The sequence below is a fragment of the Vibrio sp. 10N.247.311.14 genome (genome assembly GCF_041467715.1).
Classification (GTDB): domain Bacteria; phylum Pseudomonadota; class Gammaproteobacteria; order Enterobacterales; family Vibrionaceae; genus Vibrio; species Vibrio crassostreae_C.
The window spans coordinates 1-115,343 of record NZ_JBFSVE010000003.1; the positions used below are offsets into that span (position 1 = coordinate 1).

Annotated in this window: 112 protein-coding genes and 3 pseudogenes (1 of these 115 running past the window's edge); 72 read left to right on the forward strand and 43 right to left on the reverse strand. The window is 44.1% G+C overall.

Features of this window, described 5'->3' with window-relative positions; genetic code table 11:
• Nucleotides 1-141 precede the first annotated feature (141 nt).
• Nucleotides 142-381, reverse strand: a complete 240-nt coding sequence (locus AB6F11_RS01740) for a PAS factor family protein (protein ID WP_004733935.1) — start codon at nt 379-381, stop codon at nt 142-144.
• A 239-nt stretch (nt 382-620) separates the two neighbouring features.
• On the opposite strand from AB6F11_RS01740, the gene AB6F11_RS01745 reads away from it, so the two are divergent.
• The 4 genes from AB6F11_RS01745 (at nt 621) to AB6F11_RS01760 (ending at nt 7,673) form a co-directional block, all read left to right on the forward strand.
• Complete coding sequence (locus tag AB6F11_RS01745; protein WP_017063978.1) at nt 621-1,619, forward strand: hypothetical protein; 999 nt, start codon at nt 621-623, stop codon at nt 1,617-1,619.
• Nucleotides 1,620-2,106: 487 nt separating this feature from the next.
• Complete coding sequence (locus AB6F11_RS01750; RefSeq protein ID WP_102393692.1) at nt 2,107-4,296, forward strand: immunoglobulin-like domain-containing protein; 2,190 nt, start codon at nt 2,107-2,109, stop codon at nt 4,294-4,296.
• Between the two features lie 229 nt (nt 4,297-4,525).
• Nucleotides 4,526-5,446, forward strand: a complete 921-nt coding sequence (locus tag AB6F11_RS01755) for a LysR family transcriptional regulator (protein WP_017059189.1) — start codon at nt 4,526-4,528, stop codon at nt 5,444-5,446.
• 181 nt (nt 5,447-5,627) lie between these two features.
• Nucleotides 5,628-7,673: a TonB-dependent receptor domain-containing protein gene (locus tag AB6F11_RS01760; protein ID WP_017066997.1), complete on the forward strand. Its 2,046-nt coding sequence runs from the start codon at nt 5,628-5,630 to the stop codon at nt 7,671-7,673.
• Between the two features lie 129 nt (nt 7,674-7,802).
• On the opposite strand, the gene AB6F11_RS01765 is transcribed toward AB6F11_RS01760, so the two are convergent.
• Nucleotides 7,803-8,546, reverse strand: coding sequence for a class I SAM-dependent methyltransferase (locus tag AB6F11_RS01765; protein WP_102393737.1), 744 nt, complete (start codon nt 8,544-8,546; stop codon nt 7,803-7,805).
• 459 nt (nt 8,547-9,005) lie between these two features.
• Between AB6F11_RS01765 and AB6F11_RS01770 the strand changes: the two genes are divergently transcribed.
• The 7 genes and pseudogenes from AB6F11_RS01770 (at nt 9,006) to AB6F11_RS01800 (ending at nt 16,972) form a co-directional block, all read left to right on the forward strand.
• Nucleotides 9,006-9,530 (forward strand): GNAT family N-acetyltransferase, encoded by a 525-nt coding sequence (locus AB6F11_RS01770; protein WP_017066999.1) that lies wholly within the window; start codon nt 9,006-9,008, stop codon nt 9,528-9,530.
• A 14-nt stretch (nt 9,531-9,544) separates the two neighbouring features.
• A complete protein-coding gene (locus AB6F11_RS01775) occupies nt 9,545-10,141 on the forward strand; it encodes a LysE/ArgO family amino acid transporter (RefSeq protein ID WP_017059193.1) in 597 nt (198 codons plus the stop codon).
• Nucleotides 10,142-10,154: 13 nt separating this feature from the next.
• Nucleotides 10,155-10,328 (forward strand): annotated as a pseudogene (locus tag AB6F11_RS01780) (porin family protein); the annotation flags it as partial.
• Between the two features lie 213 nt (nt 10,329-10,541).
• Nucleotides 10,542-11,795 (forward strand): exonuclease subunit SbcD, encoded by a 1,254-nt coding sequence (sbcD, locus tag AB6F11_RS01785; protein WP_102393693.1) that lies wholly within the window; start codon nt 10,542-10,544, stop codon nt 11,793-11,795.
• A gap of 5 nt (nt 11,796-11,800) precedes the next feature.
• Nucleotides 11,801-15,517 (forward strand): AAA family ATPase, encoded by a 3,717-nt coding sequence (locus AB6F11_RS01790; protein WP_102393694.1) that lies wholly within the window; start codon nt 11,801-11,803, stop codon nt 15,515-15,517.
• Between the two features lie 275 nt (nt 15,518-15,792).
• Nucleotides 15,793-15,927: a DUF2256 domain-containing protein gene (locus AB6F11_RS01795; RefSeq protein ID WP_081324519.1), complete on the forward strand. Its 135-nt coding sequence runs from the start codon at nt 15,793-15,795 to the stop codon at nt 15,925-15,927.
• 160 nt (nt 15,928-16,087) lie between these two features.
• The gene (locus AB6F11_RS01800) at nt 16,088-16,972 is read left to right on the forward strand and encodes a PA4780 family RIO1-like protein kinase (protein ID WP_029235559.1); all 885 of its coding nucleotides are present in this window, start codon (nt 16,088-16,090) and stop codon (nt 16,970-16,972) included.
• Between the two features lie 147 nt (nt 16,973-17,119).
• Here the strand turns inward: AB6F11_RS01800 and AB6F11_RS01805 are convergent, their stop codons facing one another.
• From AB6F11_RS01805 to AB6F11_RS01815, 3 genes are all read right to left on the reverse strand, one after another.
• On the reverse strand, nt 17,120-17,860 hold the full coding sequence (locus tag AB6F11_RS01805) for an SDR family oxidoreductase (protein ID WP_017070716.1): 741 nt from the start codon (nt 17,858-17,860) through the stop codon (nt 17,120-17,122).
• The gene (locus AB6F11_RS01810; protein WP_102321009.1) at nt 17,860-19,431 is read right to left on the reverse strand and encodes a cryptochrome/photolyase family protein; all 1,572 of its coding nucleotides are present in this window, start codon (nt 19,429-19,431) and stop codon (nt 17,860-17,862) included. Before AB6F11_RS01810 ends, AB6F11_RS01805 begins: the two co-directional genes overlap by 1 nt.
• Before the next feature lie 293 nt (nt 19,432-19,724).
• Nucleotides 19,725-20,147: a universal stress protein gene (locus AB6F11_RS01815; protein ID WP_102393695.1), complete on the reverse strand. Its 423-nt coding sequence runs from the start codon at nt 20,145-20,147 to the stop codon at nt 19,725-19,727.
• A 235-nt stretch (nt 20,148-20,382) separates the two neighbouring features.
• Here AB6F11_RS01815 and AB6F11_RS01820 point away from each other — a divergent pair, with 235 nt between their 5' ends.
• The 10 genes from AB6F11_RS01820 (at nt 20,383) to AB6F11_RS01865 (ending at nt 28,147) form a co-directional block, all read left to right on the forward strand.
• Nucleotides 20,383-21,513 (forward strand): PcfJ domain-containing protein, encoded by a 1,131-nt coding sequence (locus tag AB6F11_RS01820; RefSeq protein ID WP_102393696.1) that lies wholly within the window; start codon nt 20,383-20,385, stop codon nt 21,511-21,513.
• Nucleotides 21,514-21,536: 23 nt separating this feature from the next.
• Complete coding sequence (locus AB6F11_RS01825) at nt 21,537-21,671, forward strand: hypothetical protein (RefSeq protein ID WP_276605522.1); 135 nt, start codon at nt 21,537-21,539, stop codon at nt 21,669-21,671.
• A gap of 66 nt (nt 21,672-21,737) precedes the next feature.
• Nucleotides 21,738-22,172 (forward strand): GNAT family N-acetyltransferase, encoded by a 435-nt coding sequence (locus tag AB6F11_RS01830; RefSeq protein ID WP_017059203.1) that lies wholly within the window; start codon nt 21,738-21,740, stop codon nt 22,170-22,172.
• A gap of 242 nt (nt 22,173-22,414) precedes the next feature.
• Nucleotides 22,415-22,669, forward strand: coding sequence for a DUF3297 family protein (locus AB6F11_RS01835; protein ID WP_017059204.1), 255 nt, complete (start codon nt 22,415-22,417; stop codon nt 22,667-22,669).
• 505 nt (nt 22,670-23,174) lie between these two features.
• Complete coding sequence (gene glpT, locus AB6F11_RS01840) at nt 23,175-24,548, forward strand: glycerol-3-phosphate transporter (protein ID WP_029235560.1); 1,374 nt, start codon at nt 23,175-23,177, stop codon at nt 24,546-24,548.
• Nucleotides 24,549-24,625: 77 nt separating this feature from the next.
• Nucleotides 24,626-25,681: a glycerophosphodiester phosphodiesterase gene (gene glpQ, locus AB6F11_RS01845; protein ID WP_102393697.1), complete on the forward strand. Its 1,056-nt coding sequence runs from the start codon at nt 24,626-24,628 to the stop codon at nt 25,679-25,681.
• A gap of 244 nt (nt 25,682-25,925) precedes the next feature.
• Nucleotides 25,926-26,390 carry an ASCH domain-containing protein gene (locus tag AB6F11_RS01850; RefSeq protein WP_017059207.1) on the forward strand — a complete coding sequence of 155 codons (465 nt, stop codon included), beginning with the start codon at nt 25,926-25,928 and terminating at the stop codon, nt 26,388-26,390.
• Between the two features lie 130 nt (nt 26,391-26,520).
• Nucleotides 26,521-27,015 (forward strand): HAD family hydrolase, encoded by a 495-nt coding sequence (locus AB6F11_RS01855; RefSeq protein WP_065583633.1) that lies wholly within the window; start codon nt 26,521-26,523, stop codon nt 27,013-27,015.
• A 121-nt stretch (nt 27,016-27,136) separates the two neighbouring features.
• A complete protein-coding gene (locus AB6F11_RS01860) occupies nt 27,137-27,517 on the forward strand; it encodes an STAS/SEC14 domain-containing protein (RefSeq protein WP_017059209.1) in 381 nt (126 codons plus the stop codon).
• A gap of 228 nt (nt 27,518-27,745) precedes the next feature.
• The gene (locus AB6F11_RS01865) at nt 27,746-28,147 is read left to right on the forward strand and encodes an NUDIX domain-containing protein (RefSeq protein ID WP_102393698.1); all 402 of its coding nucleotides are present in this window, start codon (nt 27,746-27,748) and stop codon (nt 28,145-28,147) included.
• A 53-nt stretch (nt 28,148-28,200) separates the two neighbouring features.
• Here the strand turns inward: AB6F11_RS01865 and AB6F11_RS01870 are convergent, their stop codons facing one another.
• Entirely contained in the window at nt 28,201-28,602 is a 402-nt protein-coding gene (locus tag AB6F11_RS01870; RefSeq protein WP_004733901.1) for a YkgJ family cysteine cluster protein, read from the reverse strand.
• 208 nt (nt 28,603-28,810) lie between these two features.
• Between AB6F11_RS01870 and AB6F11_RS01875 the strand changes: the two genes are divergently transcribed.
• From AB6F11_RS01875 to AB6F11_RS01945, 15 genes and pseudogenes are all read left to right on the forward strand, one after another.
• The gene (locus AB6F11_RS01875) at nt 28,811-28,972 is read left to right on the forward strand and encodes a hypothetical protein (protein ID WP_017059212.1); all 162 of its coding nucleotides are present in this window, start codon (nt 28,811-28,813) and stop codon (nt 28,970-28,972) included.
• Nucleotides 28,972-29,670, forward strand: coding sequence for a pseudouridine synthase (locus AB6F11_RS01880; RefSeq protein WP_102393699.1), 699 nt, complete (start codon nt 28,972-28,974; stop codon nt 29,668-29,670). Before AB6F11_RS01875 ends, AB6F11_RS01880 begins: the two co-directional genes overlap by 1 nt.
• 65 nt (nt 29,671-29,735) lie before the next feature.
• Nucleotides 29,736-30,017, forward strand: a pseudogene (locus AB6F11_RS01885) (glyoxalase); the annotation flags it as partial.
• Between the two features lie 126 nt (nt 30,018-30,143).
• Nucleotides 30,144-30,443 carry a hypothetical protein gene (locus AB6F11_RS01890; RefSeq protein ID WP_240698158.1) on the forward strand — a complete coding sequence of 100 codons (300 nt, stop codon included), beginning with the start codon at nt 30,144-30,146 and terminating at the stop codon, nt 30,441-30,443.
• A gap of 36 nt (nt 30,444-30,479) precedes the next feature.
• The gene (locus AB6F11_RS01895) at nt 30,480-30,950 is read left to right on the forward strand and encodes a GNAT family N-acetyltransferase (RefSeq protein WP_102393701.1); all 471 of its coding nucleotides are present in this window, start codon (nt 30,480-30,482) and stop codon (nt 30,948-30,950) included.
• Nucleotides 30,951-31,027: 77 nt separating this feature from the next.
• Entirely contained in the window at nt 31,028-31,372 is a 345-nt protein-coding gene (locus AB6F11_RS01900) for a VOC family protein (RefSeq protein WP_017061800.1), read from the forward strand.
• Between the two features lie 119 nt (nt 31,373-31,491).
• The gene (locus AB6F11_RS01905; protein WP_017061801.1) at nt 31,492-31,908 is read left to right on the forward strand and encodes a VOC family protein; all 417 of its coding nucleotides are present in this window, start codon (nt 31,492-31,494) and stop codon (nt 31,906-31,908) included.
• Nucleotides 31,909-32,037: 129 nt separating this feature from the next.
• Complete coding sequence (locus tag AB6F11_RS01910; RefSeq protein ID WP_102393702.1) at nt 32,038-32,619, forward strand: HD domain-containing protein; 582 nt, start codon at nt 32,038-32,040, stop codon at nt 32,617-32,619.
• Nucleotides 32,620-32,822: 203 nt separating this feature from the next.
• Nucleotides 32,823-33,080 carry a hypothetical protein gene (locus AB6F11_RS01915; protein ID WP_102393703.1) on the forward strand — a complete coding sequence of 86 codons (258 nt, stop codon included), beginning with the start codon at nt 32,823-32,825 and terminating at the stop codon, nt 33,078-33,080.
• A 140-nt stretch (nt 33,081-33,220) separates the two neighbouring features.
• Nucleotides 33,221-34,225, forward strand: a complete 1,005-nt coding sequence (locus tag AB6F11_RS01920) for a S66 peptidase family protein (RefSeq protein ID WP_017061804.1) — start codon at nt 33,221-33,223, stop codon at nt 34,223-34,225.
• 151 nt (nt 34,226-34,376) lie between these two features.
• A complete protein-coding gene (locus tag AB6F11_RS01925; protein WP_102393704.1) occupies nt 34,377-34,841 on the forward strand; it encodes a DUF302 domain-containing protein in 465 nt (154 codons plus the stop codon).
• Nucleotides 34,842-35,108: 267 nt separating this feature from the next.
• A pseudogene (locus AB6F11_RS01930) lies at nt 35,109-35,621 on the forward strand (adenylate kinase); the annotation flags it as partial.
• Nucleotides 35,622-35,751: 130 nt separating this feature from the next.
• Nucleotides 35,752-35,976, forward strand: a complete 225-nt coding sequence (locus AB6F11_RS01935; RefSeq protein ID WP_017061807.1) for a hypothetical protein — start codon at nt 35,752-35,754, stop codon at nt 35,974-35,976.
• Between the two features lie 138 nt (nt 35,977-36,114).
• The gene (locus tag AB6F11_RS01940; protein WP_102393705.1) at nt 36,115-37,143 is read left to right on the forward strand and encodes a radical SAM protein; all 1,029 of its coding nucleotides are present in this window, start codon (nt 36,115-36,117) and stop codon (nt 37,141-37,143) included.
• Nucleotides 37,144-37,160: 17 nt separating this feature from the next.
• Nucleotides 37,161-37,712 (forward strand): DUF1349 domain-containing protein, encoded by a 552-nt coding sequence (locus AB6F11_RS01945; RefSeq protein ID WP_017061809.1) that lies wholly within the window; start codon nt 37,161-37,163, stop codon nt 37,710-37,712.
• Nucleotides 37,713-37,806: 94 nt separating this feature from the next.
• Here the strand turns inward: AB6F11_RS01945 and AB6F11_RS01950 are convergent, their stop codons facing one another.
• Complete coding sequence (locus AB6F11_RS01950; RefSeq protein WP_017068336.1) at nt 37,807-38,139, reverse strand: PBPRA1643 family SWIM/SEC-C metal-binding motif protein; 333 nt, start codon at nt 38,137-38,139, stop codon at nt 37,807-37,809.
• Nucleotides 38,140-38,394: 255 nt separating this feature from the next.
• Between AB6F11_RS01950 and AB6F11_RS01955 the strand changes: the two genes are divergently transcribed.
• From AB6F11_RS01955 to AB6F11_RS01985, 7 genes are all read left to right on the forward strand, one after another.
• Nucleotides 38,395-39,111 carry an HAD family hydrolase gene (locus AB6F11_RS01955; RefSeq protein WP_102393706.1) on the forward strand — a complete coding sequence of 239 codons (717 nt, stop codon included), beginning with the start codon at nt 38,395-38,397 and terminating at the stop codon, nt 39,109-39,111.
• Nucleotides 39,112-39,162: 51 nt separating this feature from the next.
• Nucleotides 39,163-39,546, forward strand: a complete 384-nt coding sequence (locus tag AB6F11_RS01960) for a nuclear transport factor 2 family protein (protein WP_017061812.1) — start codon at nt 39,163-39,165, stop codon at nt 39,544-39,546.
• Nucleotides 39,547-39,617: 71 nt separating this feature from the next.
• Nucleotides 39,618-40,349 (forward strand): glucose 1-dehydrogenase, encoded by a 732-nt coding sequence (locus AB6F11_RS01965; RefSeq protein WP_004733853.1) that lies wholly within the window; start codon nt 39,618-39,620, stop codon nt 40,347-40,349.
• Between the two features lie 93 nt (nt 40,350-40,442).
• Entirely contained in the window at nt 40,443-41,075 is a 633-nt protein-coding gene (catB, locus tag AB6F11_RS01970; protein ID WP_017063920.1) for a type B chloramphenicol O-acetyltransferase, read from the forward strand.
• Nucleotides 41,076-41,245: 170 nt separating this feature from the next.
• Nucleotides 41,246-41,497 (forward strand): Rho-binding antiterminator, encoded by a 252-nt coding sequence (locus tag AB6F11_RS01975; RefSeq protein ID WP_004733849.1) that lies wholly within the window; start codon nt 41,246-41,248, stop codon nt 41,495-41,497.
• An 8-nt stretch (nt 41,498-41,505) separates the two neighbouring features.
• Entirely contained in the window at nt 41,506-41,739 is a 234-nt protein-coding gene (locus tag AB6F11_RS01980) for a hypothetical protein (RefSeq protein WP_010441052.1), read from the forward strand.
• Between the two features lie 48 nt (nt 41,740-41,787).
• A complete protein-coding gene (locus AB6F11_RS01985; RefSeq protein WP_102398034.1) occupies nt 41,788-42,237 on the forward strand; it encodes a GyrI-like domain-containing protein in 450 nt (149 codons plus the stop codon).
• 150 nt (nt 42,238-42,387) lie between these two features.
• Here the strand turns inward: AB6F11_RS01985 and gltS are convergent, their stop codons facing one another.
• From gltS to AB6F11_RS02000, 3 genes are all read right to left on the reverse strand, one after another.
• Nucleotides 42,388-43,611 (reverse strand): sodium/glutamate symporter, encoded by a 1,224-nt coding sequence (gltS, locus tag AB6F11_RS01990; protein WP_017078222.1) that lies wholly within the window; start codon nt 43,609-43,611, stop codon nt 42,388-42,390.
• 77 nt (nt 43,612-43,688) lie between these two features.
• Nucleotides 43,689-45,062, reverse strand: a complete 1,374-nt coding sequence (locus AB6F11_RS01995) for a patatin-like phospholipase family protein (RefSeq protein WP_102393707.1) — start codon at nt 45,060-45,062, stop codon at nt 43,689-43,691.
• Nucleotides 45,063-45,311: 249 nt separating this feature from the next.
• Nucleotides 45,312-45,908, reverse strand: a complete 597-nt coding sequence (locus AB6F11_RS02000) for a glutathione S-transferase (protein ID WP_240698159.1) — start codon at nt 45,906-45,908, stop codon at nt 45,312-45,314.
• Nucleotides 45,909-46,081: 173 nt separating this feature from the next.
• Between AB6F11_RS02000 and AB6F11_RS02005 the strand changes: the two genes are divergently transcribed.
• A complete protein-coding gene (locus tag AB6F11_RS02005; protein WP_017061818.1) occupies nt 46,082-48,337 on the forward strand; it encodes a peptidase U32 family protein in 2,256 nt (751 codons plus the stop codon).
• A gap of 187 nt (nt 48,338-48,524) precedes the next feature.
• Here AB6F11_RS02005 and AB6F11_RS02010 read toward each other — a convergent pair whose 3' ends face one another.
• Both AB6F11_RS02010 and AB6F11_RS02015 read right to left on the reverse strand, forming a co-directional pair.
• A complete protein-coding gene (locus AB6F11_RS02010; protein WP_017061819.1) occupies nt 48,525-48,989 on the reverse strand; it encodes a thioesterase family protein in 465 nt (154 codons plus the stop codon).
• A gap of 149 nt (nt 48,990-49,138) precedes the next feature.
• Nucleotides 49,139-50,974: an ABC transporter ATP-binding protein/permease gene (locus AB6F11_RS02015; RefSeq protein WP_017061820.1), complete on the reverse strand. Its 1,836-nt coding sequence runs from the start codon at nt 50,972-50,974 to the stop codon at nt 49,139-49,141.
• Nucleotides 50,975-51,515: 541 nt separating this feature from the next.
• Between AB6F11_RS02015 and artP the strand changes: the two genes are divergently transcribed.
• The 10 genes from artP to AB6F11_RS02065 all read left to right on the forward strand — a co-directional run bounded on the left by artP (nt 51,516) and on the right by AB6F11_RS02065 (nt 58,956).
• Nucleotides 51,516-52,244, forward strand: coding sequence for an arginine ABC transporter ATP-binding protein ArtP (artP, locus tag AB6F11_RS02020; protein WP_032545343.1), 729 nt, complete (start codon nt 51,516-51,518; stop codon nt 52,242-52,244).
• Between the two features lie 120 nt (nt 52,245-52,364).
• On the forward strand, nt 52,365-53,096 hold the full coding sequence (locus AB6F11_RS02025; RefSeq protein WP_017063913.1) for a lysine/arginine/ornithine ABC transporter substrate-binding protein: 732 nt from the start codon (nt 52,365-52,367) through the stop codon (nt 53,094-53,096).
• Nucleotides 53,097-53,099: 3 nt separating this feature from the next.
• On the forward strand, nt 53,100-53,786 hold the full coding sequence (gene artQ / locus AB6F11_RS02030) for an arginine ABC transporter permease ArtQ (RefSeq protein WP_017083621.1): 687 nt from the start codon (nt 53,100-53,102) through the stop codon (nt 53,784-53,786).
• Nucleotides 53,783-54,451, forward strand: coding sequence for an arginine ABC transporter permease ArtM (gene artM, locus AB6F11_RS02035; protein ID WP_102393709.1), 669 nt, complete (start codon nt 53,783-53,785; stop codon nt 54,449-54,451). Before artQ ends, artM begins: the two co-directional genes overlap by 4 nt.
• Nucleotides 54,452-54,766: 315 nt before the next feature.
• On the forward strand, nt 54,767-55,948 hold the full coding sequence (locus tag AB6F11_RS02040; RefSeq protein WP_102398035.1) for a hypothetical protein: 1,182 nt from the start codon (nt 54,767-54,769) through the stop codon (nt 55,946-55,948).
• Between the two features lie 527 nt (nt 55,949-56,475).
• Nucleotides 56,476-56,898, forward strand: coding sequence for a hypothetical protein (locus AB6F11_RS02045; RefSeq protein WP_102393711.1), 423 nt, complete (start codon nt 56,476-56,478; stop codon nt 56,896-56,898).
• 26 nt (nt 56,899-56,924) lie between these two features.
• A complete protein-coding gene (locus tag AB6F11_RS02050; RefSeq protein ID WP_102393712.1) occupies nt 56,925-57,416 on the forward strand; it encodes a hypothetical protein in 492 nt (163 codons plus the stop codon).
• 65 nt (nt 57,417-57,481) lie between these two features.
• Entirely contained in the window at nt 57,482-57,886 is a 405-nt protein-coding gene (locus AB6F11_RS02055) for a DUF1801 domain-containing protein (protein ID WP_102393713.1), read from the forward strand.
• Between the two features lie 194 nt (nt 57,887-58,080).
• Nucleotides 58,081-58,362 (forward strand): hypothetical protein, encoded by a 282-nt coding sequence (locus tag AB6F11_RS02060; RefSeq protein ID WP_102393714.1) that lies wholly within the window; start codon nt 58,081-58,083, stop codon nt 58,360-58,362.
• 78 nt (nt 58,363-58,440) lie between these two features.
• Nucleotides 58,441-58,956, forward strand: a complete 516-nt coding sequence (locus AB6F11_RS02065) for a GNAT family N-acetyltransferase (RefSeq protein ID WP_102393715.1) — start codon at nt 58,441-58,443, stop codon at nt 58,954-58,956.
• Nucleotides 58,957-59,209: 253 nt separating this feature from the next.
• Here the strand turns inward: AB6F11_RS02065 and AB6F11_RS02070 are convergent, their stop codons facing one another.
• The 17 genes from AB6F11_RS02070 to AB6F11_RS02150 all read right to left on the reverse strand — a co-directional run bounded on the left by AB6F11_RS02070 (nt 59,210) and on the right by AB6F11_RS02150 (nt 79,023).
• Nucleotides 59,210-59,869, reverse strand: a complete 660-nt coding sequence (locus AB6F11_RS02070; RefSeq protein WP_017063903.1) for a sugar transferase — start codon at nt 59,867-59,869, stop codon at nt 59,210-59,212.
• Between the two features lie 9 nt (nt 59,870-59,878).
• Complete coding sequence (locus tag AB6F11_RS02075) at nt 59,879-61,066, reverse strand: glycosyltransferase family 2 protein (RefSeq protein ID WP_017059581.1); 1,188 nt, start codon at nt 61,064-61,066, stop codon at nt 59,879-59,881.
• The gene (locus tag AB6F11_RS02080; protein WP_102393716.1) at nt 61,063-62,163 is read right to left on the reverse strand and encodes a glycosyltransferase; all 1,101 of its coding nucleotides are present in this window, start codon (nt 62,161-62,163) and stop codon (nt 61,063-61,065) included. Before AB6F11_RS02080 ends, AB6F11_RS02075 begins: the two co-directional genes overlap by 4 nt.
• 367 nt (nt 62,164-62,530) lie before the next feature.
• Nucleotides 62,531-63,955 carry a Wzz/FepE/Etk N-terminal domain-containing protein gene (locus AB6F11_RS02085; RefSeq protein WP_017063900.1) on the reverse strand — a complete coding sequence of 475 codons (1,425 nt, stop codon included), beginning with the start codon at nt 63,953-63,955 and terminating at the stop codon, nt 62,531-62,533.
• On the reverse strand, nt 63,952-65,070 hold the full coding sequence (locus AB6F11_RS02090) for a glycosyltransferase (protein ID WP_102393717.1): 1,119 nt from the start codon (nt 65,068-65,070) through the stop codon (nt 63,952-63,954). The genes AB6F11_RS02085 and AB6F11_RS02090 overlap by 4 nt, the downstream gene beginning before the upstream one ends.
• Nucleotides 65,063-65,848: a DapH/DapD/GlmU-related protein gene (locus tag AB6F11_RS02095; protein WP_102393718.1), complete on the reverse strand. Its 786-nt coding sequence runs from the start codon at nt 65,846-65,848 to the stop codon at nt 65,063-65,065. Before AB6F11_RS02095 ends, AB6F11_RS02090 begins: the two co-directional genes overlap by 8 nt.
• 92 nt (nt 65,849-65,940) lie before the next feature.
• Complete coding sequence (locus tag AB6F11_RS02100) at nt 65,941-67,317, reverse strand: O-antigen ligase family protein (protein ID WP_102393719.1); 1,377 nt, start codon at nt 67,315-67,317, stop codon at nt 65,941-65,943.
• 252 nt (nt 67,318-67,569) lie between these two features.
• Complete coding sequence (locus AB6F11_RS02105; RefSeq protein ID WP_102393720.1) at nt 67,570-68,676, reverse strand: glycosyltransferase family 4 protein; 1,107 nt, start codon at nt 68,674-68,676, stop codon at nt 67,570-67,572.
• A complete protein-coding gene (locus AB6F11_RS02110; RefSeq protein WP_017059588.1) occupies nt 68,657-70,168 on the reverse strand; it encodes a sigma-54 dependent transcriptional regulator in 1,512 nt (503 codons plus the stop codon). The genes AB6F11_RS02105 and AB6F11_RS02110 overlap by 20 nt, the downstream gene beginning before the upstream one ends.
• A gap of 223 nt (nt 70,169-70,391) precedes the next feature.
• The gene (locus tag AB6F11_RS02115; RefSeq protein WP_017066737.1) at nt 70,392-70,796 is read right to left on the reverse strand and encodes an Hpt domain-containing protein; all 405 of its coding nucleotides are present in this window, start codon (nt 70,794-70,796) and stop codon (nt 70,392-70,394) included.
• Between the two features lie 394 nt (nt 70,797-71,190).
• Nucleotides 71,191-72,423, reverse strand: a complete 1,233-nt coding sequence (locus AB6F11_RS02120) for a glycine betaine/L-proline ABC transporter ATP-binding protein (protein WP_017059590.1) — start codon at nt 72,421-72,423, stop codon at nt 71,191-71,193.
• Nucleotides 72,416-73,315, reverse strand: a complete 900-nt coding sequence (locus AB6F11_RS02125) for a proline/glycine betaine ABC transporter permease (RefSeq protein WP_017059591.1) — start codon at nt 73,313-73,315, stop codon at nt 72,416-72,418. Before AB6F11_RS02125 ends, AB6F11_RS02120 begins: the two co-directional genes overlap by 8 nt.
• Before the next feature lie 147 nt (nt 73,316-73,462).
• Nucleotides 73,463-74,455, reverse strand: a complete 993-nt coding sequence (locus tag AB6F11_RS02130; RefSeq protein ID WP_017063893.1) for an ABC transporter substrate-binding protein — start codon at nt 74,453-74,455, stop codon at nt 73,463-73,465.
• Between the two features lie 554 nt (nt 74,456-75,009).
• Complete coding sequence (locus tag AB6F11_RS02135; protein WP_017059593.1) at nt 75,010-75,699, reverse strand: tyrosine-protein kinase family protein; 690 nt, start codon at nt 75,697-75,699, stop codon at nt 75,010-75,012.
• Nucleotides 75,699-77,798: an SLBB domain-containing protein gene (locus AB6F11_RS02140; protein ID WP_102393721.1), complete on the reverse strand. Its 2,100-nt coding sequence runs from the start codon at nt 77,796-77,798 to the stop codon at nt 75,699-75,701. The genes AB6F11_RS02135 and AB6F11_RS02140 overlap by 1 nt, the downstream gene beginning before the upstream one ends.
• Nucleotides 77,795-78,631, reverse strand: coding sequence for an OmpA family protein (locus AB6F11_RS02145; RefSeq protein ID WP_102393722.1), 837 nt, complete (start codon nt 78,629-78,631; stop codon nt 77,795-77,797). The genes AB6F11_RS02140 and AB6F11_RS02145 overlap by 4 nt, the downstream gene beginning before the upstream one ends.
• Before the next feature lie 62 nt (nt 78,632-78,693).
• The gene (locus tag AB6F11_RS02150) at nt 78,694-79,023 is read right to left on the reverse strand and encodes an STAS domain-containing protein (protein ID WP_050621341.1); all 330 of its coding nucleotides are present in this window, start codon (nt 79,021-79,023) and stop codon (nt 78,694-78,696) included.
• 311 nt (nt 79,024-79,334) lie between these two features.
• Between AB6F11_RS02150 and AB6F11_RS02155 the strand changes: the two genes are divergently transcribed.
• Nucleotides 79,335-80,177 carry a DNA ligase gene (locus AB6F11_RS02155; RefSeq protein ID WP_102393723.1) on the forward strand — a complete coding sequence of 281 codons (843 nt, stop codon included), beginning with the start codon at nt 79,335-79,337 and terminating at the stop codon, nt 80,175-80,177.
• A 101-nt stretch (nt 80,178-80,278) separates the two neighbouring features.
• On the opposite strand, the gene AB6F11_RS02160 is transcribed toward AB6F11_RS02155, so the two are convergent.
• Nucleotides 80,279-81,649 carry an MATE family efflux transporter gene (locus tag AB6F11_RS02160; protein WP_017070849.1) on the reverse strand — a complete coding sequence of 457 codons (1,371 nt, stop codon included), beginning with the start codon at nt 81,647-81,649 and terminating at the stop codon, nt 80,279-80,281.
• A 161-nt stretch (nt 81,650-81,810) separates the two neighbouring features.
• On the opposite strand from AB6F11_RS02160, the gene AB6F11_RS02165 reads away from it, so the two are divergent.
• On the forward strand, nt 81,811-82,419 hold the full coding sequence (locus AB6F11_RS02165) for a riboflavin synthase (RefSeq protein ID WP_017065861.1): 609 nt from the start codon (nt 81,811-81,813) through the stop codon (nt 82,417-82,419).
• 185 nt (nt 82,420-82,604) lie between these two features.
• Here AB6F11_RS02165 and AB6F11_RS02170 read toward each other — a convergent pair whose 3' ends face one another.
• Both AB6F11_RS02170 and AB6F11_RS02175 read right to left on the reverse strand, forming a co-directional pair.
• Nucleotides 82,605-82,808 (reverse strand): CPXCG motif-containing cysteine-rich protein, encoded by a 204-nt coding sequence (locus AB6F11_RS02170; RefSeq protein ID WP_004733789.1) that lies wholly within the window; start codon nt 82,806-82,808, stop codon nt 82,605-82,607.
• A 92-nt stretch (nt 82,809-82,900) separates the two neighbouring features.
• Complete coding sequence (locus AB6F11_RS02175; RefSeq protein ID WP_102393724.1) at nt 82,901-83,767, reverse strand: fructosamine kinase family protein; 867 nt, start codon at nt 83,765-83,767, stop codon at nt 82,901-82,903.
• Between the two features lie 585 nt (nt 83,768-84,352).
• Here AB6F11_RS02175 and AB6F11_RS02180 point away from each other — a divergent pair.
• Nucleotides 84,353-84,697 (forward strand): DUF3802 family protein, encoded by a 345-nt coding sequence (locus tag AB6F11_RS02180; RefSeq protein ID WP_010440912.1) that lies wholly within the window; start codon nt 84,353-84,355, stop codon nt 84,695-84,697.
• A 107-nt stretch (nt 84,698-84,804) separates the two neighbouring features.
• Here AB6F11_RS02180 and AB6F11_RS02185 read toward each other — a convergent pair whose 3' ends face one another.
• Nucleotides 84,805-85,290: a C40 family peptidase gene (locus AB6F11_RS02185; RefSeq protein ID WP_017059602.1), complete on the reverse strand. Its 486-nt coding sequence runs from the start codon at nt 85,288-85,290 to the stop codon at nt 84,805-84,807.
• 104 nt (nt 85,291-85,394) lie between these two features.
• Here AB6F11_RS02185 and AB6F11_RS02190 point away from each other — a divergent pair, with 104 nt between their 5' ends.
• Nucleotides 85,395-87,440 carry a methyl-accepting chemotaxis protein gene (locus AB6F11_RS02190; protein WP_102393725.1) on the forward strand — a complete coding sequence of 682 codons (2,046 nt, stop codon included), beginning with the start codon at nt 85,395-85,397 and terminating at the stop codon, nt 87,438-87,440.
• Nucleotides 87,441-87,555: 115 nt separating this feature from the next.
• On the opposite strand, the gene AB6F11_RS02195 is transcribed toward AB6F11_RS02190, so the two are convergent.
• Complete coding sequence (locus tag AB6F11_RS02195) at nt 87,556-88,365, reverse strand: sterol desaturase family protein (protein WP_017070845.1); 810 nt, start codon at nt 88,363-88,365, stop codon at nt 87,556-87,558.
• Nucleotides 88,366-88,433: 68 nt separating this feature from the next.
• Between AB6F11_RS02195 and AB6F11_RS02200 the strand changes: the two genes are divergently transcribed.
• Both AB6F11_RS02200 and nagK read left to right on the forward strand, forming a co-directional pair.
• Nucleotides 88,434-89,180, forward strand: coding sequence for a tRNA-uridine aminocarboxypropyltransferase (locus tag AB6F11_RS02200; protein WP_080582212.1), 747 nt, complete (start codon nt 88,434-88,436; stop codon nt 89,178-89,180).
• A gap of 163 nt (nt 89,181-89,343) precedes the next feature.
• On the forward strand, nt 89,344-90,252 hold the full coding sequence (gene nagK, locus AB6F11_RS02205) for an N-acetylglucosamine kinase (protein ID WP_017068179.1): 909 nt from the start codon (nt 89,344-89,346) through the stop codon (nt 90,250-90,252).
• Between the two features lie 179 nt (nt 90,253-90,431).
• Here the strand turns inward: nagK and AB6F11_RS02210 are convergent, their stop codons facing one another.
• From AB6F11_RS02210 to AB6F11_RS02235, 6 genes are all read right to left on the reverse strand, one after another.
• On the reverse strand, nt 90,432-90,698 hold the full coding sequence (locus AB6F11_RS02210) for a DUF2960 family protein (protein ID WP_102393726.1): 267 nt from the start codon (nt 90,696-90,698) through the stop codon (nt 90,432-90,434).
• A gap of 301 nt (nt 90,699-90,999) precedes the next feature.
• On the reverse strand, nt 91,000-92,817 hold the full coding sequence (locus AB6F11_RS02215; RefSeq protein ID WP_102393727.1) for a bifunctional molybdopterin-guanine dinucleotide biosynthesis adaptor protein MobB/molybdopterin molybdotransferase MoeA: 1,818 nt from the start codon (nt 92,815-92,817) through the stop codon (nt 91,000-91,002).
• On the reverse strand, nt 92,817-93,401 hold the full coding sequence (gene mobA, locus AB6F11_RS02220) for a molybdenum cofactor guanylyltransferase MobA (RefSeq protein ID WP_004733776.1): 585 nt from the start codon (nt 93,399-93,401) through the stop codon (nt 92,817-92,819). The genes AB6F11_RS02215 and mobA overlap by 1 nt, the downstream gene beginning before the upstream one ends.
• The gene (locus tag AB6F11_RS02225; protein WP_004733775.1) at nt 93,379-94,098 is read right to left on the reverse strand and encodes an energy-coupling factor ABC transporter ATP-binding protein; all 720 of its coding nucleotides are present in this window, start codon (nt 94,096-94,098) and stop codon (nt 93,379-93,381) included. The genes mobA and AB6F11_RS02225 overlap by 23 nt, the downstream gene beginning before the upstream one ends.
• A gap of 10 nt (nt 94,099-94,108) precedes the next feature.
• Nucleotides 94,109-94,807, reverse strand: a complete 699-nt coding sequence (locus tag AB6F11_RS02230; RefSeq protein ID WP_017067174.1) for an ABC transporter permease — start codon at nt 94,805-94,807, stop codon at nt 94,109-94,111.
• A 209-nt stretch (nt 94,808-95,016) separates the two neighbouring features.
• Nucleotides 95,017-95,823 (reverse strand): substrate-binding domain-containing protein, encoded by an 807-nt coding sequence (locus tag AB6F11_RS02235; RefSeq protein ID WP_102393728.1) that lies wholly within the window; start codon nt 95,821-95,823, stop codon nt 95,017-95,019.
• 303 nt (nt 95,824-96,126) lie between these two features.
• Here AB6F11_RS02235 and AB6F11_RS02240 point away from each other — a divergent pair, with 303 nt between their 5' ends.
• Both AB6F11_RS02240 and AB6F11_RS02245 read left to right on the forward strand, forming a co-directional pair.
• Nucleotides 96,127-97,590, forward strand: a complete 1,464-nt coding sequence (locus tag AB6F11_RS02240) for a sigma-54 dependent transcriptional regulator (protein WP_102393729.1) — start codon at nt 96,127-96,129, stop codon at nt 97,588-97,590.
• On the forward strand, nt 97,580-99,607 hold the full coding sequence (locus AB6F11_RS02245) for a cache domain-containing protein (RefSeq protein WP_017059613.1): 2,028 nt from the start codon (nt 97,580-97,582) through the stop codon (nt 99,605-99,607). Before AB6F11_RS02240 ends, AB6F11_RS02245 begins: the two co-directional genes overlap by 11 nt.
• 368 nt (nt 99,608-99,975) lie before the next feature.
• Here AB6F11_RS02245 and AB6F11_RS02250 read toward each other — a convergent pair whose 3' ends face one another.
• Together AB6F11_RS02250 and AB6F11_RS02255 are read right to left on the reverse strand one after the other, a co-directional pair.
• On the reverse strand, nt 99,976-100,863 hold the full coding sequence (locus tag AB6F11_RS02250; protein ID WP_017059614.1) for a mechanosensitive ion channel family protein: 888 nt from the start codon (nt 100,861-100,863) through the stop codon (nt 99,976-99,978).
• Between the two features lies 1 nt (nt 100,864).
• Entirely contained in the window at nt 100,865-103,210 is a 2,346-nt protein-coding gene (locus tag AB6F11_RS02255; RefSeq protein WP_017068188.1) for an ATP-binding protein, read from the reverse strand.
• 462 nt (nt 103,211-103,672) lie between these two features.
• On the opposite strand from AB6F11_RS02255, the gene AB6F11_RS02260 reads away from it, so the two are divergent.
• Nucleotides 103,673-105,256: an ABC-F family ATPase gene (locus tag AB6F11_RS02260; protein ID WP_009846736.1), complete on the forward strand. Its 1,584-nt coding sequence runs from the start codon at nt 103,673-103,675 to the stop codon at nt 105,254-105,256.
• Nucleotides 105,257-105,478: 222 nt separating this feature from the next.
• Here AB6F11_RS02260 and fdhD read toward each other — a convergent pair whose 3' ends face one another.
• Nucleotides 105,479-106,300, reverse strand: a complete 822-nt coding sequence (fdhD, locus tag AB6F11_RS02265; RefSeq protein WP_102333408.1) for a formate dehydrogenase accessory sulfurtransferase FdhD — start codon at nt 106,298-106,300, stop codon at nt 105,479-105,481.
• 424 nt (nt 106,301-106,724) lie between these two features.
• Between fdhD and AB6F11_RS02270 the strand changes: the two genes are divergently transcribed.
• From AB6F11_RS02270 to AB6F11_RS02310, 9 genes are all read left to right on the forward strand, one after another.
• Nucleotides 106,725-107,186, forward strand: coding sequence for a DUF3305 domain-containing protein (locus tag AB6F11_RS02270; protein WP_102393730.1), 462 nt, complete (start codon nt 106,725-106,727; stop codon nt 107,184-107,186).
• Nucleotides 107,176-107,859: a DUF3306 domain-containing protein gene (locus tag AB6F11_RS02275; protein ID WP_017063871.1), complete on the forward strand. Its 684-nt coding sequence runs from the start codon at nt 107,176-107,178 to the stop codon at nt 107,857-107,859. Before AB6F11_RS02270 ends, AB6F11_RS02275 begins: the two co-directional genes overlap by 11 nt.
• Nucleotides 107,860-108,158: 299 nt before the next feature.
• Nucleotides 108,159-109,820, forward strand: coding sequence for a 4Fe-4S dicluster domain-containing protein (locus tag AB6F11_RS02280; RefSeq protein ID WP_102393731.1), 1,662 nt, complete (start codon nt 108,159-108,161; stop codon nt 109,818-109,820).
• A gap of 9 nt (nt 109,821-109,829) precedes the next feature.
• A complete protein-coding gene (locus AB6F11_RS02285; protein ID WP_019824641.1) occupies nt 109,830-110,468 on the forward strand; it encodes a molecular chaperone in 639 nt (212 codons plus the stop codon).
• A 78-nt stretch (nt 110,469-110,546) separates the two neighbouring features.
• The gene (locus tag AB6F11_RS02290) at nt 110,547-110,747 is read left to right on the forward strand and encodes a twin-arginine translocation signal domain-containing protein (RefSeq protein ID WP_008217926.1); all 201 of its coding nucleotides are present in this window, start codon (nt 110,547-110,549) and stop codon (nt 110,745-110,747) included.
• Nucleotides 110,748-110,757: 10 nt separating this feature from the next.
• Nucleotides 110,758-113,613, forward strand: a complete 2,856-nt coding sequence (locus AB6F11_RS02295; protein WP_102393732.1) for a formate dehydrogenase subunit alpha — start codon at nt 110,758-110,760, stop codon at nt 113,611-113,613.
• 11 nt (nt 113,614-113,624) lie between these two features.
• Nucleotides 113,625-114,233: a formate dehydrogenase FDH3 subunit beta gene (gene fdh3B, locus AB6F11_RS02300; RefSeq protein WP_004742271.1), complete on the forward strand. Its 609-nt coding sequence runs from the start codon at nt 113,625-113,627 to the stop codon at nt 114,231-114,233.
• A 13-nt stretch (nt 114,234-114,246) separates the two neighbouring features.
• Complete coding sequence (locus AB6F11_RS02305; protein ID WP_012603931.1) at nt 114,247-115,320, forward strand: formate dehydrogenase subunit gamma; 1,074 nt, start codon at nt 114,247-114,249, stop codon at nt 115,318-115,320.
• Nucleotides 115,304-115,343, forward strand: the beginning of a protein-coding gene (locus AB6F11_RS02310) for a hypothetical protein (RefSeq protein ID WP_102393733.1). The gene runs 377 nt beyond the window's last position; the window shows 40 of its 417 coding nt (coding positions 1-40); the start codon lies at nt 115,304-115,306; its stop codon lies beyond the right edge, outside the window. The genes AB6F11_RS02305 and AB6F11_RS02310 overlap by 17 nt, the downstream gene beginning before the upstream one ends.

Below are 115,343 nucleotides of genomic sequence, written 5' to 3' on the forward strand. Positions count from 1 at the left end.
TGCCTTGGAACTTCAAACACTGACAAGTCGCCCCGTGGGTTCATGGGGCGGATACAATTCAAATAGATAAATGACGAGAATAAAAAAACGGCCCGATCTGGGGGAAGATCTGGGCCGTTATATTACGTATTAAAGGGGGGACTACTTATTTCGGCCTTCCAGCACATCCAGTGCCAGTTCAACCGCTTTATCAATATTGTCGCATCCCGCTAACTTACCTGAGCTGATAGGACCAAGCACATTAGCGTATAACGAGAGCTGCTTGTTAAATGGCAGGCTCAACTGCTCATATAAACGCTGGCGAATCTCGGCATGTTGCTCAGGAGCGTGAGCAGCAAGGCTTTTCAAAGTGTCATAAACAAGAGTGGTGGTAGTGTTCATTCGTCTCTTTATCATTAAGTGGGAGGCGCTTATTTTATAATCTTTTCGTATTCTTTTACTGTGACATAAGTCATACAATATTATTAATGTGTTTATCTTTTCAATCTAATGAGAATAAGGCATTCCAAAATAGACTTAAGTATCTGTGAAATATAACTAAAATAATGACAGACTATCGAACACACAAACGAATTGGCGCGTTTCTGGCAAACGGTTAAATCTATAGGAAGAGGAACAACATGCACTACGACGTATTCAACGGAGACGCAGATGGCATAATCGCGTTGTTACAGCTGCGATTAAGTGAGCCAAGAGAGAGCGTGCTCATTACTGGTGTTAAGCGTGATATTAAGTTGGTCTCTCAAGTTGTTACTCAAACTATGGAGCCGGGTAAGCAAGGTGATGTTTCTTCCGTTACCGTTTTAGATGTATCGATGGAGAAAAACCTGCCTGCACTGCACTCACTGCTAGACGCAAACATCAATGTATTTTATTGCGATCACCACCGAACAGGGGATGTCCCAACTTCTAGTCATTTAGATACTCTGATTGATACCGCGCCAGAGAGCTGCACGAGCTTGCTGATTAACCAGAAGCTGAATGGTGCGCATGTGGCTTGGGCAATCGCAGCTGCCTTTGGCGACAATCTAAAAACGGTGGCGGCGCGGCTAGCGGATGAAAATGGATTCGCTCAATCTCAAAAAGAGTTTCTAGAAGAGCTAGGTACCTTGATTAACTACAACGGTTACGGTTCGTCACTCAGTGATTTGCATTTCACGCCAGCTGAGCTCTACGAAACCCTTTATCAATACCCGAACCCGTTTGATCTTTTGGATGATAAAGACTCGGTGTTTTATCGACTGCGAGCTGCTTATCAAAATGATTGCCAGCAGTTATCAAACCTTGCTCCTGTTTATGAAAGTGAAGTCGCACGTGTGTTTGAACTACCAGGCGAGACTTGGGCAAGGCGCATCAGTGGCGTATTTGGTAATGAAATCGTTAATCAAGATCCAAACCGAGCGCAAGCAGTATTAACGAAAAACCAAGACGGCGAGTCTTACACGGTGAGCTTACGTGCGCCATTATCAAATAGAACGGGTGCAGACGAAATTTGCTCAAGTTTTGCGACTGGCGGAGGAAGAAAAGCAGCGGCTGGAATTAATCAACTTAATGAACTTGATAAGGTGAATTTTATTTCACTATTGGATGCATATTATTCATCTGGCACTGACGGTTAACTGAAAAACTCCCGACGTATACATTCAAAATCCTACAAATTCTTGCTCCTATATTCCGTTATACGTGTGTATTGCTAGCACATGTATGATGGCTATATCCAAGCTGTTTTAGTGATATCACTCGCAATGGTATCTGGTCTTAGGTCAGTAATTACGGCGTATTTGGGATGATTTTTGCCGATTTAAAGTTTATTTTTTCCTATCGGTGATTTTTTATATTTTTGGTTAATTATCTTAGTGAATTAAGGTTGATCAAATATTTATATGGTCAATGCATTCAGCCGAAAATAACAGTTTTTAGCATTTCAATTTGAATGAAAAGTCAAAATCATATTGATTCTGATATTCAATCTGTGACTTGAAATCACAAGTTTAATCAAAGGTCATCTTTTCCTATAAATTCCATTACTTCTCTATAAATATTCATGATTACAATGAATTGGTTCGGTTGTGATTGGCACAGCTGTTAAGTAAGGAAGTGGGACTAATGTTGAAACGTAAAGCTCTACAATTAGCAGTATCGCTCGGCATGGCGGCAATGTCTGGCGCTGTTTATGCGAATGGTTCAGATATGACGAATCCAGACTCTGGCGTGGTGGTTGGCTATTGGCATAACTGGTGTGACGGTGGCGGCTACCAAGGTGGTAATGCGCCATGTGTGACGCTGGATGAAGTGAACCCAATGTACAACATCGTGAATGTGTCATTCATGAAGGTCTACGATGTGGCTGATGGTCGAATCCCAACTTTTAAACTGGACCCAACCATTGGGCTTTCAGAACAACAATTTATTGACCAAATCTCGGAACTCAACAAGCAAGGTCGCTCTGTGCTGTTGGCTTTAGGTGGTGCGGATGCACACGTAGAGCTAGAAACCGGTGATGAAAGAGCCTTTGCTGATGAGATTATCCGTCTAACTGAGCGTTACGGTTTCGATGGCCTAGATATTGACCTTGAACAAGCAGCCGTAACCGCAGCAAACAATCAAACCGTGATTCCTGATGCTCTTAAGTTGGTAAAAGACCACTACCGTGCTGAAGGTAAAAACTTCCTTATTACTATGGCGCCTGAGTTTCCGTATCTCACGACAGGCGGTAAGTACGTTCCTTATATCGATAATCTAGAAGGCTACTACGACTGGATTAACCCACAATTTTACAACCAAGGTGGCGATGGTATCTGGGTTGAAGGCGTGGGTTGGATTGCTCAAAACAACGATGCGTTAAAAGAAGAATTCATCTACTACATTTCTGATTCGCTTATCAACGGAACGCGTGGCTTCCACAAAATCCCACATGACAAGCTCGTGTTTGGTATTCCTTCAAGTATCGATGCTGCAGCGACAGGTTTTGTGCAAGAGCCACAAGATTTATACGACGCATTTGATAGCCTAACGGCGCAAGGCCAACCGCTACGTGGTGTAATGACTTGGTCTATTAACTGGGACATGGGCACCAACAAAAACGGCCAACAATACAACGAGCAGTTTATTAAAGACTACGGCCCGTTTGTACACGGTCAAGTAACGCCACCACCAGTAGAGGGTGAGCCTGTTCTTAAAGGTGTCGAAAATACGCGTGTTCTTCACGGAACAACGTTTGATCCTATGGATGGCGTAACGGCAACAGACAAAGAAGACGGCGATCTAACGTCATCAATCGATGTTGAAGGATACGTCGAAACCAGTGTTATTGGTACTTACGTTCTAACTTACCGAGTGAAAGACAGCGATGACAACGAAACCACTAAAGCAAGAACGGTAGAGGTTTACAGCCAGAAGCCAGTATTTAATGGCGTATCTGACACAACCGTTGTGTTGGGAACTGCGTTTGATGCTATGGCAGGCGTGACGGCGAATGATGCTGAAGATGGCGATCTAACAAGCACCATCACACACACTGGCAGTGTCGATGTAAATGAAATCGGCAACTACACGCTTGTGTATAGTGTAACAGATAGCGCGAACCAAACTGTAACCGCTGACCGTAAAGTGTCTGTAACTGATGGTTCTAACTGTGCTGCTGCATGGGATGCCGACACCGTTTATGTTGAAGGTGACCAAGTATCTCATGACGGTTCAACGTGGGGAGCAGGTTGGTACACTCGCGGCGAAGAGCCAGGAACAACAGGTGAGTGGGGCGTTTGGAGAAAAGTTTCAGACTCTTCATGTGGTGGTAACCCAGATCCGGGCGATGACTTAGAGCTTTCGGTTTCAGGACTTCAATCACAATATGCGCCAGATAACGGCAACGTGCGTTTAGATCTGACACTGACATCAAATGAAGCATTAGATGTTACCGCTATGGTGATCAACAGTGCAGGTACTGTGGTTGAGCAAACTAAGGTTAACGTAACGGACAGCCGTGCTATTACCATCGACTTATACGATGTAGCGGAAGGGCAATATGCACTTGAAGTAGTCGGTAAAGCATCTGACGGTGAAATGGTGATGGTAAACGATTCGTTCGCTGTTAAAGACGGTGGCGGAACAACACCTCCTCCAGGTGATTACCCTCCATATGAAGCGGGCACAAACTACGCAGCGGGTGACATTGTGGTCGGCAGCGATAATGGCTTGTACGAATGTAAGCCTTGGCCATACACGGCATGGTGTGCAAGCGCGTCTTACGCTCCAGCAGATAGCCAATACTGGCAAGATGCTTGGACAAAGCTGTAGTCTGATAGCTCAACGCTAGCAATATAAAGTAGACGATCAAAGAGAGGCCATTGTGCCTCTCTTTTTTATGTTTAAACAGTTCTGACTTAGAGCTTTAAAACCCACTTAACCTTAAACTCTGCTCTGCATATTGCTCTAGATCAAAATAGGAGTGATTATCAATTGTATTACATGTTAAGAAATAGCACTATGCGCACATTGAATTTTATATATTGTTAATATTTGCATAATGAATCTTGCTCAAGTCGACCTCAATCTACTCGTTATTCTTAAACACCTTCTTGAAGAGAAGCACGTTTCCAACACGGCATTGGCGCTGGATATGAGCCAACCTACGGTGAGCCGATCTCTGCAAAAACTGCGTACCGTTTTCAATGATGATCTATTGGTGCGAGCGGCTTATGGCTATGAGTTAACGCCAAAAGCAGAAGCCATTAAGCAAGATCTCAATTCGGTACTGACACGTTTAGAAAAGCTGGTACATGGCGATGTATTCGAACCGCAAAGCAGTGACAGTACGGTTCGCTTCTTTGGTTTAGTGCCTAATGTCGCGCACTTGCTGCCCAAGGTAGTTGCGGAGATACGTCAACAAGCGCCAAACATGACTGTTGATATCGACTCGATTCCTAAACGACACTTTGAGCCTCTGTTATCCGGTGATGCGCACTTTGTGTTGTCGACCCACGAGCCGTTAAGTTCAGAGCAAAATTTGTATCGAATGTTCGTGATTAGCCGCGATTACCGTTTGCTGATGAGTAAAAAACATCCTTTGGCGGACAAAGAGATCACGGTTGATGACTTGTTGAATAGCCAACTTGGTCAAATCTCACTGCAAGGGGATAAGAAGCTCTCGATCGAAAGTCGATTTAAAGATCTTGGCTTGATTGATAAGCAGCGCCAGCTGTCCATTCCAATTCAGCTTTCCAATTTTAACGTCGCGCCGGATATGGCAGAAGCAACCGACATCATCTTTCATTTACCGACACCTTTTGCTCAACAAGCCGCTACGCAAAGAGATCTTGTTTGTAAACGCGTGCCTAAAGCGTTGCGCCACCCATCAGAAGACGTCTACTTATACTGGCATAAGCGCTTTCATAACGACCCGATGTGTCGCTGGGTTCGCAATATATTCAAAGAGCTTTATACATAATCCATCTGCAGGGTGAATGAAAATTACGAATACCTATCGAGTTGGATATAGATCTCTTTCATTATTTGAATGGTGAATAACGAGAATCGATTTTTGGTATGAAACTTTCGTTGATAAGAGTGGTAGTTGGTTGTTTAATGCAAACCATTATCATTACCAATCACATATAAGAATGAATATCATGTCTGAGAGATCTCTTTTGATTCGCAAACCTCTTTTGGTTCGTAAACCCCTTTCGATCGCAGTCGCTGTTATTTGTACCTCACTTTCAGCTAACGTGTTGGCGCAAGAAGAAGCGCAAGCAACAGATGAGCAAATGGTTGTTACGGCAACTCGTACCGAGATGGCACTAAAACAAGCGCCAGCTTCAATGTCGGTTATCACCGCGCAAGACATTGAAGACAGCCCTGGTATTACCTTGGCAGACATCGTTGCCGAATCAACGAGTGTTGAGTCTGATTTTGATAGCACACGTGCTGGCCGTCAGATGATCTCTATTCGTGGTATGGATTCAGATTACACTCTTATCATGGTGAACGGTCGTCGTTTAAGCTCTGCAAGTGCCATCATCCGTGGTAACGACTTTGACCTATCAACGATTCCTGCTGATTCGATCGAACGTGTTGAAATAATCCGTGGCCCAATGTCTGCACTTTACGGTTCAGATGGTATGGGCGGTACAATCAACATCATCACTAAGGCTCCAGAAAACGATTGGAGCTCTACACTGAGCATGGACACTTCATCTCCACTTGATGGTGATGGAGGGGAAGAGTATTCGATGGGCTTCACGACATCTGGTGCGTTGATTGAAGACGAGTTGTTTGCTCGCCTATCTGTTAACCAAACTAGCCGTGATGCTTGGCAACCCTATTCTGGTACGCATAGCTCTGGTTACGATCGTTCAGACATTACTGCGTTAGAAGAAAGAGAGACATTAAGCTTACTCGCGAGCCTGACATGGAATGCAACAGACAACCAAACCATTGATTTCGATTTTGGTTACAGTGACGACGAACGTGAGTCATCTGCGGAAAACGTATCATCTGTGATTGAGTCTGACACACGTGTTGTACGTCAGAGCCAAGCGATCACACATAGTGGTTTTTGGAGCTGGGGTGACACGCAAGTACGTTATTCACGTGAAAATGTGACAGATAATGATGCTGCGGACTCAGATACTAACTATAGCAGTGACATCGAAGAGCTGACTCAAATTGTTGAAGCTTCGGCGACCACTTATCTTGGTGATAGTCACACCGTAACGTTTGGTATGGACTACCAGTTGAGTGAATTAACCAACAAAGAAAACTTAGTCAATGGTACATCTGAAGCTTATCAAGGTGCGTTATTTGTTCAAGACCAATGGTTAATGACGGATCAACTAACGGCAACCATTGGTGGTCGTTTAGATAAGCATGAACTGTACGGTGAAGAGTTCAGCCCACGTGTGTACTTGGTTCATCAAACAACGAATGACCTGATCATCAAGGGTGGTGTGGGTAAAGCATTTAAAGCACCAACATTGACTCAAAATCAGACAGACTACACAGTTAATAGCTGTAAAGGCGTATGTGATTTACATGGTAATGAAGATCTTAAGCCCGAAACCAGCTTGAACTATGAGATCGCTGCGATTTATAGCCAACCTCGTTGGAATGTTGAAGGTGCCTTATTCCGAAATGAAATCAACGACCTAATTGATCGTGATGAAACCTATTGTGAGAACGGCGGAGTGTTTGAATCGGGTAAAGGTTGCGCTGATAGTTCAAGCTCAACTGGCTATGTGAATGGTAAGCGTACTTATACAAACGTATCAGAGGCTGTAGTTCAAGGTGCTGAGCTTACAGGCCAATTCCAAATTACTGATGAATGGGGTGTGTCTGGTAATTACACATTCTTAGACACTGAAGATAAGTCTACTGGTGACGAATTACTTGATCGTTACAAGCATTCGGGTTTAGTTAAACTGAACTGGAGCCCAACTTACGATCTAAGTACCTTCGTGAGTGCGCGTTACCGTGGTGAACGTCAGATCGAAAGCGATCTAACTCAAGACGCTTACACAACGCTGAACCTAGGTGCTGTCTACAACGTGAATGCTTCAGTACGACTACGTGCAGGTATCACGAACTTAACTGACGAAGCTGTATCACAAGAGCTAGAGAGCATGGGCTATGTTGAAGAGCCACGTACTTACTACGTAGGTATGACAGCGGACTTCTAATTTAGAGTTCAGTAACTGATAGCTTGATACAAAAGAACCCACACTGGCTGATGCTCTAAAAGGAGAATGGCGAGTGTGGGTTCTTTTTTGATCTATAGATTTGGTTTAATTTGCCGTTTATCTATTAATCTAGATTTTGACACATGTGATCAGCGCATTACCGGACTGAGCATCCCAAGGAATCAGCTTGTCGTAATCGTGCTCGAAGATATTAACCTCGAAGTAGGGCTTCAATATCTCGACTAACTCTTTAAACGAGAATGCCACCATTGGGTGTTCATCATTCCACACTTGAGTTTCACCAGCAGTCGTCTTTTCGATGCTAAGCTTTAGCGCTTGCTTATCACCCTGACCAGAGTAATACCAACCAGAACGGAACGTGAAATCGTCTTTGTCTTGGTTTTTTGTGTGTCTAACAAACAGGTCGTTGCTGATCTTGTCTTTATCAACCACGTTAAAACAGAAAATACCTTCTGGCTTTAACGCACGATGCACACTTTCAATACACTCTTTAAGCTTCTCAAGGCCATCGTTGTAATGGATGGAATACAGGAAGCAAGTGATAAGATCGAGTGGTTCCGTGACCTCAAAGTTACTCATGTTTTGTACTGAGAACTTGGCTTCCGGGCAGCGAACTTCTGCGATATCTAACATCGGCTTGTTAAGATCTAGGCCACCGCTTTGGTAACCGAAATCAATAAAATGACGAACGTGTGGGCCAGTGCCACAAGCTAAGTCGAGGTGTGTTTTTCCTTCATTTCCAAAGATTTGATGGAGTCTACGTACGCAGTTACTTTGCGCTTGGTAGTCAATATCTACACACATTAAATCATAGTAACCGGATAGGTCGGTATAGAGTGCGTTGGCGGACATATTTGCCTGCAGCATAAGCTGAAAAATTAGGGTGGCGCATCATATACCGAAATTGGAAAATCGCAATCAAATATTCGATCAATGAAAGCGTTTTATTTTCTAACTTATGGTCGTTTTAAATGAGACCGTTTAAAGGGATGTTTAAGCTGCCAACAACATCAGTACGCGTGTCATCGCTATTCACTTTGCCCTGACTACTTATTCGTTAACTAAAACAGGTGTTGCTCCCTCAATGCAGCGACCATACGGGCTTTGCGGAACGCTTTTATCACGAGACGAGATAGGAAAAATATGGTATCTAGGTAAACCCAGTGTGACATTTATAATTTTATGATTAATCAGTAATTTTACTGATTCAAACCGAGTTCTTGAAAAGGAAACAATTCAGGAAAGTGGGCTGTTGATAAAAACCAAATCACTCAAGCTAAATAAGCGAACTAAACAAGGAGAGTTGAAACAATGACATCAGCAATAAATGCACAGGGTTCAATGGAAAATAGAACAGCATTGGAAAGCAGTGCTTCAATAGAAATTAAGGTGGATGACTTGTCGGGTGGGGAAGTCATTGAATTACTTGAAGAGCACCTCGCTGATATGTACGCCACTTCGCCAGCCGAAAGCGTTCATGCACTGGATCTAGATGGGCTCAAGTCACCAGAGATTACTTTTTTCAGTGCTTGGAAAGACAGCCAACTACTTGGGTGTGTTGCCATTAAAGAGCTAAATACCCAACACGCTGAACTCAAATCAATGAGGACCTCACAGTTTGCACGAAAGTCAGGTGTTGCCAGCCAACTTTTACAACACGTATTAGATACAGCGGCCATTCGCCAGTATCAAACAATCAGCTTAGAGACTGGCTCAGAAGACTACTTTAAGGCCGCACGTAACCTGTATGAAAAGTTTGGCTTTGGATACTGTGAACCCTTTGCTGATTATGTGTTGGATCCGCACAGCCAGTTTATGCGTATTGAGTTGCGTTAAGAGGCTAGCCTTAGATGTCGACTTACTTTGCAGGTTTCTCCCTTGGCCTTTCGCTGATTCTTGCGATTGGCTCTCAAAATGCGTTTGTTTTAAAGCAAGGGCTTAAGAACCAACACGTATTGGCAGTTTGTGCTGTATGTGCCATTTCTGACGCCTTACTGATTAGCTTTGGCGTGACGGGCTTTGGCGCAATCGTTAAGCAGTTCCCACAAATTGAGCAGTTCGCCCGTTATGGTGGCGCTATCTTTTTGGGTGTCTATTCATTCTTAAGCTTCCGATCAGCATTTACCGAAAACCACGCCTTAGAAGCCACGGCAGAAACTAAAGACTCATTAACCAAAGCGATTGCGATGTGTTTGGCGTTCACTTGGCTTAACCCGCATGTGTATTTGGATACTGTGGTATTGCTGGGGTCTATCTCAACTCAATATCAACCGGATCAAATGTTGTTTGGCGCTGGTGCGGTATCGGCGTCATTCGTGTTCTTCTTTTCACTTGGATATGGCGCTCGCTTCTTGGCTCCAATGTTTAAGAACCCGAGAGCGTGGAAGGTGTTGGAATTTGTCGTTGGCGTGATCATGGCATCTATTGCAATATCTTTGATTGTCTAGCTGCGCGTAATTAGGCTTCCATTTTGGTATAGGTGTTGAATACACGCCAGTAGAAAGCCTAACCTTACGTTTAATCTCACAAGCAGATGCAGTAAATATCGAATTCTTCGGCCCGAATGGTAATAGACTGGCAAGCCGTGATGTAGCGTTTAGCACAGTAACTCTGGGCGCTTCGTACAATTTTTGACGACCTCTGTGAAATAGCTTAAAGCTAAAGCTATGGACACCTAAAACCGCTCTAACGTTGAGCGGTTTTTTTATGTCAAAAATAACGATTGGTCACGCTATGGGCGGAGTTGGTCCAAAGCCTGAAATTAGTTGGTTTTCACAAGCTTATAAAAGGGAATTATCTCGACTATTTTGGTAGATTAAAGGTATTACCGACTTCCAGTGAGCAGCAATGAAGATTCTTCACACGTCCGATTGGCACCTTGGCCAAAACTTCTACAATAAAAGCCGTAAGAATGAACATGAACGGTTTTTACAATGGTTACTTGAGCAAGTTACAGAGCACGACATCGACGCGATCATTGTTGCTGGCGACATTTTCGATACCAGCACACCGCCGAGTTACGCTCGTGAGATGTATAACAAGTTTGTGGTCGATTCGAACAAGATCGGCTGCCAATTGGTGTTATTAGGTGGAAATCACGATTCAGTCTCTGTGCTTAAAGAGACACAACAGCTGCTCAAATACATGGGCGCAGACGTGATTCCTAATACCAATGAAGATCATGCGACTCAGGTTGTCGAACTAAAAGGCAAGAACAGCGATGTAGAAGCGCTGGTTTGTGCCATTCCTTTTATTCGCCCTCGCGATGTGTTGATGAGCCAGGCGGGTGTCACTGGCGTTGAGCGTCAGAAGCAACTCGGCGATGCAATCAAACAGCATTATCAAAGTGTTTATGATGCGGCGGTTGCTAAGCGCGCGACGTTTGCAAACAGCGAGCACATGCCGATCATCGCTACCGGCCACTTAACTGCGATGGGTGTTCAACAATCGGATTCGGTACGTGATATCTATGTCGGCAACCTTGATGGTTTTGCCGCTGATGGCTTCCCAGACGCAGACTATATTGCACTTGGTCATATCCACCGCCCACAAGTGGTGGCAAAGCGTGAATACATTCGTTATTCAGGCTCTCCAATCCCACTAAGTTTTGATGAACTTAAGTCTCAAAAACAAGTGTGTGTGGTTGAGTTTGTTGAAGGTGAGCGCACCATTTCTCAACTGCCTGTTCCCACATTCCAACCTCTAGCTGAAATCAAAGGCGACTTGAGCGAGATCGAATCTCAGCTTAACCAATACATAGGTTTAGATAGCGACCAAAGCGTATGGTTATCGATAGAAGTGCAAGCGCAAGATTACTTGTCGGATCTACAAGAACGTATGCGCGCACTGACCGAAGGATTGAATGTGGAAGTACTTCAACTGCGCCGAGCAAGAGAGCGTCGTAATCAAGCATTAGAGCAAGAGTCGGCAGAGACCTTATCTGAACTGAGCCCGATGGACGTGTTTAGCAAGCGTATTGCCTTAGAAGAGTTTGAAACGGATTCTGAAAAAGCGCGTTTAGAGCGCATGACGGTGAAGTTTAAACAAGTGATGGTTGAAGTGTCTGAGAGCGCTCAAGCGCCAAACAAAGTAGAAGAGTAACCAGTATGAAGATTTTAAGCCTAGAATTTGAAAACCTGAACTCTTTGAAAGGACGTTGGAAGCTCGATTTCACCCAATCACCGTTTGCAGAAAATGGTCTGTTTGCGATTACTGGCCCAACAGGGGCGGGTAAAACCACCATTCTTGATGCGATTTGTTTGGCATTGTTCCACCGCACACCGCGTTTGAAGAGCATTGCCAAAGGCAACAATGAATTAATGACACGTGGCACGGGTGAGTGTTTTGCTGAACTGGAATTTGAAGTGCAGGGCAAAACGTACCGTTCTAACTTCCATCAAAAGCGAGCGCGTGGAAAACAAGATGGCGCATTACAAACGCCAACGTGTGAATTTGCCGATGCTGACACAGACAAAGTCTTAGAGACGATGCTGACCAAGAAAACCAAGTTGGTGGAGCAGGTAACAGGTCTCGATTTTTCACGCTTCACTAAATCCATCATGTTGTCTCAGGGTGAGTTTGCAGCGTTCTTAAATGCCAATGCTAACGACCGTGCAGAGCTACTTGAAGAGTTGACGGGAACAGAAGTTTATAGCCTGATTTCAGAGCGCATTTACGATCATTTTAAGTCGAGTGAAGAGTCGCTTAATCACCTTAAAGCGAAAGCTGAAGGGGTGAGCTTACTGTCTGAAGAGCAAGTCCAGGAGCTGACCGCAGAGCGTGAAACGCTAGAAGCCGAGCAGAAGCGTTTAGCCGAGCAATTAAAAGAGTGGCAAGCGCATCTAAGCTGGTGGAAAGACGTGACCAAAGCTGAGCGAACTATTGCGACCAGTGAGCGCGATCTTAAAACCGCTCAAGATGAACTAGGCCGTAACCAACCTTCATTAGAGCGCTTGGCAAACAGTGAGCCGGCTGAAAAGCTGCGCCCAATGCACAAAGATTTAAGGCGTTGCGAACAAGAGGTGAACACTACTCAAGCTCACCTAGATAACAGCACCAAGTTACTTGCCGTTCGTGATGCAGAAAAGCAAGACGCGCAAACTAAACTGACGCAAAGCAGTGCGATTGTCGAACAGGTAAAAACCGAGCAACAAGATCAAGAGAAGATCATCGATCTGGTGCGTCCGCTAGATAACCAAATCGTCGTACTCAAAGATAAACAAACTGCGGCCGTTAATGCAGCGAATACGCTTAACGAGCAACATACGCAGCAGCGCAATCAACAGGTTGTTTTAGTCCAAAAAACAGATGCACTGAAGCAACAAGATCAACGCAGTACTGAGTACTTAAATACGCATCAAGCTGACCAGCATTTGGAAAAATACCTAGGTCAGTGGCAAGCAAAGGTCGAGCAAGTTCGTACTCTAGAGCGCCAGCATTCAGAGCAGTTGAATTCAGCGAAGCAAGCGTTGTCTGCGGTTGATGCACAGCAAACGATTATCAAATCTGCTCAAGACGCTAAAGCAACGCAAGATAAAACTTTAGCTGAATTGGTTGTGCTAGAAAGTAGTGCAAAGCAACAGTGGGAAGCCTTGCAAGGCAACACTAGCGAGCAAGTGTTGAATTCGCAAAAAGATCTGTTGGAGTTTTGGAATCGCAATACGCACTCATTACTCGAGATCAATCGTGGTTTCCTAAATGCCCAACAACAGCTGCACGCAAAAACACAGGCACATCAAACCAACACCCAGTTGGTCGACAAGCTTTCGAAAGAGCGTGAAGTGCTGGTGGAACGATATAAAGAGAGAGAGACTTTGCTTGAGCGATTAACGCGTTTGATTGATCAAGAAGGCGAATTGGCGAAATACCGTGCAGCTCTAGAATCTGGGTCTGAATGCCCACTGTGTGGTTCAACAGACCATTCGGTTGAACAGTCGCAAGACATTGCAAATTTGGTTGCTCAAAAAGATAGGGAAAACCTAGAGCTAACGGCTATCAAAAAAGAAGGCCAAGAGCATCGTCAGCAGTTAGATTCTCTTGCTCCTATGATTGCTGCGCTTAACGATGACATTCAGCGAGCGCAAGCGGATATTCATCAGGCTCAACTGAATTGGCAAAGCGTTGTCGGCAAGCTTCAACAGAGTTTATCGGATTTCGTTGGCACGGCTCCTGAACTGGCACTGCTAACGATTAACGATTTAGGCAATGAAGCTACAGTCGCGACCTTTGCTCAGCAGTGTGAACTTCAACTAAGTCAGAGCGCGCAGCAACTCAAAGCGTTGGGTGATGCTAAAGCGCATTACGCTGAAGCTGAGAAACAACGCCTGTCTGTAAGTGTTATGGCTGACAAGGCGCAGTCTAATCTCGAGTTGGCCGAGCAACGCTTAGCTGATTTGAATAAGCAAAACCAAGTCGCAAACGAGCAAGTGACTCAAATAGCTCAAGCGAAAGGCCAGCAATGGAACGCTTTGAAAGAGAGCATTGTTCAAACTTCTATCGAAGCACCTGAACTTGAGCATATCGATGATTGGTTTACTGCGAAATCGCAAGCATCAAGCACATGGCAGCAAACCAAACAGCAACAGGCCGATATTGAGAAGCAACTGATTACTCAAAATGCCGAATTGAAAACGTTAGACGACAAGCTAAGCAGTGTTGAGAAAGAGCTCGCGACACTGACGCAAGAGAGTGAGTCTTTAGTGTCAGAACTCACTCGTGTAACGGCTGAAAGAACAGAGTTGTTTGGTGACAAAGACATTCAAGCCACCAGCAATGCGATGAAGCAAAGAGTCACTGAAGCAGTAAATGCATTTGATGCCGCGCAGTTAGTGCTTAACCGCAGCGAACTTGAACATCTAACCGAGCAAACCAAACACACTGGTTTCTCGGACGAGTTAGTCAGTAAGCAATCGAGCTACACACAAGCGTCGAATGCTTGGTTAGAAGCGCTGAAAACTAGCCCGTTCGAAGATGAGGCTAATTTTGAAGCAGCGTTGTTAGATGAAGAGGTTAGAACTCAACTTCAAAGCCTGAAGAAGTCTTTAGACGAAGCGATTGTCAGTGCGCAAGCTAGGTTGAACGCCGCCAAAGCGACACAAGTGGATCTACTAAATCACGAAAATGCGAAAGCATGGCAAGAGCAAGACCAACAGCAAGTTGAAGAAGCGACTACTGAGTGTCAAAACGCACAGCAAAGCCATGCGACCAAGATCGGTGCAATTTCTGCCAATCTTGAAACGGATAGCCAGAACCGCAGTAATCAGCAAGATCTGTTTAAGCAAATTGATGAGCAACAAGTCGAGTTTGATGATATCTCTCGTTTGAACTCACTTATTGGCTCTAAGAACGGCGACAAGTTCCGTAAGTTTGCCCAAGGTTTAACATTGGAAAACTTGGTGTACCTTGCGAACAAGCAGCTACAACGTTTGCATGGTCGTTACGAGCTTAAACGTAAAGCCGACGATGGTTTAGAACTGCAAGTGCTCGACACATGGCAGGGCGATGTGATGCGTGACACCAAGACGTTATCAGGTGGCGAAAGCTTCTTGGTGAGCTTGGCGTTGGCATTAGCGCTTTCTGATCTTGTGAGCTACAAAACCAGTATTGATTCTCTGTTCCTAGATGAAGGTTTTGGCACACTGGATAGCGACACATTGGACATTGCACTTAACGCACTGGATAACTTGAATGCATCAGGCAAGATGATCGGTGTCATTAGCCACGTTGAAGCACTGAAAGAGCGAGTGCCCGTTCAGCTTAAAGTGACAAAACACTCTGGCTTAGGTGTGAGTGAGATGGAGAAGCAGTACAAGGTTGTCGCTTAGGTTGTTACTTTGGTTCTTGCTAAATTTATCTGCGCAGAAATAGAAACAGAGCTAGATGAAGCAGATCCCCGACTCAGTCGTTCCTCCTTCTCGAGGATGACGGAGTCGGGAGTACTCACAAATCACTACGCAGTCACTCCTTAAAGTCAGGAACGAACGTCATAGAGAACTAGGCTTTGTTCGTATTGCCTTCGTCATTCTCTAAAGCGAGGTACGAGCGTAATAGGGAATCTCTAGTAAACGCAGGAAGTGGATGCTTCAAGAAGGGAACGGCCATGCACAAGAAACCCCATTTACCGACTAAGATATGTCCTGTTTGCCAAAAGCCTTTCGCATGGCGTAAAAAATGGCAGCGCTGTTGGGATGACGTGATCTACTGTTCTGAACGTTGTCGTCGTAATAAGTCTTAGTCCCATAATCTGAATAGATCAGGTCAATCCTCATGATCTAAACCCGTTAACTCCAATATTTCCTTCCTTTGTCGTAATTTTGATGATCCTTTAATCGTTTCGTCATTCATTTCTCAAGTTAATATTTCTATCTGTAAGATAAGTGATGTATAAAGGCGGCATGAAGATACCTAAAAGAATACAGCCTTTAGTTGACGACGGTTTAGTCGACGAGGTGACAAGCCAACTCATGAGTGGCAAAGAAGCATCGGTGTACATTGTGCGCTGCGGCGATACGATCCGTTGTGCCAAGGTATATAAGGAAATAAGCCAACGCAGCTTCAAAAAAGCGACCGCGTATCGTGAAGGCCGAAAAGTCCGAAATAGCCGCCGCGCTCGAGCGATGGAAAAAGGCTCTGGCTTTGGTCGTGAACAACAAGAAAAGGTTTGGCAAAGTGCTGAAGTGGATGCCTTATATAAACTGGCAGAAGCGGGTGTTCGTGTGCCTGTCCCTTATGGTTGCTTTGATGGCGTACTGCTTATGGAGCTGGTCACTGACGATGAGGGTTACGTTGCACCACGTTTGAACGATGTGGTGATGTCAGCAGAGCAAGCGATCGAAGACCACGCCGTGATGATGACTTACGTAGTTAAAATGCTGTGTGTTGGTTTGATCCATGGTGACTTGTCTGAGTTCAACGTATTGGTGGATGAGTACGGTCCAGTAATTATCGACCTACCACAAGCGGTTGACGCTTCGGCTAACAACAACGCTGAGTGGATGCTGGCTCGTGACATCAATAACATCCGTGACTATTACGCTCAGTTTGCTCCTGAACTGGCAAAAACCGAGTATGCCAAGGAAATGTGGGCGCTGTACGAGAAAGGCGACTTGAAGCCAGACAGCAAACTGACGGGTGAGTTTACGGAAACCGACGACTTGGCTGATATCGAAGCCATCATGCAAGAGATAGACGCTGCGCGAATTGAAGAACAACATCGACGCGAGCGAGCTAAAGAAGAGAAAGAAGGTGTTGACGATACTAAGTTCAATTGGGCTGAATAATCGTGATGATCAGTTTTGATCTTTAGCTAGATATCAACCAAACGCCTTTTAAAACAGAGGCGTTCTTTCTAAATAAAAACCCAATGGAGCTTCAACTCTGTTGTGTTTTCTTTTTTAGCACTAATGAAAGACGGACACTCGTATCAACTACCAATTTAACTGTTCACCATCGTAAGCGTAGAAGTGCCCACTGTTATCCGGTGTGGCAGTGCGAATAATATCGACCAACTGATGGGCGACATAGCTTGACTCAAACAACTTACCTTCAGGGACATTGGTCTGAAAAGGCTTCGACAGAGCTGTGTCTGTCGTGCCCGGGTGCAGAGCCAACACGGTGCCTTTCTTAATGGTGCGTTGCCATTCGATCGACATGGTTTTGATGAACATATTTAGGGCTGCTTTCGATGAGCGGTAGCTATACCAACCGCCTAATCTGTTGTCTGAAATACTGCCAACCTTTGCGGATACCACAGCAAATTTTGGATTGTCACTCGCTCTAAGAATCGGCGTGAAGTGCTTTGCCAATAATAAGCTCGGTAGGGTGTTCACAGAGATGTTTTTGAGGAAAAAATCAGGGTCGATGGACGACAAGTTTTTTTCCGGTCCAAGATCTGGAGTGTGGAGCATACCCACGCAGTTGATCAACCAATCAAGTTGTTCAAACTCAGAACTCAAACGCTTGATATCAGCTTCATTGGTCGCGTCGACTTTGTGCCAGGTCAAGCGATTGTTTTCTAGTTCCGGCTGTTGAGAGTGGTAAGTCGCGTCTACATGCACATCAAGAAAATCAAACCGAGAGAGCTCAGATAATAGGTGTTTAACCACAGCGAAACCAATACCGCCGCTCCCACCGACCACCAATATGTGTAATCTGAGTTGCTCCACCATTATAAGTTCTCCAAGTTTGTGATTCGTTGTTCAGCAGTATCGAGAATCGCTTGTTGTGATTGCTCATCCATGTTGTCCCAAGAGCGATATAACATGCCCATACGTGGGTTGCGGTTTAACGCATCGCGGTGCTGGTCCATAAAGCGCCAATACAAGCTATTGAAAGGGCAAGATTGCTCGCCGCTGCGTTCTTTTATCTTGTAGTGACAGCCTTTGCAGTAGTCACTCATGCGGTTGATATAGGAACCGCTGGCAGAGTATGGTTTGGTTCCTACGATCCCGCCATCCGCAAACAGTGCCATACCTCGCGTATTTGGCATTTCAACCCACTCAATCGCGTCGACGTAAATACCGAGGTACCAACTGTCGACTTGGTCAGGGTCTATACCCGTGATTAAACAGAAGTTGCCAGTGATCATTAACCTTTGGATGTGGTGCGCGTAAGCAAACTCAAGAGACTGGTCAATCGCATGCTTCATGCAGTTCATCTTGGTTTGTCCGTCCCAAAAGTAATGGGGCAGGTTATTATGTGCTGAGTAATGGTTTTTGTTGGCGTAAGCAGGCATGTTTGCCCAATAGACGGCGCGTATGTACTCTCGCCACCCCAGTATTTGGCGTACAAATCCTTCGACCTGTGCAATATCGATGCTTGGCTTATCTGGTGAGCTGTCTCGAAGACAGGATGCTTGGTAGGCCGACAGTGCTGCATCAATCACTTCTTTAGGGCTCAGCAGTTTACTGTTCAGCGAGAACGATATACGGCTATGATACAAGCTCCATTTAGAGTCGTGCTCTGTCGTCATCGCATCTTGAAACTGCCCAAATAACGGCAAGCAGACTTGGCAGAAATGAGCGAGTAGAGACAAGCTTTGTGCGCGGTTCACCGGCCATAGTAACTGGTTGCCGACTTGACCAATGGTTTGTACTTGGTGACGTTCGATACGTTGCAAAATGTCGGTTATATCATTGGTAAACATCAGCGGCTGAGGTAGGTTTTCGATGTCTTGTTTCTTGAGCTTATTTCGATTGTTCGCGTCGTAATTCCATTTTCCGCCAACGGGCTTTCCGTCTTCTAGCAAAATGTCGAAACGTTTTCTCATTCGGCGATAGAAGTGTTCCATCATGATGTGTTTGTCTTTTGGAAACTGTTGTTCTATCTCCTCGAATGGAAAGAGGAAGTGTTCTGTATCACAACAACCTTTGGTCGCATTGGTCAGCTTGAGCTTGTTCATCTGCTCTAAGAGGCGATATTCATCTGGCCTTTGATATTCGAATTTCTCTGCGCCGAATTCGTGTACATAGTGCTTTAAAAGTGTGTCTAGGTTTTCAAATTGCGTTGTGTCGTCAAGAGTAAGGTGGAGTACTTGATGACCTTGTTCTTTGAGTTCGTTAGCGAAGTAACCCATCGCACAGAAAAACGCGGCCACTTTTTGAACGTGAGAGGCAACATAATCTGTTTCTTGTTTTAGCTCAGCAATGATGTAAATAACGTCATCGTTAACCTGTCTAAACCATGAATGCTCAATGTTGAGTTGGTCACCTAATACAAGTCGTACCGTTTTAAATTTCATAATGCGTCCTGGTTTGTGAGGCTTGTTGTGACTGCGTTACCGCCTGTCCATTGATTGATGAAGGCATGGTCTGGGTCGTACATTTCAGTACGTTGATTCAAATCGAAATGACGTGATTTGTTAATTATTAGACGCTTACGAGTTGATAGGCTGACAAGATCACAAATGACTACTCTAAGTGGGAAATAGGAGATTTCGATCAGGATGAGTGTGTTGAAGAGGATATCAAGCCAACCAATAATACCGATAGAGGTTGGCAATGCCGGTTATTTTTGAGTGTCGAACTGGAGCTTCTATTCCATTGTAACAACGAGAATATCGATAGGGGAAGTATCGATGATCTGTTTAGAATGGGAGATGAGCTTATGCCAAAAATCATGGTGATGGCCGCACAGCAATAGGTCAACGCCGTTTGCTTCGATGGCATTTTTGAGCTTATCGTTCAAATCACCCGTTCCCACGAAAATGTGCTTGATTGGGTGTTTGGCGTAGGCTTCAAACTCTTTCAAATGCTTAACGGCATCTTCATTGATGGGTAAATCACCGTCATTTCCCTGAATATCAACGAGCTCTGGATAAATTTCTCCATGCGTACCATCGATATAAACAAATGAAATGCCAGCCTCCAGTTTATCAGCGAAGAAGGTCGCTCTATCAATGAGAATCTTGGTGTCGTCAGACAGTTCAAGTGCGACCAGAATATGTCGGTAATCCATAATTAAAGCCTCTTGTTGTGAGTTATGTAACAAGCATAGTTTCTGTTGACGCAAATGATATCGAAGAGATCTCATATTCCGTAAAATCATCATTCAATGTTCTTCTAAGCACTATCGTATTTATATCGCTTTGATTGGTAAGAAATTTACAAAAGGTTGATATAGTGGTTGAAGCGCTAGCTTATGCTGTTAGATAGGCTTGATAGTTCAATGCGCCAATAACGAAGAGGCATCAATGACAGCACTACTAACCATTCCCACTCGAACATTAGGTTTCGACTACGATATTGAGATCCGAGACTGGTCTCAAAAGCTCGTCGGCTTTCATGTGTTTGAAGATGGTAGACGACCGCTTGATGGAGGCATTGGGCTGAGCCTCAACCTTGTTGAACAGTTTGACGTGAATGGTCGTTGGCTAAATTCATTACCTGCGCGTTATCGTGAAATCACCGACGACTTTCCAGAATACCAATACCAGATGTTGTGGCTTGCTGCGAATACTTATGAAGCCGCGCAATTGCTTGAATTAAGGCCTGTTATTTTGGCTTTGATCTGCATGAAATACAGTGTCGACAACAAGAAAGCACTGGCACTAAGTCGCTTAGGGCAGAAGAAGGTCCTTACCAAGTTGGGCTTAGACGGCAGCAAGGCGACACTCAAATTCATCGACAAGCTAGAGCTTCATTACAATGTTGGTGATGAACTCGACCACATTGTTCGTATTCTCGAACCGCTGCAAAGACGAGTCCTTAAGTTTAAGCATTACTCAAAAGTTGGATACACAGCCCTGCGTTTGGACCAAGTTCATCCATTTTTAACTGGTAGCAGGCTAGGGATTGCAATGGTGGAAGAGGGCAGACTTAACGCACCGTCGAAGATGGCGATGTTCCAAGATGCGATATTGCTAGGGCAAGATTTGGAGATGGATGATCCACTGCGCGCGATTACCAGTCAGAACTCTTTTGCGATGTTTGAACAACTCCATGACCGCTGGACGGAGCAACGCCAATTACGTCGTTTGGAGGGTAATCGCCCAATGGATAAAGACATCCCTTATCCCGTTCCTTTACTTGGCAATGACAACATTCATCCGCTCACGGATTATTACGACCTTGAACACGAAGGCATCGAGCAGAAGCACTGTATTGGCGTGTATCACAACCGAATCATGAGCGATCGTTATGTGGTGTTCCGCATGCTCAAGCCTCAGCGTTTAACCATAGGTTTACGCCGCGTCCCGAGCAAAGCATTTCCTTTTGAAATAGACCAAATCTGCGGAAAACGAAATGCACCTCCGTCGGAATCCGCTCGCCAAGTGATTCACGACTGGCTAGAAGCGAGTAAGCAAAAATATCCTAAGCAATAGCCATTAAGTAGAAGGAATACAGGATGTTTCAACAAGGCGATCTTTGCCCTCATTGTGGTTTGATTATTGTGATGCCTACGGATCTGCAAGGTGAATGCCTAGGATGCGGCGAAGAAATTAATCAATACCCAGCAGACGATTACGACGAAGAAGAGTAGCTTTACCTACACTTAGATTAAACAAGGCTAGGATAGCCGAATTACTCTCTTTAAAAGGACGGAAAAATGCAGAAAGTAATCTTTAGAAATTGCGATGAAAACTCACCTTATTGGCATGAGTTAGAGGGCTTATTTCAAAGTGAATGGTCTGATTTCAAGTTTAAAGATACATATAAAGAAAACGTACAACTCCCTCCAGTAATAACAGTACTTCGCGATAATGTGGTCATTGGTGGCTTGGCGTATTCCTATTTTCAAGAACCTCACCAAGTTCGTGATGTAGTGTGGATCAACGCTGTGTTTGTCGACCCTCAATGGCGCGGTCAAGGCATTGCCAGTGAACTGATTAATCGTGGTGTCAGACAGGTTTCTTCTGCAGTGCAAACTCAACTCTACGCGTACACCAATATCATGGGTCTCTACCAAGGGCTAGGTTGGTCAATCGTAAATATCGAATCAGAACCGAACCATAAAGTGATGAGTATTGAGCTTAATCGATAAGCTCGGAATAAAAGCCTGATATTAGTTTATCTGCCGTTCGAGTATTGAATTTCTCCCTTTCATCCATAATGCATAAACCTGTTAAATTTTCGTTGAAACTCATGCCGATATCGCCTTTAAATCAAACAACTAGCTGTTGATTAAAACGATCAAGACGATTTATTGCAGCAGTTGTTGAGCACAAAGCCTATATTGACTAGAATGACGCACTTTTTTTATTTACGTACATACAGGTAATGAACATGAGCGATACTAATTCAAGACCAGCTTTACCAGATCATCTTGCAGGCAACCCACGCAGCCCACACCACGTTGCTGAGTGTTTCGAATACCCAATCGGCATTCGTCTAAATGGTAAAGAGCGTACTGATGTTGAAGAATACTGCATCAGCGAAGGTTGGGTTAAGATCCCTTCTCCAAAAGCGCTAGATCGTTTTGGTCAGCCAATGCTTATTACTCTAAAAGGCACTGTAGAAGCTTTTTACATCGACGCATAATCATGTCGTGTGGCTAGCTAATACTTCGAGTAATTAGCTAATGTTTGCTTAATTAGCCAACATCAAGCCACCAAGCGTTATTACCTAAAAGGGTCTAGAGAAATCTAGACCCTTTTTGTTTGCATTGATTTTAGCGAACTTCTTTAACCAATAGCCCAAACCACCTTCATAACTCCACAGATTCAACCAAAATTGTTGTTATTCACTATGCATTCGCAGTAATAACAAAGTTGTTGTTGGTTGATTTATGTTCGCTCGCTCTTTTTGGATTTATTCGTACTCGAAAGTTCTGATGTTTAATTAAACAGATACAAACAAAAATATGAAGCGCAGTCTAATTAAATGAAACTAATATGCTGTATTTAAAGTTATTTTTTGTTAATAACTACCTCTATCACAGAAATTAATCCTGAAGCACATACAATTCCCTTGATTTCGAATGAGCGCTAAATTTTTTCGTTCGAGCATTTAAATTCTTCCTTCGCCCAATAATTATGAGGTTCCTATGTTTGGAATATTCAAACCTATGGCGCATATCGATCGCTTGTCATCAGATAAGATCGATAGCACCTACACACGACTACGATGGCAGCTGTTTCTTGGCATCTTCGTTGGCTATGCGGGGTACTACTTAGTCCGTAAAAACTTTAGTTTGGCGATGCCTTATCTCATTGAACAAGGTTTTAGCCGTGGAGAACTAGGGGTTGCATTAGCGGCGGTATCTATCGCTTACGGCTTATCTAAGTTCTTAATGGGCAGTGTTTCTGACCGTTCTAACCCTCGTTACTTCCTCAGCGGTGGCTTGTTAATGTCGGCACTGGTGATGTTCTGCTTTGGCTTTATGCCTTGGGCAACAGGCAGCATCACTGCGATGTTTATCCTGCTGTTCTTGAATGGTTGGTTCCAAGGTATGGGTTGGCCAGCTTGTGGACGAACCATGGTCCACTGGTGGTCACGAAAAGAACGTGGTGAGATAGTGTCAGTATGGAACGTTGCTCACAACGTGGGTGGCGGTTTGATTGGCCCAATGTTCTTGTTGGGGCTGTGGGCTTTTAACGACGATTGGCGAACCGCTTTTTATGTTCCTGCATTTTTTGCCACTCTCGTTGCTGTCTTTGTTTGGTTTACTGTAAGAGATACACCTCAATCTTGCGGCTTACCACCGATTGAAGAACATAAAGACGATTACCCAGACGACTACGATACGTCTCATGAGAAAGAAATGACGGCGAAAGAGATCTTCTTTAAGTACGTTTTCTCTAACAAACTGTTGTGGTCAATCGCTATTGCCAATGCGTTTGTTTACCTTATCCGCTATGGCGTACTCGATTGGGCTCCAGTTTACTTAAAAGAAGCAAAAGACTTCTCTGTAGATAAATCATCTTGGGCTTACTTCTTGTATGAGTGGGCAGGTATCCCTGGCACCTTATTGTGTGGTTGGATTTCAGATAAGTTATTCAAAGGCCGACGTGCACCTGCAGGTATCTTGTTCATGGTTCTAGTGACAGTCGCTGTGTTGGTATATTGGCTGAACCCTGCGGGTAACCCAACGGTTGATATGTTGGCACTGGTTGCGATTGGTTTCCTTATCTATGGTCCTGTAATGCTGATCGGTTTGTATGCACTGGAACTTGCACCTAAGAAAGCTGCAGGTACAGCGGCTGGTCTAACAGGTTTGTTTGGTTACTTAGGTGGCGCGGTTGCTGCGAACGCAATACTCGGCTTTATGGTTGACCATTACGGTTGGGATGGCGGCTTCATTATTTTGGTCGGCGCTTGTGTAGCTTCAATCATCTGTCTGCTGTACGCCTTCTTAGGTGAGCGTGCGCACCATAAACAAAAAGATCTCGAACGAGAGAAAGAAGCGTTAGCTCAGTAGTGTATTTACTGAATCACATCTATAAATAACAACAGAGGCAGGTATATCCTGCTTCTGTTTTATCAAGGGAAACAATAATGAAAACAACGTCACTGTCTCTGACCTTATTAGCACTAAGCTTATCTGCAAATGCATTAGCAGATCCTTTAGTGATTGCGCATCGCGGTGCTTCTGGTTATTTACCTGAACACACATTACCCGCTAAAGCGCTCGCTTATGCAATGAAACCCGACTACATCGAACAAGATGTCGTGATGACCAAAGACGACCAATTGGTGGTTTTGCATGATCATTATCTAGACCGAGTCACCGATGTCGCGGATCGCTTTCCAACACGTGCTCGTTCAGATGGCCGTTACTACGCGATTGATTTTACGCTCGCTGAGATCAAATCATTAAAGGTGACCGAAGGCTTTAAGTTAGATGAACAAGGCAACAGAGTGGCAGGGTACCCAACGCGCTTCCCAATGTGGCAGTCTGATTTTCGTGTCGCTACCTTTGCAGAAGAAATCGAGCTGATCCAAGGCCTAAATAAGACCTTAGGTTATGACGTGGGCATCTATCCTGAAATTAAAGCACCTTGGTTCCATCGTCACGAAGGCAAAGACATCTCCAAAGCGGTACTTGCGACCTTGCATCAATATGGTTACCTATCGAAAGACGACAAAGTGTATTTGCAGTGTTTCGACGCCAATGAACTTCAACGCATTAATGATGAGCTCATGCCAGCGATGGAAATGGACCTTAAGCTCGTTCAGTTGATGGCCTATACAGATTGGAATGAAACCATGACCTACCAAGGCGACAAAGCAACGCCGTACAGTTACGACTGGATGTTTGAAGCTGGTGGCATGGAAAAAGTGGCGAGTTATGCTGAAGGAATTGGTCCTTGGAAGCCAATGTTGGTGGACAATGCATCGACCAAAGATAACATCATCATTAAACCGTTAATGAAGTCAGCAAAAGACGCGGGCTTAGACGTTCACCCATACACGTTCCGTGCCGACCCAGGAAGAATCCCAGCTTATGCTGATAACTTTGATGGCATGTTGGATGTCTTCTACAACCAAGTCAAAGTCGATGGTGTGTTTACTGACTTCCCAGACAAAGCGGTCGACTTCTTGAACCGTTAATATCCTGCCAATTACGAGCGACTACTAACGAGATATTCAGAGCCAAAAGCACACACTAAATGTACTTTTTGGCTCTCCTTGTACTGGCCTCGAAATCCTACCTATATTCTTCTTTCTCAGCCCACATTTTGATATTCACTCGGTTTACAGCAATAACCTGACTTGATAGGTTACTCCCAATGCAGCCAGATGCTTATTCTATAAGTCTTTATCGGCTCAACCTAATATTGAATTTGGAAAGATCATGGAAGAAAGAAGCAAAGCTTATCTTGATAGCTACCTCAACACATTACCAGCAGACGTTGCTTCGCAATACACCTCTTTTAGTGCCGACTATTACTGTGCTGATGAATACAACGCCAACCTCTGCGCCCAGTTAATTCTCAAGGGTGAAAAACAAGCGTCTTGCAGCCTTGAATATTGGTACAGCCATGAAGGCGAGACGAGACCAGTAGTTGGTCACTTGCAAGTCGTCACTGACTGGGATGGCAAGCCAGTTTGCATTGTAGAGATCACTTCAGTCTCACAGTGCAAATATAACGAAGTGACGGCGGAGTTTGCTGCTGCCGAAGGCGAGGGTGACAAAACACTCGAATGGTGGAAAGAAGCTCACTGGAACTTCTTCTCTCGTGAATGTGAAGAGCTCAAGATCTCACCAAGTGAAGACATGTTACTTATGTTGGAGCGTTTCAAAGTGGTTTATCAATAAAGGGTATTTTGTGTTTAGAAGATCGTGCTCCATAAACAGTAACAAGGTTGTCCATAATGAGCCTAACCGTCCGAGAAGTTTTTATAGGCTCGCTTAAACATTAGATAATTCATCGTATGCAGGAGGCAAGATGACAAAGCTAATCGAATTAACAGAAATAGTCTTATTCGATTGGGGCAATACGCTGATGGTCGATTTGCCAGACGCACAAGGGAAGATGTGTGACTGGGAAACCGTACAAGAAGTGAGTGGTGCTCGTGCATTACTGGGGGAGTTGTCGAAAACTCATCTAGTTTATGTTGCTACCAATGCTGGTGATTCCAGTAAAGACGACATCATTCGAGCCTTTGAGCGTGTTGGCCTGTCTCAATATATCTTGGGTTACTTTTGTAAGGCGAGCATTGGCTTTTCTAAGTTCGAGTCGGGGTTCTATCCTGCCATTATTTCTAAGCTCGGTGTTTCACCACAAGAGATCACCATGGTAGGCGACACTCTAGAGAAAGACATTTACCCAGCACTTGAAGCGGGTTTGCAAGCGGTGTGGTTGAACACGGAAGGTGCTGAGCTTAAGTCACAGCATCCAGGTATCGTACAAGTTCAATCCCTAAGCGAACTGTTGGAGTAGCGCGATTAACTCTCTGATATTAAGTTCAGATAAAGCGCTTGTCCGTTTTGACGTAAACCTCTCATCTCTTTGCTGTTTAATCCTCTAAGCTAACTCTAGTTTCTACTATGAGGGCTAGGTTATGAGTATCGAACGTCATGGAATATCGGTTGGAATTGAACGTGTTAGCGGTGAAACCATCGTTGTGTTTAAAGCGAAAGGCAAGCTTACACACGATGACTATCAAGCAATGATGCCAATTCTAAATACCACGCTAGAAGAACTCGATTCATCTAAACTCAAGATGCTGGTCGATATCTCAACCTTAACAGGATGGGAGTTACGTGCAGCTTGGGATGATTTCAAATTGGGATTAGAGCTCAATTCGAAGATAGACAAAATCGCGATTTATGGTGATAAAAGCTGGCAAGAAATGGCATCAAAAGTCGGCAGTTGGTTTGTGTCCGGTGAGATTAAGTCATTCGAAGACCATGACTCTGCGCTTAAGTGGCTAGTCGATTGATTCTATCTACGAACAACTAGAAAGCAATCCGTAAACAACGCCGATGACAGTTGACGAGAATTGTCTCGAACGCTGTCATTTTTCGTTTTGGCGATGATATTTCCTATTCGATTCAATAGAGTATATTCCTTCCAGCGTGTAACATACCCAGGCTTTGTTTGGTCGCGACTAATGGTGTGGCTTGATTCAGTAAGAACGAGAACTAAAACAGAAATAAGGTCTAACGACATGCATAAGGTAATTGATAAGCTGGCTTGGATATTCATCAAAGACGGCAAGCTGTTGATGGTCAGATCACAAGGCAAAGAACTGTTCTATCTACCGGGTGGTAAGCGTGAAGCTGGCGAAAGTGATGAGCAAGCACTGGTTCGCGAAATCAAAGAAGAGATCTCAGTCGATTTAGTGCCTGATTCCATCAAATACGTCGAGACGTTTACAGGCCAAGCTGATGGCAAAGCGGAAGGCGTATCAGTGCAATTGACTTGTTATCTTGCTGATTATACAGGCGAACTGTCTCCGGATGCCGAAATTGAAGAGCTTAAGTTTGTGGATGGCAACGACAGAGCGGTATGCTCATTGGCGGCACTGGTTGCGCTTGATTGGTTAGAAGCGAACCAGTATTTGGCTTAAGGTTTTAGCGGCTACTAGCTAATACTGAAGATTGATCTTCAAAAGATCATCGCTTACGAATAGCTTGAAGGGCGGCTGTCTTTCATCAACAGGTCGAGTTTCCTTTGAGCTTTCTTCGTGTCTTGTAAATCCACCACCTCAATCATTTCACACTCATCTCGTACCATCTCATTAATTAGGCTTGGGTAGTGTCGGCAATCTTCTGGTCGGTCTAAGTAAATGCTACATGTGTACTTGGCTTGAGCCTTGGTGTCTTTCGTCGGAACCAGCTCCAGAAAAGGGCAGCGAGTTAAACGTTCGCCAGATTCAGGGTCGAACCAGATCTCGCTTCCTCGGACATATTCAAAGATGTCTGGATTGAACAACTCCCACAAATCAATCTCTTCTTGCGTTGCGGCAAGGTCGCCATCTCCGTATTTGATACAGCATTTCCCGCATTGATTACAATTTTTCATTAGTGACTTCATTGGTTGGTGAGCTTTTATCATTTTACCACTGATAAGCGTGGCACGTTGACTTTGTTGTTCATGGTTAAACTGTTTCGGGAAGGGAGCCTAAAATAGAAGTACTTAATATTACTTTAACTACCTAACACCACTCCAAACAAGGCTGTAAACAGTGATACAATTTGCGCCTAGCAAGTTATTAAAACAAGGCATCAAAATGAGAACCGTATACACCACCGAAGGCAACATCAACGCAAAGAAACAAAAAGAGGCTTACCCAAAGCTCGCTTTATGTGACAAGTGCGTTGGTGACTATGTGGTTATCGAGCAAGGTGAACGAACTTACAAGCCCTGCGCAAAATGTGGTGCCGACGATTAATGCGCCTTGATAAATACCTATGTAAAAGCACTGAACTAACCAAGCCTGAAGCAATTGAATGCATTCATAATGGCAAGGTAAACGTAAACAGTGAGACGGTCACCGATGAATCGACTCAGGTTCATGAAAGCAACACCATCTTGTTAAATGGCACGCCGCTTAAGTTGCGCGAATTTCGATACCTTTTAATGCATAAGCCAGCGGGTACTATCTGCTCTAATATCGATGAAGTTTATCCTTCACTGTTCAACTACATCGAGATAGAAAAAGCATCAGAACTGCATATCGCAGGGCGATTAGATGCCGACACAACAGGCTTAGTCTTGATTACCGATGATGGGCGCTGGTCATTCAATATCACGCTGCCAACCAAGTCATGTAAGAAGGTTTATCGCGTGACATTGTCACGAGACATCAAAGACGATGTCGCTGACAAGTTCAAAGCGGGCATGCAATTGCAGGGCGAGCAAAAACTGACGCGTCCGGCAGAGCTTGAAGTGATTAACAGTAAAGAAGTGCTGTTGACCATTACAGAAGGTAAGTTTCATCAAGTAAAACGAATGTTTGCTGCGGTAGGGAATCGAGTTGTTGGCCTACACCGTGAACAGATAGGTGATGTTCGTTTAGATGTTGAAGCAGGCCAGTGGCGTTATCTAACTAAAGCCGAAGTCGACTCATTTCAGCAAGACTCTGAATAAACGCTTTAACCACTTAAAGCGTTAAGCGTGTCAGGACCAGAATATCAGCACTATAAGGATGTAGGATGGAAAACCTCAAAGTCTCAGAAATTAAGTCTTTCGTGCCCGCGAAAGACTTCGATTTATCTAAGCGTTTTTACCAGTCAATCGGCTTCGAAGTGATGTCTGAATTTCACGATATCGCCTACCTACGACACGGCAGTTGTGCGTTCCTTCTGCAAAACTTTTATGAACCTGCGCACTGTCAAAATTACATGATGCACTTGCTGGTTGAAGACGTAAAAAGTTGGTATCAAAACATCCAAAACTCTAATGTAGTGTCGGATTTTGAAGTTACCGTTTCCGATTGAGCTTGAATTTGTAACAGACTCGCGCGCATCTTCCCAATATCAAAACAATCCTTGGAGTATTTAGAAATGTTGTTTTCTAGTCTGTCTAAACCATAGGTTCATGGCTCCGAGTTATGTTCTGAACTGCTCAATTTCTTAACCGAGCATAAGAGTGATTTCGAAGAAAAGTTAATCCCTGATCTGTCATACATCGATGATATGGCACATGTGGTGAACGGTATCAAAATCAAAGGCGTTCTCCACATCAATGCGAATCAATACCGACTTCAATATTCGTTTGATTGGGAGCTGTTTCTAGGCTGTTCAGATAGAAACGAAACCGGTGTAGAGAATGGAAGTGTTCTATTCACTCTTGAGGACGATAACGTTCTTAATATCAACTTCCCAAACTACGGTTCTCGAGACACTAGCGATGAGCTCTAGTCGGTTTTTCGTGCGTGTTATACAGAAGGAACAACAATGATAACTATCGAAAGGCTTGAAGATTCACATGTGGCGTTAGTTCAGGCCATCCAACTCGCCGATGAACAGGTTAAGTTCGCTGGTACAGCTGCAGAGTTTTTATTAGACGGCAGTGAAACGACGCACTTGCACGTGATTAAGTCTGATAACGAAGTTGTGGGTTTCTTTAAGCTGGATATCGCTTACGCAGAGCACTACGAATTCTGCCCTGAAGGAAGCATTGGCTTGAGAGCCTTTGTTGTTGATAAAAACCAGCAAGGTAAAGGTTTAGGAACAGGCACGGTGAAGGCTTTGTTTCCGTATTTAAAAGCGAATTACTCAGCGTATGAGTCGATTTACTTAACTGTGAATTGCAAAAATCCGGCAGCATTCAACTGTTATAAGAAAGGCGGTTTCGAAGATATCAATCAACAGTATTTAGGTGGCGCAGCAGGCCCGCAATTTATCATGCGCGGTCGAATTGCTTAGTAATAAATTATTGATGAGAAACACCTGCACAGCTGTATGCAGGTTGAGAGTCTTAAAGAACACGAGAAGGAAATTTGATGAAGGTTCAATATCTTGAAGTGGTTACCCCAGAGGTCGATGTCGTTTGTGCAACATACGCTCAGCTCTACAACGTGAAATTCAGTGGTGCAGATGTGAACCTTGGTGGGGCGCGCACTGCAAAGCTATCTAATGGCGGGGTAATTGGCATTCGAGCACCGCTTCGTGAAACTGAAGAACCAACTGTTCGTCATTACACGTTGGTTGAGGATATTCAGTCTGCAGTAACTGCAGCCGAGAAACTAGGCGCCGAAGTTGCGGTGCCGCCAATGGAGTTACCACGTCACGGGATGTGTGCCATTGTCATTCAAGGTGGCGTCGAGCTCGGATTCTGGCAGTTATAAATGATGTATACCTTTTAGATTGTGACGGACGAGATACTACGATTTATGATGCGACACCTAGTGTCTTTACCTGCTTCATGGCATCATTCCACGCAGCTAAAACCCCAACAAGGTATGTTATGAAACAGAATATTGTCCACATTGCACTCGTGGTAAAAGACTACGATGAAGCGCTTGATTTCTATGTAAACAAGCTTAAGTTTGATCTCATCGAAGACACGTATCTGCCAGAAGAAGATAAGCGCTGGGTTGTTGTTGCTCCACCAAATTCAACCGGTGTGAGCCTGTTACTTGCTAGAGCTTCCAAGCCAGAGCAACTCGATTTCATCGGCAATCAAGCTGGTGGACGCGTATTCCTATTCTTAAACACCGATGACTTCTGGCGTGATTACGAACGTATGACGTCTTTGGGCATTAACTTTGTCCGAGAGCCTAAAGAGCAAGGCTACGGCACCGTTGCTGTGTTTGAAGATCTTTACGGTAACTTGTGGGATCTGCTTCAGTTAAATCCTGAACACCCTATGGCTAACAGGTAGATAAGCTTAGCCCACAACCATCGGGTGTTGCGTATTACAAAATGTCGGTTCATTGGGAGTAACGCTTCTCTTTCGTTAGGTTAACCCTCCGCACCGCTAAATCATCAACTTAAGTTAAGGAAGCTCATCGTGGAAGAAATCAAAGGCATTCTGCAATTCATGGTCGAGATTGAACAATTAAAGGATGTTCATCGACAGACAAAACCGGTTGGATTGGGTCGATATGAAAACTCCGCTGAGCACAGTTGGCACGTCTGTTTGAGCGCACTCATGTTGAAAGACTATGCCAATGAAGAAATCGATATTACGCGAGTAATGAAGATGCTGCTGATTCATGATCTTGGGGAAATCGATGCCGGAGACACCATCATTTATGCCAGTGAAACCGAAGAAAACAAGCTCAAAGAGAGAAACTGCGTCGAGCGGTTGCTGAAATCATTGCCGAGCCATTCAAGAAGCGAGTATTTGGATTTATGGCTTGAGTTCGAAGCCGGTGAGTCACCGGAAGCTAGATTTGGTAAGGCGATCGATAGAGTGCCGCCTTTGCTTCATAACATCCATGGTGGTGGTCATAGCTGGAAGAAGCACAACATATCCAAAGACAAAGTCCTGACCTTCAATGGCGAGCGTATTTCTAAAGGCAGTCGTGCCTTATGGAAAGAGCTAGAAGTGCAGCTTGAAGGTGCTGCGGACAAAGGGCTATTAAAGTAAAAGTTAATTTAGTACCTAAGCGTAACAATAGCTTTAGCTGTTCAATGAGGGAAATCTCGATGGCAACTGATTCAAGATGCATGGCACTTACCTTGTGTCTCATTTCTTTCAAATAAAGATCTAGTGGACAACAATAAGTTCGAGAACCGAGTGATAAGTTGTTAGTATGCATCAACTTTATAAATATTGGTTGGCTTATATAAATGCTTGATAATAAGTATATTAAACATCCTTATCACTGCGAACAGTGTAACGCACTTACCCCGCACCTTGCTGTTAACGCTTCCGATGCTGAATCTAAAGCGGACACTGAATCTGAAAAGAAACAATGGAAGCTAGGCGTGTTGATGGAGTACCTGATGACGTTATTGTTTAAAGGTGACCATAATGTTCCCGGTTTTTATGTCGACAGTGATTACGAATACCAGTGTGAAAAGTGTGGGACTAAGTCGTGGCACTGATTGGGGATGAAAATTTGATTCAACCTTAATTTTTTGAGCTCTAACCCCGAAATCAACTCGCTTAAAGAACTCGTTTGCTTTAAGAATTAGTGAGTTTCAGTCAGGCGTATTATTCCAATTTTGTTATAGAGGACAAACGAGTGATATACCCAAAAGCTTTAAATATTGGTGACAAAATCGGATTTTTCTCACCGTCATCGCCCGCAACGGTCTTTGCACCTAATCGATTTGCTCGTGCTAAACGTTATTTGGAAAAGCAGGGCTTCATTCTAGTTGAAGGTTTGTTAACTGGAGAGTCAGAAGGGTATCGTTCTGGTTCCATTCAAGCGCGAGCCGAAGAACTCAATCAGCTCATTCGAGATCCTGACGTGCGCTGCATTATGTCGACCATTGGTGGTAACAACAGTAACTCACTGTTGTCATACATCGATTATGATGCCCTTAGAGACGACCCTAAGATCATCGTCGGCTATTCAGATGCCACAGCATTACTGTTAGGCATCTACGCCAAAACTGGATTGGTGACTTTTTATGGCCCTGCACTTGTTGCGTCATTTGGTGAGTTCCCGCCATTAGTCGACGAAACCTTCCAATCGTTTACTGACATCTTATGCTCGGATTCAAGCCAACATCAGTACACGATGCCTGAGAGTTGGACGGACATTAAACACGATTGGGAAACTCAAGACTCTGCAAAGCCAGTTTACAATAACGAATGGCACTTCATGGGAAGAGGTCAAGTAAGCGGTCGCGTGATTGGCGGCAACCTGAGTACGATGGCCGGGATTTGGGGCAGCGAATACATGCCAGAAATTCAGTCTGGCGATATTCTGCTTATTGAAGATTCACTAAAAGGCATTGAAGCGGTCGAGCGTTCATTCGCGCACTTATTGGCTTGCGGAGTATTCGATAAAGTAGGCGCTATTGTACTCGGCAAACATGAGTTGTTTGATGACAAAGGGACAGGGCGAACACCACTCGATGTACTTCTTGAAGTGCTGAACGGTAAAAATGTCCCGATCCTGTATGGCTTCGACAGTTGTCACACCCATCCCATGCTAGTCACGCCACTAGGTGTGCAAGGCACTATTGATTTTGATGACCAAACATTCAAGCTTCAAAGCCAATGGTTAGCGTCGAGTTAACCTAAACTGATGATAATAAGACTCATTAGAAAAGTGATCCTCTCTGCAAACTGAGAATCGAATCGCGTCTATACTGACATGGGTTCCGTCGCTGATTTTAGAAGTGGCGCTATGAATGTAAGTTTGATTAGGTTAAATCTCTGAGGTGACGATGAAAAAATTACTACCACTATGCGCCATTTTACTCTCTGCATCATTTTTAGCTGCGGCTTCTGATGGTTTGATTAAATACCAAAGTAATTACTCAGTGAAAGAGACCGCTGACCGCTTTGAAGAACTCGCTATAAGCAAAGGTTTGACATTGTTTGCGCGAATTGACCATCAGAAAAACTCGAGTAAGGTCGATCTTGAATTGAGACCAACGGAAGTCATCATCTTTGGTAACCCGAAAGTAGGGACACCATTAATGCAATGTGCTCAAGAAGTCGCGATAGATTTACCGCAGAAGGTGTTAGTCACTGAAGATTCAAATAAGAAAGTATGGTTGTCTTACAACGATCCTAATTACTTGGTAGAGCGTCACGCGATCAATGGCTGTGACGAGGTCGTTAAGAAAGTATCGGGTGTACTAAGCAAGCTATCAGAAGCGACAGTGGCGAAAAAGAAAGCGAAATAACCAAGACCAATTAGCACTCATTAAGACTATTAATGGGTGCGACTTGACGAGGATATAGCTTCCCAATCAACGTTTGGCTGCATTGACAACTAAGCAACAATATATAAAAGTAGTTTTATGAAACTGAATTTAGCGCCATCTAACCAACGAATTATCATCATTCCATAAGAATGGTGGGATTGTTGATGCGCTTTGTTTATCGAACCCACCCGTAAGGTGGGTTTTTTGTCGCTGTCTTATGGGTTTTATCTGAATAGAGGAAGTCATATGAAAAAGATCGCGGTTTTTGGTAAGCCTGGGAGTGGAAAGTCCACAGTCAGCAAGGCGTTAGCACTAGCTACAGGGATAGAGCTTCACCAGTTGGACTCTATTGTTTACAAGGCCAACGGAGAGTTTGTTGAACGTGAAGTATTTGAGGAGGCTCATGAGAGCATACTTAAGTCAGAAAGCTGGATCATCGATGGTTTTGGCCCTCTAGGCTCGTTCAACACACGTTTAGATGCAGCTGATACCTTGGTTTATATCGACATTCCTTATTCAACTAGCTACTGGTTTGTAACCAAGAGAATGCTCAAAGGTTTATTTGTTAAACCTGAAGGCTGGCCTGCTGGAAGCTCAGTGATAAAAGGCACGATACAAAGCTATAAGACACTACAACTGTGTCCTAAATTTTGGAATGACGACTTTAGAGCGCAGTTAGAATTACGCGCTAAAGAGAAAGAGGTTTACATCATCAGAAGCGTGACTGAATTGAATAACTTTGTTCACCAACACTTCACAGTCGAGAGTTTACTTTTCTTTAAAACGCTCTTACTTACTCATAACTTCATGAAAATATTTAGATTTAACTCTACGTGTGGCATATTTGCCATATGTTTAGTTTGTGCTTTGAGTTAAGGAGATAGATATTATGTATGGAAGTGAGAAGACGAGAGCGTTCTGTAGTAACTGTAAGGAACTGACACTGCACAAGTACACTATGTTCAGTAACCAAGCCGAAAAAGCGCCACAACATGAAAAGAAGCCAGGGTTGCTTGGAATGATTTTATCGTCGCTAGCTTCAAGTGGCGGAAATGGTGACTATAAATGTACAAAGTGTGGAACCAATTTACGTACACCGGACAACCTTGATTAGCCTTTAACCTACTTAATACTTCAACATTCTTCTTCTTTAATTATCCGTTTTCATTTGATAATAATTCAAATTGTACCGTGTTTTTCATTGAATGAACTTCTAGTAGTCTATGCGAATAGTTAATTATTGGGCATTCAAATGACACAGTATCAGTTCCAACAAGGGCATATTCGCCCACCTTCAGAAGCGGATAGCTTATTGATTCGCACCACCCAAGGTTGTCCTTGGAACAAATGTAAATTCTGTACGCTGTTTGAGGGGATGGAGTTTGCAATTCGTCCCGTTGAAGAGATTAAGAAAGACATTTGGGCTGCGAAAGCATTCTATAAGAACCGTAAATTTGAGACCTGTTTTCTGCAAGACGGTGATTCATTCACTATGGATACCGAAGACTTGCTGGATGTGTTGAATACACTCAAACAAGCCTTCCCAGAGTTAAAGCAGATCAGCTCTTATGGACGAGCGCAAAGCATGACTAAGAAGTCGCCTGAAGAGATGAAAGCCATCTGTGATGCAGGGCTCAACATGCTTTATTGCGGTATGGAATCGGGTTCTATTGATGTTCTCAAATTGATGAAAAAAGGCATTACTCCGAAATCTATTTTGAAATCGACCGAATACGCGAAGCAAGCGGGTATGAAGATGATGACCTTCATTATCCTTGGCTTGGGTGGTAAAGAATATTCGGTGCAGCATGTTGAAGAAACGGCGGCCTTACTTAACCAAATCAACCCAGATGAAATACGCATTCTGTCGCTTGCTGTGAAGCCTGGAACCGAATTGGATGAACTGGTGCAGAATGGAGAGTTCACGCCACTTAGCGAACGTGAAATGCTTGAAGAACAATATCAATTGATCAGTAAACTAAACCGCGTGACGGGCAACTATGGTAACTATCACGGTATTAATTTGTTGATGGAACTGAACGGACAGCTGCCACAGGATAAAGCGAAGTTCTTAGCGACAATAGACCGTTTCAATATGATGAGTGAGAATGACCAGAATAACTTTATCTTGGGACGTCGCATTCATTACTACGCCGCATTGAAAGACATGGATAACCAACTTATGTACGATTCTGTACAAAGAGAGCTTAATCGCATTCAAAAGCAAAATCCCGATGAACTCGACAATGTGTTTTACCAACTCCGTCAACGCATGATCTAGCAGCAAGGACTAATAACATGAATAACCTCGTTAACTGGCAAATCAGAAATGAAAATCCGGAACATCGGTCTTTGGAAAACGGCGTGCTGACGATGCAAGTGCAAGAGGGCAATATCTTTGGTGCGGGTTCAGCTGATGTTGATAATATCTTCGTTCATCCAGTATCGAGCTCGGATTACAGCACAGAAGTGACGGTTCAATTAGATCCAAACCTCGCATTTGAACAAGCTGGGTTAGGTATTTACTGGGATAACGACAACTACATTAAAGTGAGCAAAGAGATGTTCATGGGCGAGCGTTCATTGGTGTTCGTTGTAGAACAAAATGGTCAGCCACAGATCAAGGAACGTCTGTTGTTTAGTGAATCTAGTGTGTCGGTAAAGCTCGTCAAACAAGGCGGAAAAGTCAGCGCTCATTTCCGCCCGTTAGAAAAACAACAATGGCAGGAAGTGATCACGTTTGATTCGTTAGTAGGCAGTGAACAGGGTGTGATGCTTTATACGTTCAGTGGCAGTAAGGCGACGCCTAATTTCGCCAAATTTAGTGGCTTCAGTTTGTCTGACGCCTAATAATTTGTCTTACGCTGAATAAGCTTGCTTAGCGTATAAAAAAACGGACCGATATTGCTACCGGTCCGTTTTTAAATTCTTCAAGTCAAAGCGCTTATGCACAACACTTCTTGTATTTTTTACCGCTGCCGCAAGAACACGGATCGTTACGGTTAGGGGTCTTTTCAAACGTCATCGTTTTTGGCTTGTTCAGTAGAGTATCAAGCTCGATGGTGTTCTCTTCTTTGTCTGCGTCGACTGTAACAGTAACGAAGATAGTATTTTCAGCGGCTAGTGCTTCAACTTCTGCTTTGCGCGCTTCAGTTTGAACCATTACTGCGATTGGAGATTCTTCAGTACCCGCTTTCACATCGCGGTTTACGTTGTAGCCAGCAAGAACGTGGTTCTGTCTTGTTTCGATACGGCCTTTGAAAAATAGTTTCGACATTGGGTACTCATTAAAAATGTTGAATGGCGCTATTTTTAACGGCGATAGCGCAATGGAGCGGGGATTATACGCATATATTGCAATTGATAAAGCAGTGATGTGAGCAAACGCAGTTTGGTTTTTACTTGCTAGTAACGGTTTGCGCTCTAGCTTTGTTCGGGTTGGATTAATTTTCAAATTCAAGACAATAAGGTTTCCCTCAACAGGGCTTCAAGTGATAAATTGAAATCGTCAATTTAAACAACGAGATACACCATGAAGTTAGATGCCATCCTGTGGGATTACGATGGAACCTTAGTCAATTCCGTTCCAAAGAATATCGCAATCACAAAAGACATTATCTCTTTAGTCGCACCACACTTGTCAGGTGACAACTTACCTAAATATTTGCTTAGCGAAGCGCTTTATCATGAAGCCAACCACGGGGCTAAAAACTGGCAAGCCTTGTATGTCGACTATTACGGTTTATCACACGATGAAATGTTGATCGCTGGTGGAATGTGGGCAGAGCATCAAGAGAAAAACCAAACAGCCGTTGCCTTGTTTGAAGGAATGGAAACCGTGGTTAATCAGTTTGCTCATCTTCCTCATGGGATCTGCTCTCAAAACTCTCAATTGAATATTCGTGGTGTGCTCGACAGTTATGGCATCGGCGATTTGTTTAAATCGGTCGTGGGCTATGACGATGTCTCGATCGGTAACCAAAAACCCCATCCATTTGGTGGTGTGAAATGTGTCGAGAACATATTTGGCGCCGATCCGACTAACGAGCTTTGTTTGATGTACATCGGTGACCATGAAGCGGACACACAGTTTGCTCGCAATATTGAAGCCGCGCTGGGTAAAAACGCAAAAGTGATTGCCGTTGCAGCAGGTTATAGCCGATCGAAACCTGAAAATTGGCAAACCAAGCCCGAATACATTGCTAACAGTGTCGATGATCTTTTAACGATCATTAGCAAGTACGCATAACGAAGCAGACATTTAAAAATCACCACACGTAAATAACTTTAAGGAAGAATAATGACACCAAAACAAGTGGTATTGGGATTTTGGGATGCAATGCGCAGTAATGATTTTGCAAAGGCAGGTGAATGGCTAACCGCAGATTTTGAAGGCTATTGGCCGCAGTCGTCTGAATTGACGTTAGGGCGCGACAACTTCACTGCAATCAATACTGAATACCCAGCCAATGGTGTTTGGGAATTCACGCTCAATTCGATTGTCTGTGAAGGTGATACGGTAGTCACGGACGTTTCGGTCACTGACAGTGTGTTGAAAGGCCGAGTGATTACCTTTCACACGGTGGTTGATGGTTTAATTCAAAAGCAAACTGAGTTTTGGCCAGACCCATTCGAAGCGCCGGCGTGGCGATCGCAGTGGGTTCAGATCGTATCGAACAATTAGTTTGTATCGATACGATCAGTTTGTCACGAACAATCAGGTTGCACAGAATAAGTAAACATTAGGAGGTTTCATTGAGCAAGGTAGTGATTGTAACAGGCGGGAGCCGAGGTATTGGCGCAGCGACGTCTAAATTATTGGCCAGTAAAGGCTATGCCGTATGCGTTAACTTTATACACAATGAGTCGCGAGCTGAAGATCTAGTGAACGAGATTCGCGAACAAGGCGGAACCGCGATAAGCGTGCGGGCGGATGTGTCTGTTGAATCGGATGTGAAATCTTTGTTTGAGATTGCTCGTAACAAGCTAGGCCCAGTGACTCATTTGGTCAATAATGCCGGGATCTTGTTTACCCAGTCACCATTGGTTGATATTGAATTGGATCGCTTTGAAAAGGTGATGAAGTCCAACGTATCAAGCTGCTTTCTGTGCAGTAAAGCCTTTATCAAACAAGCTGATGGCGCGGGTTCGATTGTGAATGTATCGTCTGCCGCTTCTCGCACAGGTGCACCGTTTGAGTATGTGGATTACGCAGCATCCAAAGGTGCGATGGATTCACTGACCAAAGGCTTATCGCTTGAATTGGCTTCACGCAATATCCGAGTGAATGGTGTAAGGCCAGGTTGTATCTACACTGAAATGCACGCAGACGGCGGAGAGCCTGATCGCGTAGACAGACTAGCTTCGCAGTTACCATTACAACGAGGTGGCACGCCAGAAGAGGTCGCTAACTCTATCGCGTGGTTACTGTCAGACGAAGCTTCTTATGTAACCGGCTCATTTATTGATATTGCGGGCGGTCGATAGGGCACGTTGGCCTTTACACTAATATAAACAAGTTACAACCATCAACACGCAACAAAAGTACCTAACTAAAAGAACGAAACTAAGAGTACAACCATGAAAAACTATTTTGAAAGCCCGTTTGTTGGAAAGTCACTCAAAGAACAAGTGACCAACCCAAACATCATCGTGGGCGAGCACAGCTATTACTCGGGTTACTACCATAACCACAGCTTTGATGACTGTGCGCGTTACCTATTACCGGATAGAACCGACATCGATAAGCTGATCATTGGCAGCTACTGCTCGATTGGTTCTGGCGCCGTGTTTATGATGGCGGGCAACCAAGGCCACCAAAACCAGTGGGTGAGTACCTTCCCGTTTTTCTATCAAGACGATGAGAAGTTTGAAGGTGCGATAGACGGCTTTGAACGCTCTGGTGATACCGTGATTGGTAACGATGTGTGGATTGGTACAGAAGCCATGATCATGAGTGGTGTTAAGGTTGGTGACGGAGCCATCATCGCAAGTCGAGCGGTTGTGACTAAAGATGTCGCGCCATACTCGATTGTCGGTTCAAACCCAGCACGCCATATCCGTTATCGTTTCAATGAGACTGAAATCGCTCAGTTGCTAGAAATGAAATGGTGGGAATGGAGCGAAGAACAAATCAAAGGCGCAATGTCGCTAATGTGTTCTTCAGACATTGGTGGTTTGTACCATTATTGGAAAGGATTCTTGAAGCCTTAAATTGTCGTTCACAGATGAAATGTGAATGGTGAGAACGAGATTAAATTTAACAAATTACTCAATAATCTGATTATGGCAATGCGATTGTGATACGAGTAACTTATTGATTGTAAAGATATTGAATAGTATGGCATGTCGCATTAGCGTGGTGGATGAATTGGAAGGGTATTATGATTAGTTGCAACGATTACGATTATATTGAGATTGTGTGTATGCACCGATACCCAATCAAATTAACGCTGAAATCTGGCGAGCAGATTGAATGTGTCGGATTAGATACTCAACGCAATGATAGCCGTGAAGAGTGCATTAAGGTCAGTATTCAAGGTGTAGAACAACTTGTCGTACTCACTGACCTTTCCACACTAGAAGTTTGTGTCGACAACCCTCATTTTCAGCAGATTTCATTCAAAACGTCATAGGCTTTCAAATGAATAACACCATAGAACAATGCTATTGCACCGCATGCCGAGAAGATACACAGCACGTTGTGGTGTTGGTCAGAAAGACGAGTGCGTTTGCAGAGAAACCTAACCAAAAGCGAAGCGAGTTTTGGGCAGGCATGATAAAAGGTTGGTTCCTTGGCCCATTTATCGCATCTATGGACGAATTTTCTCGTCATATAGTGTGTGAGAAGTGTGGTCACAAAGAGATTGAAGATTAGGTATCGATTCAATATGCTCAAACCATCGTTGGCTTAGGGATAAAACGAATGAAAGTAGAAACGATTGAAGCCGTAAAGGCGTATGGGTTTTCAGTAAGAACCACTAATCAGGATGAGGTTGACCCAACTAAAGCGAAGATAGGTCAATTGTGGCAGGGCTTTTTTGATCAGGCTTTTCCCAAACTGACGCCGGATTCAAAAGTGTACGGTGTCTACACTAATTACGAGTCTGATTTTACGGGTGAGTTTGATGTTATCGCGTGTGCTAATGCGTTAACGGATCAAGACTTAAATAATCTTATTGAAACCAAGATTGAAGCAGGCAAATATCTGACGTTTTCTGCTGAAGGTGAACTTCCTCAAGCGGTCATCGATTTATGGGGAGAGGTGTGGGCGTACTTCAACGCAGCGGATTGCCCACATGTGAGAACTTACACAACAGACTTTGAATTTTACAAAGGTGAAACTGAAGTCGAGATTTCGATAGCGATTCAATAAGCTTTGGGTTGTCGTTAGTGATAGTCAAATTTAGTCATTAGCAAAAGAGCCGCTCTATACGAGCGGCTCTTTTTATTGGGATACACCGCCTAAATAAATTGCGGTACACCGCTTTTACAAATTGTGGTGTACCGTCTTAACAAAGGTCAGCTACATCATTCTCATGAAGTAAGGAATAATCAGGGCGTTCGCTAAATCAATGAAGAACGCGCATACCAATGGCACGATGATGAAGGCTTGTGCTGAATGCCCATACTTTTGACTTACTGCCGACATGTTTGCCATGGCTGTCGGTGTTGAACCTAACGAAATCCCTCCGAACCCAGCACATACAACAGCCGCATCATAGGTCTTACCCATTGATGGGAACACGATGAAGATATTGATTATCACGGCCAGTAGCAGCTGCATTGCCAATATCGCGAAGATAGGACCCGCCAAGTCAATGAGCGTCCAAAGCTGCATGCTCATTAATGACATCGCCAAAAATGTACCCAGGGAGATTTCAGCAATTAAGTCGATAGCGGGCGAGCGTGTCGGCCATTTTGCGCCCGAGATTCTAGGGTAGGAGTCTGGCATTACGTTGGTGATCACGATACCCGCAAACAAGCACGATACGAACAGTGGAAGCTGTAATCCTGTCTGACTGATCAATTCATTAAGCAACGCGCCGACAATGACACAAATATGGATCGCTAACACGGCGTCTAAAAATTGAAATGATGTGAGGGCTTGTTGTTGCTTTTTGGCATTTGAATCGATTGAGCCTGATTGCTCATCGGTAGGTTTGAGGTTATGACGCTTGATGAGAAACTTTGCAATAGGACCGCCCATAAGGCTGGCTAAAATCAGCCCGAACGTTGCACTGGCGATACCAATTTCCATTGCGCTTTCTAGGCCGAATTCTTCTGCAACCTTGGGTGCCCAAGCAATCGCGGTGCCATGTCCGCCAATCAGTGAAATACTTCCGCTGAGTAGACCAAAGACAGGCTCTAGGCCAAACATTGATGCGACAGAAATACCGACGATGTTCTGCATGATCATGAAGAAGATAGTGATTGCTAGCAAAATGACCAAGGGCTTTCCGCCTTTGAACAGATCTTTCAAACTTGAGTTAATACCAATCGTGGTAAAGAAGTAGACCAATAATACATCGCGAGCAAACAGATCAAACTGCACTTCGATTGAGGTCGTCGCGTAAAGAGCCGCGAACAGGAGCGATGCCAAAATCCCGCCAGAGACAGGTTCTGGAATACTGAACTCTTTCAAAAAACCGATGACCTGATTGAGCCTCCGACCGATAAATAGAACCACGATCCCCATGGTCACAGCAAAGAATGACCCGAGATGTAAGATGTTGTTTTCAAATTCCATAGTGATCCTTGTAAAGGTGAAATTATGACGTAATTTTTGATGGCCAGATTGCGCTTTAATAAGCAACTAGATTAGCATCATTTATTATATTCAAATGATAAGAAGTTTTGAAATTCCGGATCGGCAACAAGTTGTTTGTTACCTTCTTCAATCAATAGGTCGACGTTTTCTTTGTCGATCATAAAGTCCGTCGGAATTTGATTGAGTAAGTATCGCTTGGCACTGTTGTCTGATTTATTCAAGCTGATCTCAATGAAGTGCGGAGAAACCTTACGACCTTGATGAGAGGCCAGCTCCGACCAAGACTGCAACTCGTCGACGATCAAATCTTTTGTTGTGTCGTTATAGCGATGCAGCTGGATATCGGTGATGACGTCCACCGTTTGTTTCATGGAAGGCGCTTCAATTGACTCTCCAATGCCAGATTCTGGGTTCGTCGATGCATCAACCGAAATGATGACAATAGGACGCGCGTGCTGGGTGTCGTACAAGTTTTTCAGCTCTTCGTTGTCGTTGTAACGCAAGTATTCAGACATCTCATACACCGACAGCAAACCGAGGTTGTCAGTAATCCCGCCATCCACAAGGTGGAGATAACTCACATCATCCTTATTGCTATATGACTCTAACGACTTGATCAGATTTCGGTTGCGGTAACTGGTGGCGTCGAATGAGGGTTGTATGTGTTCTGTTTTGTCGCAGTCGTTTTTGTTTTCAAGCACAACAGGAGTAAATACAAAAGGGACAGCAGAAGAGGCGGCCACCGAGCTAGACACGGAATAGCTGTTTAAGTCTGAACAAATCAGGTCAAAGTACTCTTGTGTGAATGAAAAACGCGAGCCCGTTGAAATGTCGGTTGCGTTAATCACAATGTAGGGCGCATTTTCTCGGTACATGTCGGCAAACGTGCTTTCGCCGAAGATGTTGGCTTTGTAATAGTCGGTGGCTTTGTCTGTTCTGGTGGCGTACGAGAACCAATAAGTAGGAGATAAAAGGATGGAAAACAGATCTTTCGAGACTTCGTGATAAAGGAACGTTTCTTCGTAATCTTCGAATATCTGGTCGCCATAGATACCATAATAGGCGGCGGTAAAGCTGCCACCGGATACCGAGCTGATCATATCGACTTCATCTAACAGATTGACCGTTTCACCATCGATTTCGATGTTGGTGTCGCGCAATGCTTGCAACACGCCATATGAAAGCGCTGCCGCACGTGTGCCGCCACCAGAAAAAGAGAGGATCAACGTGACTTTGCTATTGGGTTTATTGAAGCTCTTCGCCGTGTAGGCTTGATTTTTCTGCGCGGCAGATTGGCCTGTGTTGGTTGCTTTGTTTTTCGCGCTACAGCCTGAAAGGGCAAGCGAGAAGACCACTAACAGTGAAACTTTCGCGAACCCTTTAAAATCGGGACTAGGTGTGTTGAACGTATTCACTTTGTTTTTTGGCATAGCGCATTTCAAACTAACGTTGAGGTTGAGTGAAAGGCTATTTTCGTTGATATCTAATATGCCATCAATGGCGTCACCTGTAATTCAGTGTCACGATTTTCATAACAATCTAGAGGTAATCAAGCTTATTTAGAACTGTTTACAGTCATCTTCAGTAATCTAGAGTCATCTTCGGTGATCTATAGTTATCTTCAGCAATTTAGAGTTATTCCCAGCAATTTGAAGTTATCTCCTGCAATTTATAGATACTTACTGGTATCCAAAAACACAATCTTGCTTGGTTTCATTCCACAAAGGGTATTGCTTCATGACTTGGGTGTAGAGCTTACTTTCCAGGTGCGATCTTAACCAACGTCCTACGTTTTGATATTCCGATTTCACAAACCACTTCTTTTCGACTCGCACAAACTGACTGACGAAAGGCATCACCGCAAAATCGGCCAAGCTTGGGCTTTCTCCAAAAAAGTAGGGCTGATCGGTAAGTCGCACTTCTAACTGCTTAATGAAGGTTTCGCAGGCTTGTCGGCGTTGTTCAACATCGATGTTTCGGTAACGAACCGATGCACGATACCTTTCTAAGTGACCAATAAATTCTTCATCGTTGGTTTTAATGAGCTGCTGAACTTGTTCGCTAAGCGTTGGATTGCTTGAACGCAGAAGATCTTGAGGATCGTTTTGTTGAAGTGACCAGTTCATCACATCCAAGCTCTGTTCAATGACTTGTCCATTGGGTAACACCAATACAGGCACTGTTCCTTTTGGCGAACTGGCCAATAGTTCGCTAGGCTTGTCTTTGGTAACGATTTCTCGAAGTAACACTTTTTGCTGTGATAGTGCGATGCCCATTCGTCCGCGCATTGCATAAGGGCAACGGCGTAAAGAATAAAGGATAGGTAGATCGGATTCGTTCGGCATTATTGAGGTCATTTAGTTTGAAAAGTGTTGTACGGTGGTAAAGAGATCGTGATGTGGGTAGAATACGCGGCTTAAAAATTATAAGTAAGTGAGCGACTTCAAAAATGAGCAGAAAAATTGAGTTATTAGCCCCAGGTGGCGATGTAGAAGCGATAAAAGCCGCCATCGTAGCGGGTGCTAATGCAGTTTATTGTGGTTTAGACACATTCAACGCTCGTAACAGAGCCTCTAACCTGTCGTTAGACGAATTGAATGGTGTGATTCGCCTTGCTCATGAATACGGCTGTGAAGTGTTCCTGACTCTTAACGTTGTGCTACTGGAGCACGAGACTAAGAGCATCACCAAACTGCTGAACCAGCTTGTGAACACCAAAGTGGACGGCATCATTGTTCAAGACTTGGGTTTATTCAACCTGGTTAAGAAGCATTTCCCATCGTTAGACGTTCACGCGTCGACTCAGTTAACTACGCACAACGAAGGCCAGATTAAGTTCTTGTCTAAGATTGGCGCGACGCGCGTTAACTTGTCTCGTGAGTTGAACCTGCCTGAAATCAAGATGCTGACGGAAGTGGCACACGATCACGACGTATTAACCGAAGTGTTCGTACACGGCGCTCTGTGTATCGCATTCTCTGGTCAATGTTACTCAAGCTCAGTAAGTGTGGGTAACTCAGGTAACCGTGGTCGTTGTAGCCAAGCGTGTCGTGATGAGTACGAAATCACCAACGCGGGCAACAAGTTCCCACTTAACCTGAAAGATAACTCAGCTTACTACGACCTACCTGAATTGGTTGATGCGAAAGTCGACTCATTGAAAGTAGAAGGCCGTATTAAAGGCGCACACTACGTTTACACTGTGGTAGACACATGGCGTAAACAGATTGATAGCTTTGTAGAAAGTGGTTTGTTGATCGAAGACGATTCGAACCTACACAAAGTATTCAACCGTGATTTCACCAACTCTTTCCTAAAGGGCAACCTAACGAAAGACATGTTCATCGATAACCCGCGCGACAACAGCATGAACTACGCTGTTGAAAAAGCGACGGAGCAGAACAACGAAATCTCAGTTGTACAGATTCAAGAAGTGACCAACGAACTTCACCAAGCGAAAGACGTTCTTGGTAACGAAATGCGTGACAAGATCGAGTTCCTTGATATTCGCAAGACACCAGTAGCACTGTCGTTCAGCGTAAAAGTGGGTCAACCATTTACGGTGACTGTGAACACGCCAAAAGAGAACTTTACTCTTCAATCTAAATCGCTATTGAAAGCGGTTGAAGAGAAGGCGATTACTCAAGAGCTACTTGAGAAGCGATTCAAAAACGTGAAGAGTGCAGTTCACACGCTAGAAAGCCACGACTTCAGTGAAGTGGATGCAGGCTTGTTGATTCCTCTAAAAGAAGTTTCAGACCTAAAAGACGAGATCGACTTCATTCTGAACGGCTCTGTGGAAGTGATTAAGCACGTTGAAGTGCCAGCACTGCCTCAGCACCCTAAAGTGAACGAGAAGCCGACTATGTCGATGCTTATCGCCGATGTAGAAGACTTACACCTGTGTGACGTGACTGACGCGGATGTTTACTTCAAACTTCCAGAAAGCTTCAAGAAGCGTTGTAACAAGTACATCGACATCTTGGCAGCAAACCCACGTTTGATTCCTTGGTTCCCAGCGGTATTGATCGGTAAAGATTACGACGAAGCGGTTCGTATTCTTGAAGAGATCAAGCCAGCTCGCATCGTAACCAACAACACGGGTATTGCTTACAAAGCTTACGAGATGGGTATTGAGTGGGTTGCAGGCCCGTTCATGAACACGACCAACTCTCACGCACTGGTTACTCTGAAAGAAGAGCTGAACTGTGCAGGCGCATTCATTTCGAACGAGATCAACAAAGGTCAGATTCGTCATATTCGTCGCCCAGAGAACTTCAAACTGTTCTACAGCATTTACCACCCAATCTTGATGATGACCAGCCGTCAGTGTTTCTTCCAAAGAACCGTGGGTTGTAACAAGCCAAGCATCGAAGCAGGTTGTATGTTGAAGTGTGAGAAAGCGACCACGATTACCAACGTGAAAGGCATCTCTTTTGCGGTTGATAAACAGAAGGGTGGCTACCCAAGCATTTACAACCACGAGCAGTTCTTGAACCACGACGCAGTAACTGACTTCTCTGGTCTGTTCGACGAGTTCTTCATTGACCTAACCAACATCGGTGCAGGTTCTAAAGAAGTGAAAGACAAAGTTGAGCTTATCAAGCATTTCGAAGCGCTACTGAACGGCGTTGAAGGTTCACAACAGAACCTAGAGCAGATGGTTGAAGTTCGAACTAATGCTCAGTACGTGCAAGGTCTATAGCGTACAAGGTTTATAGGGTTCAATGTCTATGGGCTGTAAGGCTTATAGCTTCTAACGCAAAGAGCGTTCAAGGTTTATAACGCTCAACCGCTTATAAGCACTCTGAACCAATAAACAAAAGGCCACTCAATCGAGTGGCCTTTTTAATGTCTGAAACTTTCTGAATCTTTCTCAACCAACGAATACGTTATTCTGTCACGGCTTCTTGTTTGAAGCATGGGCTTTTCAACGTGTTCATCTTTTCGATTTCATTGGTTAAGCGCAGCGAGAGCAGGGCTTTCTGGTTCGAAGCAAAATCAAACATCACGATAGTCGCAGTGCCAACGGTCGTCAGTTTCTGTTGAGCCTTACTGACAATCGCGTATTCCATGGTGAATCGGTCATCTTGAATATCGGTAACACGTGAGCCGACCATCAAGGTATCTGGATACGTGACTGGGCGGAAATACTTACAGTAAGTGTCACCAAGAACAGGACCAACTTTGGTAATCGCCATCTCTTCCATCAGCTCGACGTGCTTGAAAAAATCTAAGCGAGCGGTTTCGAAATAGCGAAAATATACAGCGTTGTTAACGTGATTGAGTGCGTCCATTTCTCCCCAAGCGACAGGGATTTCTGTTACTACCGGGTAGTCAGATAATAGTGCTTCCATGCGAACTCTCTTATTGTTATGTAGGGATAAGTTGTTATTGGAATAAAAACCCTACCGCTAAATTAACAAAACTGCAACACGCGTGATTTAAGTTTTTGAAGCTTGAAACCACACAATGTCAGTGACTTAGTTGCACATCCACTCAATAGTTAGGCACTAAGGTGTTTGAATTGCAGCTCAACCAAGCGTTGGTACAATTCGCAGCTATTGATGAGAGACTGGTGGTCGCCGATGTCTACTAGTTGTCCTTTATCGAGCACCGCAATTTGGTCGGCGTGTTTAATTGTTGATAATCGATGGGCGATAATGATCGTCGTTCTGCCACGCATTAACTCTTCTAACGCTTGTTGTACGTGATGCTCACTTTCACTGTCTAGTGCGCTGGTTGCTTCATCCAACAATAGAATATTTGGATCTTTCAAGATGGCACGTGCGATAGCAATACGTTGTCTCTGCCCACCAGAAAGCCTTACACCACGTTCACCAAGAAAGCTGTTGTAGCCATCAGGTAGGTTTTGAATGAACTCGTGTGCGTGCGCTTTCTTCGCCGCTTCGATCACTTGCTCGTCTGTTGCCTGCGGGTTGCCGTAGCGAATGTTATGGAACACATCGTTACTGAACAGAGCAGGTTGTTGCGGTACCAATGCCATCTGCTTTCTTAGCTCGTTAGGATCAAACTGATTCAGTTCAACACCGCCTAAGGTGACCTTACCCACTTGTGGGTCGTAGAAACGTTGCAGCAGTTCGAACAGGGTAGTTTTACCTGCGCCAGACGGGCCAACCAGTGCCAACACTTTGCCTTCATGGGCAGTAAGCGTGAGGTTGCTTGTTGCGGGTTGGTCCGGTCTTGATGGATAACAGAAGGTCACATCATCAAATGCAACTTCTGGCGTTACGTTAGCAAGCGAAGTTGGATTCGCAACTGGCGCAACAATATGGCTTTCAACTTGTAGGATCTCGATTAATCGCTCGGTCGCACCTGCCGCGCGTTGCAGTTCACCCATCACTTCAGAAATCGTACCTAACGATGAAGCAACCATAATTGCGTAGAACACAAACGCCGCTAAGTCACCAGCCGACATAGTGCCGTTGATAACATCACTGCCGCCAACCCAAAGCATGCCTGCAATAGCACTAAATACAATCACGATAACGCCAGAAATAAGAATCGCGCGCTGTTTTACACGCTGGCGACCAATCTCATACGCCTTTTCCACTTCTACCGCGAATGATGCTTTCTCTTGCTCTTCTCGGCTGTAGCTTTGCACCGTTTTAATGTGCTCAATTGCCTCACCTGCGTAAGAACCCACATCAGACATGGAATCTTGGCTTTGGCGAGATAGGGCTCTTACACGGCGCCCATAAACAAGGATCGGAATCAAGATAAATGGCACCGAGGCCAATACAATCAACGTCAGCTTAATATTGGTCGCAAACAGCATGATGATTGCACCAATACACATCAACGCGCTGCGCATCGCCATAGAGAACGATGAACCTATGATGCTTTGAAGCAGAGTAGTATCCGTGGTGATTCGCGACATGATGTCGCCACTGCCATTGGTTTCAAAGTAGCTCGGGTGCAGCGTCACCACGTGATTGAAAACCGACAGGCGTATATCCGCACTTACTCGCTCACCAACAGAAGAGACCAAATAGAAGCGGAAGAAGGTGCCAATCGAGATCAGCACGACCACCACCATGATGAATTGAATCGCGCTGCCTAAGTCTGACAACGATTGTTGGCTGAAGCCTTGGTCGATAAGAAGACGAATACCGTGTCCGACTGAAAGGGTTAAGCTCGCTGTGAAGATCAACGCGATCAACGCAGCAATAACACGACCTTTATAAGGCTGAATGAATTTACTCAGCTCAAACAAAATACTGAGGCTTTTTTTCTCAGGTTTGGGTTCTGGCGCTTGTTGAGTCGATCGCTGAGTCTGTCGCTGGTTCGAGTCGAGCGTAGAAGAGACATCGTTTTGCATATGACTGCCTTAATGTGTTGTCGCTTTAAAAATAGATGGCTTGTTGCTTATGGCTAATTGCCTGTACTGCGCGTTGTTCGCTGGGCAGTAATTGTTGTTGAGAATCGAACCCATTAAAGCATTTATTGCGCTGTGACGCTCCCTAGGAAACTCAATTTCCAATATTTCATCAACACTAAGTGAATAATTCGAAACGACCTTAAAGGAAAACTAAGCATTTTGATCCAGTCAGTTGGATAGGAAACCAAGCTATTTAACCCTAATTTTTATGCAAGTAAATTAGCGTTGATAGGAGAGTGCACACATAAACAAGCAACCGTGCGATGATTTATAAACTGATAGCAAAACGTTTGCTATTTATCTCGATATTAGCTTTATCAATGACTTGTAAGTTTTGGTTGTAAGACCAGTTATAGCGACTGTTTTTTGTGGAATATTTGTTACAAAAATTCAACAAAGTAGTTTTTTATACATTTTTCTTGCATAAAAACTCGGATTGAATAGAATAACCAACAAATGACAATTAATGCAGTATTGTGGCATGAGTATTCAAGTAAAGAGCATCAACAAATCATACGGTGATACCCAAGTTCTTCACGACATCAGTTTCGACTGTGAGAGTGGCGAAACCTTGGTATTGCTTGGCCCAAGCGGCGCGGGCAAGAGTTCATTACTGCGTGTATTGAACCTGCTAGAAATCGCGGACAACGGCGAATTAGACATTGCGAACGAGCAATTCGATTTTTCAAGCCAAATCCAAGAGAAGCAGGGGCTTAAACTTCGTCGTAAAGTCGGCATGGTGTTCCAGCAATACAACTTATGGCCACACATGACGGTGATGGAAAACTTGATTGAAGCACCAACCAAAGTGGCGGGTTTGGATAAGCAAGAAGCGATTAAGCAAGCGCAAGAAGTCCTAAAGACACTTCAACTTGCCGACAAAGCAGACGCTTGGCCACTTCAACTGTCTGGCGGTCAACAACAGCGTGTTGCGATTGCACGTGCGCTGATGATGAAACCGGATGTGTTGTTGTTTGATGAACCAACAGCGGCGCTTGATCCTGAGATCACCAACCAAGTCGTGAGCATTATTAAAGAATTGAGCGGAACGGGCATTACCCAAGTGGTCGTGACGCATGAAGTCGATTTCGCGAAGAAGATTGCTAGCCACGTTCTGTACCTAGAAAAAGGGTACATCGTTGAACACGGCACCAGCGATTCATTCGTTAATCCGCAGACACCTGAGTTTGCCGAGTATCTGACTCATTAAGTAAGTCACTTATTAAAAGAAAGTTGACTCACTAGATCTAGCTAAACACAACATCAATTAAAACAATCAAATTATAAGAATGGCCACAGGCCGCTATTACACAGTATTCGGAGTAACAAAATGAAAAAGATTCTACTAGCTTCACTTATCGGCCTTGCTTCTTTCAACGCAGCAGCTCAAGAAGAAATCAAATTCGCAATGGAAGCAACGTACGCACCATTCGAATACATGGATGAGAACAACCAAATCCAAGGTTTTGACGTAGACCTAGCAAACGCACTTTGTGAAGAGATGAAAGCGACCTGTACTTTCCACAACCAAGCATTCGATAGCTTGATTCCTGCGCTTAAATTCAAACGTTACGATGCAGCTATCTCAGCAATGGACATCACTGAAGCACGTCTTAAACAGGTGAACTTCTCTAACGCATATTACGACAACTCTGCAGCATTCATCTCTTTCGAAGGCAAAGTAGCAGACCAAGCAGCACTAGAAGGTAAGCGTGTTGGTGTTCAAAACGGTTCTACTCACCAGAGCTTCCTGCTTGAGCAAATGACTGGCGTAACAGCGGTACCTTACTCAAGCTACCAAGATGCATTCATCGACATGAAAAACGGTCGTATCGATTCTGTATTTGGTGACACAGCCGTTGTAGCAGAATGGTTCAAGAAAGAAGACAACCTAACGTATGTTGGCGACCAAGTAACAAACCAAGAGTACTTCGGTAACGGCTTTGGTATCGCAGTAAACAAGAGCAACCAAGAACTTGTAGACCAGCTTAACGTTGCACTTGCAGCAGTGAAAGCGAACGGCGAATACGACAAGATCTTCAACAAGTACTTCGGTAAGTAATTTATGGAATTAACGGGTTACTCTTTAGGACTCGTCGAAGCAAGCTGGATGACTGTTCAGCTTGCATTCGTAAGCCTATTGGTTGGATTGGTTCTAGCAGTTTTGTTTGCAAGTGGTGAGATGTCTCGTCGTATTGCAATCAAATGGCCAACGACTGCATTTGTGACGATTGTTCGTGGTTTACCAGAAATTCTGGTCGTGCTGTTTATCTACTTTGGTTCGACACAAGTTCTGTTTATGATCACTGGCGACTTCATCGAAGTGAGCCCGTTCTTATCTGGTGTTGTTGCACTGTCACTTATCTTTGCTTCTTACGCTTCACAAACCATCCGTGGTGCTTTGAAAGCAGTAAGCAAAGGGCAGAGAGAAGCAGCAAGCGCGCTTGGTATCTCTCAATCACGTTCATTCTTTCGTATAGTTTTACCTCAAGCGGTAAGACACGCACTACCAGGGTTAACCAACCAATGGTTAGTGTTACTAAAAGACACTGCATTAGTATCGCTGATTGGCGTAACGGATTTGTTGAAACAAGCACAACTAACATCCGCTGCAACGCACGAAGCATTTACTTGGTACGCGACAGCAGCAGCAATCTACTTGGTCATCACTTTAATCACACAAAGATTGGTAAAAGTGATTGATGGTAAGTTCTCTATTCAAGGTTTGGGTAACAAAGGGGCAATGGCATGAATCAACAATACCTCTCTCAAATGCTTGAAGGCTTAGTGACCAGTCTTCAACTCACAGGCGCTTCATTGCTGGTTGGTTGTATCTTGTCACTGCTGATGACGGTAACGCTAATCCTAAGAATACCTGCGATTCACTGGTTAACACGCGGCATCATCACGCTGTTCACCGGCACACCATTATTGGTGCAAATCTTCTTGGTGTATTACGGCCCGGGTCAGTTCGATTGGATTCGTGAAAGCTTCATGTGGAGTTGGTTAAGCCAACCTTGGTTCTGCGCAATGTTAGCATTAGCTTTGAACACTGCCGCATACAGCACGCTACTGTTCAGAGGCGCATTCAACGCCATTCCAGCAGGGCAGTGGGAAGCGTGTCGTGCACTAGGTATGGACAAAGTAGCAACGCTTAAAGTGTTACTGCCATATGCACTACGCCGCGCCGTTCCAGCTTACTCGAACGAAGTGATTCTAGTCTTCAAAGGTACGTCACTGGCAAGCACCATCACCATCATGGACTTGATGGGCTACGCTCAGCGTATCAACGGCCAAACCTACGACACGCTAACCGTGTTCGGCATTGCTGGCGCATTCTACTTAGCAGTAAACGGCATACTAACGCTGATTTTCCGCCAAGTAGAGAAGAAAGCCCTCGCATTCGAAGCCGCGTAAGCTAGCCACAAACAAATTTAATTAACGTATAAAGCCTGCCATTTATGTTCGCATAGATGGCAGGCTTTTTTGTGTTTTGGGGCATGTGTAAGGGGACTGTGTTTATATCCAGTTGGTCGGGGTTTTTACGAAATTCATACTATATGGAAATATTCTGCATTTTGTCATTCAATGAGTCTATCTATGTTTTAAGTCACTGAATTGCTGTGATTAATCGTGGTAAATTGCTGTGCATATGAAACTAGATAGAATGATTCTGTATTTAAATGCAGAATTTTTCGGTCTAATAGATGTTAGAAAATTTGGAGAATTCTGGTGTTTGAAAAAGTTGTACTTAGACGCTCAGAGGGCGGTATTCCCGTAACCAAAGGGGAGATCGCTGAGGCGTTATTATTTTATCAAAATATTCACATCATTATTGACTACGCAAGTTTTCATGGTCTTGTAACTCAACTAGGCATGGATCTATTCTTGAGGTTACTTGCTTTACCATGTGTAACTGCGGTGTATACGGAAGAAATCCTGTCAACGTACAATGACAATAATGAGTTTTTGTATGCGGCAATAAAGTTTGTTGGGGATCAAGAGCGAGGGGAGTTACACAGTCGAAAGAAAAGGCTTCAGTACCAAATTGAAAAAATGGGTTTTGATAGAAAGAAATCTTTGAAATACGCAGAACGTTTTTTAAAGCTAGTATCAAAACATGATCTATCAAGTGACCATTTTGTGAAAAATGGCATTACACGCAGTGCTAGAATACAACTTCAAGACCAAGAGTATGTTAATCAATGTGCTCAAAAGGTAGTTTCTAATCAATTAGGTAAAGAAGAGATTGATAGTCGTTTGTTCTTAAATGTCGATTTCCTTGATAACACAGAAAAATTTAAGATACACAGCAATATCGATTTTGATTTCATTACTTTTAAATCGAAGCGCCTTAATCCGAATGTTGGTGACTTCAACCAAGCTACCTTATTGAACCAAATTTTGGAATCTCATGCAGATCTATTGCTTTCATCACATTATGGAGGTGACTTTTTTAGCTCATCAGTTTCATCCCAATTGATTAATATAAAATTCTCTCAGGCAACTAAGAGAACGGAGTTAAACAAAAGTGAACTAGCTTCTTTCAAACATGTGGTTTTAAATGACTTTCCTTCAGTGAAGGAAGTAATAGACTCTGATAGACGATCATTTTCAGAATTTTTAAAATTATTAGAAAAATCTGACAGGTTTAAGAAATGGACAGTTGGAGTTAACCCTGATGTTGGCGTGGTTTCTGAATACCTAAATGAGTTGGGTGGGCAACACTGGTTGGAAAGAACACCGGGAAAAACAATAAGGTATGCTTTGGGCTCAACGATATCTGCTTTTGAGCCATTTATTGGCTCGGCTCTATCACTAGCAGACACACTAATTACTGACAAACTAGCTATCGGTTGGAAGCCTAACCATTTTGTAAACAAGCACGTAAAACCATTTCTTAACGAGGAATAAATTTTCCATACAAAGTATTTAAGAGTGATTCCCAACGCTTGGCATTTTCGGTGTCATCGTTGGGTTTTGTGTTTATGGTGCTATGGTTAGGTTTAGTTGTAGCGTTGCTCACACCTTAATGCGGCGATATGACCCCCTCTGTCAATAAGAGCGTAGAAGTTTCTGCTCCCGCATTTATAGAGCCTTTCTTGTTATTTAAGGGATAGTGTTATTACATAGATGAAGCAAGTAATGTCGTCGGTTCTCATGCTGATATACGTGGATTGCTCATCGTTTGATGAGTAGAGCCTACCTTACTTGTTCCGTCGTAGCACCTGTCTTCAGTCTATGCTCGTGGTTCAATATAGCCGAAGCTATATTGCCTAGCTTGTGTTCTAAGTCTTCCGTTACATTGGGTTTATGAAAGTCTGAGTTGTCCATCGAATAGTCGTGTAACAAGGGCATTTCTCATGCCGTATTTTTGGTAATTAGTTCTTCCTGTCGATTATCGAATTTGTCCTAAACCCACTATAAGGCAGGGAACCCCAATGAATAGAACGCTATGGTTCGCACTCATTTCGCTTTTGTTTTCAATGACAATGGTATTTTGTACATACAGTTATGGAACAGATAGCCACGTTGAAGTAATCACACTCACTTTAGTACTGTCGGGCCCTCTGATTTTGACATTTGCGCTTGTTGTCATTTTTTGTGGCGCACCAGTTATTAACAAGTACAAGTTACTTGGAACCATCGCAATTTGTGTGCATGGATTTACAGCCTCACTGCATGTGCTGTGGAACGGTTTTATGTTTGTCGATGTGATTAATAAACAAGGCTTAGGTCCGGGACAAGGTTATTCTGGTTTGATACTTTGGGTTGGTAGTATCAAGGCGATGCTACTTGGTTTGGTTGTGGGAGTATGCCTGCATTACTTGCTACGATTTTTTAGAAAGGCTGCAGTAAGATAACTGTTGGCTAGTTAGTGGATTGTTCGTTGTCTATAGGAGTTGCCACTGTGTTTTATAGTAAGGAATCCAACAAGGGATTGCTGCTCATCCTTGTTGCGATAAGCGCTTTCATTGTCGTTACCTCTGATAATAACCCCGGGACATTAATCGCTCACGCCATCAACGGCTTAATTGCTTTGCTCTTTTTCTCCATGACCATTGAGGTCAAAGACAATGTACTAAGCTGGTATTTCGGCTTTGGCTTTTGGCGTAAGAATGTAGAAGTGTCAGACATTACAGAGACATCGTTTTATCAAAGCAAGTGGTATCAAGGTATTGGTATCCGAATGCTGAGCGATGGTTGGTTGTATAATGCATCGATAGGTTCAGCGTTGAAGTTAAGCCTAAGTAATGGAAAGCATGTTTACATTGGTTGTAAGGATACGGACGGTTTAAAGTTGGCCTTGCAAACCGCTAACGAACAGATAACTCAAAATCGATTTACGAGGCTTGGCACTTTTCGTTTAAAGTTGGGCTAATGTTTAAGGTTCTATGCTTTAAGTAAGCTGGACTTTAATATCACAACAAATGAATCGGAGGTTGAATGGACAGAGCAATCAAAACACATTTCGACGAGTATCCCGATGATGTTCGAGCTCGGCTTGAAGAGTTGCGTTCATTAATCTTTGAGCTTTGCTCTGATTTGGATTTAGGTGACGTCGAAGAGTCTCTGAAATGGGGCGAGCCGAGTTACAGCGTTAAGACGGGCAGTCCAATTCGAATCGATTGGAAATTAAAATCGCCAAACAACTATTACTTGTTCTTTAACTGCCAAACGAAGCTAATCGACACATTCAGAGAATTGCACGATGGCACATTGGTATTTCAAGGTAATCGTGCAATCGTCTTGAAACTGACTGAACCACTTCCCAAGGCACCAATCAAGCAGTGCTTGGAGTTAGCCTTAACTTATCAGCAACGAAAACATCTCCCACTTCTTGGCGCGTAGTTCTTATATGTTGTCATTATATTTCTTAAACAGGTTTTCTGTGTTCTAGCTATCACTCTTTAAAGTGCTAAGACTGTACCATCTTGATTAGTATCAAGAGGCTAGGGAATCTCTATAACCAACGCTGATTGTATTGCTTACCGTTTAAAAAGGTGTTCTAGTCACCTTGTATTTCAAACTTAAAAGGAAGTTGTATGAATTTAGATAAAGCCAAAAAACGTATCGCAAAGCAGGTTAAAAAAGGCGACCACGGATACCCAAAAATCACGTTAGCGTATTACGGGACGACCAAAGATCTCGCAACGGAAGTCGCGGTTCAATTTATGCTGGGTGAGGGCGATGGTGTTCAAGAAGAGCGTTTTTCTTGTAAAACCGAAATCCGAGATAATGAGTTAGTTCAAACGACGTTACTCAAGATAATCGAGCGAGCAAATGTTAACTCAGTGATTGAAGTTGAAGGCGTGGCTGTTCTTTAGTTTGCTTTAGCCTGGAAACGAAGCCAACACGAGAACTCAGGTGTATAATCCACATTTTTATCAAATTGGGCAGGACACATGGCGATCTCGTTTGAAACTCAAAGACTAAAAGTAGAAGAAGTCGCAGGTGAACTTACTGTTCCTGAACGTTCGGCTCTGCTTGAGCGAGTACCTGGCATTCTAATCCCGTCAGTCGTTGAAAACCTTCCACCATACTTTCACGGTATTGTGTCAGGTGAGCTGGCTGAAATTTGGCTCGACCGAATGTTGTCGGGGAGCCGCTTACTTCAAGTGAAATCCAACGATAATCAATTGATTGGTTTTCTGTTCGCTTATGTAGAAGACGAAAGTGATGCTCATATTGGCTACTTGCTTGCAGAAGAGTTCTGGGGCAAGGGTTTAGCGAGTGAGCTACTGAAGGGTTTCATCACAGAAGTCGCTAAAATGGAGTCATGGTCAACACTGACTGGCGGTGTCGATCGTTCAAACATAGCCTCTACACACTTACTTAATAAGCTAGGTTTTGTTGAGCAAGCCTCTGACGAAAGTGCCGTGGTTTTCTATGAATATAAGCTTTCTCGTCTTAACTCTTAATTCTTAACTCTGAGCTCTCAGCTCTTAATTTCTAATCCCTAACTCAAGCCACATCTGCGTTATACATTCATTGCCAATGTTTACGTCAATTGATAGGGAAGAAACCTTATTACACCATTCAACTGAGAACCGAGAGCAGCGAGTCTAGTTAACGTGGGCTAATTCGGCACTCTGTGTTTCATTAGCGACTTTCCAATCGCCCCCTAAGGCTTTATAGAAAACAGGCTTTGTATCCACATTAGACCATACTGGTTTAGCGACCTCGACCATCTACCATTACGATGATTGTTTTAGAGATGATGCTGAGATCAGCGGCAATCCAAGACTTAACCGAACATAGGCTTAGTGCATAACTGTGGTCAAAACCTACTTTACGACGTACATCATCAATACAGGTGTCGTAACCTTGATTTACTTGTGCAAGCCCTGTAATACCAGGCATTACACCGTATGTACGGTCGGCAAAGTAAGGAATTTCGTTCTCTAGTTTGGTGTAAAAAGTAGGGCGTTCAGGGCGCGGGCCAATTAGAGACATTTCACCTTTCAGTACATTGATCAGTTGTGGCAGTTCATCAAGACGTGTCTTTCTCAAAAAGCGGCCAACAGGCGTGATTCGTGGGTCATTCGCGGTAGCCCAAACTGCACCAGAGCGAGTTTCTGCATCCTCGTACATGCTACGGAATTTCATGATCTCAAAGATTTCCATTTTCTCCGGTGTCGATTTACCAACGCGCAATTGACGGTAGAAAATAGGGCCACGAGAAGTGAGTGCAATCGCCATCGCAATCAACGGAAATACGGGCGCTAGCAAAATCAAAGCAATCAGTGAGCTTACAAAATCGAAAGTACGTTTAGCACGTGAGATTTTGTATTGGTATAGGTTTTGGGTAGATAGCTGTTCGATGTTCATCATAATAAGTCCTTAATGATTTGCTCGTGTCCAAGGTGAGTTTTCTAGTCCGATTAGGTAACGAATGCCACCAATGAAGTTGGCGTAGTGTCCAACTATCAAATAAGAGATTAATGAAATAGGTTTGTTTACTAGACGCTTTGGCAAGATGCAGCCAAGGACGCCAATGGTATAAACGGCAACTTGAGCCCATAACAGCGCTTCAAATACCAAGTAGTTGCTAAGTAAGATTGAGCACACTAAGCACACAATCATTAAATATGGAGTGAGTAGGCGAAGTCCTTTTCCTGAAAAGAACGCAAACGCGATGCCTTTAAACTTCGGGCTGAACAAGGCAAATAATCGAATCGCTTGTTGCATGTTGCCCGCTGAAATACGAAGTCTTCTTTTGAAGTCTGTTTCTAGGTTCGATTCTTCTAGCTCTAATGCCACCATTTGGGTTTCGTATTCGGCGATGTAACCTTGTTTAACGATTTGCATCGGTAAGATGAAATCATCATTAATAGTGTTGAGTGGAAGCAGTTCAAACAGGTGTGTTCTAAACAAGTAGAAAGCGCCATGAGAACCCAAGCTAGAACCTAACGAAGCCTCAGACTCTTTAACCGCGGTTTGGTACTGCCAATACGTGTTTTCGCCTTCATTGCCTGTTGGACAAAGTTGATACGTTGCGTTTACCACTCCAACCTTGTCACTTTCAAAATGAGCGGCAGCTATAAGCAAAGCATCCAATGAAATAAGGGCAGAAACATCACTCATCGCCGTGATATCACTGGTTATACGTGTCACTTCTTCATTAACAACCGCGACTTTACCTCGGTTTACTTGATGGTCATGTATCTCAAAATAGACATCACTGCACATCGCTTCTTGTATGGTCATTTGTGCAATGGCGACTGTGTTATCAGTGCAACCATCGCAAGCGATAATGACTTCCAACTTCTTTTTTGGGTAATCGAGTGAAGCAAGGTTACGAATCTTGTCTGCGATCCACTGTTCTTCGTTAAATGCAGGAACAAGAACGGTGATGGTCGGCAACGTGCAATCTTGCTGTTCCTCTTTGTAGCAACGATGACTCTCTTCAACTTTGCGTGCGGGGTGGCTTTTCGCATACCAACGCAGTAACAAAGGGTAGGCTGCGTGATGATAGACAATCAACGCACCTGAAAACAAACAAAGTCCCGCAAGCAACCAATCAATCATGCGTAAGCTCCTTCTGATATATCGTTGTAAGACGAAACCATTTTGATGATGTCGAAGTTTTCGAGTACGTAGCGACGAGGTGACAAAAAGCGTTCATTTTGCTTTTCTAATAGCGCACTAGCTAACCCCACAATGCTGCCGCTTTTGACGAGGACGCCGCTGACTGGACATAAGGTTTCATCGACGGCACCAACGTCCATTGCGACGGTTGGAATATTGCATGCTTGAGCTTCAAGTGTAGAAAGCGGCAGCCCTTCGTGGCGTGAAGGTAGGCAGAACGTATCCAACGCTCCGTAAAACGTGGTCATGTCTTCAACTAAGCCAAGAAAGATGACTCGGTCACTCAGATTCAAGCGGCTAGTCAGTTGCTCTAGTTGATTGCGTTTAGTACCGCCGCCAGCCAATGCGACAACCATGTTTGCAGGTAAAAGAGTCAGTGCTTTAATAAGTTGGTCTTGGCCTTTGACATGTTCTAGTCGACCTGCACAACCGATGATGTGTTTGTCTGTCGGCAGGTTTAGTTTTGCTCTCGCGTGTTCTTTCGACATTGGCTTAAACTTCTCACAATCAACGCCATTTTTGATGGTAATGATGTTCTCATAAGAAAAAGCAGTGCGTAGTTGGTTATAAACACGTGTCGCGTCGGCAACTAACGTTGGTTGAGCAGCTTTTAAAGCAAGCGCTTGTAATCGACGACGTTTGTTGTTGTTCAGATGCCAAGCGTCATGTTCGGTATGGATTCGAGTTGGAACCCCGGTTACGCGAGCGGCATAACCAGCGTATAACAGTGGGCCAATATGATGGGTATGAACCACATCAGGGCGAATCGCGTTGAAGGCTTTAATTAGCTTAATAATGATATTGAATTGTACGCCTGGTGCTTTATCCAAAAAGACGATTTGCTTTTTGTATGGCTCTAGCTTCGGCCAGTTGTTTATAGACTCTTGTTTAGTACCCTCTAAACTGACAATCAACACTTGGTCTGTTGGTTTAGCAAGGCGGAGCAAATCCAGAGTTAGGGTTTCTAATCCACCCGGTGCAAGGTGCTGAACAACGTGTATGATCTTTTTGCCATGCTTCGTTAAATGCGTATTCATAGTTTGGACCCTGCCTTTATAATTGTTGTTTCGCCTTTCTGACGTTTCTCTTGAAGTAACTTCTTTAAAACGTTTAACTACACAAGGAGATTGCATGAGTTGTGCCAATTAAATAACCGTTATTTTTCAGTTGTTTATATTATTTAATTCTAGGGCAGTTTTCATTTCTCAAAATGGGAATCAAAACAAAATACAATTGAATGGCAGTTTGAATCATAGGGCTTGGGTAAATCGAAAGTAGCATTAGAACTTGGGGCTCTAAATAAACAAAACGCCAACCGAGTGTTGGCGTTTTGCTCTAGGATGCACGAAGCTAGGAAATTAGAAAGCTGTGAATCTAGCAAGTCAAAAATGGCTTTAAGGCTGACTAGCTCATTTTAGGGATCACCGTTATCACAGGGACACCCAAGATATCTTCGATTTCGTCTTTGCGTTTGATTGAAGAATCAAACAGTTCAAACAATACCGCTAAACCAATACCCAAACCGATACCTGCAACGAATCCAGCCAGAATAAAAACAAAAGTCGGCATGTTAGATTTGACACTCGGTGTGAAAGGCAAATCGATAATCTTCACACGTTTGTTTTGCTCGAATACACCAAGCGAACCCGTTAGTTGAGCCATTTCATAACGCTCTGTCAGTTCATCATATAGTTGACGTTTGATTTCAACTTGACGTTTAAGGCGGTACATCTCTTTTGCATTTTCGCCGAAGTTATTGGCCTTGTGTTCTAATTCGAAAATCATAGTTCGAAGGCTTTTGGTCTCTTCAGTTAAAGACTCAAAGCGAGCACGAACCAGCTGTAGGCTGTGTAATTGAGTGACCAGAAGAGGTTGGGTATCAGAAAGTTTGTTCAGTGTCGTACTACTTGCGATGTCCCAAAGCTGGTCGCTGTTCATCGTTGGCTGGGTTACCTCGAGCAAACTCTTACGTTCATTCTCTAGTCTGTCTAGCTCACGCACTTTAGCTTGCACAGCACTGTGCTTGTCCGTGTATTTAGCTTGTAACAAGGTAAGGTCGCTACGAATGTCGATGATCTGGTCTTCTAATTTACCGATCACAGGGTTGGTTCTTGAAAGTTGTTGGTCGATTGACCCTAAACTTTTTTCGACACCCGATAACTCGGCCTCTTTTTCTGCCAATGTTTGTTTGAGTGAAGCTAAGCGATTCAAACTTTGGCTCTGTACCTCAGGCGTCGAATGAACATTCTCATTCATGTATGCAGCTAGCGCTTCTTCTGCTTCTGCAAGCTCTGCGCTACGTTTGTCGATATGGATTTTCAAGAAGTTACTTGAATCTTCAATCGATGAACGTTCCGGTGCGAGTAACTGTTCAATGAAATGTTCACTTACCGAGCGCAGCGTCGCTTCCATTCCATTTGGTGTGTTCGACGTTAGACTTATCTTTAGAAAATCTTTTCCAAGCTGAGTCACCGTTAGACGTTGAGACAGGTCAGTAATGATCTCTTGTTTCTCAATTTCAGGCATATCTGGCGTGGTTAATTGCAGTTCATCAGCGACCGAGTAAAGCACATGTCGACTGTGAAGCAGTGTTCTTAATGCGTTAAGTCGATCTTTGAGCATCGTCGAAACGGCAATGTCTTCCAAGAATGGATTCATCTTGGCCGTTTCTTGAATCAACATACTGGTATGCGCGTCATATTTAGTTGGAGCCAACTTGCTCACACCAAAGCCTACAAAGGGCAAAATAAGCATTGGCAGAACGATAACGTAGCGTTGGCGCCACATCGCATTGATGATGACTAATAACCGCAATTTCAGATTATTCATAATAGCTCCAACATCCAATGTACGAAGTTACCACGGTTCTGCCAGCTCTCTTGTTCGACGACAGAGATAGGTGAGTTGCTTAGCTCGCGTGCATGATCAAGCGCCCAAATCATTTGGTTGGCACTGCCAACCGTGGTTACGTGCCCTTGATATGGAACCAAAGCAGGGAACGGTGTTGTGATAATGGGTGTGCCCGCCGCAAGGTATTCCATTAGTTTGAGTGGGCTACACGCTCGGATCTGCTCGTTATCAACAAACGGCAACAAGCTCACATCCCAGTGTTGAGAATAGCTTGGTAGCGTGTGGTGTGGACGAGGGCCAAGGTAATGTACGTTACTCAACTTAGGCAGCATGAGCGTATCAAGCTCGTTTGGACCTATGAAAACAAAGTCCCATTCCGGCATCGCATTCGCAACATGATCAATCATTTCATAATCAAGCCACTTAGAAAGGCTGCCATAAAAACCAGCAATAGGGCGGTGGTTGCTTGGTAAATCTTTTGCTCTTGGTGCGGGTGTTGAAAATAGGTCTACGTCGACACCATGTGGTAGCAAGTGCGCTTTATGCTTTGGAAATTTATCCATCAATTTTTTGCTAGCCGCGAATATAAGCGTTGATTTTTCGATTAGCTCTGATTCGTGCTGTGCAACGGTGTCATGATCAACACCAGCCAGCGCGCTAAAATCATCACCGCAGTAATAGACCACAGATGACTCGCCTAAGTGTCCGCACAAATCAACAGCGGTCGGAAGAGAAGTCCATAGGATAGGCGCGTTAAGATTAAGCTCTGCAATAACCGGTTTTAGTTGGTGCAACATCATTTGCTGAGCCAACTTTCTAGAAAATTTAGAAGCAGGCGCAGGGATTGTCTTTAAGTTAACGATAGTAATGTTGTCGTGTCCCTCAGAGTCGAGCATGTTTTGAGTTACGGCCTTGGTTTTACCAAACAACTTGTTGAACGCTCGGTTTGCATCTTTAGCGGACAGCTTCGGTTGTCTTAAGCCAATTGAGTTGACCCATAAGACTTTGTGCTGCTTAGCAAGGTGACGAACTAAATGTTGAGTCGATGAAGGCAGGCCACCAAAGTCTTCACCAAATACGATTAAATCACGCATGGTCACCTCCATGAGTCTCTAACGTATCGAACATATCGGATTCTGTCACTTCAACGGGTTTGATGTGACCGACAACTCGAGCTGGGTTGCCACCTGCGATTGCGAAGGCAGGAATATTCTTTGTTACTACGCTGCCTGCGGCTATTACGGCACCTTCGCCGATGGTTACGCCACCTTTGACCGTCACATTCGTGCCCAACCAAACATCGGGTTCAAGAATGATGTCACCGATTTGCTGAGGGTCGTCACCTTCACCTAGCGCTCGGCGTTTTGCATCAAGCGGGTGTCCAGAGTATCCAAATAGAAAAGCGCCGCCTGCGATTCGTACGTTGTCAGAGATAACCACTTTACCTCCAACAGCGATAGTCGACTGCCAACCAATGTCGACGTTATTGCCAATCGACAATAGTGGGTGTTCCAAGCCTTCAAGTTGTTGAGTACAACCAGAGAATGTCGTGTGGCCAGAGATACGGCAGTTGTCGCCAATCGTAATTTGCACCGGACCGCTGACGAAAGGCAGACCTCCATACAAATACAGGCGTTTGCCACATTGAGCCACACGACCTTTGAAAGCCGGAGTCCAGTAGAAGAATCGCGTAAAGCCAGAAACCAGATTCACCACTAGCTTGTGCGCTTGATATAGACAGCGATTAAATAGTTTAGGGGTAGGTAGCTCTGCGCTTCTGATGTCTTTCAAAATGAAAAACACATTTCTAATTCGAGAATTAGGATGAAACTTAAGCCAATGTTTGAATTGATGTATAGATACTGACGTCATAATGAAAATCCTCTTTTTTGTTATATAGAAGTACTTTCATATATTGTGCCATTTAATAAATATAATAATTTCAATAGGTTAAAATGTGACTTTTAGGTTTTCTCATTTTGACAGGCAGTTTGAGATACGTTTGAGACGCAAACTGTGAGTGCTGCGAGGATATAAATCGGCCAGTTGAAGCCTTGAGTCAAAAATGTACCCGACACGATTGTTCCAATCAGACCGGCATAGATCGCATAGGCGACCGCGTTGAGTTCGGGTGCGATTTCTGTGGTCGAGTTTTTTAATCTCGCGAGCGTAGAACGAGAGGTTTTGATCAAAGAAACGATAAGGCAGACAAAAATGATCAGACCAATAAAGCCTGTTTCTGCTAATACACCAAACCAAGTACTGTGAACGGCGTGATTAAGTCCGTCCCAGTGCGAACTATAAAAGAAGTAGTTCGAGAAGAAGTTGTTCAACCCTACGCCGGTCAGTGGGTTCTCAACTGCCATTTTTACTGCCGCTTCCCAAGCATAGATTCGCCCCATTGCAGATTCATCGATGCCTTGTTCAGCTGCACCACCAGAAGATCTGTCTGAGATACCAGCAACTAAATAGAGCATCACGGCCGCGACAGTTCCCACTGAGATTAAGAGAACTTTAGAGCGCACTAGCTTCCACGCAAAAATACCAATCACCGCAATACAACCCAGTAATCCGCCACGGCTTTGAGTGGCAATAATGGCGGCGAGCAGTAACAGACAAACTAAGGCACTGATTAAACGTTTGGATCGTGAGATGCCAGTCGTGGTGGCTTGGCTTATTGTAAAGGCGAGTGGGAACATCAGTACCAGTGCTAGGTCGTTCGGGTCACCTAACATAGAGCCAAAATCGCGGCCAATAGTCACGCGTGAGCCCTCGACAAGCCCAATACCATTTACTGAGTTGTACACGGCAATAGAGCTGACTAAAGCGCCAGCGTAGATAATCGTCATCGCGGTTTTTGCGAGATTTTCCGTGGTGTTTACTAGCCAAGTAATCGCAAGCGTCATCACTATAATTTTCCAATAAACGCCCTTGAATTCTGCTAGTGCTATTGGCCTGTTGGACGCGAAGATAATACCAATGAAAACCAATACCCAAAATATGGCGAGCCAATTTAAACAAGGGTGCCAGAAGATTTTAAGTTCTTTACTGATTAATGCATGCCATAGAAGAGCCGACAGAGCGCCTAATGAAAGCATCAGCGGTATTTTTAGCGAATAGAGCTGAGGTATAGCTTCGTGAATTCGGAAAAATGAAAAGACAACGAACAGTAAAACTAACCAGAATGTTTTGTTTAACACGAATAACCCGGCCAATGGCACAAGAGCGAGCGCCACAATGACAGCAGGGTGAGGCACAAAGTACCAAACAACACCAAGCCCAACACACAAGGTGCTGATCGTGATGATGACTGGCAATCTATTGGCTTCAGGGTTGACCATTGTGACCTCTATTGGCAAATAAACTCTTTAGGACTCGGCTCGTAATCTTTTTAAGACGTAGTTACGCCTGATGTTAAAGATTGCAAAGTGAGTGCCAGTTATGCATTTTGTTTAACTTACTGATTTAATGTTGGATTATTAAGTGAGGGCGTAGCCTTGAGGTGAGTTTTGTCATTTTGAGAATCAGTATCAAACTGTCTAAAGTACTTAAATCATCAAGCCAAAATGAACAGTTAACTACAAAGACGAGTATTAACGGTCGAGTTGATAGATTTCCAACAACTGTGGGACAACGGCTTGTGGTGAGTATTGGTTTTTCACGGTTTCTATCGCGTGACTCTTGAGAGAGTCACGTTGTTCGCTCGTCAATGACATCCACAAAGATAAAAACTGTTCTAGCTCAGCTTCTGAATTTGCAAGGTAGCCGTTAACTTGATGCTCGATGAGTTGAGGCAAGTTACCAACTGAGGTGGCGAGAACGGGAATGCCACGAATCATGGCTTCTAATGCCGCCATAGGTAAGCCTTCAAAGCGAGAAGGGATGATTAACAGATCGATTTGGCTCCAGACGTCATCCATATTGGTTTGATGCCCATGAAAGGTCACATTATCAGGCTGCGATTTAACTAAGACGTCCATTTCTGGTCCGTCACCAAAAAGCTCAAACCAAACATCAGGAAACTGTTTGGCTAATGCAACAAATCGATCAGGCGCTTTTTCACGGCTTAATCGCCCCACAAAACCAGCATGGAATGGGCTTGATGAACGGGAGTTTGTTAACCCTGTTGGGACTTTAACAAAGTTATTCAATTGATAGGTTTTACTCGGCACTTTCGCTTTAATCTTTTCACTGACCACGAGCGACTGATCAGAAAGAAAACTGCTGTAACGGTCGAGCCAATCATAAAGCCATACTTTGCCTGTTGGGGTTTCACCTGCGTGATAAGTGGTGATTTGCTTTGTGTTGTTGAAACGAGGCGGAAGCTTGATTAACTTGCTGACCAAACTGGCTTTGTAACCATGAGCATGGATAAGCCTTGGTTGATAATGTTGAACTGCACGTTTCAGCTGTGTCGCGCTATTGCCATTTGAATCTACAGAACATGAGGCTAAATCGGAGAGGTAACTAAAAGGGATGTTCAGCGCATTCAACTTTTCAACGATGATCGCTTCAGGATTAAACTTAGTCAAAAGAACGATACGAACAGCCTCTGAATACTGAGCGCTTTCCGATATCAGGCCTTGTGCTAATTCTAAAACATGCGTTTCTATGCCTCCAAAAGTTTGGCTGTCGATCAACAGCCAAATCTCATGAAGGTTTATGTCGAGTACACCTTGGTTAGGCTTGATTGTACTCATCTTCCGACTCCCAAGCCTGTTTCTTACGATAAACAGTAGAAGGGCTAAGTTCTAACAGCACAGCAGCGTTTAACACATTCCCATCGCAATGATTGATGGCATGTTGAATGGCTTCACGTTCTATTTGCCACATTGGACGAATAGCACCTTCGCTTGTGGTAAATGCAGGCGTCATCGGCTCGTTGTGAGCTTGAGCAACTGACGATTGTTCCAACTCTTCCGGAGTAATCGGTGGCAACTTAGCTTCTGGTGCTTCAACAACTGCAGGTTGAGGCGCAGTTACTCGAATTGGTGTCACTGATTTAGATGATGGAGCGGCATCTACTTTATTAATCGGAGGCGGTAACATGTCTTTAGTCACGCTCGTTTCATTGTTCAACACCACGATGTTACGGATGATGTTTTGCAACTGACGCACATTGCCTGGCCACGCATAACGTTTAAGTAGATTCTGCGTTTCTTTGTCTATTGATTTGAACTTCTTCTTGTCTTGCTTCGCGTACAGTTTCAAGAAGTGATTAGATAGGGTGACAATGTCACTTCCTCGTTCACGAAGCGGTGGCATTTCGATAGGCACAACGTGAACACGATAGTAAAGGTCTTCTCTAAAACGTCCTTCTTCTACTTCAACCAGTGGATCGCGGTTGGTCGCACAGATAATTCTGACATCCACTTTAATCTCGCGGTTGCCACCGAGTGGAGTAAACGTACCAGTTTGCAAAAATCTGAGGAGCTTCTTCTGCATCTCCAGTTCCATTTCACAAAGCTCATCGAGAAATAGGGTACCGCCATGCGCTTGCATTGCTGCACCTTTACGGTCGGTTGTCGCACCGGTAAACGCACCTTTAACGTGACCGAAGATTTCACTCTCCATTAGGTCTCGAGGGATAGCGCCGCAGTTAATGGCCACGAAGGGTTTACCATTACGCTGACTCTCTTGGTGAATCGCTTCCGCACACACTTCTTTACCTGTACCACTTTCGCCGTTAATAAACACGCTGGCAGTGGTTGGTGCTACCGAATCAATGATCTTGTAAACCGCCTGCATGGGTAGGCAAGAGCCAATGAAATTATGAAAACGATCACGATCGAATTTGCTTTGCATGTTATCGACGAGGTTTTCGAGTTTCGCTCTTTTTAGATGCAAGCTAACAGAGGTCTTGAGTCGATCGGCTTGAATGGGTTTCTCTAAGAAGTCTTCTGCACCGCGTTGGATAAGGTCTACCGCGATGTTTACTGAACCATGCGCTGTCGCGATGATGACAGCAGTCGGTATTTCGTTAGCAGTAATCCAATCTAAGACTTCTTCGCCTGGCATGTCAGGAAGCTTAAGGTCGAGAATCACAAGCTGTGGAGAGTGCCTTTCAATGAAGGTCTTAGCTTCCGCGCCGGTTTCGACGTGGAAAATATCATAGGGCTCGTCTTTTACGTACTGCTTGTAGAGTACGGCGAGTGAGGTGGAGTCTTCAACTAACAATACCTTAGGGCGCATTGTGTATTCCTTTTGAAACTTTATCCTAACCAATCAATAACATAGTGATATGCAACCATCAATACGAGTCTTGTGTATTTGTTATCTACCACATGCAATCTTTTAAGAAGCGGCCTGTATAACTTCTCGCATTGCTGTTCATGATGGAGCCCATCTTATGGCGACTATATTAATAACGACTGTTTTGAGTTTTTAATCTGATACCGATAATGAACATGCAAAGCTAGCTGAAGCCTGCCTCTTTCCTTTCAAGCAAGGCTTTTATTGAACGCTCTGCGAGCTCTAGTAATTCATCAACTTGTCGAAATGCCGCATCATGACTCTGTTCTAAACATAGCTTTTCTAAAGCTCGAGCTAATTCACCCAAAGGGCGATTACCTAACGAAAGCGCTGTGCTGCCGAGAGTGTGGACCTCGAACTCAAGTGTTTGAGCGTCTTTCTGCGTGACTGCCTCTTTTATAGCGACCAAGCGTGTTTGTGATTCTTCGACATAATGGTCGATCAAGATAGGGATAATGTCCGCACTTGTATCGCGAATCATTTGCTCCAGAACGCTTTCATCGACAAGCTTGCTCACTTGTTGTGAGTTTAGATTTGTAGCTGCGTCTGACGCTAAAGTAGAATTCATCAAACTAAGTCCTTTTATTGAGCTTAATATCTGTTAATACTATTAAGTTTTAGTCATTTTCTAGAATAATTTCAACTGGTTGCCGTACAAATAGAGCATTTAATTGGCATCTCACTCATCTTGCTATTGGGTTTGTGACAAACCTAACGGACTGATTTTATTTTGTTTTCTCTTATGAAATATAAACTTAGGTGCCTATAAAGCCTAAGGTGCGGGTAGATCTCAGAAGAAAACGAGCCCGATACAAATAAAAAAGACCACTGCAGTGAAATAACAACAGTGGTCTTAGAGCGGTTTATGTAGTTTAGGCTAATCTAAATAGCAATAACTCAAATAACGATAACCCAAACAATGATAATTTAAACAGCCGTGCTTTAAATCACGAAAAGTAGGACTACGAAGCTTTATCAATTTTTGGCTTTGGGTCGGCTTCTACTTCTTCCTCGCTACTTTCTGAGAAGATATCAGCAACAGCGCTTCTCTCGAGTTCACCTTTTAGATTACCGTCTTCATCAACAACTGGAAGAGAGTAGTCACAAGACATAGTGTCCGGTAGCACTTCTTCAATCACCGCATCTGGTAAGATGGCAGGGACTTCTTCGTATATCTCATCACTAAAATCATGTACCGATGAATCTTCAACTGCGTCTTGTAGGCTCTCTTGTGTGACTAGGCCTTGATAGCCGTCATCCGTTACGTGATAAGCGTAATCGTTTTTCAGCATCTTCATCTGTGCCAGAGCACCTTCAATCGTTTCTGATGTGATTCGATACAGAGGAGGCTGCATAACGGTTTCAACGGTCAGTGCACGAGCACGGTTTACGTCTTTCACGAACGCTTCCACGTAATCATCGGCTGGATTTAGCAGAATCTCATGTGGTGTGCCTTGTTGTACTAACTCGCCGTCTTTCAAAATTGCGATTCTATCGCCTAGGCGGAGTGCTTCGTCCAGATCATGAGTGATGAAAACAATCGTCTTATGAAGCTTCTCTTGAAGTTCGATAAGCTGATCTTGCATTTCACTTCGAATCAAAGGGTCGAGTGCCGAAAAGGCTTCATCCATTAACAAGATTTCAGCGTTAGTACACAGAGCGCGAGAAAGGCCAACACGTTGTTGCTGACCACCTGAAAGTTGCGCAGGGTATTGCTTGCCGTAACCTTTCAAGCCCACGGTTTCTAACCATTCGTTGGCTTTTGCTAAACGGTCTTCTTTTTTGATGCCTTGTACTTCCAACCCGTACGCAACGTTTTCAACCACAGTGCGATGAGGCATTAAGCCAAAGCGTTGGAATACCATCGACATTTTATGACGACGGAACTCTTCTAGCTGTTTAGTGTTGAGGCTCATCACATCAATGCCTTCAACCATGATTTTACCTTGAGTCGGGTCAATCAAACGGTTGAAGTGGCGAATCAGCGTCGATTTACCCGAGCCAGAAAGCCCCATGATAACAAAGATTTCACCACGGTTAATCTCAAGGTTGATCTCTTTCAAACCAACGGTATGACCCGTATCCGCAAGAATCTGATCTTTGTGTTCGCCGTTTTGAACTCGGTTCATAACAGACATTGGTTTCGGTCCAAACACCTTGTACAGACCACTAATTTCAATCAATGGTTTAGTCATGCTTGAATCCTCCTAAATGCGCATTAGTTCTTCTTGCGTACGCTTGTGAAGCGCGGTCAAAAAGGATTGCGAGGGCCACAATGGCGAAGCCATTCATCAAACCTAATGTGAAGTATTGGTTGGTGATCGATTTAAGAACCGGTTGTCCTAGGCCTTTCACACCAATCATGGATGCGATAACAACCATAGACAGCGCCATCATGATGGTTTGGTTAATACCCGCCATGATCGTTGGCATTGCTAGAGGAAGTTGAACACCCCATAAGCGTTGCTTTTTGCTCGCACCGAAAGCGGTAGCGGCTTCAAGGACTTCTTTATCAACTAAGCGTATGCCTAGGTTAGTTAGACGAATTACAGGTGGGATCGCGTAGATAACCACGGCGATTAGCCCTGGAATCTTACCGATGCCCAGTAGCATTACCACTGGAATCAAATAAACGAACGCAGGCATGGTTTGCATGATATCGAGCATCGGCGTAACAATTGACTGAGCTCGATTTGAACGAGCCATCGCAATACCAATCGGAATGCCCAAGAATATTGAAACCAAGGTACATACAGTGATGATACTGAGCGTCCGCATGGTGTCTTCCCACATTCCAAAGTAACCAATGAGAAGTAGAGAAGCAACACAGCCTAGAGCCAGTTTCCAAGAACGGCTTGCTGCGTAGACAAGGCTGGTACACACAGCCAGGACTATAATCCAAGGTGTTGAGATAAGGAGTTTTTCAAACCAAACGAGGAATGAAAGAAGAGGGTCAAAGAGAGATTCAATCATTTCGCCGTATTCACGGGAAAATTCACGGTATGCGCCATCTAGCGTCTTTTTTATGGTTCGTAAATCACCGCGTTCCATCTCTGGAAAGCTTGATAACCAATTGCTGTCAGCCATTTTATATCCTTATAGTTCGGAGCCACTTGTCCATGCGATAAGAAAATCGCTAATGAAAAGGGCTCCGAATCATGAATAACATCAAGTATAGCGACGTTATTTCTGTTTTATTGTTGAAGCGTAATTACTTGTTATTAAATCAAGCTCTTACAGCTCTGCTTCAACTTTCTTAGCCACTTCTTCAGAAACCCATGGGTGCCATACTTCTGGGAATTCACTTAAGAAATGCAGACTCGCTTCTTCGCCATCAGCTTGGTTGTCTTCCATCCATGCAAGTAGCGAGTTCATTTTGTCGTTCGTGAAACCACGTTTAGTAAAGTAGTCGTATGCTTCAGGAGCACGTGACGCAAAACTTTCAGTGGTAATCGTGTGAACAGGTGAAGGCGGGTACATGGTTGCTTTTGGCGATTCACAATCTTCTTTGGTGGTACAGTTAAGGAACTCTTCCTCATTAACGCCACTGCCAAAGTCGACTTTAACCATGTCGTATTTACCTAGAACAGCGGTCGGTGCCCAGTAGTAACCAAACCAAGCTTCTTCACGTTCATAAGCTTTTGCGATAGAGCCAGATAAGCCGGCACTCGAGCCTGGATCAACAATCGTGAAACCGCTGTTTTCTAGCTCAAGAGCATTAAACAAGTTTCCGGCGCTGATCTGACAGTTCCAGCCTGCAGGGCAGCTGTAGAATGCAGATGTATCTGGGTCTTCAGGGTGTTTAAATAAGCTTGCGTTTTTGCGTACGCCTTCGATGGTTGCCATTTCAGGGTACTGTTTTACTAGGTAAGCTGGAACCCAAAAGCCTTCTTCGCCGCCGTTCACAAGTGCTTTACCTGCGTAGCGAAGACGTTTTTCTTCAACACCTTTATCTAATGCGTCTTTTAAGCTGTTGCTCCAAAGTTCAGGTGCAACATCAGGCTGGCCTTTTTCGATCATAGACGTGCCTGTTGGCATAGTGTCGCCAGGGATAAGTTCAGCATCACACCCATAACCATGTTCAAGGATGAATTGGTCGATATTGGCGATCAGTGTTGCAGAGTTCCAGTTCATATCTGCAATTGTTACGCTGCCACATTCTCCAGCGTTAGCATTACCGCTGGCTGCTGCCACTAACAAAAATACGGAGCTTAACTTGTATTTCATATTGAGTTTCCTTTCTCTTTAATAATACAACTAAGGTAACCAAGGTAAATTGATTATCTAAATTGCTCGATGGTGATCCTTTCCGTGTATTTGAACCATTTGAGCAGAAGGAGGGATGGGTGAAGTTTGAATAGATAAACGTGCAAAGTCAGTGAAGTGTGATTTGCCAATTCATCCACTGTGTTTTAACAGCCATCGGATAACTTTGTCAAACTATTACAAATTCGTCAAAAACCACCTCTATTTATAATCTTAGGGAATAATCGTACGAATTCCATCTTTGATGCGATTTACATGGCACTTTAACCGCCTGTGTCACATTACCGCTAAAGTTAGGTGTGGGGCTGTTGATTTTTGGATGAGCTTAAAGGTGGTAAGACCACAACTTGCGTGCGTGAAATGCGTTGAATAGTTTTTAAAATCGTATTTTTAGTCATATTTTCGCCAAAAACACTCAATTTGGTTTTTATTTATTCAGAACTGTTGGAGCTTGAAGTCTAATAGGATAGGTGGCTGTCATGGTTTAATGACAGCCAGAAAGTAGCAAAAGAAAGTTACATCGGAAGGTTCAAAAACTCATTTTGATACAGCTTGTTTGCCAAGCTATCGCGAAGCTTAGCGGGGATGAATTTCATTCGATTGATTTGTCTGACCATCTCTTGTGCAAAGCTAGGCTTTTGTTTCATGTTCATCACGCAGCCCATTAGGTTGATACTTTGTGCATCAAGCAGCTTTTTCGCTTGTTCTAGGTGGTGACTCGACGTTTCACCATAGGCGACAACCATCAATGTGCTGTCACAAGCACTCGCCACAGACTGAGCCGGAATGTTGCCTTTGTTTATGTTGAGAAGCGGTGAGGTATCAATGATGACTCTGTCGTATTTCTCTAACCATTTGTTGACCACGTTTTGTAACGTTGTCGGATCTTTATAAGCCAATTGCGTTGAAGCAACTTGTGGAGCAGGTACACCGATAAACGTACGCTGAGATTCAACATGTTCAATCAATTGACCTTGCTGATTATCTTCTAGCATATTCAAATCTTTGAAAGCAGGGTTGAATAAGTTGAGATCAACATAAAGTGTTGAATGACCCGCAAGAAGAAAACGCTCGGCTAATGCGGTTGCAATAGATGTTACGCCGTCACCTGAATGGCAGGCGGTGACGCATATTGATTTTTGGCCGTTAAGTTCAGAAGCTAAATACAGTTGCTCGACTTCGGCATGGGTCGCTGAAATAGTCATTATAAAGCTCCTATTAATACGATGGTCGTGGTGATACGCAGTATGTCATCAAGTCCGACTCGTGCTTTCTCAATAAAACTTTCGCGACGATCTGGAATGTAAATCGTGTCACCGGCGCGCAGCACCGGCAGGTTGTAAATGTTCGCCGTTTTGCTGAATTCAACAAGGTCAAAAGTACGAGCCTGACCTTGGCAACAAGACATATTGACGATGGTAATTTTCTCTACGTAAGCATTGTCGGTAGGGCCTGCAGCTTCTGCCAGAATATCTAGAATGGTCATGTTGTCGTTGAATACATAACGCCCTGGGTTGTTAATCGCACCAAGCACACGAACGGTTTCTTCTTTCGGTGTATCTAACCAGTTTTTGCCTTTCTCTGGGATGTAAATCGTGTCGCCAGTGGTTACGTTTGGCAGTAACGATTCGTCACCGGTTTCGAAGTACAGTGATAAGTTAAGTTTGCTTACTTGCGAATAGGTTTTGTCACGATGCGTTACTCGAACATTGTGGATGTCGGCATCCTTTGTTGGGCCATCAGCCGCTGACAAGATATCAAGGAAGTGCATGTCTTTGGTGAAGCGGTAACGACCAGGCGCATTCACTTGTCCAAAGATGTAGATCGAAGCATCAGAGCTTTGACGAACCCATTGTGATTTATTGTCTGAAGGATCTTGTGGCAAGTCGTGAACGCGCACGATAGAACCCGCTCGAATTTGTGGCATTTGATCACGTGGCGCACCATTTCGAATAAAATCATCAAGGTTAAACACGACTAGCTTTCTACCCGTAACAACCTCGATTTTCGATGTGTCAGCGCGTAGCGTAGGGCCGCCGACGTGTGCCAATAGCCCCATGAAGTTCATTTCATCTGACCATTCAATACGACCAGGTCGATTGACCTCACCAATCACGTTAACTGCTCGGTCTGGCGTGATTTTCAACCAAGACTTCTCGTTCATGTCGGTTTTCTCGGGAACGAAAATCGCGTCACCCGCTTTGATGCTAGGAGGGTTGGAGTTAGGCAAGCCTTCAGTGTAAGCCGCTAAATCGAATTTAAGCACTCTACCATCTGCTTTGATGACACGGATTTGTCGTGACTCTGCAAATCGAGTTGGGCCGCCCGCATTCGCCAAGATATCCATAAAGGTCGCGTCTCTTTTGCCTTCAAAAGCACCAGGGGCTGCGACTTCGCCCATCACGTAAACCATGTTCGCGCCGGATTTGATCTCTTCTTCTTGCTTGGGAACGAAAATGGTCGCACCCGGGCGTAAAATTGGAAGCAGACTTTCGTCACCAGAATCTAAGTAACGTTTTAGGTTGAATAGCGTTGGAGTGTTGTTCGAAATCACTCGGATTTGCTCAACACTGGCATAGCGAGTGACACCGCCCGAACGCATAAGTACGTCGACAAGGTCGGTTTTCTCTTTGTAAGTGAACGAACCCGGCGCGTTCACCTCACCAAACACTTTGATGGAGTTACGAGAATCAGCACTGTCACCTGAGTTAGCAAGCTTTGCTGCGTCAAACTCTTGCTCGATGTTACCGACTAATGGAGAAGCTGGAACGAATAGTGAATCCAGTGATTGAAGAGTAGGTAATGCTGACTCGTCTCCTGAATCAAGGAATCGTTTGTAGTTAAACTCTTTCTTGTCTGCGCCTCGCTTAAGAATCAGCTTATCCAGTTGCGCGCCCGGGCGTAAACCACCCGCAGCGTAAAGTGCCATTTGGATGCTAGAACCTAATGCGAGCGTGTATTCACCAGGCTGTTCTACATAACCTTGTACGTAGATGATGATTTGCTGCTCTTTTACATAGACTGAAGCGTTCGAAAGATCTTTATAGGCGGTTGCCAGCGACTCTAGAACCACTTTGTTAAGCTGCTCACTGTCGTAACCTGCAACAAACACAGCGCCTACTTCAGGAAGGGTAATACGGCCACGCTTATCCACTTGGAACCCCGTGTTTAAGGTACTTTCACCGGGTACGTTAACTTGGATAAGGTCACCGACTTGAACCGCGTCTGAAAACTCATCGTTAGCATTGACGACATTCGCAAAGCATAACGATAGGGTGATGATAAAAGCGATCAATAATTTCATAATCCACCTCCCATTTTCTCGGCATTCTTAGGCGAGATAACTTCGATACTTACTCGGCGGTTAGTTAAACGTGTGCCGTCTGATTCACCTTCAAAAAGAGGGACGGTTTCGCCAACAGAGACGGCTTTGATTCGTTGAGCGCCTAGGCCAAATATAGTCAGGTAGCGTTCGACTTGTTTCGCTCGTCCAAGTGCTAACTTATCGTTGTATTCTTCGGTACCTGTCGCATCTGCATGGCCGGTAACCACAAGGTCTAGGGATTTGTGTTCTTTAAGTAAAGTGGTCGCCTCGGCCAGTCTTCCCATATACTTAGGATTTACTTCAGTCGAGTTTTCCGCAAATTGGTTGTCAACATTAAGTAGGTCATACAACTGTTCAATAACCGACAGTTGCATTCTAAATTGATTTTCATTTTGTGGTGGCTCACAGCGGGCTTGTGAAGTTACGTAATCCAGTTGGACCTCAAGTTCATTTAGGCGTTTTCTTTGGATCACTAAGTCGTTGGCTGCATCCAGTAGTAGACCACCTTGAAGTTCGCGAGCAATACGATTTTGCTTTTCGATTGCTTGAACAACAGCAGCGGGGAAACACCAACGAGCACCTTCTTGAATCAAAGCATCAAGGTGCAATTTAGCGAGCTGCCAATCAAAGCGTAATCCATGTTCCGGACCAAGAGGCTCGTCTGGCATGACAGGAGAGAAGTCTGAGTTTTGATAGTTAATAGAATCGTAACTTTCAGCCAAACCCCCTGTGCCTTGTTCAGGATAGCTAGTACAGCCACCCAGAACGAGAGCGGACAGAGAAAGGGCTATGTAGTTTTTCAGTATTTTCATGCCAACGTCCTATGTTTCTAATTTTTCTTATTATTTTTTGTTACTTCTAGCTTAGTGGGTCTTCATGAATTTGCAGGATTTTTTGAATTTACTGGGATAGCGTGGCCAATACGCAGCAAGTTCATAATTTCAAGAGGTTGACCCGTCACATTTTCAAGTCGCATGTTGCGCTCGCGTTCAGTCAGACGTTTGAACATATAAACAATCGCGCCAACACCAGATGAATCTAAAAACTCAACCTGGCTAAAATCAACTTCGATTTCAGGGTGACCATCGTTAGAAATCACATCATCGATGTCGGTTTGTGCATCACGACTGCCTGCTGCATCCAGATCACCGAAAATAGAAAGTGTCAGTGTCGTTGTGTTTAAATCAATCTTACGTAGTTCCATAGCGATATCTCCTTTTAAGTATGTATGGACAATTGCACTGAATGTGCCAACTTTTATATTGTTATTTTTCAATGACTTATATTTATCGTGAATTCCCATCTCAAATTGAGAAAAGGCATTTCTCAATTTGAGAACTAAAAACGGCGGATCATATGAGAGCCATAAGTCATTAATCTAATGAATAGATGCAAGGGTTAGATAAGGTTGATGAGTGGATCGCATCTTCTAGCAAAGATTGTCTAACTGCGTGTTAGAGCACTTACGATTAAAAGCATTTGTTGACCACTACAGTTATTAATACGGAGAAGATGATGAGATTAACCAAACTGGCTTTAGCCACTCTATGGGTGTGTTCGCTTTCATCTCATTCATCCTATTTACCTCCGGACTATTTGGTGCTTGCAAACTCCTACCAGCAAGGCATAGATGTTTCTGAATACTGGAAGAGTGAAAAACTTGATGGGATTCGGGCTCTATGGGATGGACAACATCTTTATACACGCAATGGTAATCGTATTTACTCACCGAAGTGGTTTACGGAAAACTTACCTAAGGTCCATCTCGAAGGAGAGTTGTGGGCAGGAAGGGGCAAGTTCCACCTTGTTCAATCTACCGTTCTCGACCATACGCCGAGTGACACAGCATGGCGCCAAATCGATTTCATGCTGTTTGATATGCCCGGCGCTGCGGGAGATTATCAAAAGCGCTATTACAACATTTTGCATTGGGTAAGCGTGATTGGAGAATCTCATGTCAGCTACATAGAACATGTACCAATTCACAGTGAAGAGGCTTTGTTTCATCAACTTGATAATGTCGATGAGCGTAATGGCGAAGGTTTGATGCTTAGAAAAATCACCAGTCGTTATCAAGCAGGCCGAAGTAATGATTTGTTAAAGCTTAAAAGGCATCACGATGCCGAAGCCACGGTTATTGGCTATAGGGGTGGGACAGGGAAGTACAAAGGGATGATGGGGTCAATTCTGGTTCACACAGAAGAGGGTGTGGAATTTTATATAGGTAGCGGGTTCACTGACCAAATGAGACTTGTACCGCCAGAGATCGGCAGCCGTATTACCTTTCGCTACAATGGTTTTACTCAAAACGGAAAACCCAAGTTTGCCCGCTTTGTACGAGAGAAGAGTGAATATTAAGGCAGATACGATCTACCTAACCATTAAACGAAAAAGAGCCCTGAAAATCAGAGCTCTTTTTTGTGTTCGAAATCAGATAGACCGACTAAGCGAGTGCGAATCTAACGAGAACTAAATTCTAACTGTACGTCATCATCCTGCTTGTGCATCCAGTGTAAGCGCATACCTAGCATAATCGCTGCTGATGTTAGACCGACAATGAAACCAATCCAGAAGCCGTGCGCTCCCATAGGTTCAACAATCCAATCTTTCATTCCTAAGATGTAGCCGATAGGAAGGCCAAGCAACCAGTAAGCAACGAAGGTAATGTTGAAGATTGAACGCATGTCTTTGTAGCCACGCAGAGCACCTGCAGCGATAACTTGGATGGCATCAGTACATTGATAAACCGCCGCGAACAACAGCAACTGCATTGCAACGGTAATTACCGCAGTGTTCTCTGTGTAAAGTAATGCAACCTGTTCTCTGAACAGGACAGTTAACGCCGCTGTCATTAAGGCTGTCACTAAACCAACAATGATACCTACGTGTGTCGCGATCTTAGCGCCTTCGGTGTTGTTTTCGCCCAACTTATGCCCAACACGAATACTCACGGCTGCACCGATACTCATTGGAATCATGAAGACCAGCGAAGAGAAGTTGATCGCGACTTGGTGCGCGGCAACAATCAACGAGCCAAGTGGGGCAACCAACAAGGAAACAACCGCAAACAAGGTTACCTCGAAGAAGATAGCGGCTGCGACAGGGAAACCAAGTCTAAACAGGCGAATTTGAGCTTTAAGTTGCGGCTTATGGAACGTACCGAAGATGTTGATTTTCGATAACCGTTTTGAAGTTAAAACGTAAGCGAATAGCAGTGCAAACATCACCCAGTATACGATAGCCGTTGCAACGCCACAGCCAACACCACCCAATGCAGGAGCACCAAGTTTTCCGTATACGAACATCCAGTTAAGCGGGATGTTTAATAACAAGCCAATAAAACCAATCACCATTGCAGGCTTGGTTAAAGACATACCATCGGTAAAACTTCGCAATGTTTGGAACAACAAGAAAGCGGGTACAGCAAACATCACCGCATTCATATAGCCGATGGTCTTTTCCGCCATGAGTTGTTCAATGTCCATCCACTCCAATATCAATTGTGTTTGAAAAAGCACACCAATGATTGGAAGGGAGATGACGAGCGCTAAAAATGCGCCTTGTTGAATTTCGAATGGAATTTTTACTTGTCGACCAGAACCATTCAGTTGTGCAACGACAGGAACCAACGCCATCAATAGACCAACACCAAATAGGATTGATGGTAGCCAGATACTTGCTGCAATCGAAACCGCCGCCATATCGATAGCACTTACGCCACCGGCCATTACGGTATCAACAAAACCCATTCCAGTTTGTGCAACGGATGCGATCAATACTGGGGTCGCAAGTTTGATTAGATTCGAGGATTCTTCTTTGTAACGATGCACAAACAACTCCAAATAAGAGGGAAAATTAGAATAATAGTGTAGGAAAGGACATTCTGAAGGAATCAGAGACAATGATCTTAAGCTTCCACTGGACGAATCATAAAGAAATGTCACAATAACTGCTATGAAAAACTGTTATTAGAATGCTAAATAGGAATCTTATGTTTACAGGTATCGTTCAAGGCATGGCAACACTGGTTGCTATCAACAAAAAAGAGTCGTTTCAAACTCATACCATTGAGCTAAGCGATGAAATGGTTGAAGGATTAGCCATTGGTGCTTCAGTAGCTCATAACGGTTGTTGCTTAACGGTAACGGAAATTTCAGGCAACCAGATTGCTTTTGATTTAATGCAAGCGACATTGCGATTGACGAACTTAGGCCAGCTGAATGTTGGTGACAAAGTGAATGTTGAGCGTGCAGCAAAGTTTGGTGACGAAATTGGCGGACATAGCATGTCTGGCCACATTACTCTGATGGCTAACCTCGTTGATGTGATTAAGACAGAAAATAACCGTACGCTTTGGTTTGAGCTGCCGCAAGAATCAATGAAGTATGTGCTGAGCAAGGGCTACATTGGCGTTGATGGTTGTTCATTGACAATCGGTGAAGTGGAAGAGAACCGTTTCTCTGTTCACCTGATCCCAGAAACGCTGAATCGCACTCTGTTTGGCGGCCGTGAAGTAGGCGACCAAGTAAACATTGAGTTTGATCCTCAAACACAAGCGATTGTTGATACTGTTGAACGCGTACTAGCAAACCAAAAATAGTAATTGCGGTTTATCAACAGCACTTGCTTAAAAAGCGCTGACTAAGTAAACCTCGAAGACATTAAAAAAGAGCACATTGAGTGCTCTTTTTCTATTTGTATGTATCTGCGTTTTTCTAGGCTAGCCACAAAATCGAGGGTAGCTTTAAATCGAGGTGTAGAGCCAACTCGACAAGAGCGTAGGTGTTAGAAGACTTGTTCGTCGTCTGCATCAATCGAGAGATTAATTCTGTCTCTGACTTCATCTACCTGCATATCGAGGTGAATGGCATTGCAACACGCCGGGCAATCGTCATAAAAATCTTGGCTCCCATTAGAAGCATCGAGCGTTATGCTGATTGCATGCCCACAGTGGGGGCACGAGACATGTTTCTCTGTGTATTTATGCATGGCTAATTCTCCTCACTGTATCTTGTCCAAATCGTAGTAGCTTTAAAGATCGCAGTAGCGTTATAGAACGCGATAGCTAGCTGTGATTAGTATTAAACGGCCTGTATCTTCTGAATGCATGCTTCAGTTTGTGCTAAATATTCGCCGCCAAATTGATTGCAGTGGTTAAGAAGATGGTACAAGTTGTAAATGTCTTTCCGATCAGTATAGCCAACGTCGAGTGGATTGACGCTCTGGTAACCTTCATAAAACTCTTTAGGGAAACCTTCAAACAATTCAGTTAACGCCAAATCACACTCATGGTCCCCCCAGTAACAAGCAGGGTCGTAGCAAATTGGGCCAAACGCAGAGTTAGCAACATTGCCATTCCAAAGATCCCCATGAAGCAAAGAAGGGCGAGGGTTGTGGCCAGCAAGACGCATATTCACCACATCAACGATGTCATCGATATCACCAAACTCGATGCCTTTCTCTTTGAGCAGTTGCAGTTGGAAACCAATGCGTTGCTCAGAGAAAAAGCGACCCCATTTCTTATGCCAAGGGTTGGGTTGAAGTGTGCTGCCGATATAGTTGTCTTGGTCGCAACCAAACTCTTTTTGCTCGCCCCATTGATGAAGCCGCGCAAGCTGAACGCCGAAATCGAAGCTATTGTTGCCCGTCTCGAGCGGTTTGGTCGGCAAGTAATTCAGAATAATGAACGAGCACTCTTTGGTTTTGCCAATAAGCACCAACTCAGGAACGTAAACAGTGGAGGTTTCTCTTAACAAGCGTAAGTTCTCAGCTTCAATTTCAAACTTAGGTAAAAATTCTCGCTGATTCACTTTCACAAAGTAACGCTCATTACCATCGCTGATCATATAGCAATCGTTAATGTCGCCACCAGAAACCTTGGTACGTTCAGTAATCTGAAAGTTAAATAGAAGAGTATCTGAAAGTTGTTGAGAAATGGCCTGCCACATAGGAAATCCTCAAAGACTGAAAGTTAAAAAGATTGAAGGTTAGAAATACTGTTTGTTTAATAGCAATAGTTTAGGATAAATCTGAACAATTTATAGACGCACTCGTCAATGTTCTTAGCTCTTCTTCATCTTACGTAGAATCAATTGGCCGAATTGTGAACTCGAACTGATTCAAGCTCTTTGAAATACAAACATAAATTGAAAACCTGACGTGATGAAATAGTTTGGAACTGGTCTCACAATCGAAACGGTTTTGAACGCCACAAACTGGAAAAGAGGTTTGAGCTTGTTATTGTCTAGCGACTAAATCAAATGAGCTTTTAGAGTAAGTTGAAAGGGCTATTGTTAACTGGCGCAATACTTTGCTTCAAAGTTTGTCTTACACTTCTTTAGCGTGAATTTACTTATGTCGTAAGTAGGCAGGTATACCACATAAAGCTATATCGATTTAATTTTAAGCTGAAATACTAACTAGGATCATTTAAATGTAGTTTTGGGCAATAAAGTGATGACAAATAGCTTCATTTACATAGTATTAGGCAAGTACGTATTAATCTGCTCTAGAGCTTAAAACGGAGAATTATTGTGGTTGTAGAAACCGATGGCTATTTGGCTTTAATCGAGCACCTATCATTCAACCTTGATGTGTTTACCAATAGTAATGGTGATACTGGAAACGAAAGTGTCGAAGACATTGTTACCGACATGATTTCAACAAACATCATGGCTATTTTCGAGCAAAACCCAGAGTTGCATTCGAGCGTTCGTTTTCAACTTTTGAAAGAAGCAGATGCCGTAGTAGCGGATCTTGGTGAAGTATTAGCGGGTGTGTGGGCTAAGAAAGCGACTAACGAACAAATTGTATTCCTCGATGAGTACATCGCGTTAGTGAAGAACCTGTTTGATACTGCTGTTGCTAAATACGATTAACGGTTTGTTTGCTCATTTATCGTCGTAATTAATCAGTATAATAACAACGGGCGTTTAAGTCGTATCTTTCTAGAGTTACCTCGCTCAGCGGTTTATCTTTCGAACCGCTATAAACGCCTAAAGTGCCAAAACTTGGATGCCCAGTAAGGGTTATCTAACCTAGAAATAATGACACCTTTCGATGTCGAGGCATGTAGAAATTGGTTGTTTCCTAAATAAACGCCTACATGTCGCACCGTCATCGAAGTCTTGAAAAACACCAAGTCACCGCTTGTTGCCTGCCCATACGCAATTTCTTTTCCCTTTTTACTCTGGTCTTTTGTGGTTCTTGGTAGAGCTTGTTGAGTCGCATTTTGCACGGCGATTTGAACAAAAGCAGAGCAATCTATACCTCGAAATGAGGTCCCACCGAAATGGTATGGCACGCCTTTCCACTGTTCATACACGCTCATATAAGCGTTTGTAGTCAATTGTTCTGACTTTGATAGGGGTTTCTGTGCGGTTTGACTAAGCTGAGAAGGCGAAGGTGACGAGCTACAAGCAGCCAATGTTGCTAAAGTTATTGTAACTACAGCCATTTTTCTGATTTTCATATGTAACTCTTCTGACAAAAAACTGAAATAAAAACGTCATCAAGGACTTCTAGTATACGACCTAACTTAAGGATATCTCTTTTCGTAGTCAAACTGGATTTCACATGCCCGACACAAATTTATCAATAAAACCCTCACGTTATACATTCTCGCTCATTCAAACCGTCACTGCTGTATTTATTTCCATTCTTTTACTCGTTAGTTTTTTATCAATGGTTAGCATTCGGGGAGTTGAACGGGTCGGGGGACATTTTGATGCACTTTCAGAACAAGCTTTACCCCTTGCTTTACACAACGCCGAATTAACGCAAAGCGTATTAGAGCAAGTAAAACTTCTCACCTATAGCACCCAGTCAACCGACTTAGATGCGCTGAATTCGACAAGGGTTTCAATTGACCAACTCGCAACAGAGAGTAATACCACGCTTGAGGAACTCCTTTTTATCTCCCAATCTTTTCCTGATGCGATCTCTTTAGAGCAACAACAAAACCTTATTGATGATATGGCCCAACTGCAAACCATGACTAATACGGTACTGCTGGCGCAGATTGAGATTCAAAGTAAGCAAAATCTGATCGACAGTAAAATGGGCGAGTTTCGTTATGGTGTTGGATCGATCGGACCTGAAATGAACCGAATCAGCTCATTCTTGGTTGAAGACAACCCAGAAGCGAGCGATGCAGCGAACCGATTTACATCCAGTGCGTCTGCTATGGCGAACACCTTCTTGATGTTGATGATGCAATCTGACATTGACAAAGCACAAGACGAATACCGTCAATTGAGAAACCGAATCGCAGGCCTTAACTTGGCTTACAGCGATTTTGCCGATTGGCACCCAGACATCGCTGAGTTCGCGAGCTTGACGGCGCCTTACGAAATGGTGAAAGAAGGCTTCACCGAGCAAGGGATAATCAAACAAATTCTCTTGAAACTCGAACTGGTTCAGCAGCAAGAGCAAAACTTAACGCAAGTCATCACCTTAGCAAACACCGTCATAAGCACATTGAATCAGTTGTCTTCTACCGCTTCCCACCTGATTGATGAAAGTGAACTGGTTGTAAATCAAACCATCACCAATATTGATCGTGTGTTGTTTATCAGCGGGCTAGTGATTGCCTTTATTATTGTGATCTCATGGTTCGTGTTACGCCGTTGGATGAATAAAGGGCTTAAAAACATTACACACCAGTTGAGTTCACTTGCAGATCACGATTTCTCTAAACAGAGTGAACTGATGGGGCCGCTAGAGCTGCAAGTTATCACTTCAAAACTTAATACGGTCGTTGATTCCACCGCGGACTCGGTTCGTTTGGTAACGCTTAATTGTGAAACGCTCTATCAAACCGCTGAAGTAAGTCATGATGCTGCCGAGCAAACCAATTCAAGCTTGAACGAGCAGAACGAATCACTACAGAATATGATCACCACAATTACAGAACTTGAAGCATCCATTGGTGAGATTGCTCGTATCTCGAACGCATCGAATGACGACGCGCAGATAGCAGAAGACGAATCAGTCAATGGTAGCCAAGTAGTCGGCCTTAACCAGAAGCGATTACAAGCACTCGAGCAATCTCTTAGCCTGAATCAAGAATCGATGACGGACTTGGATATTCGAGTGAAACAGATTCGTGAAATGGTTGACGTGATCAGTGGTATTGCTGAAAACACCAACTTACTCGCATTGAATGCCGCAATAGAAGCAGCGCGAGCAGGGGACCAAGGTCGCGGGTTTGCCGTGGTTGCCGATGAAGTACGAAAACTGGCGAGTGGTACCTCCCAGCAAACCACTAATATTCGTAATATGATGAACGAATTGGTGGCGGCAGCTGACCGGTCACGTGCTTCTGTAACGGAATCGAGAAGCGAAATGGCGAATGCACTGGAAACCAGTGGCGATGTAAAGCAGGCCTTCGAGAAAATCGAATTCGCGGTTAGCCAGATCAAAGGCCGTGTTGAGCAAATCATGGTGGCAACCGAACAACAAGCCCGTGCGACTGTCGATGTAACGCATTCTATCACTCGCGTGTCTGAGCAGGGTGAGAACACTAAACTGCAACTTGAATCTATGATCGAGAGTTCAGAGCAAGTCGGAGAGATAGCAGGGCGCCAACAAGCTATGCTTCATAAGTACGTATTGAAGTAAGTGTGTAAACGTCGTCCGGAAGTGGGAATTGCCGCTGAAAGGTGAGAAGCTACGCATATAAAAATGGTGCAATCTCTTATGAGTTTGCGCCATTTTTTATTATTTTCTTGAGGCGTTAGGTCTTGTCTTTCGAATGAGGGAAGGAAGCGAATGGTTGGCGTAACATTAAATCTAGCCGTTGCTCTTTACCATCTTGAATCTCGGGAACACCAATATGCACCTTGTCATGACCAAGCTTGGGTTGGGCGCGGTAAGTCTTAAACCAGATGTCCCACACTGATAAAAAGAAGCCAAAGTTTGAGTGCGTTTCCTTAACAATGACCGAGTGATGAACGCGGTGCATGTCTGGTGTCACAATCACTTTTCTCAATCGTTTATCGAACCATAGCGGAAGACGTGCATTGCTATGGTTAAACATCGCGCTCGCATTAAGAACAATTTCAAAGATCACGACAGCAATGACAGGCACACCAAGTGCGATCACCAAACTCACCTTGATGAGCATTGAAAGAATCATCTCAATAGGGTGAAAGCGCGTTCCGGTTGTGACATCGATATCTAGATCCGCATGGTGAACTCGATGTAGCTTCCACAACCAAGGAACACGGTGAAACACCAAGTGCTGTAGGTAAATGGCACAATCCAAGAGCAATACACAGATCAGAATGGTCAATTCTTTCGGAAGTGACAGGGTATTGAACAGACCCCATTGGTTTTCTTGTGCGATAACCGCCGCTTGAAATGCTGCGATAGGAATTATAGTGGCCAATAGAAAGCTGTTCAAAGCGACTAACGCAAAGTTGTTTCCCCAGCGAAACCATTTGCTTTGAGTCAGTGCTTTACGTGGAAAACGGTATTCCCAAAGCGCACACAGTCCGAAAACGACAATAAAACAAACAAGGCGAAGCAGTGATGGGTCTTGCATGGGAATTCCTTCTATCATTCTAGGGACACTGTAAGTACAATCGTGCCACTTTTCTAGATTTATCGTTATTGTCCATGAGAATCCACGCTTTTCACCGTTTATATCAACACCGTTTGTCTCTTTCTACCAAGCCGTTTAACGCGCGCGGGTGTAAAGTGGTTCGATGTCAGTTCTGTAAAATCAAACAAGACAGCTGTATCTGTGAACATCAACCAGACGTAAATACGAACGTCGCGACCATGTTGATCTTATCGGACAACGAAATACTCAAACCAAGTAATACCGGCCGTTTAATCCTTGATACCGTTAAAGACAGCTATGCCTACCTTTGGCACCGCACTGAACCGAATCAAGAGATGCTTGATGTGCTGAAAGACGATAAATATCAGCCAGTCGTGGTCTTTCCTGAAGATTATACCGATGACAAATCGCGTGTGGTTGCAGATCTTGCTGAAATGCGAGATTCGAACAAGACGTTGCTGCTGATCTTTATTGATGGTAGTTGGCGTGAAGCACGACGTATTTTCCGTCGTTCAGAGTATCTGCAAGACTTACCGGTGTTGTCGATCGAACCAGAATCGGTTTCGCAATACATGATGCGTAAGTCAGACAACGAACAACATCTCTCGACTGCAGAAGTAGCGAGCTTGGTTTTGAAACAGGCTGGTGAAGAGCAGGGCGCAAAGACTTTACAGCTGTGGTTTGAGACATTTCGTGAAAGCTACATGCTAAGTAAGACGCGTTATAAGTCCGATCCAACCAAACCAAGCCTGAACGCTTTCATAGAGCACACTAAAAATGAGACGTCACTCTAACCTTTAACCGCTTTGTGCTGACTTGTTGTTCAAACAGATTCGAACACGAGATAAGTTTGTTATCCATCACGGTTTGTAGGGGGAGTGTTATGGATAATGCGTCCTAGATGTTTAATTTGAAAAATTTATTTGCCCGAATTTAGGGAAAAATTGGAGAGATTTCATGTATTACGGCTTCGATGTTGGCGGCACAAAAATTGAATTTGGTGCGTTCAATGAAAAACTTGAGCGAGTAGCAACAGAACGCGTACCAACGCCTACTGAAGATTATCAACTGCTACTTGATACGATTGCCGGTTTGGTGAAGAAGTACGACAGTGAATTTTCTTGCGAAGGTAAAATTGGTCTTGGTCTTCCTGGTATGGAAGATGCTGACGACGGCACAATGCTGGTTGTTAACGTGCCAGCTTCAACGGGGAAACCACTACGTAAAGACCTAGAAGCACTTATTGGTCGTAGTGTGAAAATTGAAAATGATGCGAATTGCTTTGCGCTTTCAGAAGCGTGGGATGACGAGCTTAAAGACGAACCATCAGTAGCAGGCCTAATTCTAGGTACTGGTTTTGGTGGCGGGTTAGTTTACGAAGGCAAAGTGTTCTCTGGTCGTAACCACGTTGCTGGTGAACTGGGCCATATGCGTCTTCCTATTGATGCTTGGTTCCACCTTGGCGACAACGCACCGTTACTCGGTTGTGGTTGTGGCAAGAAAGGTTGTCTAGACAGCTACCTATCAGGTCGTGGCTTTGAATTGATTTACGAGCACTACTTCGGCGAGAAGAAGAAAGCAATCGAGATCATTCAAGCGTACAACGAAGGTGAAGCAAAAGCGGCTGAGCACGTTGATCGTTTCATGGAGCTATTGGCTATCTGTTTCGCGAACCTGTTTACCGGTCTTGATCCACACGTAGTTGCATTGGGTGGCGGTCTTTCAAACTTCGAACTTATCTACGAAGAGATGCCAAAGCGTATCCCTAAATACCTACTGTCTGTAGCGAAATGTCCAAAGATCATCAAAGCGAAGCATGGTGATTCAGGCGGCGTTCGTGGTGCTGCATTCCTTAACATTAAGTAATCGTGACTTAAGTTAAGCTAGCTAAGGTTAGATAGTTAAAAAGTACAAATAAAAATGCCGCAATCTCGAAAGAGGTTGCGGCATTTTTTATTGTTCGGTGCTTTCGTTTCTTTAGCTGTTAGCTGTTAACTACAAACGAAAAGCTAGAAACGACATATCAAGAAAAGAGCCAAGAGGGCTTACTTCTTCTTTTTACCAACACCAAGATTGTCTTTTTGCTTCAACGTAAGCTTAGTAAAGCCAAGCTTGCGGAAGTAGTTGTCTTGGTAGTTACGAACCGCTTTAGTATCAGAAATAAACTCAAGCTGTTGCTCAGTTTTTAGATACTCAGAGATATCGATGCCTTCAGCTGCAGCAACAGCTTCTTGGATCGTGCGGTGTTCTTGTTTTGAAAACAGTAACTCTTTGTCTTCGTCTTTGTAAGTGTACAGAATGGTACGAGCCATGGTGCTCTCCAATAGAATTATTACTTTGCGCGCACTCTACATAAAAACCGTACGTGGCTCAAGGTAATGGTAAGAAATCTTAAGATTATCGTTCTAAACGTTTAGCGTAATTTAAGCTATTTGTCTTTTAGGAAACGAACAGGTTGTTTTTCTCGAAACGAAAAGAACAAAAAGCCCCTTAACATCGAAAGCTCGATAGAAGGGGCTTCGTCTATGTCTTGGCGAAGATCTTCCAAATCACTTAAAAGCTTCTAAATCAATTAAAAAGCAGCTAAGTCAATTTAAGTGTTTGAGCTTTGAATCAAACGCGACCTTGCAGAGGAATGATCGTCACTGTCTCGCCAACTTTCACAGTATCAACTGCTGGAGATATTTCGATTAAGCAGTTCGCTTCACTCATTGAACGCAGAATACCTGAACCTTGCTTGCCCGTTGTTTTCACTTCAAGCACGCCAGATTCATTCATCGAGAACACACCACGGCTAAATTCAGTACGGCCTTGGCGTGAGCGCAGTTGTTCAGTTGCTACAGCATTTGCTTTCACTGGCGTCCAGTTCGTTTGACCTTGAAGCTTGCGGATCGCAGGCTCAACAAAGTTAATGAACGACACCATTACTGCAACTGGGTTACCCGGCAAACCAAAGAACGGTTTGTTTTCAATTTTACCGTAAGCCAGTGGGCGACCTGGACGCATGTTGATACGCCAGAAGTTGATTTGACCGAGCTTATCCAACGCAAGCTTGATGTAATCCGCATCACCAACAGACACACCACCAGAAGTCAAAACCATATCGGTTTCAAGCGACGCAGAATGCAGCACATCCATCATCTTCTGCTCATCATCTTCAATGATGCCGTAATCGACGATGTCACAGCCGAGCTTTTGAAGCATGCCGATAATAGTAAAACGATTTGAGTCATAGATAGAGTTTGGTTTTTGCTCGTGACCCGGCGCTTGAACTTCATCACCCGTAGAGAACACACCCACTTTCACTTTACGCAGAACAGGGCAGGTACCAAAACCTAACGACGCCATCATGCCCATTTCTGGCACTTCAATGCGTGTGCCACGTGTAAAGACAGGTTGGCCGATTTCTAAATCTTCACCTGCCATACGGACATTTTGTCCAACCGAGATTTTAGCATCAGGGAAGCTAACTTTATCGCCATCTTGGACGGCTTGTTCACGCATCACGACAACATCAACGCCTTCTGGCATTGGTGCGCCGGTCATGATTTTAACGGCTTCACCTTGTTGCACGATTTGCTCGTAGCTGTGACCCGCCATGACTTCAGCAACGATGTTGTAACTGTCCAATTCTAGATCTTCACTACGAATTGCATAACCGTCCATTGCAGAGTTGGTATTCTGAGGAACGTTGATTGGCGAAATCACATCTTCAGCCAGCACGCGGCCGTAGCCTTGCAGTAATTCAACACTCTCTGTGAGATCGAGTGCGTCAATGCTATCAACAATCTTTTGTTGGCCTTGAGTAACGGTTAAACCTGCAGGAGAGAACGAATCACAACAAACAGCTGGCGCTGCGTCTTTTGAAGATGAGCATGACACGGCTCTGCCTGTTGTAGAGACAAGGTCAAAGGACTGCGCGTAATCGATGATGAAATCACGAATCGCTTCTAAGTCGCTGATCGCCATTTGTGGCAGCTCTGATTCAACTTGGCTGTCTGCCGCGATAGCAATAATGTTGTTATCGTTTGGATATAACCAAGGTTTGCCCACTTCATCTCGGTGCAGTTCAATTTTAGGGAAGGCGATGTTCTTACAGCCTTCAACCAAAATCAGATCAAGGGTGTTGGTATCAAATCGAGTCAGCAGGTAATAAAAATCTGCTTCGGCTTCTGGTGTTTCTGTCATCATCACGTGACGATTACGCGATGCAATCAACATTTGGTTCGCGCCCGCTTTACGTAAGCGGTAACTGTCTTTACCCGGCTTATCGACATCAAAATCGTGGTGAGCATGTTTTAACACGCCAACTTTTAAACCCGCATCAGTCAACAGAGGAAGCAGGGCTTCAAGTACGGTCGTTTTGCCTGTACCGCTATAAGCAGCAAAGCCCAATAAAGGAAGGTTAGGGCGTTGTTTAGAATCTTTCATTATTGAAGCGTTCCGAATTGGGTGAGTTCTTCTGGCGTGTTGAGATTAACAAAGCAGTTAGGAGAATCGCTGAAATCAACGTATTCGGTAACACACTCTTTGTATAGCAAGATGATTTTACGGTCACCACGTTCCAAAAACGCTTCTAACTTTGGTAGAACACGTTTGTGGAATAGGGTGAATACAGGTTGCTTAAATTCGCCATCATGCGCGACAAGAATGTCACTGTCTTCTTTTACTGCAGAACAAAAACGCTCAACAAGGTCGTCACTGATTTGTGGGCTGTCGCAAGGGACAAAGCCGACCCAGTCTGTGCTCGCGTTTTTAAGGCCAGCATGAATACCGCCCAATGGACCTGGATAGTCAGGGAAGGAATCGGAAACAACCGGAGCAAATGCTTGGTAACTGTCTAAGTTACGGTTGGCATTGATGGTGATGCTGACATCTTGTTGTGACAGCTTGTTTATAACGTATTGAATAAGCGGAGAACCGTTGAGCTCAACAAGTCCTTTATCTTTTCCGCCCATGCGGCTGGCCTGTCCGCCAGCCAAAATAACCCAACTAGTTTGCGTTGGAAGCAGCATAAATATTCTCTTGTGCTTTATCTTTCTGAATAACTTGCAGAAGCGGCGATTCGGTCAAAGTATTGTCTTTGATCCACCATTGCTTCTTACATAAGTCGGTTAACGCGTTAGTTTGGTGACTAGTGATGACTAAACTCGCGCCTCTTTGAAGAAGATCTTCGGCCATTATCACCAATCTTTCAATAGATTCTTTGTCTAAAGAAGCACTTGGTTCATCCATAAGCAAGATTGACGGCTTAAGAATCCAAGCTCGTGCCATTGCAACGCGTTGACGCTCACCACCAGACAACACAGAAATGTGTTCATCTGCCAAGGTTTCTAAACCTACCATTCTCAGCGCATTAATTATTTGAGCTCGCTTATCTTTTTGGCTCTCTTTGTTAAAGCGAATGCCATAAGCGACATTTTGGTACACCGAACCATCAAAAAGATAGGGGGTTTGATGCAGGTAGATAATGTCTTTGAACTTGAGCCTAGGGAATAAGATCTGCTGCCAGCTTTGTGTCGGAGACTGAATGCGGCCGGAGCTTGGCTGAATCAATCCAGACAATATTTTAAGTAGGGTCGTTTTACCCACACCATTATCTCCTTTGAGATAAATGGCATCGTTGGGGCCGATCGACAATTCGGGAATATGGAACAAAACACGCTCTTTGTAGCGCATTGAAATTTGCTGCGTTGTTATTTTTATACTCATGACAGCGTTCCTAAGTTCTTAAATAGCCTTTTCCTCTCACACTGGAAAGGAAAAAGTTAAGGGCTAATGCCAATGCTAATAACACCATACCGAGGGCGACGCCTTGAGCGAATGCGCCTTTGTGGCTTTCCATAGCGATAGCTGTTGGGATGTTTCTTGTCATCCCCATAATGTTGCCACCGACCATCATTGAACAACCAACCTCAGTGACAATACGAGAGAAGGCAGCGATAGTTGCCGCTAAAAGAGGGAAGCGCGTTTCCCAAATTAACGTACACGCCACACGAGTCGTTGATACGCCAAGCGTGCGCGCCGTTTCAACCGCTCGGCGGTCACTGGCTTGGAGAGCGCCATGCATCATCGCAACTAGGATAGGGAAACAGATCACCATTTGACCTAGAATCATCGCCTTTTGGGTGAACAGCAATTGCCAATCACCTAACGGGCCAGAGCGAGAAAGCATCATGTACATCAACAAACCGATAACCACAGTAGGGATCGCTTGCAGGGTGTTGATCACTGAAAGCAGAGCCCATTTCCCGGGGAACTCGGTATAAGCCAATAAGAAAGCCATAAGGATTGCAGGAACAATCACCAATGAGATGGCGGACAAAGATACGCTGAAGGATACCGCGACGATTTTCCACAATTCGTGGTCAAAGCTCACAAGTAGATTCATTGCATCAATCGTTGTTTGCCATAGGGTCATGAAGTATCTCGTGTAAATCGATAATAGGTTTTATCGGTAATGACTGATGTTAATCATAGCTGACCCAAACTATTTGAGTGTGTATTGGTCAGCTATTGTTTCTTTAAATGCTTCAGTTAACTGGTTAGTTAAGCGTAGTGCTAATTGGAATTAGTACTTACAACAAACCATTCTCAGCTTGTTATAAACGAATCTACGCTGACGAAAAACTATTCTGCGCTCGCAACAAACAGCTGTTTACCGTGCAGTTTAAAGTCGTTAATCAGTTTCTGACCTTTAGGGTTAACCAGCCAATCACTGAATACTTTCGCTGCTTGGTAGTTAATGCTCGGGTAGCGTTCTGGATTAACAAGAATCACTTGGTAAGGGTTAAACAGGTTCTTGTCACCTTGGAAAAGGATTTTAAGATCCAATTTGTTTTGGTAAGCCAACCAAGTACCACGGTCTGTCATGGTGTAGCCTTGCATCTCTGACGCCATGTTCAGAGTAGGGCCCATGCCTTGACCAACACTGCGATAACCACCGAAGTTTGGTTCCATTTTAGTTTGTGCCCAAATACCCATCTCTTTCTTATGAGTACCAGAATCGTCACCACGAGAAACGAAGGTCACGTTATTGTTCGCGATTGCTTTGAACACATCAGTCACTGCTTTTTGAGATTCAATCTTCGCCGGATCGCTTTGAGGACCAACAATGACAAAGTCGTTGTACATCAGCTTGCGAGGTAGAACCCCGTAACCTTGTTCAACGAAATTCGCTTCAGCCTTTGGTGCGTGAGTCATCACTAGGTCTACATCGCCATTCTCACCCATACGAAGTGATTTACCTGTACCCGCCGCTAGAACATCAACTTTGATACCAGAATCTTTTTCGAACTCAGGTAATAAGTAGTCAAGTAGACCAGAGTGATAGGTACTTGTGGTTGTTGCCAATTTGATATGGATGGTGTCTTCCGCGCTGCTAGCCGTATAACTGACGATAGATAGAGCTGCAATAGTTAGGGGAATTGCTTTCATTATTATTATGTCCATTCTGTTATAAATGAATGACATGCCTTCAGTTTTAAAGGGCTCAAAAAAGGGCATGTGCATAAGACGCTAATTGTTGTAATTAGAAATCTACACCTTATAAGCAATCTTAATGCCAATAAATCATGCATCAGATCTCATTAAATTGCTGTTATTTCGGACAAAACTGCGTCATTTAGCCCTCTAAAATGAATCAAAACATGAGCTAGGACAAAATGTCGCACATTGTCCCTGTTGCACAAAAGGTTAATTGGTACACTCTGTCCCAACTTTCCCCACCGGCTAATCATTATGTCTTTACCTAGTTCATCTGCACCCAACCTCAACCCGAACACATTGACTCAATATCAAGCGTTTTCCGTCTTGGTTGTGGATGATGAAATGGGTATGCAGGCTATTTTAAAGAAAGCACTGGGTAAGTTCTTTGGCAAGGTATCGAGTGCGGGGTCGGTTGAAGAAGCCGAAATACTGCGTTCGAGCGAGCATTTTGATCTCATTGTTCTTGATATCAATCTGCCAGGTCGGTCTGGTATTGAGTGGGAAGAGGCGTTTAACGACAACGACAAACGCGCCGATGTGATTTTCATGACGGGTTATGCCGATCTAGAGATGACCATATCCGCGCTTAAGCTTGGTGCTTCAGATTTTATTCTTAAGCCGTTCAACCTCGAACAGATGATACAAGCGGTTCTGCGTTGTATGGATAAGCGACTCGACCAAAGAATGCAGTACGCGTTGAAGCGTGATGTGAGTCGTCATATCAAGACTGAACTGATTGGCAATTCAGACAAGACCAAACAACTTAAATTGCTGATCAGTCAATTTGCACCGTCTCGAGCGTCCGTCTTGATAGAAGGTGAGTCGGGTACCGGCAAAGAGCTGGTTGCTCGTGGTGTACATGAAGCCAGTAAACGCACAGGTCCATTTGTGCCAATCAACTGTGGTGCGATTGCTCCAGAGCTTCTAGAAAGTGAACTGTTTGGACATACATCAGGCGCATTTACTGGTGCGAAGAAAAACCGTGAAGGTCTTTTCCGAGTCGCAAGTGGTGGCACCTTGTTCCTTGATGAAATTGGTGAGATGCCACTGCCAATGCAAGCTGCATTGTTACGCGTGTTAGAGCAAAGAACCATTCGTCCAGTCGGTAGCGAGAAGGAAATTTCCGTTGACGTACGAGTGGTGGCGGCGACCAACCGAAATCTTCAAGAAGAGGTCGATAAAGGGCACTTCCGCCGCGATCTGTTCTACCGACTCAATGTACTTAAGATTGATGTGGTGCCATTGAGAGAGCGCCCGTCAGACCTGATTGAACTTGTTCCATACTTTACTCGTCTTTTATCGAGCGAGCTTGGCATGCCAGTTCCAAATTGGGCACATGAAGATATCTTGGCGTTGAACGAATACGAATGGCCGGGAAATATTCGTGAACTTAAAAACTTAGTCGAACGATGCATTCTTTTAGACAAGCCACCAGCACACTATTGGCGCGAGATTAATGGTGATCCTGTTCCTGCTAGCATTTCAGTGACGGTGTCACATGGTGCGGAAATGCCAAACTTGAATAATGCAGACGCTGCCGAGGGTTATCCAAACACTTGGACACTCAAAGAAGTAGAAAAATCTCATATAGAACAGCTGGTTAGTTTTCATGATGGCAATAAATCGGCAGCTGCAAGAGATCTTGGCGTCGCACGTAAAACGCTAGAGCGTAAGTACAAAGATTGGAACACAGAAGGCTCTGAATATGCCGATTAGACGTCGTTGGTGGTCAAAGTGGGCGTTCCGATTCAAAACCATGGTTCGCTACCGATTATTATTCCTAACATCAGCTCCGATCATTCTGACCTTGTGCGCGCTTGTGGCTATCACACTGTATTGGTCAATACATTACACGTGGCAGGGCGCTCTGATTGATGTTGATGAACGCTTGGATGTTGCCGATAACAGTATTCACCTGATCCAAAATCAGCAAGCATACAACGTTCGTGCGTTTGCCGAGTCTTATAACTTTCGAACCAAACTTGCGAGTGATCTTTCACACGAAGAGCTAACGCGCTGGGTGTCTGAGAACAAATCTCGCTATGAGCTCGATTTTCTGCGCTGGCGCAGTGTCGAGAGCATGGAAAAGAAACTCGAATATCTAAACTTAACTCACAAGCCTTCATTTTTCAGTGTCTTAAGCCGTAATGAACTCAATTATCTCGATCGTGACCTCGCTAAAAAAGCGGAAGTTCCGATGCTCAACGGGCAAGAGGTCGAGACTCGCGGATTGGTAAGCCGAACCGTTGTATCCATCAAAGATGAACATGATCATGTGATTGGTTTTCTGGATGGTGGGATCTTACTGAATAACAGTACTCAACTTGTTGACCAAATCAGCAACCTTATCTATCCACAACGAGAAGGTTTTAATCGTCATATAGGAACGGTCACGGTTTTCCTTGATGATCTTCGTGTTAGCACCAACGTGCCTTTGAGCAGTGAAGACAGTGTAGGGCGCGCCATTGGTACACGTGTTTCTCACGAGGTTCACTCGAAAGTCTTGAATGAAGGTAAAGAGTGGCTAGATCGAGCGTATGTTTACGATGCTTGGTACATCACAGCTTACCAACCAATCCATGACCAGTTTAATAATGTGATTGGTATGCTTTACACCGGTTATTTGATTTGGCCGCTGATAGAAACGTACTTGACCAACCTTGGCGAAATTAGCATTACCATTGTGTTGCTTCTGTTGGCATCCGGTTTGATCGTTCACCGTGGCGCACGTGATCTTTTCAACCCAATCGAACGCATTCATAAGGTCGTCAAGCTAGTCCAGATGGGGCAAGACAAGCGAATTGGTACGCTAGGTTTGGATGATCAACACGAACTGACACTGCTCGCTAAACAATTCGACAAGATGTTGGATCTACTGCACGAGCGCAATCAAGAGATTCAACAAGCGGCGTCTGAACTTGAGTGCAAAGTGCATTCTCGTACCGCGAGTTTGAAAGAGAAAACTGAAGAACTCGAACTGCACATCAAGCTTCTCAATCAAGCCAGAGATAAGCTGGTGGTCAATGAAAAACTGGCCGCGTTAGGTGAATTAACGGCAGGTATTGCTCATGAGATCAATAACCCAACCGCCGTGATTCTTGGCAACGTTGAACTGATGAAGTTTGAACTGGGCGATGAAGTGAGCCGTGTAGATGAGGAAGTCCACGCGATCATGGAGCAGATTGACCGAATTCGAAATATCACACGAAGCCTGCTTCAATACAGCCGTCACGGCGGCGTACAAGACGAAATTACGTGGCAACATATCAACCCAATAGTGGATGAAAGTATTACGCTCGTAAAAACAGGTGCGAAGAAGAAAGGCATTGTGTACGTATCGCAGCTGAACGCTAAAACCTCAGTCGAGGTCAATCGAAACCAATTGCTACAGATTCTGGTTAACCTACAAATGAACGCGATTCATGCAATGGACGGTCAGGGCACGTTAACCATTTCGAGTGAAGACTGGGTTGAAAATGGTGTGTCTCATGGCGCTATCGTTCATGTTCAAGATGAAGGCTGCGGTATTAAGGAAGAACAACTGAAACGTATCTTCTCGCCTTTCTATACCACCAAACGAGATGGCACGGGCTTAGGGTTGTCAGTATCTCAGAGTATCTTGAGCCAAACTGGCGGCGAGATCCGAGTTGAATCTGAGGTAGGTAAGGGAAGTTGCTTTAGTATCTATCTTCAACAGAAAGCGACACCTCAATTGCTTGTATCAAACCTATAAGTTCTAAGAACTCATTCACTGATATTATCATCTGATAATATTTCTAACGCGCTTGGGCTATTACACGAACGTTTTAGCCCAAGCACGAAAATTCCGCACTACTAATCTATCGCAAACCAAATCTCAACTCGCTGCAAATGAGGTACTCCAAGCCTCACAATCGCTCGCAGAAGACAGTCAGAAAATGGCGAACACTACAGAACACCTTACTGAGCAATTGAAATACTTTAAGGTTTAGCATCAATAGGACTATTAGCTTAAAGATAAAAAGCTCATAAAAAACACCTCCGCACTTGCGATAAGTTCGGAGGTGTTTTTATTTATGGCTAGTCATTTGCTATAAGCAACAAACGTCTAAAGCATCAAGCCTAATGCGCCGCTACTGAAATTTTCGGTGGGTTGATGTTGTGCTTCTTAAACTCTTTCATCACACGCAAAGTAATGTCGGTTTCAAACAGCTTCTCATACGCAGTATCCACAACGTAAGCCTTACAAGTTAGCTGTATTGCTAGGTAGTTATCGGTAATCGTCTGTTTAACCAAAACCGTTACAGGTTTCGGCAAGTGGATATAACGACTTGAAGACGCCGCTTCTTGAATCAGATCGCGGGCTAGGGTGATGTCTTCATCCATACCAACGTAAAACGGAATCACCACCTGCATGTCCAACGCACCGTAGTTACCACTGGTGGTCACTTCATTTAAGAACTTGTTGTTCGGAATGGTAATGATGTCATCGTTCAGGGTTCTCATTCGCACTGAACGCAAACCAATGGTAATGATATCACCGTAGTTGCCTTCGAACGTGACGCGGTCACCAACTTGAAAGGGCCTATCAATCATTACCGTGATGCCCGCGATGAATGAAGCTGCCAAATCTTTAAGCGCAAAGCCGACTGACACGGCGAGGGTACCACCAATCAAAGCCAGTATTTGGTCGTTGATTCTAAAGCTCATCATGAACACGATAAGACCTGTGCTCACATAGATAAAGAACTGAGTAAACGACTGCAGTTTCTGTAGCAGCATTCGGTATTGCACGAATTGGCTACCAAAACTGGTCACCATCGAGTTGATAAACTTAAGCAGTAACCACATCGCAGCAATAACGATCATGGAGAAGAACACGCCGCTCCATCGCACTAGACTCGCTATCTTTGAGATGTTTTCTACATTGGCTAACTCTTCCGTCGCAAAGATCGGGAAACTGACAGCACTTGCCAAGCCAACAAATAGTAGGATAAATAACTTCTTCATTTTACTTCACCAGTAGATGTTGACGGTCGAGAACGTTAGTAATGTGGCGGAACCAGTGCTCGGAAATTCGAGCCTTTTCTTCATGCCAACCAATATAACCACGGCTTTCAAAGTAACGCAGAATGCCGGTTATCTCAGCCGTGCTTAGCTGCGTACAATCAGACAAGACTTCCGGAGACGCGATTTCCAACTGCACGATAGAACGAAGCACAGCCAGCATAGGTTTTGGCATGTTTTCTAGTTCTTGTGCTTCTGGAACATGGAACAAGCGCACCACGGCTTGATCGGTATCTTTGTTTCGATTCAATGAGAGTCGGAAGAAGCGCAACGCAACGGTAGGGTTACCATCAGAGTAATGCCACAAGATTCGGTAGAAGCCTTGGCGTGCGCGATCTTCCTCGCTCATGTCATCTTGGTCCCACTGTTTAGGCACCACCAAACCATCAAACGATAACGGCTTCTCAAGCTCCGTATTAATACGGCTATTTAGAAGCTCACCGACTTGTTTCTCTGTCCAACGCGGAAGGAAACACACCAAGTCAAACAGCAAACGTTCGCCACGCGCTCGATCGACAAACCGCCAGCTTGATTTGGCGATCGATATCACGACACGGTGGTTCTTTTTAGAACGACGCAGTAGATTGGTTAAACGTATCAGATCAGACAAGCCGCCAACCATTGGCTTAACTAGACGTTGTGCATTATCGATCGCAATCAAGTACGTGGTCTTGCTTTTACGAAGGTGAGCCAAGATCTGAATCTCAGTCGCTTTCTCTTCCAAGCCGATGCTCACCGCTAGATGCGCTAACAGCTCTTGATAACCAGCGTAAGGGCAACTTACGTAGACAGGTTCAGCGTTAGAGACTTTGTGCAGCAGTGTATAAAGCAGCGTTGTTGCGCCCACACCACGTTCACCTGAAACAATACAGATAGCAGGGCTGTCTGACATCAAGTAGCGAGACAGTTGCTTAACCTCATCACCGGCGTAATCAATCAGCGTGCTGTCGATATTACCCGGAAGAATGTATTCATAGGTTTGATCGCCTTTGATTCGAACCAAGTTTTGCTGATTCTTGTCAAGGTCAGACTGCTTAGCCACTTCAATTCTAAACAGGTACGCCAAAGCTTGGCTAAACAGTGTGTAATTAGACAGTAAGGCCATGATGCGGTGTTGGAAGTTGTAAACACTCAACCATACGATGCCAATGGCCGTCGCCAATATATTAAGTAAGAAGGTATCCTTGCGGTTTACTGCCCAGTTCACCCATACCGGACGATCAGAGATGTGTTGCAGCGTATCGAAGACTTTCGCACGCCATAATCTAAGCACTGAAATGGTAACCAGTACAAACCAGAAAAATAGGGCGCTGTAGATCCAGCTATAGATAGTGCCTTTGCCTAGCGTGATACTCGATATTTGCAAAGTCACACCCGCAACAATGAAGCTCCAAACATAACGGCGAATGGTCGATAGGCGCAGCGCAATCACTTCTTGATTGGATGTGCGGCCCAAACGATACGCAAATTCCAAAATAAAGCTGATAGCAATCGAACCACCTAGAATCCACCAAGTGAAGATCTCAAGGAAAATCAGGTGTTGCAGGCTAGGGATGCTGGAGAGCACTCTTAGAGAAAGCGTAATCGCAATTAACCAAGCAATCGCACGATCAGCGCGGCTGATGTACCAGATCACACGTACTAAAAATGGAGGGTTCGTTTTCGCTTCAAGAAAATTAATTCTGAACAACTCAATCAAACGAGTGCTATTGGCAAGCCACCACGCTAAACCAAAATAGATAAACAACACTTTTAACGATGCACCAATCACAGGCACTGGCGAAATAAATATGTCTTTAACGAGCGCTTTAAAGCTACGAATTTGGAAGTAAACAAGATACTCAATGTTGAGCTTGGTTAATTCCCACTCTTGCTTAAATTGAGTTACACCGTAGGGGCCAAAACCCGTTAGGCGCTCTTTATTAGCGGAATTCGTCTGCTCTAACAGGTGTTGCTTGCTCACATTCAAGCTATTCAAAGTGACGTAACTGGTTTGAACGGCAAACCATTGATCGGCGTCGTTGTTCGCTCTGTAGGCTTTTATCTGTTGCTCGAAGGTTTTGATTTCCTGCTTTTGAACTTGTAGCACTTCAGCGAGCAATATATTGACTTGGCGTCTGTCCGACGGTTCCATAAAGAGGGGGTCGGGTAACGAATCAATTCGATCATCGAGATCAACAGCAGAATCGGATACCTGCGGCTGAGATTGTAAGTCATATTCCAAGTTGGCATGACTAGGCCAAGAGAGAATGGCCAAAGTGAGGATTAAGAAGCGCGATAGTGAACGCATAAAAGTCTCTTAGAATTATGAGGTTAGGATTACTATAGTTAGATAATCTGACTTTGTGAAATCCAACCCCGTGTCGGGGGCGAGTACTTTATTCCTGTTTCGAGCGATTTTGTCATGAAATTGTCAGGGATTAGGCTAGTATTTGAGCATCTTTATTATGTCTTCTGTTGCGTTGATCGGGTTGGCTTTTACTGTGACCAATCAGCATACGATATATTCAATGGTTGGCATGATTTGGGACGTTATATACCGCCCATTATGGTGCGCTGTTCGATATTTTGTTTTTCCTTAAAATCGACGGTTTTACGGCGATAAATAGAAAACCAAAAATGTGAGTCAGTTCAAACTATGATTTGGCTAGGTTATCACTCACTTAATGGCCAGTAATTGCAATCAATACTTGCAGTTAAAGCCCTGAACAAGTAACGTTGCGGCGTTTTTCACATTAAAAAGGTAATGGCATTGATCTCCACAGCAAATATCACCCAACAATTCGGCGCTAAGCCACTTTTCGAAAATATTTCAGTTAAGTTCGGCGAAGGCAACCGCTACGGTTTAATCGGCGCGAATGGCTGTGGTAAATCGACGTTCATGAAGATCCTATCTGGTGAACTTGAGCCAAGTGCTGGTAACGTAAGCTACGATCCAAACGAGCGCGTTGCTAAGCTAAACCAAGACCAGTTTGCTTACGAAGAATTCACGGTAATCGACACGGTTATCATGGGTCACAAAGAGCTTTGGGCTATTAAGCAAGAGCGTGACCGCATTTACTCTTTGCCAGAAATGAGCGAAGAAGACGGCATGAAAGTGGCTGACCTTGAAGTTCAGTTCGCTGAAATGGACGGTTACATGGCAGAAGCTAAAGCTGGTGAGCTTCTTCTAGCGGTAGGTATTGAAGAATCAATGCACTTCGGTCTGATGAGCGAAGTAGCACCGGGTTGGAAACTTCGTGTTCTATTGTCTCAAGTACTGTTTGCAGACCCGCATATCATGCTTCTTGACGAACCAACGAACAACCTGGACATGGACACCATCAAGTGGTTGGAAGACACGCTAAACCAACGTAACTGCACAATGATCATCATTTCGCACGACCGTCACTTCCTAAACTCTGTTTGTACACACATGGCTGACCTTGATTACGGCGAACTTCGTCTATTCCCAGGTAACTACGATGAGTACATGACGGCTGCGACTCAAGCTCGTGAGCGTCTACTGTCTGACAACGCTAAGAAGAAAGCACAAATTGCTGAACTTCAAACGTTCGTATCTCGTTTCTCTGCTAACGCATCTAAAGCGAAGCAAGCAACGTCACGTGCTAAGCAGATCGATAAGATCCAACTAGACGAAGTTAAAGCGTCTAGCCGTCAAAACCCATTCATCCGTTTCGAACAGTCTAAAGAGCTATTCCGTAACGCACTTGTGGTTGAAAACCTATCTCAAGGTTTTGAAGAAGACCTATACAACAAGTTCGACGGTATTTTCGAAGTAGGTGAGCGTGTTGCTATCATAGGTGAGAACGGTGTGGGTAAAACAACACTACTTAACACACTAGCTGGCGCTCTTGAGCCTCGCACAGGTGAGTACAAGTGGTCTGAAAACTCAAACATCGGTTACTACGCTCAAGATCACGCACACGATTTCGAGACAGACATGAACTTGTTTGATTGGATGAGCCAATGGCGCCAAGAAGGCGAAGACGAGCAAGTTGTTCGTGGCTTCCTAGGTCGTATGCTATTTGGTCAAGACGACATTAAGAAATCTGTAAAGGTTATCTCTGGTGGTGAGCAAGGTCGTATGCTTCTTGGTAAGATCATGATGCATAAACCAAACATCCTGCTAATGGATGAGCCAACAAACCACATGGATATGGAATCTATCGAAGCGCTTAACTTGGCTCTTGAGAACTACAAAGGCACATTGTTCTTCGTATCTCACGACCGTGTATTCGTAGACTCGCTTGCAACTCGTATCCTTGAAATCAAAGATGGCAAGATCAACGATTTCCGCGGTACTTACGCTGAGTTCTTGAAAGCACGCGGCTAAGCTTTAAGTTAGCCTTAGTTTTCAACTCTATGCGTTGGAAATTAAGCTATAAATTGAAAATTAAAAACGCCGTCATACTAAAAAGCATGACGGCGTTTTTGTATCTAGCTAAGTTTCTATGTATTTATCCTTGATGGGTCACTAACTATTTACATCAGAACTTTACAATTAGAAGCGGTTAGTGAATCACCAATCAAACCTACGCTTTTTTCCGACTGCTGATTATTCACCTTTCACATCAAAGTCAATCTTGTCTGCACCCGTGAACACTTGGAAGCGTAAACCTTTAGCGCGAGCAATCGTAGTGATACCGAACTTCTGCGCTAAATCTAAGCCCATTTGTGTAACGCCAGAGCGTGACAGTAGAACAGGGATTCCCATCTGCGCAACCTTAATCACCATCTCAGACGTTAAACGGCCTGTGGTGTAGAAGATCTTATCTTCACCTGTCTCTTTGTTAAGCCACATCTCACCAGCCAATGTATCAACGGCATTGTGTCGGCCAACATCTTCAACAAACGATAGAACCTTGTCGTCTTTGCAAACAGCACAGCCATGAACCGCACCCGCTTTCTTGTAGGTGTCGTTATAATGAGTCAGCGCTTCTAGAGCCGTATAGATTTCAGATTGCTTAATCTTGGTTTGAGGCACTTGGTAATCTTCCAATTGCTTCATCACGTTGCCATACATGGTACCTTGGCCACAGCCAGAGGTAACTGTCTTCTTCTTAAGCGCTTGCTCAAGTTGGCTCGTATCTTCTTTGGTGATAACCGCTGCTGAGCTGGTTTCCCAGTCGATGATGATTGATTCAACGGCTTCTGGATCAGAAAGGAAGCTCTGGTTCTTCAAATAACCCAAGACTAAAGATTCAGGGCGTGAGCCGAGCGTCATCAGGGTTACGATCTCTTTCCAGTTCAACATGACGGTAAGAGGGCGCTCACACGCGATCTGTTTCGTTAGCTTTTCGCCATATTCATCAAACACTTCAACTTCGATTGTCTGAAGTGGGTTCTCACTGGTTTTTATTATGTTTGGTTTTACCACAGTCATTTCCTACTTAATGAGATAGCGATTTTATGAGATAAGAAGTCAACAAGAGCAATAAGGCTCTCATTCATCAATGCGCTAGTTTGTTAGTTCGCTATAGCTTAGGTTTCGATTATCGTTTCGAACATGCCATAGCTCTGAGACTAGAGTCTGCAAATCTTATTCCAAAATAACGGGGATTGATGGAAACATGAAGCATTAGATTAAAATAGCGCAAAATATGAGAGTTCACTGGGTGGAGTTGTCTGAAATAACCAGTATCGACTAACGTTATAATGACAACTTGATAACGAACGCTATAGATACGCTCTCGTAGGTAATCCGTATTGGCGTGTTTATTGCTTTATGGGGTGTATATGATTGCGCACAGTACAAAATGTCCTAAGTGCTTTCAGACCAAAGAAAATCAATTGGGTGAAGTATGTCTGAGATAAAAGAATTCCAAGAACAATATGAAAAAACAGAAGCAGCTTGGCCAATCGGTGTCCAAAGAATAGAGAAAGAGATCAAAACTGGCATTTGGGTAACAACTCAATGGGAACTCATCGGTTTTGAATTATCACCTGAACATGAAACCCCAGACGTATGTTTGCTTCAGTTGCACAAAGACGAACGTACCGACTACCGCTTCAATCTAAGCTCTCAGCAACCTAAGCTATTCTTAGTTATGGATAATGTTGACTCCGGTAAACCTATTATTCAATTACTGACAGCATCACAAACAGTCGCAGGCCAATACATGGACGGAGATAACCAAGTATTGTCTTACGACATGCCATTGCCTGTACAAGCTTGGATGGAAGCATTCATCGGTCGTCATGGCGAGTTATTAGAAGCAAGACGTAAGAAACGTAAAGGCGCGGGTCGATCAAATGGCAACTAACTTTTTTAGCCGTTGGTCTCAACGAAAGCTTGATGAATCAACCGACCAACCTTTAGAAGCGCAACAAACGCTTGAGGAAACTGAGCTTACTTCCACTGAGGCTTCGTCTGCTGCTTCATCTATAGACGCAGAAACATCGGAGTCACTAGAACGTGGAACTTTGGAAAAAGAGTCTCCAGAACACGCTGTCGATTCTCAAACTATTGACTCTCAGGAGATAGCATCAGAAACGACTGAAGACTTGTCTGTTGCTCAATTATTGGTGTCAGAAGCTTCAGAAAGCGTAAAAAAAGCGGCATTGCGTAAATTATTCCTCTCAGAAGAATTCAACGTTCGTGATGGTTTAGATGATTACGACGACGATTACAGTAATTTGAAGTCTCTTTCTGAAGGGGTTGCGGAAACCTTGCGTGATTGGGTTAAAGACAAAACGGAAGAAGAAACTGCGCCAGAAGAAGAGCAAATCATTGATAATAAAGACGAAGGTGAAGTTTTAGAAAATTCTGAAAGCGATCTTGAGGTATCTGATAATAAACTTGAAACGTCAGAAAGTGCCGAAATAACCGAACAAGAAAAAGAACTGTATAAAAACACAGTACCGGATAATAACGCTACAATGTCAGACGAAGCAGACCTGAAAGAGGTGGGACAAAATATACCACACAAAGAATAGGTACATTTTGACTAAACACTCAATGAACCGCTTGCGACAAAATGTCCCAAGCGGTTTTTTTATACGCACAATAAACGTTATATAGGATTAAATCACTGAAATATAAGGCATATTAAATTGGCATGGCATTTGCAAAATAACGTTCATTATCAACTTTTTTGTAGATAGATGAGTTCACGGTCTGACGAACGACACACTGGCTAAAGGGTTAGTTGTTAACGGATTACTCAGCAAGTTCTCTCTCGCTTACTACAATAAAGGTTGAACAGATTATCCATGTCCAAAGATGGAACTGAGCAATGCTTAAACAATTATTAGAACAAGCAAATTCAAATAACGCTAAAGCAAGACTGTATGCATTTGAAAATACAGTTGAGTTAACAAATCTGATTCCACCTACTGTTAGCTACGAAAGCGGCGGTAATACACTTGTTATTGGTCCAACTGCGATCATTGAAAGTGCTGCGGCTCAATTACCTCAATTGACGAGCCTAACCTTATTGTCAACAGATGGCGAAAAGGGCACAAACCCAGAACTGTACTTCGCGAATTCGGTTCAAGTATCCGGTTTCCTTGGCACGTTTGAAGTTGTGATCGAAAACAAAGGCACATCAAGCAATCTAGCGAAAGTCGCGATTAATCACGATTGTTTCGATGTTGTTTTAGACCTATGTCTGAATAGCTGCATGACAGAAGAAGTACCTGTACCGGGTTATTACCCAGTAGGTCGTGGCTATCCAAAACTTGCTGAAGCACTGGAAGAGATTCCAACGCTTATGGGCACATTTGATAAGCCTAAGTTCTTCCGTTTGGACACAGACCTATGTGCACACAGTTCTCGTGGCGTAAAAGGCTGTGAGCGTTGTGTAGATGCTTGTCCTGCTGGCGCACTATCAAGTGAAGGCTCTGATAAGACGGGTCACAATATTGAGATTAACCCTTACCTATGTCAAGGCGTTGGTACTTGTGCAACTAGTTGTCCTACAGAAGCGATTACCTATGCGCTGCCAAACCCTGATGACACTCAAAAGTTTATTGAACGTACGCTAGCTAATTATGAGCAAGCGGGCGGTCTGGATCCAATCGTACTTATCTGTAGCTCTCGTCATGAGACTTACAATGTAATGGCGCTAAAAGCACTGCCAGATAACGTGATTCCAATTGTCGTAGAAGAACTGCCATCTATTGGTATCGATACTTGGTTTGCAGCTTTAGTTAATGGCGCAACTCAGGTTCTGTTTGCCGCATCTCGCTTTATGCCAGAAACGATCATTCGTGTTCTAAATAACGAAGTAGGGATTGCTCAAGAACTACTAGATCAAATCGGTATTCCAAAAGAAACCATCGATATTCTGTACTTAGAATCTCTACGTGAATGTCCTCCAACACTTTGTGTGGATTCATTCGACCTTGCACTTGGCGATCTTCAAGGCAACAAGCGCCAACGTCTATTTACAGCACTTGATGCGATGTCTTCAGCTCGTATTCCTGTTGAAAATATTGTTGAGCTTCCGTCAAACGCACCTTACGGCAACGTTTCGTGTGATAGCAAAGATTGTACGTTATGTATGAGCTGTGTGGCTGTGTGTCCGACACGTGCACTTCATACCGACGGGGCTTCTCCATCACTTAAATTTGTAGAACAAGACTGTATTCAATGTGGCTTGTGTGAAAAAGCATGTCCTGAAAATGTTCTGACTCTTACGCCTCGTATGAACTGGGTAAAAGAAGAACGTCAAAAAGCAGTTGTGATTCATGAAGAGAAAGCTGCGGAATGTGTACGTTGCCATAAACCATTCGCACCTCAGTCTATGATTGACATGTTACAGAACAAGTTACGCGGTCACTCTCACTTTTCAGATGAAGCAGCGATTAATCGTATTGCTATGTGTGAAGACTGCCGTGTGGTGGATATGTTCGATTCAATGGCTCAAGACCCATTGAAACAATTGAAATACTAGGAGTTAGCCTTGGAAACGAATTTGGATCAGGCACAAGAACAGACACTAAGAACTGAGATCTATTTGGTTCTATCCGCACTGTTTCGCAGCGCACCTTCTGAAGAGGTGATCGACTTTCTAAAAACACTCGATATTGAAGCGTCTGAAAGCGCAATGCAAAAGGCTTGGATTGCCATTCAACAAGCGGCAACGGAATCAAATCGCGAAGCGTTAGAAGACGAATATCAAGATCTGTTCATTGGCATTGGCCGTGGAGAGATAGTTCCATTTGGTTCTTGGCATAGAACTGGTGCCATGATGGAAAAACCATTGGCAGAGATTCGTCATGACTTAGAGCTTTTAGGCATTGAGCGTGACGATCAAGTGAAAGAGCCGGAAGATCATATCGCAGCACTGTGTGAAGTGATGGCGATGCTAACGGCTGAAGAAGAAGCACTGCAACAGGCGGTATTCAATAAGCACCTTGGCCCTTGGTTTAACTCTTTCACGCGTCAGCTTGAAGGGGCAGAAAGCGCGAACTTCTACAAATCGGCCGCTCAACTGTGTGAAGCATTCTTAACGTTAGAACAAGTGCGTTTTAGCGTGAATACAAAAAGCAGTAAGCACAAATTAAAGATTGATGTGAAAAACGTCACTGATTACGAGTAATCGAGCAGTACGCGATTATATCGATAGAGGGGCATTAAGCCTCCAAAAAAAGATCTACCGTAAGGTAAGGAAGCAATGATGAAAGATAATAAAGATATAAATACAAGCCGTAGGGATCTACTCAAAGGCTTGACGACTGCAGCCGTTGCTGGTGCCGTTGTCGCTGGTACAACTAAAGTGGCAACCGCTTCAGAAACTGTTGAAATTTCGAAAGAAGACGTGAAGAAGACAGGGTATCGTGAGACGCAACACATTCGCGATTACTACGACACACTTTAGGAGATAACGGATGAAACTTGTCAAACGCTCCAATAGTGTGAGCAAAGAAACCAATCAGCTAGGTGTGTCTCGACGTGCCTTCATGAAAAACACTTCATTAGCTGCTGGTGGCGCAGTGGTAGGCGCAAGTCTATTTGCACCAGGTATGATGAAGAAAGCACAGGCTAAATCAGTCGATCCAGAAGCGAAAACAGAAGTGAAACGTACTATCTGTTCTCACTGTTCTGTGGGTTGTGGTATCTACGCTGAAGTTCAAAATGGCGTATGGACAGGTCAAGAGCCTGCATTCGATCACCCATTCAACGCTGGTGGACACTGTGCGAAAGGTGCAGCACTTCGTGAGCACGGCCACGGTGAACGTCGTCTTAAGTACCCAATGAAATTGGAAGGCGGTAAGTGGAAGAAGCTTTCTTGGGAACAAGCGATTGAAGAGATCGGTAACAAAGCGCTAGAACTTCGTAAAGAGTCTGGCCCTGATTCAGTTTACTTCCTAGGTAGTGCGAAACACAGTAACGAGCAAGCTTATGCATTCCGTAAGATGGCTTCGCTTTGGGGCACCAACAACGTTGACCACCAAGCACGTATTTGTCACTCAACCACAGTAGCCGGTGTTGCGAACACTTGGGGTTACGGTGCAATGACAAACTCGTTCAATGACATGCACAACTGTAAATCGATGCTGTTCATTGGTTCAAACCCAGCAGAAGCTCACCCAGTAGCGATGCAACACATCTTGATCGCGAAAGAGAAGAACAACTGTAAGATCGTTGTTGCGGATCCTCGTCGTACGCGTACTGCTGCGAAATCAGATCACTACGTTTCTCTTCGTCCAGGTTCTGACGTTGCGTTTATCTGGGGTGTGTTATGGCACGTCTTTGCAAACCAATGGGAAGACAAAGAGTTCATTAAACAACGTGTATTCGGCATGGACGAGATCCGTGAAGAAGTCGCGAAGTGGAACCCAGCAGAAGTTGAACGCGTAACTGGTGTTAGTGAAAAAGACGTATACCACACCGCGAAACTACTTTCTGAAAACCGTCCGGGTTGTATCGTTTGGTGTATGGGTGGTACTCAGCACACGACGGGTAACAACAACACACGCGCTTACTGTGTACTTGAGCTTGCGCTAGGTAACATCGGTAAATCAGGCGGCGGTGCAAACATCTTCCGTGGTCACGATAACGTACAGGGCGCAACTGACCTTGGCGTACTGTCAGACACACTTCCAGGCTACTACGGCTTGTCTGAAGGTTCTTGGCGTCACTGGTCAAAAGTTTGGGATATCGACTTTGACTGGGTGAAAGGCCGTTTCGACGACAACGCATACGGCGGTCAAAAACCAATGAACAGTGCAGGTATTCCTGTATCTCGTTGGGTTGATGGCGTACTTGAAGACAAAGACAAGATTCGCCAACGCGAAAACATCCGTGCCATGTTCTACTGGGGTCACGCGGTGAACTCTCAGACTCGTGGTCCAGAGATGAAAAAAGCGATGCAGAAGCTGGATATGATGGTTATTGTTGACCCATACCCAACGGTTGCAGCGGTAATGAATGATCGTACCGACGGCGTTTACCTGCTACCAGCAACGACTCAGTTTGAAACCTACGGCAGTGTAACGGCGTCAAACCGTTCTCTACAGTGGCGTGACAAGGTTGTTGATCCTCTATTCGAATCTAAACCTGACCACGAAATCATGTACCTGCTTTCTAAGAAGCTTGGTTTCTCTGATCAGCTGTTCAAAAACATCCGTGTTGAGAACAACCAACCACTGATTGAAGATATTACACGTGAATTCAACAAAGGTATGTGGACAATCGGCTACACAGGCCAAAGCCCTGAGCGTTTGAAAGAACACCAACAGAATTGGCACACATTCCACAAAACGTCTCTAGAAGCAGAAGGCGGTCCAGCAAATGGCGAGACTTACGGTCTACCTTGGCCATGTTGGGGCACACCAGAGATGAAACATCCGGGTACACACATCCTTTACGATACGTCTAAGACGGTTGCTGAAGGTGGTGGTAACTTCCGTACTCGTTTTGGTGTTGAGTTTGAAGGTCAAAGCCTACTCGCAGAAGACAGCTACTCGAAAGGCTGTGAGATCAAAGACGGCTACCCAGAGTTCAGTGACAAACTACTGAAACAACTGGGTTGGTGGGATGATCTAACTGCAGAAGAGAAAGCGGCTGCTGAAGGCAAAAACTGGAAGACTGACGTTTCAGGTGGTATCCAACGTGTGGCAATTAAACACGGCTGTATCCCATTTGGTAATGCGAAAGCACGTGCGATTGTTTGGACATTCCCAGACCGTGTACCACTGCACCGTGAGCCACTTTACACGCCACGTCGCGACCTAGTTGCTGATTACCCAACGTGGGACGACAAAGAAGCTATCTTCCGTGTTCCTACGCTTTACAAGTCGATTCAAGAGCAAGACAAATCTGGCGAATACCCGATTATCCTGACCTCTGGTCGTTTGGTTGAGTACGAAGGTGGTGGTGAAGAAACCCGTTCTAACCCTTGGCTAGCAGAACTACAGCAAGAGATGTTTGTTGAAGTGAACCCGAAAGATGCAAACGACATCGGCTTTAAAGACGGTGACGATGTTTGGGTTGAGGGTGCAGAGAAGGGCCGTATTAAGGTGAAAGCGATGGTTACACGTCGTGTGAAACCGGGTCTGGCATTCATCCCATTCCACTTCGGTGGTAAGTTCCAAGGCGAAGATTTGCGTTCTAAATACCCAGAAGGCACTGATCCTTACGTTATTGGTGAAGCTGCTAACACAGCAACCACATACGGTTACGACCCTGTCACGTTGATGCAGGAAACGAAAGTAACCCTTTGTAATATTCGTAAAGCGTAAGGAGTCTTAAAATGGCTAGAATGAAATTTCTTTGTGACACCAAGCGTTGTATCGAATGTAACGGTTGTGTCACTGCATGTAAGAATGAAAATGATGATGCTCTGGAATGGGGTATTCAACGTCGTCGCGTTGTGACACTGAACGATGGCGAACCAGGTGAAAACTCTATCTCAGTAGCGTGTATGCACTGTACTGATGCCCCTTGTATGGCAGTTTGCCCGGCAGACTGTTTTGAACATACAGAAGACGGCATCGTGCTTCACAATAAAGATCTGTGTATCGGTTGTGGTTACTGCTTGTTTGCTTGTCCGTTTGGCGCACCTCAATTCCCTAAACAGGAAGCATTTGGTGAGCGCGGTAAGATGGACAAGTGTACCTTCTGTGCTGGCGGCCCTGAAACAGAGCCAGGTTCTGTGGAAGAGCGTCAGAAGTACGGTGCGAACCGTATCGCTGAAGGCAAACTACCAATGTGTGCTTCTTTATGTTCAACCAAAGCACTGCTAGCGGGTGATGCAGAGAAAGTCTCTGATGTATTCCGTCAGCGTGTTGTTGAACGTGGTGCGAAAGGTGCAGGTTGGACAGACGGCAACGACCTTTCTTACGATGCGACTAAGAGCTAAGTAGGAGAGACATATGCTTACAATGTTTAAGCGTCTCTTCCTTGTTGTGCTGCCGATGTTGGCAGCACTAACAATGCTTTCTCCTATGAGTCATGCATCTGAGACGAACTCATCACAAACTCAATCGAGCTCTGCTCAACGAGAAATCACACAGCTTGCTGGTGCCGATTTTTGGCGACAAGTAAGAAATGGTGAGGAAGGTTACACCACATCTCAATCAGCTGAGCACGGTGTGTTAATCAGTACTCCAGGTCAAACTTGGTACATATTGAAAGAGAAGTGGATGTCACCAGCCGGTGCGGTCGCTATCTTTGGCAGTATTGCTTTTGTGACTTTGATGTACGTTGTGATTGGCCCGCTAATGTTAAGCGCGCCAAGAACGGGTCGTAAAATCAAACGTTGGTCTCGACTAGACCGTGCATTGCACTGGAGCATGGCGTTTACCTTCTTAACACTGGCGTTCAGTGGTTTGATGTTGGTTTACGGTAAACACTTCTTGAAGCCGTACATTCCAACGGATCTGTGGGGCTTCATCGTTCTACTAGCTAAGCAATACCACAACTACATCGGCCCAATTTTCTATGTGCTGTTGATGGCTGTTCTTATCAAGTGGTGGCGCAAGTCTATCTTCAAGATGGTCGATATCCAGTGGTTCATGAAACTAGGTGGTATGGTCGGGAAACATAAAGGTTCTCATCCATCTGCAGAGTTTTCGAACGCGGGTGAAAAAGCACTGTTCTGGCTATTGATTGTTATGGGTAGTGTGGCTGCGATCAGTGGCTTGGTTTTAGACTTCCCAATCTTCGGTCAAACCCGTCGAGATATGGAGCTCTCAAACCTAGTCCACATGTTGGCTGCTTTGATCCTTATCTGTGGTTTCGTGTTCCACATCTACATCGGCTTGTTCGGTATGGAAGGGGCACTAGAAGGCATGGTAACAGGCGAAGTTGATGAGACTTGGGCTAAAGAGCACCATGATCTTTGGTACAAAGAAGTGATGGAACAAGAGAAAAACGGCGTTGAACAAAGCGCTAACGCAGCAACAGAGAAAACGGAAGGGGTGAATAAGAATGAACAAACCTCATAAAGGTATTTGGGTCGCTTACATAC

Excerpts from the sequence above, each read along its gene's own strand:
- AB6F11_RS01740 (WP_004733935.1), bottom strand. The coding sequence starts at position 381 with ATGAACACTACCACCACTCTTGTTTATGACACTTTGAAAAGCCTTGCT.
- AB6F11_RS01745 (WP_017063978.1), top strand. The coding sequence starts at position 621 with ATGCACTACGACGTATTCAACGGAGACGCAGATGGCATAATCGCGTTG.
- AB6F11_RS01750 (WP_102393692.1), top strand. The coding sequence starts at position 2,107 with ATGTTGAAACGTAAAGCTCTACAATTAGCAGTATCGCTCGGCATGGCG.
- AB6F11_RS01755 (WP_017059189.1), top strand. The coding sequence starts at position 4,526 with ATGAATCTTGCTCAAGTCGACCTCAATCTACTCGTTATTCTTAAACAC.
- AB6F11_RS01760 (WP_017066997.1), top strand. The coding sequence starts at position 5,628 with ATGTCTGAGAGATCTCTTTTGATTCGCAAACCTCTTTTGGTTCGTAAA.
- AB6F11_RS01765 (WP_102393737.1), bottom strand. The coding sequence starts at position 8,546 with ATGTCCGCCAACGCACTCTATACCGACCTATCCGGTTACTATGATTTA.
- AB6F11_RS01770 (WP_017066999.1), top strand. The coding sequence starts at position 9,006 with ATGACATCAGCAATAAATGCACAGGGTTCAATGGAAAATAGAACAGCA.
- AB6F11_RS01775 (WP_017059193.1), top strand. The coding sequence starts at position 9,545 with ATGTCGACTTACTTTGCAGGTTTCTCCCTTGGCCTTTCGCTGATTCTT.
- sbcD (WP_102393693.1), top strand. The coding sequence starts at position 10,542 with ATGAAGATTCTTCACACGTCCGATTGGCACCTTGGCCAAAACTTCTAC.
- AB6F11_RS01790 (WP_102393694.1), top strand. The coding sequence starts at position 11,801 with ATGAAGATTTTAAGCCTAGAATTTGAAAACCTGAACTCTTTGAAAGGA.
- AB6F11_RS01795 (WP_081324519.1), top strand. The coding sequence starts at position 15,793 with ATGCACAAGAAACCCCATTTACCGACTAAGATATGTCCTGTTTGCCAA.
- AB6F11_RS01800 (WP_029235559.1), top strand. The coding sequence starts at position 16,088 with ATGAAGATACCTAAAAGAATACAGCCTTTAGTTGACGACGGTTTAGTC.
- AB6F11_RS01805 (WP_017070716.1), bottom strand. The coding sequence starts at position 17,860 with ATGGTGGAGCAACTCAGATTACACATATTGGTGGTCGGTGGGAGCGGC.
- AB6F11_RS01810 (WP_102321009.1), bottom strand. The coding sequence starts at position 19,431 with ATGAAATTTAAAACGGTACGACTTGTATTAGGTGACCAACTCAACATT.
- AB6F11_RS01815 (WP_102393695.1), bottom strand. The coding sequence starts at position 20,147 with ATGGATTACCGACATATTCTGGTCGCACTTGAACTGTCTGACGACACC.
- AB6F11_RS01820 (WP_102393696.1), top strand. The coding sequence starts at position 20,383 with ATGACAGCACTACTAACCATTCCCACTCGAACATTAGGTTTCGACTAC.
- AB6F11_RS01825 (WP_276605522.1), top strand. The coding sequence starts at position 21,537 with ATGTTTCAACAAGGCGATCTTTGCCCTCATTGTGGTTTGATTATTGTG.
- AB6F11_RS01830 (WP_017059203.1), top strand. The coding sequence starts at position 21,738 with ATGCAGAAAGTAATCTTTAGAAATTGCGATGAAAACTCACCTTATTGG.
- AB6F11_RS01835 (WP_017059204.1), top strand. The coding sequence starts at position 22,415 with ATGAGCGATACTAATTCAAGACCAGCTTTACCAGATCATCTTGCAGGC.
- glpT (WP_029235560.1), top strand. The coding sequence starts at position 23,175 with ATGTTTGGAATATTCAAACCTATGGCGCATATCGATCGCTTGTCATCA.
- glpQ (WP_102393697.1), top strand. The coding sequence starts at position 24,626 with ATGAAAACAACGTCACTGTCTCTGACCTTATTAGCACTAAGCTTATCT.
- AB6F11_RS01850 (WP_017059207.1), top strand. The coding sequence starts at position 25,926 with ATGGAAGAAAGAAGCAAAGCTTATCTTGATAGCTACCTCAACACATTA.
- AB6F11_RS01855 (WP_065583633.1), top strand. The coding sequence starts at position 26,521 with ATGACAAAGCTAATCGAATTAACAGAAATAGTCTTATTCGATTGGGGC.
- AB6F11_RS01860 (WP_017059209.1), top strand. The coding sequence starts at position 27,137 with ATGAGTATCGAACGTCATGGAATATCGGTTGGAATTGAACGTGTTAGC.
- AB6F11_RS01865 (WP_102393698.1), top strand. The coding sequence starts at position 27,746 with ATGCATAAGGTAATTGATAAGCTGGCTTGGATATTCATCAAAGACGGC.
- AB6F11_RS01870 (WP_004733901.1), bottom strand. The coding sequence starts at position 28,602 with ATGAAAAATTGTAATCAATGCGGGAAATGCTGTATCAAATACGGAGAT.
- AB6F11_RS01875 (WP_017059212.1), top strand. The coding sequence starts at position 28,811 with ATGAGAACCGTATACACCACCGAAGGCAACATCAACGCAAAGAAACAA.
- AB6F11_RS01880 (WP_102393699.1), top strand. The coding sequence starts at position 28,972 with ATGCGCCTTGATAAATACCTATGTAAAAGCACTGAACTAACCAAGCCT.
- AB6F11_RS01895 (WP_102393701.1), top strand. The coding sequence starts at position 30,480 with ATGATAACTATCGAAAGGCTTGAAGATTCACATGTGGCGTTAGTTCAG.
- AB6F11_RS01900 (WP_017061800.1), top strand. The coding sequence starts at position 31,028 with ATGAAGGTTCAATATCTTGAAGTGGTTACCCCAGAGGTCGATGTCGTT.
- AB6F11_RS01905 (WP_017061801.1), top strand. The coding sequence starts at position 31,492 with ATGAAACAGAATATTGTCCACATTGCACTCGTGGTAAAAGACTACGAT.
- AB6F11_RS01915 (WP_102393703.1), top strand. The coding sequence starts at position 32,823 with ATGCTTGATAATAAGTATATTAAACATCCTTATCACTGCGAACAGTGT.
- AB6F11_RS01925 (WP_102393704.1), top strand. The coding sequence starts at position 34,377 with ATGAAAAAATTACTACCACTATGCGCCATTTTACTCTCTGCATCATTT.
- AB6F11_RS01935 (WP_017061807.1), top strand. The coding sequence starts at position 35,752 with ATGTATGGAAGTGAGAAGACGAGAGCGTTCTGTAGTAACTGTAAGGAA.
- AB6F11_RS01940 (WP_102393705.1), top strand. The coding sequence starts at position 36,115 with ATGACACAGTATCAGTTCCAACAAGGGCATATTCGCCCACCTTCAGAA.
- AB6F11_RS01945 (WP_017061809.1), top strand. The coding sequence starts at position 37,161 with ATGAATAACCTCGTTAACTGGCAAATCAGAAATGAAAATCCGGAACAT.
- AB6F11_RS01950 (WP_017068336.1), bottom strand. The coding sequence starts at position 38,139 with ATGTCGAAACTATTTTTCAAAGGCCGTATCGAAACAAGACAGAACCAC.
- AB6F11_RS01955 (WP_102393706.1), top strand. The coding sequence starts at position 38,395 with ATGAAGTTAGATGCCATCCTGTGGGATTACGATGGAACCTTAGTCAAT.
- AB6F11_RS01960 (WP_017061812.1), top strand. The coding sequence starts at position 39,163 with ATGACACCAAAACAAGTGGTATTGGGATTTTGGGATGCAATGCGCAGT.
- catB (WP_017063920.1), top strand. The coding sequence starts at position 40,443 with ATGAAAAACTATTTTGAAAGCCCGTTTGTTGGAAAGTCACTCAAAGAA.
- AB6F11_RS01975 (WP_004733849.1), top strand. The coding sequence starts at position 41,246 with ATGATTAGTTGCAACGATTACGATTATATTGAGATTGTGTGTATGCAC.
- AB6F11_RS01980 (WP_010441052.1), top strand. The coding sequence starts at position 41,506 with ATGAATAACACCATAGAACAATGCTATTGCACCGCATGCCGAGAAGAT.
- AB6F11_RS01985 (WP_102398034.1), top strand. The coding sequence starts at position 41,788 with ATGAAAGTAGAAACGATTGAAGCCGTAAAGGCGTATGGGTTTTCAGTA.
- gltS (WP_017078222.1), bottom strand. The coding sequence starts at position 43,611 with ATGGAATTTGAAAACAACATCTTACATCTCGGGTCATTCTTTGCTGTG.
- AB6F11_RS01995 (WP_102393707.1), bottom strand. The coding sequence starts at position 45,062 with ATGCCAAAAAACAAAGTGAATACGTTCAACACACCTAGTCCCGATTTT.
- AB6F11_RS02000 (WP_240698159.1), bottom strand. The coding sequence starts at position 45,908 with ATGGGCATCGCACTATCACAGCAAAAAGTGTTACTTCGAGAAATCGTT.
- AB6F11_RS02005 (WP_017061818.1), top strand. The coding sequence starts at position 46,082 with ATGAGCAGAAAAATTGAGTTATTAGCCCCAGGTGGCGATGTAGAAGCG.
- AB6F11_RS02010 (WP_017061819.1), bottom strand. The coding sequence starts at position 48,989 with ATGGAAGCACTATTATCTGACTACCCGGTAGTAACAGAAATCCCTGTC.
- AB6F11_RS02015 (WP_017061820.1), bottom strand. The coding sequence starts at position 50,974 with ATGCAAAACGATGTCTCTTCTACGCTCGACTCGAACCAGCGACAGACT.
- artP (WP_032545343.1), top strand. The coding sequence starts at position 51,516 with ATGAGTATTCAAGTAAAGAGCATCAACAAATCATACGGTGATACCCAA.
- AB6F11_RS02025 (WP_017063913.1), top strand. The coding sequence starts at position 52,365 with ATGAAAAAGATTCTACTAGCTTCACTTATCGGCCTTGCTTCTTTCAAC.
- artQ (WP_017083621.1), top strand. The coding sequence starts at position 53,100 with ATGGAATTAACGGGTTACTCTTTAGGACTCGTCGAAGCAAGCTGGATG.
- artM (WP_102393709.1), top strand. The coding sequence starts at position 53,783 with ATGAATCAACAATACCTCTCTCAAATGCTTGAAGGCTTAGTGACCAGT.
- AB6F11_RS02045 (WP_102393711.1), top strand. The coding sequence starts at position 56,476 with ATGAATAGAACGCTATGGTTCGCACTCATTTCGCTTTTGTTTTCAATG.
- AB6F11_RS02055 (WP_102393713.1), top strand. The coding sequence starts at position 57,482 with ATGGACAGAGCAATCAAAACACATTTCGACGAGTATCCCGATGATGTT.
- AB6F11_RS02060 (WP_102393714.1), top strand. The coding sequence starts at position 58,081 with ATGAATTTAGATAAAGCCAAAAAACGTATCGCAAAGCAGGTTAAAAAA.
- AB6F11_RS02065 (WP_102393715.1), top strand. The coding sequence starts at position 58,441 with ATGGCGATCTCGTTTGAAACTCAAAGACTAAAAGTAGAAGAAGTCGCA.
- AB6F11_RS02070 (WP_017063903.1), bottom strand. The coding sequence starts at position 59,869 with ATGATGAACATCGAACAGCTATCTACCCAAAACCTATACCAATACAAA.
- AB6F11_RS02075 (WP_017059581.1), bottom strand. The coding sequence starts at position 61,066 with ATGATTGATTGGTTGCTTGCGGGACTTTGTTTGTTTTCAGGTGCGTTG.
- AB6F11_RS02080 (WP_102393716.1), bottom strand. The coding sequence starts at position 62,163 with ATGAATACGCATTTAACGAAGCATGGCAAAAAGATCATACACGTTGTT.
- AB6F11_RS02085 (WP_017063900.1), bottom strand. The coding sequence starts at position 63,955 with ATGAATAATCTGAAATTGCGGTTATTAGTCATCATCAATGCGATGTGG.
- AB6F11_RS02090 (WP_102393717.1), bottom strand. The coding sequence starts at position 65,070 with ATGCGTGATTTAATCGTATTTGGTGAAGACTTTGGTGGCCTGCCTTCA.
- AB6F11_RS02095 (WP_102393718.1), bottom strand. The coding sequence starts at position 65,848 with ATGACGTCAGTATCTATACATCAATTCAAACATTGGCTTAAGTTTCAT.
- AB6F11_RS02100 (WP_102393719.1), bottom strand. The coding sequence starts at position 67,317 with ATGGTCAACCCTGAAGCCAATAGATTGCCAGTCATCATCACGATCAGC.
- AB6F11_RS02105 (WP_102393720.1), bottom strand. The coding sequence starts at position 68,676 with ATGAGTACAATCAAGCCTAACCAAGGTGTACTCGACATAAACCTTCAT.
- AB6F11_RS02110 (WP_017059588.1), bottom strand. The coding sequence starts at position 70,168 with ATGCGCCCTAAGGTATTGTTAGTTGAAGACTCCACCTCACTCGCCGTA.
- AB6F11_RS02115 (WP_017066737.1), bottom strand. The coding sequence starts at position 70,796 with ATGAATTCTACTTTAGCGTCAGACGCAGCTACAAATCTAAACTCACAA.
- AB6F11_RS02120 (WP_017059590.1), bottom strand. The coding sequence starts at position 72,423 with ATGACTAAACCATTGATTGAAATTAGTGGTCTGTACAAGGTGTTTGGA.
- AB6F11_RS02125 (WP_017059591.1), bottom strand. The coding sequence starts at position 73,315 with ATGGCTGACAGCAATTGGTTATCAAGCTTTCCAGAGATGGAACGCGGT.
- AB6F11_RS02130 (WP_017063893.1), bottom strand. The coding sequence starts at position 74,455 with ATGAAATACAAGTTAAGCTCCGTATTTTTGTTAGTGGCAGCAGCCAGC.
- AB6F11_RS02135 (WP_017059593.1), bottom strand. The coding sequence starts at position 75,699 with ATGACTATTTCAGCGACCCATGCCGAAGTCGAGCAACTGTATTTAGCT.
- AB6F11_RS02140 (WP_102393721.1), bottom strand. The coding sequence starts at position 77,798 with ATGAAATTATTGATCGCTTTTATCATCACCCTATCGTTATGCTTTGCG.
- AB6F11_RS02145 (WP_102393722.1), bottom strand. The coding sequence starts at position 78,631 with ATGAAAATACTGAAAAACTACATAGCCCTTTCTCTGTCCGCTCTCGTT.
- AB6F11_RS02150 (WP_050621341.1), bottom strand. The coding sequence starts at position 79,023 with ATGGAACTACGTAAGATTGATTTAAACACAACGACACTGACACTTTCT.
- AB6F11_RS02155 (WP_102393723.1), top strand. The coding sequence starts at position 79,335 with ATGAGATTAACCAAACTGGCTTTAGCCACTCTATGGGTGTGTTCGCTT.
- AB6F11_RS02165 (WP_017065861.1), top strand. The coding sequence starts at position 81,811 with ATGTTTACAGGTATCGTTCAAGGCATGGCAACACTGGTTGCTATCAAC.
- AB6F11_RS02170 (WP_004733789.1), bottom strand. The coding sequence starts at position 82,808 with ATGCATAAATACACAGAGAAACATGTCTCGTGCCCCCACTGTGGGCAT.
- AB6F11_RS02175 (WP_102393724.1), bottom strand. The coding sequence starts at position 83,767 with ATGTGGCAGGCCATTTCTCAACAACTTTCAGATACTCTTCTATTTAAC.
- AB6F11_RS02185 (WP_017059602.1), bottom strand. The coding sequence starts at position 85,290 with ATGAAAATCAGAAAAATGGCTGTAGTTACAATAACTTTAGCAACATTG.
- AB6F11_RS02190 (WP_102393725.1), top strand. The coding sequence starts at position 85,395 with ATGCCCGACACAAATTTATCAATAAAACCCTCACGTTATACATTCTCG.
- AB6F11_RS02195 (WP_017070845.1), bottom strand. The coding sequence starts at position 88,365 with ATGCAAGACCCATCACTGCTTCGCCTTGTTTGTTTTATTGTCGTTTTC.
- nagK (WP_017068179.1), top strand. The coding sequence starts at position 89,344 with ATGTATTACGGCTTCGATGTTGGCGGCACAAAAATTGAATTTGGTGCG.
- AB6F11_RS02210 (WP_102393726.1), bottom strand. The coding sequence starts at position 90,698 with ATGGCTCGTACCATTCTGTACACTTACAAAGACGAAGACAAAGAGTTA.
- AB6F11_RS02215 (WP_102393727.1), bottom strand. The coding sequence starts at position 92,817 with ATGAAAGATTCTAAACAACGCCCTAACCTTCCTTTATTGGGCTTTGCT.
- mobA (WP_004733776.1), bottom strand. The coding sequence starts at position 93,401 with ATGCTGCTTCCAACGCAAACTAGTTGGGTTATTTTGGCTGGCGGACAG.
- AB6F11_RS02225 (WP_004733775.1), bottom strand. The coding sequence starts at position 94,098 with ATGAGTATAAAAATAACAACGCAGCAAATTTCAATGCGCTACAAAGAG.
- AB6F11_RS02230 (WP_017067174.1), bottom strand. The coding sequence starts at position 94,807 with ATGACCCTATGGCAAACAACGATTGATGCAATGAATCTACTTGTGAGC.
- AB6F11_RS02235 (WP_102393728.1), bottom strand. The coding sequence starts at position 95,823 with ATGAAAGCAATTCCCCTAACTATTGCAGCTCTATCTATCGTCAGTTAT.
- AB6F11_RS02240 (WP_102393729.1), top strand. The coding sequence starts at position 96,127 with ATGTCTTTACCTAGTTCATCTGCACCCAACCTCAACCCGAACACATTG.
- AB6F11_RS02245 (WP_017059613.1), top strand. The coding sequence starts at position 97,580 with ATGCCGATTAGACGTCGTTGGTGGTCAAAGTGGGCGTTCCGATTCAAA.
- AB6F11_RS02250 (WP_017059614.1), bottom strand. The coding sequence starts at position 100,863 with ATGAAGAAGTTATTTATCCTACTATTTGTTGGCTTGGCAAGTGCTGTC.
- AB6F11_RS02255 (WP_017068188.1), bottom strand. The coding sequence starts at position 103,210 with ATGCGTTCACTATCGCGCTTCTTAATCCTCACTTTGGCCATTCTCTCT.
- AB6F11_RS02270 (WP_102393730.1), top strand. The coding sequence starts at position 106,725 with ATGTCTGAGATAAAAGAATTCCAAGAACAATATGAAAAAACAGAAGCA.
- AB6F11_RS02275 (WP_017063871.1), top strand. The coding sequence starts at position 107,176 with ATGGCAACTAACTTTTTTAGCCGTTGGTCTCAACGAAAGCTTGATGAA.
- AB6F11_RS02280 (WP_102393731.1), top strand. The coding sequence starts at position 108,159 with ATGCTTAAACAATTATTAGAACAAGCAAATTCAAATAACGCTAAAGCA.
- AB6F11_RS02290 (WP_008217926.1), top strand. The coding sequence starts at position 110,547 with ATGAAAGATAATAAAGATATAAATACAAGCCGTAGGGATCTACTCAAA.
- AB6F11_RS02295 (WP_102393732.1), top strand. The coding sequence starts at position 110,758 with ATGAAACTTGTCAAACGCTCCAATAGTGTGAGCAAAGAAACCAATCAG.
- fdh3B (WP_004742271.1), top strand. The coding sequence starts at position 113,625 with ATGGCTAGAATGAAATTTCTTTGTGACACCAAGCGTTGTATCGAATGT.
- AB6F11_RS02305 (WP_012603931.1), top strand. The coding sequence starts at position 114,247 with ATGCTTACAATGTTTAAGCGTCTCTTCCTTGTTGTGCTGCCGATGTTG.